Genomic DNA, 115343 nt, shown 5'->3' on the forward strand with positions numbered 1-115343 from the left:
AATTTTGCCCGCTAACTCCTTCATGGAGAAAGCAATTGAAACGTCACTGTTACGCATCGGCTTGATATATGCGAAAAATACCAGCATGGCTGCAGCAATACCGATCAGCAGGGATAAGATCAGATTCGACATCACACTAAGAGAGCTGTACCGCGTCAGTAGTATGCCTGCTCCACCAAAAGCAGTGATGGATCCCGCCAGTACAACAGGTTTAAAAAAATCAACACCAGGCATTTCGAAAGCACCATCCAGCAAACCGTCAATCAAGTCACCTAGCACCAGACTCACGATGGCAAAAACGGCACCTCCGATGAGACACCCCCAATAGATTGCTTCCATCCCCTCTTCCTCCTCTCCGCTGCAATTTCTCCCAACTGTGCATTCCACATGTAAATAAATACGTACATCCAGGCAAAATGTTTCAAAATCTTCCCTGAGTTGTATTGAGAAGCCGCTAATGGGTATTAGCATCATAATATTCAGGAATGCTCCATTTTTCTCTTCCATGCCAATTCACAGTAATCCAGACACTAAAAAACGCAAGCCTCCAGCAGGAGACTTGCGTTTATATCAGTAGTCCAATAGATATTAAGCTTACACATCAAGCTTCTTAATTCACTTATAGCGAAGCTTTGTAGATGGATACCACATCTTCACGTTGCAGCTTTTTAAAGTTACCGAACGGTCCGAACAGCATCGCTTTATCCGCCATAACCTCAATCTGACTGTCATCAATATCATAGTCAGCCAGACGGTTTGGTGCACCAATGGATGTCCAGAACTTGCTGAGCGCATCAATGCCTTCCTCGGCAATCTGTCTGTCGGATTTACCTTCAGGGTTCACGTCAAACACGTTGATCGCAAGACGTTTGAAACGATCTACCTTCACATCAAGGTTATGTCTCATCCAGTGTGGGAACAGAATTGCAAGTCCACCACCATGCGGGATGTCGTAGACCGCAGATACCGCATGTTCAATATTGTGCGTTGCCCAGTCTCCTGCAAGTCCCATGTTCAACACGCCATTAAGTGCCATTGTTCCGCAATACAGAATCGTCTCACGAAGTTCATAGTTCTCCAGGTCATCCACCAAACGAGGAGCTGCTTCCATTACTGTACGCAGAATCGTCTCGCAGAAGCCGAGTTGAACAGGCGTGTTCGGATCCAGATGGAAATAATGCTCTAATACGTGAGACATCATGTCCACCATACCGTATACCGTTTGATCCTTCGGTACCGTGTATGTATTTACGGGATCAAGAATCGAGAATGCTGGGAAAGAGTGCGCACTGCCCCATCCGAGTTTCTCTTGTGTTTCCTGGTTTGTGATTACGGAACCGGAATTCATCTCTGAACCGGTTGCTGCCATGGTAAGCACTGTGCCGAGTGGAAGCGCGTCTTGTGCAACAGCTTTACGCTGTGCAAAGTCCCACATGTCTCCATCGTACTTCGCCCCGACGGCAATCGCTTTGGCACAATCAAGCACACTACCGCCGCCAACAGCCAGAATGAGCTCAATGCCATTCGTTTTACACAAGTCCACGCCTTTATGTACAGTGGACAGACGCGGATTCGGCTCTACACCTGCGAGCTCCGTTACTTCTGCTCCGATTTCCTTGAGCAAACCGAGCACTTGCTCATACAGTCCGCTGCGTTTGATGCTCCCACCGCCATATACAAGCAGAACCCGTTTGCCGTATTTCGGCACTTCGGTTTTCAGCGCTTCGAGCTGGCCTTTACCGAAGATTAGACGAGTCGGGTTATAAAATTGAAAAGATCTCATGATCTATAATCGCCTCCAATGGAGTTTAATTTTTAGTGCAACCTCAATTATAGTACCCCTTTTATAGAAAAACAAATCGATAGCTGCTCACTTTAGTTCAATCCGTTGATCTTCAGATGTGCTTGAAGAAGTTCATTCACGGATGGCAACTCTTCGGATTTTGCCCATGTTGCAGCGTCCCATAATCCTGCCTGATGAAAAGCACGCGGACAATGAATGAAACATTCCTCGACTTCAACAATGACGGCTGCTCCAATCGTTTTACCTTCCCAGTTCATGCTTTTGATGAATTCTTCATCCTTTGTAATCCGAGCTGTTCCATTGATACGCAGCACTTCATTCAAACCCGGAATCACAAACAACATTCCTACACCTGGATCTGACAGGATGTTCAACAAGGAATCGATTCGGCGATTTCCTGGGCGTTCTGGGTACACCAGTCTATACGAATCAAATACACGAACAAAGCCGGGTTCATCCCCACGCGGTGATACATCACATTTGCCATCCTGATCTGAAGTGGACAAGAAGAACAAGGGTGACTTCGTGATAAAATTTTGAACATGCGAATCCACAAACGGGATTACTTTATTGCGCACACGTTCGCTGGATTCTCCAACCATGCTTTTAAGTTCCTTGGCATCTGAAATAAATGGAAGATTAAGCGGCTGCTTTTCCAAATAAATCGTCCCCTTTTCCTTATGTAGTTTGGGTCATTCTAACTGTTCTTCTTTGGTTCCTTACTCTATTATACATCTCGAACCATGCCAAAAAGCACCCGTTCACAATTGAACGGATGCCAAATGGTCTTCCTACTCGGTATAGCCCATGCTACTTACGAAGCGACGGAATGCTTGACGTCCAGCTTCATCATGTTTGTACACACCTGCATGCTCCAGAATTTCGGAGAATTTCAAACCTACCTGCTGTTGTACAAGTGTAACCGCTTCTTCCTTCGTCAAGCTGGAGCCATGCCCCTGCTTCAACTCTTCTGTCCACGGTACATGTTTGTTCAGCTCGTGATCCGCTGCCTGGGCAGCTTCTGCAAGCTGTGTATTACCCGCCAAGATGTCGGCAATGCCATCCAGCTCTTGCTTCAGACGTCCTGGCAAAATAGCCAGTCCCATGACTTCGATCAAGCCGATATTCTCTTTTTTCAAATGGTGCATTTCACGGTGTGGATGGAAAATCCCTTCCGGATGCTCGTCATTTGTACGGTTGTTACGCAACACGAGATCCATCTCAAAACCGCCATCCGCACTACGGCGAACAATCGGAGTTACCGTATTGTGAGGTACCTTTTCCCCATCGATCTCACTAAAAGCTTCGATCTCTACTGCGGAGTCACTGTAGACTTTCCACGCTTCATAGACCGCGTTACCCGCTTCTAGCAATTCCTCAGGATCATGTGAATGCAGGCGCATCACGGACATCGGCCATTTGACAAGGCTAAGTGTCAGCCCTGGTGCCTCCGCATGACGGAAGACCGCCTCTGGCTGTGCGTTTTGAATGGCAAACGTATGACGTCCACCTTGGAAATGGTCATGAGTCAGAATGGAACCGCCCACGATCGGAAGATCAGCGTTAGATCCGATAAAGTAATGCGGATATTCTTGAACAAAAGAAAGCAATCTGCGCAAGGTATCCTTCGTCAATTTCATCGGCACATGATCATGATGGAAAATAATGCAGTGCTCGTTGTAGTACACGTACGGCGAGTATTGGAACAACCACGGCTCATTGTTAAGCTTTAGCGGAATGACACGCAGATTCTGGCGGGCCGGGTGATTCACCCGACCAGCATAACCTACATTTTCACGGCACAGCTGACATTTCGGATATACCGGAGGAGGAAGCAATTTCGCCATAGCGATTTCCTTTGGACTCTTCTCCGGCTTCGAAAGGTTGATCGTGATCTCCATCTCGCCATAAGCTGTATCCTGCGTCCAATAGACGTTCTTGGATACGCGATCCATTCGGATGTAGTTCGAGTTAATGGATAAGTCATAAAATTGCGATGTTGCCGCCTCGATACCTTCCGTTTTCTCCTTATCACGGAAAGCACGCACAACTTCTGAAGGGCGCGCCATCAGATGACCCATAATTTTCGCATCCAGCAGGTCACGGAAGGTATCGCTATTTTCAGGAATGAGTCCAATCGTATATCCATAGTCAATGAGAGTGTCCAACATGGTCTGTGGACTATCAGGAACTGTAGCATGCAATTCACCGGCGTAAGGCTCCGAGAATCCGAACTGTTCCATCAGCAGGTTGCGACTGTAATCATAGTCCGCTTCCTCGATCAATTTTTTCTGTAAGGCAAATTCGACCAGACGCTCAATGGCATGCAGTGCTTCCTGCTGCTCGGGTGTACGCTCTGTGGCCTCTGCTCCAGGTTGAGTCTGTGACATAAGATGTTCGCCTCCTAGTTTTTTCCGTAGCCTTCAGGGCGTGATTGATGCCAGTTCCATGCGCTTTGAATGACATCTTCGAGATTTGTCCATTTCGGGTTCCAACCCAGAACGGATCTTGCTTTCGCAGACGATGCCACCAGCACAGCCGGATCACCCGCACGACGTGGTTCCTGAACAACCGGAATATCCAGGCCTGTTACTTTTTTAGCGGTTTCGATCACTTGTTTTACCGAGAATCCAGTGCCATTACCCAGGTTGAACACGTTGCTGTTCTCCCCTTTGCGCAAGTAATCCACTGCACGAAGATGCGCATCAGCCAGATCACTAACGTGGATATAGTCACGGACACATGTGCCATCCTCTGTTGCATAGTCATCTCCGAATACAGCGATATGCGAACGTTGTTTCAGTGCCGTTTGCAATACAAGCGGAATCAAGTGACTTTCCGGCTGGTGATCTTCACCGATTTTGCCGCTTTCGTGTGCACCGGCTGCATTGAAGTAACGCAGGGAAACGTATTTGATATCCTGCACTTTGTCGAACCAGGACATCATGCGCTCCATCATCAATTTGGTTTCACCATATACATTCGTAGGCTCCGTACGGTCGCTCTCTTCGATCGGCACTTTCTCAGGCTCACCATAAGTTGCTGCTGTAGATGAGAAGACGATGCGACGTACATTCGCTGCATTCATTGCTTCAAGCAGGCAAAGTGTGCCGAATACGTTATTATCGTAGTATTTAGCCGGTTCTTTCATGCTCTCGCCGACGAGCGAGTTCGCCGCAAAGTGAATGACGGCATCAATTGAATTTTCCGCGAACAGTTTCGTCAAGATTTCCTTGTCACGCAAATCACCTTCATACAACTTACCGCCAAGCAATGCCTCGCGATGTCCTGTTTGCAAGTTATCCAGTACAACGACTTCTTCGCCACGTTCGAGCAATGCCGCCACCGTATGAGATCCAATGTATCCTGCTCCACCTGTCACCAAAATTGCCATTTTACTTCGCCTCCTTGAGTTCGTTAACACCTTCGCCTACACCACATACATAGAAATCACCTTTGAGACCGGTGCGTGCTTCATATGCTGCACCCACTTCACTCACAAAACGTTCCACATCATTCTCATGTACCAGAGACACCGTACATCCACCAAAACCTGCACCCGTCATACGTGCACCCAGTGTTCCTGGAATCCGCTGCGCTTCCTCAACCATGACATCCAGCTCGTTGCAGCTCACTTCATACAAATCACGCAACGATTCATGTGAAGCATTCATCAACTGTCCAAACGTCTGCAAGTCATTGTTCTGCAGCGCTTCTACGGATGCAAGTACTCGTGCATTTTCTTCTACAACGTGCTGGGCACGCTGTCTGACTTTCCCATCCTTGAGCTGATCCTGTAAGGTGTCAAACTGCTCTGGCTTTAATTGAGCCAGGTAATTCAGTGCAGGCAGCTGTTCCTTCAAAATGGCAAGTGCCTGCTCGCATTGAGAGCGCCGCTCATTGTAAGCCGAATCAACCAAACCACGGCGTTTGTTTGTGTTACCGATAATCAGTTTGTAAGCACCTGTACGGAAAGGAACCTTCTCGTACTCCAGCGTATCACACATCAGGAGAATCGCATGATCCTTCGCCCCGTTGGCTACAGCAAACTGATCCATGATGCCGCAGTTGACACCAACAAACTCATTCTCTGCTTTCTGGGACAAAAGCGCAAGCTCCACGGTGTCAATGTCGAGTACTCCTTCCATGGATTGAATCGCATACCCGGTGAGAACCTCCAGAGATGCTGAGGAGGAAAGTCCTGCGCCATTTGGTATTTCACCGTGGTAGAGAAAATCATACCCTCTCGTCACTTGCACACCTTTGCCTTGCAGCTGTACCATGACGCCTACCGGGTAGTCCGTCCACTCTCCCGTTTTCTCCTGACCAATGGAGGCTCTGTCCAGAGTCCCCTCGTAAGCCATATTGGTAGAAGCCAGCTGTAATGCGTTATCCGTACGTTCACGAATGAGCAAGGTTGTGCCAAACTCAAGCGCGGCCGGGAGCACATAACCACCGTTGTAGTCGATATGTTCACCAATCAGATTCACACGCCCAGGGGCATGGAATACACGGATGTCCGCTCCACTTTCTCCGTACCTCTCAATAAACTTTTGTTGCAAATCAGTTACATTCAAAGCTGATGCACCTCGCCTCTTTGTTGTGGTTTTCTTAATGTTATTATACAAGGAAGTGACCTCTCTTAAAATGAAACCATGTGTGATTCATATAGATAAATGTGACCTTTAATCATATAATGAATCTAACGACTGAAGCTCTAATCAACGGAAAGAAGGATTCCACATGAAAGATTCCAAAACAAATCCGGCAGAAACATCCCATAACACAACAGGTTCATCCAGTTCGTCCAGCTCCAGGTCCTCACAGGAAACAGCCGTAAGCAAAAGCGGGGCACTTAGTTATTCGGTTGCCTCCAATCCCACCTATGATAACCGAGGGGCACTTCATGTCCTGTTTGCTGGTGCAAGCCAGACTCTCCCTGGACATGCACTTGGACCGAAGCTATATGATTATTATCTTTTGCATTATGTAGAAAAAGGAGCCGGTACGTTTCGTACGGAGCTTCACACCTACGATCTCGCCGCAGGTGATTGTTTTTTGATCCATCCGGGACAACTGGTAAGCTACCAGTCCCATAACCGCAAGCCGTGGCAATACCGCTGGATTGCCTTTACAGGTAGTGAAGCTGCCGGGCACGTCGAACAGGCCGGGTTTAGGCCCGAGAAATCGGTTTTTCATGCCGGTACAGCCTGTGACATATCCAACTGGTTGTCGGTCATGCAGGACGCTTTTGCCGAGCGAAAAGAAAGCGCCCATTATACATCACTCGGTACACTGTACATGATTTTAGCCGAGGCCCAGACCCATCTCACCGAGGGACAGACATTAACATCAGGAGAATCCTCCATCCGGCGGACGGTAAAACAGATGATTCAATATATGTCCACTCAATACGCTTACCCGGTATCCATTGAACAGATGTCGGAGAGTCTCGGATATAACCGTGCATATCTCTCGCGTATTTTCAAACAGGAAACCGGACTCACCCCTGTAACCTATTTGTTGAAACTGCGGATCGACAAGTCACGTCAATTGCTTCGGGAACGTCCAGACTTGTCCATTGAACAGGTATCTGCTTCTGTTGGTATGCCTGACGCTCTGTATTTTTCCCGTCAATTCAAACGTTTCCACGGCGAAGCCCCCACTCTCTATCGGGAGAAACTGCTTGCGCGTCCATCACGCTCAAAATAAAAAAAGTGCATCTTACCTTTATGGCTAAGATGCACTTTTTGTGTATGATTTATTTCTGAACACTACCCTAATATGGGACAGGCTCTAATCTTTGTTTTTATTCGTAGACTCTGGTCTCAAAATGGATTCAATCCGCTCCAGTTCCTCCGTGGAAAACTCCAGCTGACTAAGCGCAGCTACGTTCTCTTCAATCTGAGACGGACGGCTTGCGCCAATTAGCGCAGACGTGACTCTTCCATTGCGCAGTACCCATGCCAGTGCAAACTGGGCAAGACTCTGACCACGGGATGCCGCAATCTGATTCAGAGCACGTACCTTACGAAGTGTCTCGGGAGAGATATTATTTTCATTGAGAAATACAGAAGGGCCTTTGGCACGGGAATCTTCTGGAATGCCATTCAAATATTTGTTCGTAAGTACACCTTGCTCCAATGGACAGAACGCAATACTACCTGCTCCGTATTCGTCCAGCACATCCTGAAGTCCATCCTCAATCCAGCGATCCAGCATGGAATACCTTGGTTGATGAATCAGCAATGGCGTACCTAAGCTTTTCAAGATCTCTGCCGCCTGTCTCGTTTGCTCTGCAGGATAATTGGAGATACCAACATAAAGTGCCTTGCCGGAACGAACCATATGATCAAGTGCCATCATTGTTTCTTCCAGCGGCGTATCTGGATCATAACGGTGTGAATAAAATATATCCACATAATCCAGTCCCATTCGTGTAAGGCTCTGATTCAGACTGGATATCAAGTATTTGCGAGAACCCCACTCACCATAAGGTCCTGGCCACATATAATATCCGGCTTTGGTGGAGATAATCAGTTCATCCCGGTACGGTTTCAGATCCTGAGCCAGCACCTGACCAAACAGTTGCTCTGCTGAACCTGCAGGTGGGCCATAATTGTTAGCCAAATCAAAATGTGTAATGCCGAGATCAAATGCACGTGTAATCATGTTGCGTCCATTCTCTAGACTGTTAATTCCACCAAAATTATGCCACAGTCCAAGTGAAATCGCTGGCAGCTTGAGGCCGGAACGTCCCACGCGGTTATATTTCATCGTTTCATAGCGTGTTTCAGCAGCTACATAGACCATCATGAATCCCTTCTTTCCACAGGTTCGCGCATCCTGTATCCAAGCCTTAGCCGGAGGATGCAGTAATTCAGTCCATTTTTATAAGGCAGAAGTTACTTCACAACCTTGGTTACCCAATAAGCTGATTCACTAACAACCTTAAGTTAACCAATAAGCTGGTCTACACCCTTCATTACCTCGCCAATCGGCTCTGTAATCAACAAGTCTGCCCGGTGATCGTAAGCGGTTGGTGTGGCATTGAGCAGAACGGTGTGTTTTCCCTGAAAATACGTAATTAATTGAGCTGCTGGATATACCGTCAACGAGGTCCCACCTACAAGCAATAAATCTGCTGAAGACAGGGCGTCGATGGCATGATACAACGTTGCCTGATCCAGTTCTTCTTCGTACAAAACTACATCTGGCTTGACCACACCTCCGCATGACGAGCAACGAGGTACAACCTCTTTCGAATGCATAATGTCATGCAGCGAATAGAACTGCTTGCAATCCATGCAAGCATTGCGATGAACCGAACCATGAAGCTCCAGCACATGACTGCTGCCTGCCTTTTGATGCAAACCATCGATGTTTTGCGTAATGACAGCGTGAAGTTTACCTTTCTGCTCCAGCCTGGCAAGTAAACGATGACAACCATTCGGTTCCGCATCGGGATGAAGCATTTTCCCCCGGTAAAAGTCATAAAAAATATCAGCGTGCTGATCAAAAAAATGTCGGCTTAACAGTTCCTCTGGAGGATAAGGGGAGTGCTGCTCCGTCTGGTACAGTCCCGCAGCCGAGCGAAAGTCGGGAATCCCGCTTTCCGTTGAAGTTCCGGCTCCTCCGAAAAAAACAATGCGTGAGCTTTCCTGAATCCAGGCAGCCAGTTGCTCTGTTGCGTTCATCCTCTCTCCTCCTTTGATTTCCTTATACATACGAACATAGCGCAGGATCTATAACACAATACCTAACTCATCATAATGACGAATGACGGCGTCCGCATCATGCAAATGCGCACTCTGGTCCGATGGAAGACAGTACCCCAAAGTATATGTTGCTCCTGCATGGCGGCCCATTTGCATATCACCGTTGCTGTCTCCAATGACTACAGCCTCATGAGGCTCAACCGCTAATTCCCGGCAAGCCAGCAGGAATGATTCACCATCGGGTTTGCCGCGCGTTACCCGGTCACAGCCTACAATCGAACTGAAAAAGGAACGGATGCCCATCCAGTCCAGATGTGTCTCAGCCGCTAATGTACTGTCGGAAGTCACCACTGCAAGCTGAATGCCTGCTTCCTTACAACGTTGTAGTAAATCCAGTAATCCAGGCATGGGTTCAGCGGATTTCCGCTCTCTTACAGACTTCATCGCTATACTTGAAAACTGGCGTATCGTTGTAATAGCTTCATTCCATGGCGTACCCGCAGCATAGAGCTGACCTGCCAGCCAACCGTTACATTCATCTACAGTTGCAATGGCGAGCGGCCCTTGCACATCGTAGCCGCTGAGATGACCTTCCGAATCATGAACCGTACCCAGCACATGTTCGAGTTCCACCGTAAAAGAGGCATCACGTTCTCGCATCCATGCTTGCATTTGCACGAGCATACTCTCAGCCCAAGGGCCCCATAATTGAAGAAAATCCAGCAAGGTGCCATCTTTGTCAAACAGAATTGCCCTGCAGGGGATCTTCTCTCCCTGCACCTGTAGCAAAGCCACTCGCCTTCACCTCCGCTGAAAATTAGACTACTTGATGGTATCTAACCAAGATAACAACGTTTTGACCGTCTGCTTCAACTGATCCTCTTCACTAATTGATGGCTCACCGTCACCCTTCTGATGACCATAGTCACCAAACTGAGCGTGGTTCCCTCCTTCAACGGTGTAATACACGGTATCTGGTGGCAAATACATGCGTCCTGCCTGATACTTGGTCATATTCACAACTCCATCATTCGTGCCGAGAATGGATAAGGCCGGAATATCCAGCTTCTGCACACTTCCTTTTTCATCCGGATAGGACGCCAGGAAAAAAATGCCGTGAAGGGCATCTGGATGTGCCACTACATATCGTGCAGCCATGGAGCCACCTAACGAGTGACCACCCATGACGAACTGCTCTTCAGGGTATGCTGCCAAAATATCATCGGCCAGATCGGGTTTGATTACAGCCAAATTTACCGGCATCTTAGCAATAATGGTATGATGACCAGCTGCAGCGAGCTCATGAGCAAGAGGAGCATAACTTTCTGGTTTAACTAATCCGCCAGGATAGAAAAGCACACTTTTTCCATTTGCTTTAGGTTTATCCGGCTTAAAATCGATCCAATTCTCCTGCTCACTGACGGTAACCCCGCCGGCTGTTTCCATCGCAGCCTGCGCCGATTCCTGTGGGCCGTAAGGCGTGAGCAACTTCCATGCAACATATCCGCAACCAATAACAATGAGCGCCAAAAGTACGAGCAGAAACTTGCCAATGCCCCTCTTCTTGCGCCCCGTATTATAACGATTTCTCAACATCATTCACCTTTCTACACTTCCGCAAATTACCGCGGCTTATGGAAGCGGGAGCCCGCTTGTCGCAGGCTCCCTTCCATCTTGAAACATTATTCAGCCTTGGCTTTGCGATAAGCTTCCATATATTGTTCCGCTTTGCGGCGGACATGACTCAAATCTCCCGTCTTCACAGCTTCCGACGTCAGGTCAGAGCCGATCCCGACAGCTACTGCCCCACCTTTGATCCACTCACCAAGATTGGACAAAGATACACCGCCTGTTGGCATGAAGTTCGCCTGTGGCATAGGGCCTTTCATCGTTTTGATAATGGATGGATCATACAGGTTGCCAGGGAACAGCTTGATAATATCCACGCCAAGCTCCAGTGCACGCTGCACGTCAGCAATGGTCATGACACCCGGCAAGATCGGCACACGATACAAATTACACATCTGAACGGTCTCAGGGTTAAGAGATGGTCCTACGACAAACTCGGCACCTGACATAATCGCAGCTCTCGCCGTTTGCGCCTCAAGCACAGTTCCTGCGCCAATAATCGCGAATTTCTCCGGATCTTGCGTATTCCAATGATACACACGGCTTAATTTTTCGATCGCTTTGAGCGCACCCGGAACGGTCATCGTAATTTCGATAACCTTGATCCCACCCGCGATTGCCTGCTCGGCCATAGCAATGACCTGATCAGCTGAATCTGCGCGCAGAACCGCCACCACACCATTGTCCGTCATCTTTTGCAACAGTTGAAGCTTCTTCATTTCATTCTCTCCCTTGTTCATGTGGTGGTTGTGTATACAAACTTTACATTTTTAAAGAACGAAGATGAGTCATCCTGATTTTAACGCGACTTAACGCTCGACGTGAGCAACATTATTCAACTTGGCCTCGACCTGTGCCCATGTCGGGAGTGCTTCCCAATCCCCGACGGCCTGAATAACCATTGATCCGTTCAAATTACCAAGTCGGGTCGCTTCCTGCGGAGTGTATCCCTTTAACAGACCAGCTAAAAAACCTGCACAGAATCCGTCTCCAGCTCCGACAGTATCAAGAACCTGATCTGCTTTAAAGTACGGAACTTCCGTTAGGGTACCATCCGCAAGTACGTAGGTCAAATCAGGCCCACCCTTAACAATGCACACGGCATCCATGGCAGCTAAGCGTTCAAGCACCTTCTCATCGCTTTCTTCGTTATATAACAGCTTCATCTCATCCAAACCTGGTAAAAAGTAGTCAGCCTGTTCAGCCAAACGTAGTAATACAGGGCGAGCCTTATCTGCTGACCATAGCTTCAGGCGCAGATTCGGATCGAAGCTCACTTTCACCCCTGCCTGCTTGGCAATATGTATGGCGGCTTCAACCGTGGAAAGACCTGATTCGCTAATCGCTGCAGTAATACCTGTGACGTGCAAAATCTTGGCCCCGGCAATATATTCCGGATCTAGATCATCCGGTGTCATCGCACTGGCCGCGGATAACTTCCTATAATAATGCACCGAAGCTTTCCCGGAAGCGTTCTCACGAATCATCAGACCTGTAGGTTCATGATCACTTAATTTGGCCCGGGATACATCCACACCTTCGCCGCGAATAGCTTTTAGAATCATGTTACCGATCGGATCGTTGCCAAGCCGTCCAAACCAGCCGCTGGTATGTCCAAGGCGAGCTACGCCAATGGCCAGATTGCTTTCGGCACCTCCGAACGTCTTGTCCAGTGTAGCTGCATATTCAAGCCCTCTCGTATCTCTGGCCGTCAGCAACCCCATACTCTCCCCGAATGTAATAATATCAGGGCTTTGAAAGGGACTCGTTGACATATTGCCTTCCTCCTTAATATTGACTACCTCATCTTCTTCTACCATTGTCATCCCGTATGCAACCGTTGTCAATCCCGAAGCATTCTTTTTGTTGTCACATCTTTGAGAAAAGATAACGTTTACTAATGTGAATTAAATCACAATCATTAAAGTGAATCCATATTAACCTTAGTACAGATGTATATAACGAATGCAGATAAACATTTCAATGAAGTTTTTGAGGGGGCTACATCATGAGAAAACAGATACTGATTCAACATGATCAGGAATCTTTCTTTTACAATCTTCGCTTTATGTTAATTGTGTGCGTACTTGCGGGAAATGCACTGGAACCACTCATTACCCGCTTTGCCGGAGCAGAGGCATTGTTTCTGTGGATTTATACGTTTCATATGCCACTGTTCGTTTGGGTGACCGGATATTTTGCCAAACCTTCTATCCAGGGTGCCTCGGGGCGCAACGTGCTGAAACAGATTGCACTACAATATCTTCTGTTCCAAACGTTATATGCATTGATGGATGCGACCGTGTTTCATACACCACATATGCGCTTATCCTTCTTTGCACCGTACCTGTTGCTATGGTTCCTTGCCAGCCATTTCTGCTGGAGGTTACTTGTCCGTCTCACCATCTCTTGGAAACCTGTATATCGGTTGATTGCTTCAATCGCACTGGGAGTCATTGCCGGTTACTTGCCTGTCGACGGTTTTTGGCTCAGTTGCAGCCGCACCTTTGTATTTCTTCCATTCTTCGTAATTGGATATGACTATGGTGCAGCCATCCGTGCGCGCCTGCTCCCAGGCTGGGGCCGTAGAGTAGCCGGAATCCTATCTGTTGCTCTGCTGGTCTATATTGCATATGGCGGTTTAAACATTCCGCAAGGATGGCTGTTTGGAAGCAAAACTTATGCAGAACTGGGGCATCAGGAGTGGTATGCTGGAATTTTCCGGCTTGGCGTGTACCTGCTGGAGATCATCTCCGCTACGCTTTTCCTTGCCTGGGTTCCGAATTTGACCTCCAAACTGACAGACCTGGGGCGTCGTACTTTGTACGTCTTCCTTTTACACGGATTTCTTGTACGGCTTGCGATCTGGTCAGGGATCTACAGTTATATGGGTAGCGCACTCTTCATCCCGGTTATCCTTGGTATTGCTGTGCTCTTCTCGGTTACTCTGGCTCACCCGCTTGTACGGCATACCTTTAAAGTACTCATTGAGCCGGACATCTCCCGGATTTCAATTCATCGACATGGTGTTTTCAAACGTTCTGCTTGAGATTTAACTCACTCCTATTATCCAGCCGTTTCCATTTAAGTTGTTTCATGCTGGAAAAACCGTGGTAATTCAGCATACACGATGCAAAAAACAACTTATCATGGTAAGGAGTGATTTGTAATGGCACAAGGGCAGACATCAGAACGCAAGATGAGCAGAGAAGAAGCCGGAAGGTTAGGCGGGAAAGCTACATCAAGAAACCATGACCGGAGCTTCTACCAGACGATTGGTAAAAAAGGTGGCGAAGCTACTTCCGACGCTCATGATGCAGATTTCTACAAGGAAATCGGACGTAAGGGCGGCGAAGCTACTTCCGAAAACCATAGCAAGGAATTTTATCGCGAAATCGGTCGCAAAGGCGGAAGTAGTTAACTGAGCTTATAAAAGACGTATACCATTCAAAGCGAACCTCGCTTTAACTTAATTCAGAAGCCAAACTCCATGTTAATGGAATGTGGCTTCTTTTCTATATGTCTATTGATTGTAGAAATATGACGATGGTTGTGATAGACTCTATAGAAAAACCGGGTGTTCACGGGTTTAAAGCAGCAAAGAAATTCACAAACTACGGGGAGCCAGACACCAGCCCACGGGTTTAATTTTTAGAGTACGGATGAAATTAAACGACAGATGTACTGCCATTTATTTTTCCATTCATGTTGCTCAATATTATATATTTGGGGGGAATACACCATGTCAGCCAATAAAATGCGTTCCGATATGATCAAAAAGGGGTTTGACCGCGCACCACACCGGAGTTTGCTCCGTGCAGCGGGCGTAAAAGAAGAGGATTTCGGCAAGCCGTTTATCGCGGTATGTAACTCGTACATCGATATCGTACCTGGTCATGTTCACTTGCAGGAGTTTGGTAAAATTGTTAAAGATGCCATTCGTGAAGCCGGCGGCGTTCCGTTCGAATTCAACACCATCGGGGTTGATGACGGGATTGCGATGGGACACATCGGTATGCGTTACTCCTTGCCAAGCCGTGACATCATTGCGGATTCCGTAGAAACGGTTGTATCTGCTCACTGGTTCGACGGCATGGTTTGTATCCCGAACTGTGACAAAATTACACCAGGTATGATGATGGGCGCACTCCGCTGCAACATCCCTACCGTATTCGTAAGCGGTGGACCGATGAAAGCAGGCCGTGACAGCAACGGTAAAGCTCTTTCCCTCACTTCCGTATTCGAAGGCGTAGGTGCTTTCCAGGCGGGTAAAATCGACGACAAGAGCTTGCTTGAGCTTGAGCAGTTCGGTTGTCCAACTTGCGGATCATGCTCCGGTATGTTCACCGCGAACTCCATGAACTGTCTTGCAGAAGCGATGGGACTGGCTATGCCGGGTAACGGAACCATTCTGGCTGTTGCTCCAGAACGTCGTGAGTTTGTTAAACAATCGGCGAAACAGTTGATGGAACTGATCAAACTGGATCTGAAACCACGCGATATCGTAACTGTAGAAGCCATCGACAATGCGTTTGCTCTGGATATGGCGATGGGCGGTTCTACCAATACTGTACTGCATACACTGGCTCTGGCTCACGAAGCTGGCATTGAATATCCGATCGAACGTATTAATGAAGTTGCTAACCGCGTTCCGCATCTGGCGAAACTTGCACCAGCTTCTGACCTGCACATCGAAGATGTTCACAATGCAGGCGGCGTAAGTGCGGTTCTGAATGAATTGCTCAAGAAACCGGGCGCAATCCACGCGGACTGTATTACGGTTACAGGTAAAACCATCCGTGAAAACGTGGAAGGCCAGGAAATCCAAGATACAAACGTAATCCACAAGCTTGATAACCCGCACTCCGAAAAAGGCGGACTGGCTGTATTGTTCGGAAACCTTGCACCACAGGGTGCAATCATCAAAGTTGGTGCGGTTGATGCTTCGGTTGGTGGATACCACAAAGGCCCTGCGATCTGTTTCGACTCTCAGGAAGAAGCACTTGAAGGAATCGCTAACGGGAAAGTTAAAGAAGGACATGTCGTGGTTATTCGTTATGAAGGACCAAAAGGCGGTCCAGGTATGCCTGAAATGCTTGCGCCAACTTCCCAGATCGTAGGTATGGGACTAGGTGCTAAAGTCGGTCTGATCACGGATGGACGATTCTCCGGCGCATCCCGCGGAATCAGTATCGGCCATATCTCTCCAGAAGCAGCGGAAGGCGGCCCTATTGCCTTTGTTGAAGAAGGAGATATCATTGAACTCGACCTGAACAACCGTACGATTGAGTTGCAAATTAGCGAAGAGGAATTCGAAGCTCGTCGTGCGAACTGGAAAGGTTTTGAACCAAAAGTCAAAACCGGCTTGCTGGCTCGCTACTCCAAACTTGTAACCAATGCAAGCAACGGTGGCGTTCTGAAAATCTAGGTTCTAGGTTCGGCTGCAATCTTGCCATCTTACATGGATATAAGCATATAAACAACGAAAAAGAATGTGCTCTGCCACACTGGCAGAGCACATTCTTTTTTTGCATCGAAATTGCGTACAAACACTCTTCTCAGAAAAATTGCGCTATTCAAATGAATAATTAAATTCGTGTATAAATCCGTTACAACATCACCATCGAATTCAGTTCTCATCCATGAAATCAATTCTGTTCCGTTAAAACCTCATTTTCTATAACAAAGGAATCGTCTTCTGCTTGTTCAGTTACACCTGAAGCGACCGTATGATGTTGCTGTCCATAACGTTTCAACAGTTCTTCAACAGGCATCACAATCATTTTAGGCACCAATTGATCTGTCCGCTGTTTCAAGCGCTTTTGCCCTGCCGGATGAATAACGCTAAGCAACATCCTCAGATATAACTTGGAGGCCAAGCTGAACGGGCCTGGTGCCAGCTCTTGCACAGTGAATCCAAATTTCTCAGGACCACGGTTAATCATGCTCACGCCATAAAGTGCCTTTGCCGAACGTAATTCAGGATCGGCTGCAACAATCTGTGCCAGGTCTGGCAGTTGTTGTTCCATCGTACGGATCATACGAATCGCTAGATGCATCGTTGAACGGGATGTAACACCAAGTTCGAATAAAGTTTGATTGTCAAAATGTAGCTCTATAATCGGATCTCCGTTCTGCATCACATAACCATGTTCCATCTCAACTCGTGCACCGTGGTACACACGGGAACGAAAATGGAGCATCGGATCTTTAGATGAAGCGGCTCGCAGATGGTATGCCCAATGAAACAGCTTTTCCCATCCTAACCACAAAGCAACCACGGTACGTTTCCACAGCTTCAGCTTCAAGCGGGGTTCCACTTCTTGCCGTGCAACCACTGACGACAATTCGGTTATTGAGCTACCATTCATCAACGTGTCCACACGAACACTTTCCAAACCACGTCTCTCGGCCTCCTGCAATAAGGCCTCCAGCGCCTCAAGCATCTGCTCTGGCGCGTGTGCATCTGCTCCTAAGGTTGTGCCGCGATCATGGAGCAACATAACCTCTCCGCCCTTTAATTTGTTCAGCATACGTTTTTTCAATTGCTCCGTACCTACGCTACATTTCCAGTCCTCAAACATGGCGGACCACAAAATGATCTTGCGATCTTTTTTACTAAAAAAATCAAACAGGTTCATAATGCCCCATGGCGGACGATAATAACAGGTTTTCTCACCCGTAATCTCTTGAATAATCTGACCTGTTCGATCGATCTGATCCCGAACCGTTCGTGGACGCATCAGCCAGTTTGTTTTGTGAATATAATTATGAATTCCGATTAAGTGTCCTTCCTCATGCATACGTCTGATTAACTCCGGATGACTTGCCGCATGTTCTCCCACGACAAAAAAAGTTGCCTTCACATTGTACTTGCGTAACAGTTCAAGCAACCGGGGTGTATACAAAGGGTCAGGCCCATCATCAAATGTGAGGGCATAGTGTGTCTCACTTTTCCCCCTTCTGAACACACGAAATCCGAACAGTCTGCTGATCAAACTTGGAATAAAAGCATAAAAAGAGGACAGATACAATAACCACAGTAAAATACTCTGAAGCATCGTTGTCATGATGTCGATTCCCCACTTCTCCTGCTAATTTACGGCCATATGGCACTTTCTAAAATAAACCACCTTTAATTTTATCATAGTTAGTTCTTTTATTAAATGCTGTTTCCTCAAATCCCCACTATCATGTACAATGAATACAATCTAATTTCTGCCTGTAAAGGAGTCTATGCCCATGTTGCCGCTTTATAAAAAGTACGGGCGTACCGTGTTTGATATCGCTCTGCTCGTGTTAACCGTGTATGTGATCATGTTTGCTTTTAGTAAATTGTATCATATCGCTGCACCCGTTTTTCTTTCATTTATTGTCTTTTGGATGATTGAGCCATTAGCCAAATTCCTTCATCGGAAAGGATTGCCCAAAACAGCCGGAACTGCCATATCAGTGTTATTGTTTCTCGGGCTCATTGTAGCTGCCTTTTTCGGTCTAGGCTTTTTTATCATTTCACAAATTTCCGATCTTCAGCTCAATTTCCCGGTGTATGTTGAGATGATCCAGCGTGAGTTCACGAATCTGGTCTTGCTCATACAGGATAAGTCCAATGCCCTTCCTGAAGGAATGCTGGACAAAGTAAATGAGTATTTTGCTACGTTGTCCGGAATCCTGTCGCGATGGGTAACCAGTGGGGCACAGTTTATTATTGGCTTTCTCAGCTCATTCTCCACATTCATTACAAACTTTGGGATCGCGATCATTCTCGCATTTTTCCTCAGCATTGAGATTGAATCCTGGCGCAAGTTTGCTCGTGCCAAAACGCCTAAAACACTGAAAACGGCGAATGAATTTATGCGCACTCACGTGTTCAAAACGATCCGTTCTTATATGAAGGCACAATTGATCATGATGCTTATTACTTTTGTATTGATATATGCGGGGTTGCTGATTCTGGGAACCTCCAATGCCTTTACAATCGCAGCGATCTGTGCCATTTTTGACCTGGTACCGTTACTCGGAGTTCCAGTGATATTTATTCCGTGGATTGTTTATTTGTTTATCGTGGGCAATAGTACGCTTGCCATTGGCTTAATTGTAGTTTTGGCTGTGACCATGCTGACGAGACAACTGCTTGAACCGAAAATTTCAGGGAATTCCATCGGTGTTTCCTCTGCTTATTTGATGCTTTCGTTTATGTTAATTTCCCTGTCGGTCTTCGGACTTGCAGGTGTCGTGTTATCTCCTGTGCTTCTGATCTTGTTAAAAGAACTACTACAGCAAGGTTATCTGCAAAAATGGATTCATCTGCCCACTGACGAATTCGAATCGTCACCATTAGTAGTTGATTCTCCTGCTCCTGATGTTTCAGAGAGAACAGAACATCAGTAGAAGACATGCTCGTGATCTTTTCCTGTGAACTTATCACGAGCACTCTGCCAGATAGTCCATAACTTTGCGAAACAGAGCTGTAGCCTGATGTGAGGCTTCTGGAGAGACATTCTGTACCAACACAGCAACCGCGTATCTCGGCTTCTCTACCGGCCCATATCCTATAAACCATTGATTGTTTTTGGCTTTCCCATTTTGTTGTACCTGAGCTGTCCCTGACTTCCCTGCAACATGCCATCTCGCGTGTTGCAGGGATTTTCCTGTTCCCTCTCGTACTACGGTATTCATCCAGCTTAACAGCAGATGAGCTGTGGTCGGAGAAACCTGTCCTGCTGCTGAAGGAGATGCATGTAAAGGCATGTCCAGCATCGTACCTCCATCCGCGTAACGGATTCGTTGCACAAGCCGGGGGGCATTTACCTTTCCATCATGCAACAATGTCACGATCAGGTTTGCTGCTTGTAGCGGAGTCACCAGAACATCCCGCTGCCCAATGGCTGTCTGAATTTTGGCTCCTTCGTCTGCAGACTTCACGGCTTCTGTCCGAATACGCCCGGCTTCTTCATGATCAAAATGTTTTAATACCGGCATCCCCGCGATATGTTGTGCCTGCCAGCCGACAGAACGTGCAAGCCCCAGACGATCAGCGGTTTGTTCCAATTGCTCCATGTGCAGTCTACGTGCAGTCTCAGCAAACACAATGTTACATGACTCCGCGAATCCCTTTTCCAAATTCAATTCACCATGTCCATGCTCTTTCCAGCAGGATAGTCCATATTTTCCATAAGCTCCTTCGCAGTGGAACTTCTCACCACGAGAAACAACCTGATTTTCCAAAGCTGCTGCAGCCGTTACGATTTTGAAAATAGAGCCTGGTGCAGCCGCTTGTATCGCTCGATTCCCCCAGGAGGAGTGCTGTGGAGTGACATGCTGCGGTTGATAAAAGGGACGTGATACCATTGCGCGTACATCTGCATTTGCAGTATCAAGAACCACTATGGCGCCTTCCTGTAACCCGGTGACTTCTGTTAATTCTTCGATGCCTTGCTGTATACGTGCATCAACAGTGGTCTCCACCACTAATGGATAGTGCGAATTCGTAGGTGCGATCACGCGCGGTCCCATCTCAGGAATGACCTGCCCATTCCCTGTTACCATACGAGTTATTAACGTAGGTCCCACACCTCTTAGCAACGGTTCCAGCGTCCTTTCCAGTCCAGCTGCTCCCGATTTCATGGCAAAAGGCTGTTTTACTTCATCTTGATGTCTGTGAAATCTCCCATGATCTTTGGGCTGTTCGTTCAAATAGCCCAGCCACTGGCTTCCACTGGCCTTCGGGAAATACCTCGTCATAACAGGATACACATCAGCTCCTTGGAGGTGCAGGTCCCGTACATTTACAACTTGAGCATCCGTTAATAAAACAGGCTCTGAGCCGCCTCCGCCTCCAGTCCAAAGATGTGGCGTTCTCGCTTTATGCCATTCCCTATTTAGCTGATTCACGTCTGTATGAAGGAAGGAGGCAAGTTGTTTGAGCTTAAGATCATGCTTAACTTTCCCATTGGATGGATAAAGCACAAGCCCCCATTGCAACTTTCCTGTTAATGGACGCCCGTGGACATCCGTAAACTGCCCACGGCCAGAATCCAGCATCACACCCTGTTCACGTTGCAGCACCGACATCTCCCGCACGGTTCGCTGAAACCCTGGCATGATTCGGTTCACTTGAACCATTTGAATCCAGCCCAGTCTCAGTACCAACACTGCGAAGAGAATAGTAAGTCCGGCGCTTATTATGGCTATACGACGTTTCCACACCAGTTGCAACTGCACACCTGTTCCACCCTCACCTTTTTCGTGTATTATGCGCTGCCCTGTCTGGAATTATCCGGAAAACAAAAGAAAACCTGCCTCGAAAAGGCAGGTTCGTTTGTAATTTGTAGCATGTTGTGTCTGCTGATTACACCGTAAAACGTGAGAGTGTTTCTTTCAGTTCAGTTGATACATTCTCCAGCTTGCCAGAGAGGCTGACGAGTTGATTACTGATGTTTTGCTGTTCACTGCTCAAGGAAGCTACTTCCTCTGAAGTTGCCGAGGACTCTTCGGCAACAGCGCTAACATTGCTCATCGCTTCAGACAACGTTGCTTGAGATTTGCTCAACTCTCCAATGGAGCCTGTAACCATACCCAGACGTTGCACGAAGGCACCCATCTGCTCCTGTACAGAAGCAAAGATCACATTCGTATCTTTTACAGCATCCATCTGTTCCTTAAACAAAGGATATGCATCGGACAGAGCTTTTACCGTTTCGTTCATCTCTGACATGATTTTGTCGGTAATTTCCCCAACCATATCAATGGACTGTCTGGACTGTGCAGCGAGTTGACGCACTTCATCCGCTACGACCATAAAGCCACGGCCAGCTGCACCAGCACGCGCTGCTTCAATCGTTGCATTCAGAGATAAAATGTTGGTTTGCTTCGTAATATTTTGCATAACATCGAGCACCTTTAATACAGAGGATGTGCTCTCTTTTAACGAATCAACTTTGTTAACCAACGCTCCAATCATTTCTTCGGTCTTCTGCGTTTTGGTCATCAACTGATTCAGATGCTGTGTTCCTGTTTGACTGGATTTCTCCACATGACGGGCAGAACTGCCCATCTCTTCATTGGCTGCAATCACACTTTCCATCTGACGAGAGATATTATCCGTCAACTCATTGCCTCGTTCCGCTTCCGTTGCCAGACTGCCTGCACCACCAGCAATTTCTTCAGTTGCTACAGCAATTTCAGAAGCAGATACAGCTGTTTTCTTCGAAGCATTGCTCAGTTCTGTAGCTGTATCCAATACTTCCTGTGCAGAACGATTGGTCTGCTCGACCAGCTTCGTAATTTGTTCCATCATCGTATTAAATGCAGCGGAAAGCTGTCCAATCTCATCTTGGGAACTATACGGAGTGCGTACTTTCAGATTTCCTTTTGCACCCTCTTGCATCAAATCTTTCAATCCGCTGAGCGGACGAGCAATCATACGAACCATCCATACACCGATTACCACAGCAAGAGCTGCAAATGCAAGCGCCATCCACAAGGTCATCGTCAAAATGCCTTTGGCATCCTTAACCAGCATCGAAGTGGGAACCATACCGACCATCTTCCACGCTGATGAATCCAGCGTACTGTATACAGCCAGCATATTCGTCGATTTGCCATCGATATCATATTCGGTATTTGTACTTCCTGCAGGCTCTTTCAAATCTTTCACAAAGGCAAGCTCCGTTTCTTTTCCTGCACGTCCCGCCATAGACGAAGCAACGACTTTGTTATCCGGAGCAATCAATTGAATGACCGAGCCTGCCCCCAGATCCAGTGATTTCAGTTGCTCCTCGAGCACATCCAGTTTCAACTCAATAATCAGTACATAAGACTGTGTTGTACCTTGCAGGTTCTTCATCGAACGTGCAATTCTGAAAGTCTGTGTTGTGCCATCGGTCTTCTCTTGTGTCGGGAGCCAGCGGTATCCACCCTGTGCTACAAGGTCCGTGTACCATGATTCCTGACGAATGCTTCCCATCGTTGAACTGCTGTTCCCAGTTCCCATAACGGATTTAGATTCATCTGTTGGCACCAAATAAATCGCTTCCATGGATTTGTTTGTAAAAGCTACATTGGATAACTGTTTATTAATTGAACTTGAATTGACGAACGTATCATATGCCGTCAGATTCGGATCTGACATTTTCTGAAGCAAAGACTGCATCTCTGGATCAAAGAAGATCTGTGTAGACGTATCCACAAAACGCTCCAAAATGATATCCAGCTTCTGCTTGGTTTGATCAATCGTCTCCTGATTTGCTCTGGATGCGTTAGCCTCGATCGTATTTTTAGCCTTGGAATAGGATAATAGACCCAAACTAATAACAACAATCATAATGGCTGCAAAAAAGATTAAGAATAGTTTAACCCCTACAGATTTGACCGGATTCACTTTTCTAATCTGTTTGAATGAATTGCCTCCAAGCCCTTTCCAATCACGATTCTTCAGTTGTTTTTTCAACCAATCCACTTTGATCCAATCAAATCGGATCTTACTACGATCAAATTTAAAAGTTTTCTTATGTATCCCTTCTTTTTTGATTTTGACCGGTTTAACTTTCTTAACATTCTGTGTCTTATCAGGCTTAGCCTGCTCGGGTTGTGTGCTGTGTTCCCCACTGTCTTTATCCTTCTTTTGTACCATCCCAATCACCTGCCAGTAATTTTCTTGTTAGATTTTTCAATCTCTCCCCTATAAATATGTAGTATTCGACAGCTTTCCTGCTTTCCCTCCAATCCCTCAGAAATATATTACAACTTTTTTCCTATTTTTCTATAAAAAAAAGACCCCCATATACCGATATACGGAGGTCCATTCCTGTAATTTATAACACAAATTTGCGATTCGTTAACATTATTTTGTTTCAAACTAGGAATATAAGCCTACTTCTTTTTCCGCATCATATCAAAATAAGAAACTGGCTGATCTACTTTCATTTTCACCAGTTGCAACGGATGTCTGGCAGCATCCAGAACATTGCCTTGTTCATCCTGAATTTCTCCTACCACTTGTTTAAAAAAAGTACCATTAGGGCCGAAGAACTCGATTTCATTTCCCGGCTTAAAGTGATTCCGCTGCTGAATGGTCGCCATGCCTGTTTCTTCATCATAACCCATAACCAGACCAGCAAAGTCGTAAGGCACTGCTTTCTCTTCCGGCTCATAGATATGATCTTCATGATCAGGGGTGTCGTAGAAGAAACCGGTATTCAGCGGACGATTCGCCGCTTTATTCATTTCTTCCACCCACTCCGGTTTCAACACATAATTTTCAGGATCAGCCATGTAAGCATCAATGGCCTGACGATATACGTTCACAACAGTCGCAACGTAGTGAATCGACTTCATCCGTCCTTCGATTTTGAAGCTGTCCACACCGACATCAATCAATTCCGGGATATGACCGATCATGCACAGGTCTTTCGAGCCCATGGAGAAGGAATTATCCTGTTCTTGGAACAAAGGTAATTGATTATCTCCCAGTTTAAACGGTGCAGGAGCCTTCATCTGCATTTCCTCTTCACTTACCCAGACGGTATCCTCTCTCGCATCCTCGAACAGATCATACTTCCAGCGGCAAGACTGACAGCAGCCTCCACGGTTGGAGTCGCGGTCTGTAAAGTGATTGGACAATACACAACGGCCCGAATAGGAAGAACACATCGCTCCGTGAATGAAGGCCTCAATCTCGATATCCACATTCGCCTTGATCTCTTCAATCTCTTCAAAGCTTGTCTCACGGCCAAGCACAACCCGCGGCAGTCCTTCGTCCTTCCAGAACTTCACGGCTTGCCAGTTCAATGTGGACTGTTGTGTGCTAAGATGCACTTCCAGACCCGGTACCGCACGCAAAGCTACTTCAATGATGGCCGGATCGGCAACAATAACTGCAGAAATACCTGCATCATACAGGTTCTGCAAATATGCTTCAATGCCAGCCACATCTTCGTTATGGGCATAGATATTCGTTGCTACGAATACTTTAGCTCCATACTTTTTCGCGAATTCTACTCCTTCACGCATTTCTTCAAAACTGAAGTTATCCGCATTCGAACGAAGTCCATAAGCCTGTCCACCGATATATACGGCGTCAGCCCCATAGTGAATCGCAAATTTTAATTTTTCCAGATTTCCCGCTGGAGCCAAGAGCTCCGGTTTATCCAGACGGTTACGTTTACCGGAAAACTTCCGTTTGACCGCCACTGTTTCCATCTTGTTCACCTCGTCTATTAATACACTTGTTCTTTATAGAAAAACCCAAATGACAATTCCCGCTCAGGGTCCTGCAGTTCACGGACCTCACGTAACCATTCTTCGTCATATGCATAAGCCTCTGCGTCTACCTCATAAAGATCTATCGCTTTACGGTAAGCACGGACAACCGCTTCATTGTAAGCAAGAGATTTCAAATTCCCCTCTACCTTGAAACTGTGCACACCTGCTTCCATCATCAGATGAAGATCTTCCAGAATGCAGATGTCCTCTGAACTCATAATATGCGTTCCATTGATGTCCTCATAGATCGGAAACTTCTCATCCCGTCGCTCGGCTTCAATCAGGAACAATCCGCGTTCCTTGCCGAGATGCCCTTCCACTGGACGTCCTTGATGAGCCATGTAACTCTGAACCAGGCTGCGCTTGGAGTGATAAATATTGGTCATGCCATGAACCTGCACCTGCGCCTCCACTTTTAAAAATGGAACCATCTCCGTGATTTCGTCCATGTTCAACTCACGGGCAAGGACAACGCGGCTGGCCCCCTTGGTTCCCCAGTAATTGGCCGTTGCATAGTTTGTAGACGTCATCTCTGCGTTCCAATGCAAATGAATATGCGGTGCATGTTCCTTGATCGCAGCCAGTACAGATGGATCATTGAACTCGACCGCGTGCACGCCAATTCGGCCTAACGCTTGCACATAGTCAGGCAATTCTTTTAATAATTCATTCGACATCAGGTTGTTCATAGAAACAATAACCCGAGCTTCGTGTTTGGTAGCCATAGCCACCACTTCTGCAGTTTCTTCCAGGCTAAAGTTACCTGGCAGACGCATGCCAAAGCGATCATCTCCAATTAATAAAGCGTCAGCTCCGGCTTGAAGCAATTCTCCTGCTTCTGTTACATTTGCTGCTGTCACGAGCAGTTCATGTTTAGTACTCATCTAATCCCCTCCGCTTATTGCGCAGCCTTACTTTTGGCTATATTTTGCTGATGTTCCTTGTATGTCTTGGCAAACAGATGCCCTGAAGTTCCATCCTTTTTCGTCACATAAAACAAATATTCCGAAGCTTCCGGATTCAACGCTGCCTTGATGGAAGCAAGACTCGGACTGGCAATCGGGCCAGGTGGTAGACCCTTGTTTAAGTAAGTATTGTACGGACTCTGTACCTTCAGGTCTTTGAAAAACAGTCGCTCCTTCGGTCTATCGAGCAAATACTGCACAGTTGCATCAATTTCCAACTTCATATCCTTATTAATCCGATTGTAGATTACACCTGCAACCAGAGCACGTTCCTTATCCACCACAACTTCCTTCTCCACAAGTGACGCAATCGTCAGCAATTCATGCAAGGAGAGTTTCTTTTCCTGAAGCTTCGCTTCCAGATCCGGTATGGAATTGATTTTGGTCTCGAATTCTTCCAGCATTCTCTGCATAACATCGTGGGTGGAACTTCCCTTTTTCAACTCGTACGTTTCCGGGAAAAGATAACCTTCCAATGCGTAGCGAAGTTCTTCATCCACAGGAATTCCCTTGATGATATCCACATCAAAGGCCGAGGGATCGTTGGCCAGCTTGATGAATTCATCCCGATCAACAACATGTTCGTAAGCGAGCTTACCTGCCGTCTGCAAGACGGTATACCCTTCCGGGATCGTAAACTTCACCATTTCTTCGGGTACAACCTCGCCGCTACTCAGTTTATGAATAATCTCATCGTATGTTACACCTGGATTCATGGCGTATTTTCCAGCCATAAAATTACTACCCAGCTTATTCCACTTTAAATAACCTTTGAAAACGAGACTGTTTCGAATCAATCCTTCTTGCTGCAGTTGGTCCGCAATTTTGGAAATGCCCGATCCGCTCTTGATTTCAAATACAACAGGCTCGGAAGAAGCTTGTACCGGACGCATCATGCTCCATACATACCCACCAGCTCCTCCGGCCAGAATTAATAGTATTAGAAGCAGAATACCTATGACTTTGCCTTTCAACAGAGACACAACTCCTTTACACAACCAAAAAGAGCGGACTTCTCCGCCCTTCCGGTTTTTTCAATTTGAAGCTGATTAATCTTCGTCAATCGGGAGTGTACATTCATCATATAGCTCTGAAATGCTCTCCCACTCATCGTCATCATCAATCGTAACTAACTCCGGCATGATCTGGTCTTCGCTGCCCGGAACAACCCGTAACAGTTCAACCTCGTCATACGGACGCAATGAACTGCGGAGCACCGCGTATTGCTGCCCATGTACCTCAAACTCAGCGAGCAGTTCATACGGATGTGATTTACCGTTCTCTTCCTCGAGCTCCACATGAGCACCGAATGCCAGACGCAGCGAATCTGTCCATTTCAGGTCCTTGCGATTATATTCCGTCATTTAGTTCGCTTCCTCTTCATCTTCAGCAAGAAATGTATTAAAGGTCTCCTCGACGATATCCCACTCGGCATCATCTTGGATCACAAAAAGTTTGATATCATCGCCGTCTTCTTCATAACGGAATGCATACACATCCGTCTCGCCATCTTCAGGTTCAACCGGAGCAACCATCATATACTTGGCCTCCGAACCGTCCACTTCGAATTTCATGATGACTTCGAATTCCTCTTCGTTACCCTCATCATCTGCAATGTAAATGATCTCAGCTTCTTCTTCCATACCCAGTTGATCTTCAGCCATTGTTGATCCCCCTCACCTTGTACTATTGGCATCCAAATAATTTTGCAAAATCAGGCTAGCGGCCATTTTGTCCACGACCTGTTTGCGTTTTTTGCGACTGACATCCGCTTCAATCAGCGTACGTTCTGCTGCCATCGTTGTCAGCCGTTCATCCCAAAGGTGAACAGGTAAATTCAGTTCGCCACGCAGACGTTCGGCAAAAGCAATACATATTTCACCGCGCGGTCCTACGGTGCCGTTCATGTTTTTGGGAAGTCCAACCACGATTTCACTGATCTCGTGCTCACGCACCAACTCAGCAATCCGTGTGAACTCACCTTCATCCCGGCGGCGTTCAAGCACTTCCAATCCCTGGGCAGTCCAACCGAAGGCGTCACTGACAGCAACTCCGATTCTGCGGTCCCCATAGTCCAAACCTAATTTTTTCATCATGCTCTCCCATCCTGAGCCTGTTCAGAACGATATGCATTCGTCTGTGCAGACTTCAGTCTGTCTTCTGTCGGTTCATTATCCGTTTGCCTACAAGGCTGCAGACAAACGGAAGTGGCGTATATTACCGGTGATTGGCCAGGTAAGAACGAACAAGCTCTTCAATCAGCTCGTCGCGCTCCTTTTTCCGGACCAGACTGCGTGCGTTGTTGTGACGCGGAATATACGCGGGGTCGCCGGATATCAGATATCCAACGATCTGGTTAATGGGATTATACTCTTTATCGACCAGCGCGTCATATACCGTGAGAAGAATCTCTTGTGAAGATGCCTCCTGTTCGTCACCTTTCACATTAAATTTAACCGTCTTATCCATGGAGTCCATTGATGACACCTCGCTCCTGCATGAACATGGGGACCATGTCCTGCCGAATTGATTTCTGTTTATATAATAACATATTCTGACTGCCACAAGTACACAAAGGATAAGGCAATTGTGTTTTTTGCTTGTCCTTTACTGGCTGACGATGGAAATCGCCAGTTTCAATGCTTCATCCAGCTTACTTGCGTCCTTGCCTCCGGCCTGAGCCATATCCGGACGTCCACCGCCGCCGCCGCCGCATACTGCAGCAACTTCCTTCACAATCTTACCGGCATGCAGACCTTGTTTCACCTGCTCAGCAGGTACTGCGACTACAAAATTCACTTTGCCATCCGCCGGCGCACCGAGTACAAGAACAGCATCTGGCAGTTTTACTTTCAGCTCATCCGCGACGGTACGAAGTGCATCCATATTCGGTGCATCTACACGAGCGGCCAGCAATTGGGTATTGCCTGCTTGTACCACTTGATCCGTCAACTGGCCTGCTTCCATCGCGCTGAGTTTGCTTTGCAGCGATTCAGTCTCTCTCGCAGCTTCTTTCAGTTGTTGATTCAGACCTTCAATCCGCTTCGGCACATCCGCTACATTCGCCTTAAGAAGGTTTGCGGACTGTTTGAGCAGTTCCAGCTGGCTTTCCACATACAAATATGCACCACGGCCTGTCACAGCTTCAATCCGGCGTACACCGGAGCCGATTCCACTTTCGCTGACCAGTTTGAAAATTCCAATCTCTGAAGTATTATTTACGTGACAGCCGCCACAAAGTTCCAAACTGTAATCTCCAATTTGCACGACGCGCACGATATCTCCGTATTTTTCGCCGAAAAGAGCCATTGCTCCCATTTCCTTCGCTTCATCGATGCCTTTCAGCTCAATGTTTACGTTCAGACGATTCCAGATCTGTTCATTCACTTGACGTTCAATTTCAGTCAACTCTTCCGGTGTAATACTGCCGAAGTGAGAGAAGTCAAAACGTAGACGCTGTGGTTCCACCAAGGAGCCAGCCTGATTAACATGCGTGCCGAGCACATCTTTCAATGCTTTGTGCAGCAAGTGTGTTGCCGTATGGTTTTTAATGATATCGCCGCGTTTGGTTGCATCCACTTCTGCTTGAATAACATCACCCACACGAAGCTCACCGGACTCAATCGTCACCACATGCACATGCTGCCCTTGCGGAGCTTTGAACAGACCTTGAACCTTTGCTACAGCACTTCCACTGCGAAGCAGGCCTTGGTCACTGACTTGACCGCCGCTTTCTGCATAAAATGGAGTTTGATCCAGAATAACCTGAGCAGTCTGTCCTTCTCCTACAGAGTCTGCAAGAACATCTCCGGTAACAATAGCTACCACTTTTGCTTCCGTCAAAAGGTCAGTATATCCAACAAACTCGCTTTTAACCTCCAGGTCAGCCAGCGGTCCACCTTGAATCTTCATGCTTTCGTTCTCTTGACGCCCTGCACGCGCACGATCACGTTGCTCCTGCATGGATGCATCGAAGCCCTCACGATCTACGGTCAGACCATGTTCAGACGCATAATCCTCAGTCAGGTCAAACGGGAATCCGTACGTATCGTATAGTTTGAATGCTTCTGGTCCGCTAATCACTGTACGTCCTTCAGCTTTGGCTGCAGCACTGATATCTGCCAGAATGGAAAGTCCGTCTGACAACGTTTCGTGGAAACGTTCTTCCTCGGTTTTGATCACTTTGGCAATAAATTCTTGCTTCTCTACCACTTCAGGATAGTACATGCCCATCACTTCACCAACAGTCGTTGTCAGCTCATACAGGAACGGACGATCCAGGCCCAATACTTTACCGTAACGAACAGCACGACGCAGCAAACGGCGAATGACATATCCGCGGCCTTCATTGCTTGGCAATACGCCATCACCTACAGCAAATGCCACGGTACGGATATGATCGGCAATGACTTTGAGCGCAACATCAATCTCAACGCTATCATTATATTTAACGCCTGCCAGTGCAGCCGTTTTCTGAATCATCGGTTGGAACAGATCGGTGTCAAAGTTGGAATCTACATTTTGCAGAATGGAAGCAAAACGCTCCAGACCCGCACCTGTATCAATATTTTTGTTCGGTAGCGGTGTATAGCTACCGTCTTTGTTATGGTTAAATTGCGAGAATACAAGGTTCCACACTTCCAGATAACGCTCGTTCTCTCCACCTGGGTACATTTCAGGATCGTTCATATCGTTACCGTAAGCTTCCCCACGGTCATAGAAGATTTCAGTACAAGGTCCACATGGGCCTTCGCCGATATCCCAAAAGTTTTCGTCTAACTTGATGATGCGTTCAGCTGGCAATCCAATTTTTTCATTCCACAGCTTGAAGGCTTCTTCATCTTCCGGGTATACGGTAACAGACAAACGTTCCGGATCGAATCCGATCCACTCTTTGCTCGTTAAGAACTCCCAAGCCCAAGTCACTGTTTCTTCCTTGAAGTAATCACCGATGGAGAAGTTACCGAGCATTTCAAAGAACGTATGGTGACGACGCGTTTTGCCGACATTCTCGATATCGTTGGTACGGATACATTTTTGTGAGTTTGCAAGACGTGGGTTCTCCGGTTTCTCCCGTCCGTCAAAGTAAGGTTTCAGCGGTGCCATACCTGCGTTAATCCACAACAGGGAAGGATCGTTGTGTGGTACAAGCGACGCGCTTGGTTCAATTTTGTGACCTTTACTTGCAAAAAACTGGATCCATTTGGATCGGATTTCACTAGCTTTCATACTGGTTGCCCCCATCAAATTATAAGTTCCGCAGCGAGATCGCCCCGGTTGGTTAACAGATTGTTTGTACGTTTTCCAGGTAACACATCTGTAAAAATAAACACAAAAAACGCCCCTGAATGATCAGGGACGATGTTATCGCGGTACCACCCTGGTTATTGTTCTTCTTCCCTTATTGAAAGGATTCAACTCCCGTCATTGGAAGGATAAAACGAACAATCGCCTCGTTCATGCGAGTAACGGTCGCGCCCGGCAGGGTTGTCCTGCACTCCGAAATCAGCTTTCTGCCGCTTCAACTTTCAAGACTCTCCCAGCCAGCGAACTCAGAACATGTCTGAATTCGAAGAAGTCTATTCTCTGAGGAAAGGAACCCTCGGCATACTTCATTTCATCATCGATTTTAATTTAGTAAACATACACCCTCATTATATCGATAGAGTTACCCAGTGTCAACGCGCCTTCTGAGGCGATTCCAGATGATTTCCTGTCTCACTCGGCCCATTTGATCACTCGGTTCTCCGCTTGATGTAATAGGCGAAGAAGTGTTGCACGATAACCTTCAACACGGCAAAGACCGGTACTGCCAAAATCAGACCGACGATCCCCGCCAGTTCTCCACCGACCAGAAGCGCAAAGATAATGGAGAGTGGATGCAAGTGTAGCGTTCGTCCAACTACCTGTGGGGAAACTACATTGCTCTCTAGCACTTGGCAGAGTGTGTTCACCGCGATGACCAGTAGTACCATTTTGAAAGAAACCGTTGAAGCCATCACGACCGCAGGTGCCGCCCCCAGAAAAGGACCCAGATACGGCACGATGTTGAATACCGCCACAATACTTGCCAGAAGCAGAGCATAAGGCATATCGATCACGATATATCCGATATAGGCAAAGATCCCCACAATCACACAGACGATAAATTGTCCCCGGATATAATTGCCGAGTGCGGTGTCGATCTCTTTCATCACGGAAACAATGGCTTTACGGCGAGAACGAGGCAGATAAGCCACTACTGTGCGTTCAAATACATCAAAATCTTTTAACATATAAAAAATCAGAAACGGCACAATAAATACGTTAAACAGCACATTAATCGTCGCTCCGATATTGTCCATTAGCACGGTGATTCCTTGCGTAAGTCGGTCTTCCATCTGAAAAAACCAGCTGTTCATGCCTGTGCGTATGCTTGGCGGCATTAATTTGTGATCCATATTGTTCATCAGGTTTTGCGCCCGCATGGACAATTCCGGCATATGTTCATTTAACTCTTCCAGCTGTTCAATCAGCACAGGGATGACATTCATTAAGATGACTCCAATGCAGGTCAGAAAAAAAGCATAGATTAACAGAACCGCAATGGAACGCGGAACTTTGCGTCCACCAAGCATGCTCACAATCGGATTAAGCACATAAGATATGATCAGTGCAACGATGAATGGGGCCAGTACCGTTTTCAAAAATCCATAGATATGTAATAATAACGGCCGTAACAGCCAGATAAAATATAGAATGATTAATCCGAGCAAGAGCCAGATCGCGTAACGAAACATTTTATTTTTGGTTAGTTGCTCCACTTCGATTCTCCCCTTTGGACTGCCTCTACAGTTCAGTATATGGACTGGCTCTGAAAGTCAGTATATGTAGGAGAGGGAATTTTTATTAACTCCGTGCAGATGTGGTAAATGAGAAGAGGAAGGGAATAAGAATATGTTCTGTGTTCATCATTGCATAACAAAAAAACGCTCTCCTCTAAATAAAGAGGAAAGCGAATTTTATGAATCATTGCCTCATATAATCAACCATATGCTTCCTGACCACTATGTAACTACATCTATATCCTTCTGTCGCCAGATTGCGACATCATTAAATGACATGTATTGTCATGAAACCGCATATAGAGGAAGTTAAACCGCGTATTAAGAAGAAGCGTGAATATGTGGGAAGTCTTGTGGCAACTCTTCTCCGAAGAACAAATCATCCAGAGAGCTTAAAGTGCCGTCCTCTTCCACCTGATACACAGACATTTTCTCACCGTTTACCGTTAACTCAATAAAGCATCCCCAGCAATAAAACTGATGGGAGCCAATTTTTCCGATATCTTTCGAACTACAATTTGGACATTTCATATTCATTCACCTATCCATTAACAGAATGAATGGCATTTTCCAAGCGCTGTTCACTCAGTGGCGGTACCATAATGGCACTTTCTCCGATTGACATATCACTTGTACATGGCAGCCATTTACGGCCCTCGATCAGATCGGACACAAAACCGTCCGTAATTTCAATCCCTATTATTGTATTTCCCAACTCTTGGTCAAAATAAACATCAGAGACACGTCCAAGCAGCAAACCTTCTTCGGTGAGCACGGACATCTCCTTCAATTTAGAACGACCAAGGAGGTATGTGTATTTTATGTCGTCGGCCCCCGTCTTGCGGACAGCCTGTTGATTACGGATCATGACGGCATCTTCGCCATAGGCAACGATATCTTCCCATTGCACCATTTTGACATGATTGGTAAACAGGCCCTTATTCTCAAGTTCAATGCCTTCAATCTCCCAATCATCATTCACAATGAAATCCTGGATTTTACCGACCTGCTTCCCGTCCTCAACATCAAAAACGGCAAGTCCGATCATTTCCTGAAGCTTCATCGCTGGGTCCCCCTCATCTTCTTCACATTGTATAGGCGCGGCGCTATTGCTAGGTATGCCCAAAGTTGATGAGTGGCAATCAGACGCCGATCATCAAACCGCTACTATTCAACCGATGAAAATGGAACTCCTTCCCTCCTTCTGTTCCATGTGTAAAGAACCCCTTAAGGTTTATTACGTAGCCGTTGAAGAATGGTTCCAATTTTTTCGGCGGTTGTGATGATTTCTTTTGTAGTATTACCCAAACCCCAGCTAAATCGAATCGCAGACTGTAAAAATGCTTCTGGCAAGTTCATCGCTTTGAGTACGTGGGATACTTCCAGGGAACCAGAAGTACAAGCTGAACCACTTGCTACAGCGATGCCCTCCATATCCAGATTCATCAGCATCGTTTCAGTAGATACCTCGGGGAAGCTGATATTGAGAATATTGGGAAGCGTATAATCATGATGTCCGTTGACATGAAAATGTTCTGTCCCTACATGAATGGAAAACTGATCAAGCAATATTTTTTTTAATTCCAGTGCATGCTGCAGGTGCTCCTCTGCATTCTCGGTAATGATCTTTAACGCCTCTGCAAAACCTGCAATCCCCGCAATGTTCTCTGTACCTGCACGACGTTGTCGTTCCTGTAAGCCACCATGTGATCTGGCTTCCAATGTTACACCACGTCTAACATACAGCGCACCCACACCCTGCGGTCCGTTAATCTTGTGCGCAGAGAAGCTAATCAGATCTACAGGCAAGTCTCTACAAGAAATCGGCTGGCTGCCCAGTGCTTGAACCGCATCTGTATGAAATAAAATATCATGCTGACGCGCGAGTTCACCAACCTCACGAATCGGCTGAATCGTGCCTACTTCGTTGTTGGCATACATCATTGTGATCAGCACGGTGTCAGGTCTGATGGCTTCACGCAGTTCCTCCAGCTTGATGCGCCCAGACTCGTCCACAGACAGATAGGTCACATCGTATCCCTGCCGCTCAAGTTCTTGACATGAGTGCAGTACAGCATGATGTTCAATCTCCGTCGTAATCACATGTTTGCCTTGATCTGCTCTGGCAGCAACCGCCCCAAAAATCGCCAGATTGTCGCTCTCTGTCCCGCCACCTGTAAATACAAGCTCGTCCGGTTTACATCCCAAAGATGCCGCGATACTGTCTCTTGCTCCACTGACCGTGCGTTTGGCTTCACGTCCAAAGGCATGAATGCTGGATGGATTACCATATTGCCCCGTCATCACATTCATCATCGCTTCTGCGACGCGTGGATGCATAGGTGTCGATGCGGCGTGATCTAAATATATACGATTCATCGATATCACCCCGTTAGTTATTGGATTTCGTTTTTATGATCTTAGCACTGGTACAGGCAGGCTTTGATCTCTGTTGGCATGGCTAAAGCCCCCATTATGGGGGCTTCTATGTTATCTTCTAGATGATCAACTTCATTTCTTAATTTCTTCCTAAATGTAGCGCATCTTTAGATTTAATTGCCGCTATTCTTTCGTGAGCGCATATTATATTCTACCACTTTTTTTCAACGAAAGTAACCTATTTTCATTCATGAATGTTATGAGTCACACGCAGAATTGGTGATGATCCTGTACGTTCTATGTGTCTTGTTAATATTGAAATACAGAAGGAAATTGTTGGACAATTCCACTTGTCATCATATCAGCCATCCCCAAAGCCTGTGGCTCAATAGAATCACTTAATTCAACATTCCTTACGTAATCTTTCGCAATGCGACTGCCGACCTCTTCCGTAAGAAGACGTAGATGCTCATACATCATCCTTTGCCATTCCACTTTTGACCAATATGGATTAATTTGCGCCAAAAAAGTAGCAATTTCATCAGCATTGGCATACCAACGTTTCTCGGCATCTGCTGCTGCTGTACTATTGCCTGACTTCAAGTCAGTAACAAGTTCTGCGGCAATCGTTAAATGTTCTCTAAGCAGTTTTTCAAATTGACCGGCAATAGCAGTCCCATAGATCGGTGCAAGTACCTGAGCAAAATCACTTGGATTTCTTAACAGTCTTGCGGTTGTAGGTTGAACGTCACCAAGTCCATCAACGATACTATTCACGGTTAATCTCGTCCAGAACACATGCTGTTCCCATAGTGATCTGAGTTTCCTGTTCAAATCTACGCTAGCTGTTGTGCACTGCAAGGAATCCGTTTTTCGAAAAGTTGGATAATAATAAGTCGGAACATAATTAAACATCATCCGTCAACTCCTTTTTACAACAATATATAGGGAGCAGCCTACATTGGTGCATCCCAATCAGATGTTGATCAAAATCGGGAGTCGGAACAAAAAAACAACCTCACTGCTATCAACAGTAAAGTTGTTTTTTGCTGGCGTTGATTGAAACACAAAATGGAAACTAAATATAAAACATGTACGAATCTTTCTTTTCCTGATCCTCAAAAGTAATCAAGTCTTTCAATGTTGTTGAATCCAGCACTTCTGCAATGCTATCACGGATGCGCAGCCACAAATCACGCTTAGCCGGGTCATCTTCTTCCGTAAAGTCTACTGGCGAGATCGGCCCCTCCAGTACACGAATGACATCCCCTGCAGTTACCGTTGCAGGATCACCTGCCAGAATGTAACCGCCATATGCACCGCGGATACTCTTAACAAGGCCAGCATTACGCAGTGGCGCAATCAGTTGCTCCAAATAATGTTCAGAGAGCTGGTTGCGCTCAGCAATGCTCTTCAAAGATGTTGGACCTTCGCCGGTTCTTGCGGCCAGCTCCATCATGATTGTGAGGCCGTAACGGCCTTTTGTCGATATTTTCAAAGGAGTCACCTCTTTCAATTTTCAAAAAAATACATCTAATCCTCCGTATTCCGATCATAACCCTCAAGTAATGTTAACATATCTGCATGCGTTATGGAAAAGAAAGATTGACGATATTGCAAAATGTGCGTCTGGAGTGGACACTATCCAAAGTTGGCCGGGTGTATCGTAAGTTCGGTCGGGTTATGCTAGAATAGTAACGAAACACATTTATATATAGAAATGGTGATAACGATGTCCAAAGCAAATGAAAATACACGGGTCGTCGTTGGCATGTCCGGAGGTGTGGATTCATCGGTTACCGCATTGCTTCTGAAAGAGCAAGGTTACGATGTCATCGGCATTTTCATGAAAAACTGGGATGATACGGACGAGTTCGGCCATTGCACCGCTGAAGAAGATTCAGAGGATGTGCGCCGGGTGTGCGAACAGATCGGCATTCCGTACTACACTGTCAACTTCGAGAAAGAATACTTTGATAAAGTATTTACCTATTTCCTTGATGAATATAAGTCGGGTCGTACGCCGAACCCGGATGTCATGTGTAATCGTGAGATTAAATTCGGTGAGTTCCTGAACAAAGCGCTGGATCTCGGCGCAGATTATGTAGCTACTGGCCATTATGCGCGCCTCATTGAAGAGGACGGCACGTTCAAATTGTTGCGCGGTGTGGACAACAACAAAGATCAGACTTACTTCCTGAATGCTCTTAATCAAAAGCAGCTCTCCAAAGCCATGTTCCCGATTGGTCACCTGCCTAAACCGGAAGTGCGCAAAATTGCTGAAGCTGCCGGTCTGTACACAGCCAAGAAAAAAGATAGCACAGGTGTATGCTTTATCGGCGAACGTAATTTCAAGGAGTTCCTGAGCAACTATCTGCCAGCCAAAGGCGGAGACATGGTTGATATCGTAACGGGTGAAGTCAAAGGCCGTCACGACGGTCTGATGTACTACACGCTGGGTCAACGTCAAGGACTTGGCATTGGCGGTTCCGGCAACGGCGAGCCTTGGTTTGTCGCTGATAAAAACCTGGAGAAAAATCAATTGCTCGTAGTGCAGGGCGACGCTCATGCCAGCTTGTACTCTACAGGTCTGACGGCTACAGGCGTAAACTGGATTGCAGGTGCAGAGCGCACACCGAATGTGCCTTTCCGCTGCACAGCCAAGTTCCGTTATCGTCAACCGGACCAAGGCGTTACATTGACTTGGCAAAAGGACGGCAGTGTGGATGTACAGTTTGATCAACAGCAAAAAGCGATCACGCCAGGACAAGCCGTTGTTTTCTACGACGGAGAGGTTTGCCTTGGCGGTGGTACGATTGATCAGGTACAGAAAGTCCCTGTACCAGCGATGCAATAACAGGACTTACTCATCACTTGAGAGTGGTGAAGTCAATTCCCTGTATTCCTACAAAAAAAGCCGTCTTTCATGTAATACCATGAAGGATGGCTTTTTTCCTGCTTTTTTTTGCAAAAAAATTTAAATATTTAACTTATGCAGTGAGCCAAACTCCTGCCAGACAACCTAATATTCCCACCACCACTGAACTTACCACGTAAATAACGGCTCTGGCTTGTCGCTGTTGCCCCATTAACGTTAATGTTTCATACCCAAAGGTAGAGAACGTGGTGTACGCTCCGCAGAAGCCAGTTCCCCATACTACCCACATTGCGTCTGGCAAACTTCCTGCTTGATGCCCGCCGTACAACATTCCCAAAATAATAGAACCGCTGATATTAATTACCCACGTTGCCCAAGGAAAAGCGGTGCCAAGTTTGCCGGAGACAACCTTTCCTAGACTATAACGGACTAGTGCGCCTAACACACCTGCTAATCCTATCCAGATGATCATAGGCCATCACCCTCTTTGGGGGAGACACTTAACATTCGATTGCCCAGCTTGATCCCAAGGGCGCAGAGCACCAGTCCTGCCACAACACTCAAAAGGAGATAAGCCGCTGCTTTCAACCATTCTCCACCCTCCGTTAAACGAACGAAGTCCAGTGTGAATGTGGAAAAGGTCGTGAAGGCTCCAGTAAAACCTGTGCCAATGGCGAGGCGAAGCTGTGGTGTTATTTTCTCAGGAATAGCGATAGTAAAAAAAAAGCCCAAAAACAGGCTGCCGATCGCATTGATCAACAGCACTGCCCATGGAAAACCTGTATTGGCCGAGGGGAGCATCAGTTGAATGGTGTACCTGGTTAATGTGCCTAGAAACCCGCCGGCTCCGATATATGCTAACTCTTTCATCTCTACAGCTCCCTGCGCCGCTGTTGGTTCAGCCTGATCTTCGACTCATTCCCCTGCTCTGTCGCCTCGTAAAATACTCTTCGAGACAGCTGTTTTGGCAGATACTCCTGTTTCACATAATGTCCCGGGTAGTTATGAGGATACTGGTATCCTTCATGTCCCAGCTTGGCAGCACCTGAGTAATGGGTATCCCTCAAATGCAGCGGTACTTCGGCCGACTTCACCTCATCAATGGCGCTCATCGCTTTGGATATCGCAGTATATACTGCATTGGACTTCGGACTTTCCACCGCAAACAATATGGCTTGCGCAATATTTAGCTTGGCCTCCGGCCAGCCGTTATTTCGGTACGCATCAAGCGCCCCAATGGCTTGGGTCATCGCCTGCGGATTTGCCAGTCCAATGTCCTCACTGCTCGCGGCAATCAGACGACGGATGAACGTCATGGGGTCCATGCCCAGTTTCTCCACGGCATACAGAAACCAGAACAGTGCCGCATCACTCGAACCACGAATGCTTTTGTGAAAAGCGGATAATACGTCATACTGCGTGGACTCGTCTGCCTTGACAATGGGACGACGGATCGACTCTTCCGCGACAGCCAGCGTGATGTGAACCGTTCCATCCTGCTCAGGCGGTGTCGTTAGCGCGGCAAGCTCCAGAGCATTCAGGGCACGGCGAATATCACCATTCGCCATCGTAGCAATGTGTGCCAGTGCTTCATCATCGGCTTTCAGTTCCATAAACCCAAGGCCTTTATCCGCATCGCTTAGCGCTCTGCGCATCGCAATCAGGGAATGCTCCTTATTTAAGGATTCCAGTTGAAAAAGGGTGGATCGACTCATCAAGGCTCCGTTTACATAATGGAAGGGGTTTTCCGTCGTTGCCCCGATAAAAATGATCGTGCCCTTCTCCACCGCTGGTAGCAGTGCATCTTGGCGTGAACTGTTAAAACGATGTACCTCATCGAGGAAAAGAATCGTTTTGGTTCCATACAGTTGTTTATTCGTCTGCGCCTGCTCAATGACTTCTCGTACATCCTTCACAGAGGCATCCACAGCATTCAGTCGCACGAATTGTCCTTGAGTGTGCTGAGAGATGATGTGAGCAAGTGTTGTCTTGCCACATCCCGGAGGCCCGTACAACAGGATGGATGAAATCTGATCAGCTTCAATGGCTCGGCGTAGCAGCTTTCCTGGCCCGATAATATGTTCCTGCCCTATATATTCATCCAGATGCTCAGGCCGCATGCGGTCTGCAAGCAATCTGGCCTGTGGTTGTGTATCCTGTTGAAACGAAAATAAATCCATGGTTTTATCACTTCCTTAACGGATTGCCAATCTGATATTCAGTTATTAACGTGATCAAAATGTTAAAATGAATCTCCACTCGCTATCATATCATTCCTGCGGAAGCATCGCCATAAATGCCCCAAGCGCACTGCTGACAAACGCATCCTTACGAGTAATAAATCTTGTCATCATACGGTTCATGCCAACCGGAAGAGCATATTTACGCAGCAAACCACTTTTGATCTGCTGGTGAATGACGATTTCAGGTAATAGAGAGATGCCCATTCCAGAGGCAACGCCACTGATAATCGCCTCGAGCGTCCCAAATTCCATAATAACAGGCCTGTGAACACCACTCAGAAGCATCCAGTCCTCCAAAATTTTACGGTAAGAGCACCCCATACTGTAAACCAATATCGGCTTTCGGATCAGTTCCTCCTCTGGCAGACTTGGAGACGATATAACAAAAAGTTCTTCATCAAATACATCCACAGATTTAATATCAGGATGGTCACAAGAACAACCAACAAATGCGCCTTCCATTTCATACCCGATAACCTGGTCAATAAGCATTTGTGAATGACCTGTAGCCAGCGCTAGTGAAACTTCCGGGTACTGGCTGTAATATGTTGCAAGAAGACGTGGCAACCTTACCGCCGCGGCTGTCTGTATGGAACCAATTTGCAAAGGGCCAGACGGTGTATTGGTAGCCTGGAGCGCTTTGGATGCATCATTCAACAGACCAATGATTTTATCAGCGTAAGTTAATAACGTCTCTCCCGCTGGAGACAAAGTCATTCCCCGATTGTGACGGATAAATAAAGGTGTGCCTACTTCAGCTTCCAGATGCCTGATGCGTGCCGTAACGTTGGATTGAACGTACCCCAGCTTGGCTGCAGCTCTGGTCAGATTTCCTTCCTGTGCAACACATTGAAATATTCGAAGATCCCCGCTCTCCATCATGCCTCCGCTCTGACATCATTCAAAATGATATCCAGTTCATTTGTAATCATTATACTCTCTTGCCAGAGCGTACTACAATGATGACATATTCATCTGTTGTTCGTAATTCAATGGTTGAAAACAAAAGAAGGAGTGTTCGAAATGACATACTGGACCAATAGAGTGGTTTTAATTACAGGCGGAGGAACAGGTATAGGCCGCGCGGTCAGTACCTTGCTGGCTGAACGCGGTGCACGGGTCGCATTGAACTATTCTCGATCACAGCAGGCCGCAGAAGAAACCGTTCAGCATATCCTGAATCAAGGCGGGCAAGCATTTTCCATTCAGGGGAATATTGCAAATGATAAAGAGGTTCGCCAAATGGTCGCAAAAGTAACCGAAATCTATGGCCCCATCACCGACCTTGTAAATAATGCGGGCATGACCCATCATATCCCCCTCAGCGATCTGGAAGCTGTCACAGATGATATCTGGAACGAACTGATGGATGTGAATGTGAAAGGTATGTTTCATTGTGCTCGTGCCGTAACCGAAGGAATGAAGCAGGCCGGTGGAGGTGCCATTGTAAATATGGGCAGTATTGCCGGCAGCACCGGTTCGGGTTCATCTCTTCCATACGCCGTATCCAAAGCAGCAGTACATGGTCTGACTTTATCTCTAGCCCATGCACTCTCCCCGCTCATACGTGTAAATGCCATCATTCCTGGAGCTGTCTCCACACGTTGGTGGGCTGGCAATGAGGAACGAATGCACCAACTCGGTGGACAATTGTTACTACAGCAAATCGCTCAGCCAGAGGACATCGCCCACATGGTCTGCGCTGCTCTTGAACAGCGGTCCATGACAGGACAACTTATTACTGTCGATGGAGGACAGACATTATGAGCGCAACAATTCATAATCCGGCTAGAGCGAAACGCGTACCAGCTTCCTTAAAACCAGTCAAATACGTCGTATTGATTATCGTGACAACGCTCATTATGGGAACTTCTTTTCCTGTAGGTAAAATAGGACTCAGTTACGCACCACCTTTTCTATTGATGGGCTTGCGGTACATCCTTGCTGGGGGTTTGATGGCACTGGCCCTGCGTAAGCACCCCTTACCGAGGGGATGGCGATCTTGGGGTAAAATCATGCTCATCGGTTTGTTTCAATCCGCCGGGGTGATGGGTTGCGCCTATTACAGCATGAACTGGATTTCATCCGGTGAATCGGCCATTATTACATTTACGAATCCATTGATCGTCATTGTTCTCAGTGCGTTACTATATAACCTGAGATATCGATTAAGCCAGTGGATTGGCGTAATTGTTGGGTTTGTCGGCATTTTGCTTACCTTTGGATGGCATATGAGTTTCACCCCCGGAACCTGGATCGGATTTGGCGGAGCGATGTTGTTTGCCGTATCCACACTGCTGATTAAGCGCTGGGGTGGTGGATATGATACGTTCGTGCTTACGGCTTATCAGATGCTCGCCGGAGGTGTAGCATTGCTTCTGCTAAGTGTATGGACGGAGCAGCCTCATTTTACAATAACTCCAGTCTCCCTCTTATCGTTGTTATATCTAACGCTGATTTGTTCCATCATGCAGTTTTCCCTCTGGTTTTATCTATTACAGCACAGTGATCCCGCCCAGACCAGCAGTTACCTGTTTCTCGCACCGTTCTTCGGTGTGCTTTCAAGCTGGGTTTTGTTAGGTGAGGAGGTTCAATGGTTTGTCGGGGCTGGAGGCGTACTCATCGGGGTAGGGATCTATCTGGTGAACCAGCATTCTTCAGATAAATGGATAAAAAATAATCAAAAGTAAATTATTCCTTTACTTTTGATTATTAGTGAGATTAGAGAAAAATAATCTTGAAAACTATTCTTTTAGCCATGATGGAATTTCCATGCCTGATAATTGTACATTCTTAAATCTCTCGTAATACGACATACCATTTGGATCAGAAACGAAATTACCTCTAGTCAATAGACCAATGACCAAATGTCCCTCTGGGTCGCCTTTCAAGGCTAACTGACTCCACCAGTCAAGAACTCGGGTAAAATCGTTGATTTTATTAAGTAATTTAATACATTCTTCTTGTTTTATTATATAGATATTTAACAATAAGTTATTAATAATAGCAAAAGGTTCATCTTTTTTCAATGATGGTGCTAATAATTCTTCCTGACTTGGTATATCCTTATCGGAAATTTCACCTCTTCTAAGCATAAAGGATAGATTTGATCCTGAAATTGTCCCCCCACATTTAAATGCTAACAAAAATGCTTCTTTACTTAATTCATACTGTTTTTCAATATAAGCTTCAAAACCTATAGAGTTAATCTCCCCAAGGAAATGTTCACTATGATTTTCGCTCAATTTTTCTAAAACTTGTTTAATATCCAGGAACACTTCTAATGCTTCTTTTAAATTACCTAGCCCCTTTAAGCATTCGCTTTTATACATCCTGTATATGTATTCAAAGGACATGTCATCTACATCTGTAGTAATGTAATATGTTGTCTTTACTAATTCAAGTGTTATAAGTGACTCCTGATATTTCTTTATATCACATAATCCCATTGCCTTTCCTAGTAAAGATTTTCTTGCTAAGATTTTTAAATCATGTTCTGTCTCATCTTTTAAATTAACATACAGAGAATTTAGTTCTTTAACCGCTCTATTCGTTTCCCCTACTATCCCTAGAGTTATAGCTTTTTCATAATAACTGGATTGGATTAATTCGTTCAAAACCACATCATTTTTACTGAGATTTCTAAATTTCCTGATAACTTCTTTAAAAACCTCCATCGCTTTTGAGTGTTCCTCTAAGTTATTTAAGTTAAGCCCTTTGTTGAATAATGCGAATGCTACATATCTTTTCACTTGTAATTCTTTAGTTCTCTTTACTTTGTCAATGAAGGTATCAATAACTTGATTAGATAATTCATATTCTTTTTCTTGTCCTAAAGCGAATATTTTCCCTAAATAAGATTTTCCTAACAAATCAATATTAGAAATATCAGGCTTAACTATGGTAGATATAATATCATCGTATACAGTCAATGCTTCTTTGAAACGCCCCATAGCGACATATGACTCAGCTTTCTGAAGTTGCTCAGTATCTGATATCTGTTCTAACTGGCTATAGTACTTGTTAATTCTTTCATACATTTTAATCGCTTCAGTCCGATTCCCTATATTGTCCAAATAACGTCCTTTACTCATCATTGCGTTTGCTGCAATTTCTTTTAATGTTGATTCTTCTTCATCGGTATACCTCTTGGTGATTTCATCAAGTGTATCTAACACATCATTATGTCGCTGAAGTTTTGTTAATGTCTCACCCTTATTTTTAAGTGATCTAGCTACTGTTTCTTTAATCTTATATTCTTCACTCTCACCAAATAAATCTAACAATTCGTCGTAAACCTCTAGTTCTTTATCTAATAAGTTATTTGAGTTATAGAACATTGATTTAAAAAATAATGAAAGGCAAAGTAAATATTGCATTTTGGAATCATTATCATTGGAATATTTAAGTTTGAATTCATCTAAAACTTTTATAGATTCGGATAGGTTATTGTTTTGAAATAAATACATTGCTTTCTTTAAGTATGAGGATGCTAAGATATTTCTAACCTTCTGTACCTTAATATTTGAATATTTATGAATTATATAATCTTGGTTTTGAATTGCCTCCTCTAAATTTTGCAAGGCTTCATAAGTAAGAGCTTTATGAAATAATGAGTACACTATATAGTAGACGTATCTCTTGCCTGTGAAATTTGAAATCACTTCATCATACACCCTTAAAGCTTCACTAAAAAGACCCTGATCTCGCAATACATCCGCTTTACCCACTAATGCTTCACAAATTACTTTATTAATTTCGTATATATCTGCACTTTTAATGTTCTTTTCAAGTAATTGCATAGAAATTTTCACTATTAAATCGTACCCTCTAAAATTATCGTATATCTTATCAGAAGCAGATAAGATAACATCTAACAATTCCGTATGCTCTTGAAAATTAAATATTGAGTAATTATAATTCTTTTGAACTTTGTTGATTACTTCCTCATACTGGGATTTCTTTAAAAGTTCTTTTAGCTCTTCTAAAAATAAATTAGTGGTGTATTCTTTGCTCTCCTTAGCCCGTAGTAGCCTATCAATGACTTCTTTGAAAAAGTATTGCCCCTCTTCATCTCTACTCAAATTATCGCTGGCTATAGAATTATTTATTGTTTTCACGTAGAATCCAATTGGATCTCTTGTAATTTCTGGAGATTCAATATTAAATTTATTAATGAATTGTTCAAAAACTTCTTTAGCTTCGAGAACGCTATTATCTTTTTCCACATCTTTAACTCCAAGTAAGATTTGATCTAAATCTTCCTCATGTCGTTGTTCATTGTTAGAGCTAGGAACAACAAATTTAACATCACTATTCTCTCGAAGCCACCTTGGCAATGATTCTATATCATTTTCAGAATAGCAGAACCAATATAAATTGAAGGGCAGAGGGCTTTCGAGTCTCCTTTCTAAAGCCTGCATAAAAACATCCTTTTCCCATCCACTGTATCCAATAACTATCGGAATACGTCTATAGAGCAATGAATCTATAAAGAATGACATAGTACGATTAGTATTTAATTGACGTTCTGCCCTCTCAATTATTTCTCCGCTTAAATTACAACAATCATAAAACCAGTATGTACCATGAATATGAACAATTTGAATTTCATTGTTTTCAGAATCTATTTTTTCTACTGTATGCGGATGATCTGAAACAATATGTTGTATACCAAACATATTTAAAGATCTAGACAAGAAATCATCGAAATTGGTAGTTATAACCATATTTGTTACCACTTTTTGAGAGAGTAGATGAGCTAACTTGATATTAGCTAGATTAATCGGTTGATTATGAAGAATACTCTTAATGTAATTCTGTCTCTGAAATCTATTAGGGTAGGCTAGTTCAAACCAATCAGAATATGCATCCTGTACAGTGGATTCACTCATTGCATGTGCTCTATTATACTTCAATGCATGTTCTTTACAATGAGTTATGATATCTCTAGCCAAAGGTGCACTAGGATAAGATATCCCAGCTCCCACCATAAAGAAGAAAGGAGATTTTTTATTCAAGTATAACATTTCATCACAGACTTGTTTGATTTCAAGTATGCCATCATCTAATGTAATCTTTTTAATTTTTTCCATAGCAAGTACATCTCCCAATTTTTCATCTTATAATAGAGATTTTACCATTTAAATTATAGTTATTCTAGACAATTTCCAGATAAACATTCATTTCAATCTGTGCACAAAATAAAGAACCACCTAATATAAAGTGGTTCTTTACAATTATTGCTCTCAGTGTAACTTTATTCATTTTAAGAATACTCAATATAAAACAGTAAATCTTCTAATCAATCAAATTCACATCCCAGGCCAGCCTTGAATCGTAACCTGTTCACCTTCGGGATTATGCGTTGCCGCGGCATACGCCGGCATGCTGCCATTGTGGAATAACCACAATTCGTGCAGAGCCCGTGTACAGCCGACATAGAGCAGCTTCGCATCACCGGCGCCAGGCAAATAGTGCTGCTGATCAACATCAGCCACGATAGCCGCATCGAATTCAAGCCCTTTGGACAGATACACTGGCAAAATGGAATGTCCGCCGCTGTACTGCTTTTTGCCGCCATCGATCAGGTTCAAATCCCAGCCCGTTGCCTGCAACTCACGGTGAAGCTCCTCGGCTTCATGCAATGTTCGCGTGAGGATGGACACCGTCCGATAATCTTTCGCGGTAAGCATCTTCAGCGCCCGCTCTAAACTCCCCGTCCGTCCTTCACTCCCGTATGCAAGCGTACGCACCGGATCACCGCTCCGGAACACGGGAATCGCCGTAATCCCACTCTTCACGCCTTGCTCCAGGATGGTATTGGCATAATCAATAATTTCCATCGTGGAACGATAGCTCCGGGTTAAGGCAAAATACGCATTCTGTTCCTCTGGAAACAGTGAACTCATCTCTTCCCAAGCATGAACACCACGGTACTCATGAATACCTTGAGACAAGTCTCCCAGAATAGTAAAAGAATGTCCTTTCACAAACTGATCCAGCAGCGCAACATGAAATGGCGAGAAATCCTGGGCTTCGTCAATGACAACGTGGTCAAAACGCTCCGCTCCTTCAATGTCATGCACCAACGTATGGATATAAACCAGTGCCGGAAGATCCTCTTCCCGAATGACATCTTGTTTCAGGTCTGCACCGGTTTGTTTCATGATCGCTTTGGGTATCAAGCTACTTAGCTCAGCAGGCACAGACCCGCCTTTTGCCGCCTTGAACAGTTGTTTATACAACGTCAGCGGATTGTACTCAGGCCACTTTTTGGCATAGGATTTCTCCCGGGTTGCTGCCTTTTTCTTACGTTCTTTACGTACCGTTTCTGGCATGGGCTTTTTCAATTCCATCTCGATCCAGCGGTGAACCCGTGCCATGACCCTTTCTTTGCGTTTGGCCAGCGGATAATATTTGTACTCCGTCCCAAACCAGCTATCGATTTCCTGTTTACTGAGCACCGCACCGTCCCATGGACTGAAATCACCATCCGGCACAGATGCTTCTTCCATCCCAGACAACCACTCCCGGATCAGTTCCATGAAACGAATTGAGCCTTTGTAACGTCCAGGGACATCATCATTCAGTTCAGGCCGAGTAGCAGGGGTTTCGAACCACGTCTGCAACGTCTCTGACGCATCTGCAAGCGGCATATCCAGCCCTAGCAGATTCATCGCCCAATCGGGAAAGGTTTGCTGCTGAATATCCCCTACACCAAGCTCTGGCAATACATCGGAGATGTAATCCAGAAACATATGGTTGGGTGCAAAAATAACCATTTTCTCCGCCGACACCTGCTCCTTGTACTGGTACAGCAAAAAAGCAAGGCGATGCAGGGCCACTGTGGTTTTCCCTGATCCGGCGACCCCCTGAATGATCAATGCGGTGTTTCTCGCCGCCCGAATGATCTGATCTTGCTCAGCCTGGATCGTGGATACGATGTCCCGCAGCTTATTGTCCTTGTTTTCACCAAGGCGGTACACGAGGAATTCATCGGATACGGCCGGCTGGTCACTGTCCCGGTTATACGTATCTGCCACACGTTCCAGTATGCGCTGACGAATCACGACATTTCGTTTCAAATACACCAAACCTTCAATCAGCCCTTCAGGGGCTTCATACGTTGCGGAGGCTTCCCCTCCGGTAAAAGAGTAAAACAGGCTCGCGACAGGAGCGCGCCAATCGATGACAAGCGGATGCTCACCGATCTCTTCGCGGTCTACGCCGATTTTGCCAATATACAGCGGTTTCCGTTCACCACTGCCCTGCTCTTCGAAATCCAAGCGTCCGAAATAGGGTTGTTGCGCGCTCTTGGACAAGGCATTCCGGCGTTCTTCACGTCCGGCTTCCAGCACTTGTTCCGTGAAATCGTGGCCGGTGTACACCGGAAAGTTCCGCAGCCGTGTAAGCTGACGATCCACTTCTTCCATCGTTCGCGCTAACCTGTACTCTTCTTCTTGATAGGCACTTTGAAAGCTGTCTGACATGTTTCAGTTACCTCCTAAGAATATATGTTTGCTCTGCATCGCTGTAGATCGCGCAATACAAAAGGATACCCAATATATCACAAAGGGCAACTGAAAGCCATATCCATTTTCCATATGAACAAATCAAACCATGAAGTCCTTGCCAAAAAAAGAAGGACTCTGCTGAATGGTACCTTCACAGGTATCGCAGAAATCCTTCATTCCTCATCCCTTTATTTGTCGAGCGCTACTCTTTGTTTTGTATTTCCCCATTGCTGCTTGTACTACCTTCTCCATCCTGTGCCACAAACTGTTTTTGCGCCAGTTCACGATAAACGGGATGTGTGTTGATTAATTCTGCGTGAGTTCCCGTTCCAGTCACATGACCATGTTCTAATACTACAATCTGATCTGAATCCACTACAGTGGACAATCGATGTGCAATGACAATGGTGGTTCTACCCTCCATCAGATTGGATAACGCCTGTTGAACTTCGTATTCGGATGTACTGTCCAGACTGGAGGTGGCTTCATCCAGCATCAGAATATCCGGGCTACGCAACAACGCACGGGCTATGGCGATCCGTTGACGCTGGCCCCCCGATAACTTCATTCCGCGTTCACCCACTTCAGTGTCAAAGCCTTGTGGCAGTTTGTCGATAAAGTCAGCCGAATAGGCCATCTCCGCGGCTCTTCTGATCTCCTCCATCGTCACTTCACGATTGAGACCATACGTGATATTGTCTTTAATCGTACCTGCCATCAGTGGGCTTTCTTGTGATACATAACCAATTTTGCTACGCCAGGAAGCGAGTGAATACGTTGTGATCTCTTCTCCCCCATACGAAATGTGACCCGAATCAGGCAAGTAAAACTGCTCCAGTAAGGAGAACAACGTAGACTTACCACTTCCGCTCGGACCCACAATGGCTGTTACTTTGCGAGTCGGCACCGTTAGATTAATGCCATGCAACACTTCTTCGCCTGTAACATAAGAGAAATGCACATCGTGAAACGCAATTGTTTCATTGCCTTGGGGAGCCAGCTTTGTGTTATGATCCGGTTCTTCCTCATCCGCAAGAATCGCCTGGATGCGTTCGGTAGCACCTACGACTTTTTGCAAACGTGAATACAGCGTTGTGAACTGCCCCATAGGCATTATAACTTGGAAAAGTAGCAGAATGAACGCAACCAGTTCCCCCGGCGACAATATCCCCGAAGCAACCCGCATCCCTCCGACACCAAGAATAACGACGAGCACAGCCGTCATAACAAAAGTAAACAAAGGCCCGATCAACGCCAGAATGCGTGCTTCCTGTAATCCAAAAGCGAACATTTTACGAATGCGGGAATCTCCCGCCTCCGATTCCTGCTTCTCGGTTCCGTACGCTTTGACCAAACGAATTTCACTAATCACCTGACTGAGCACCGACGTCAGTCCAGCCATCTCATCCTGCTGTTTTTTGGAGATTTTGTACATTTTTCTGCCGACTGGCAACAAGATCAGCATGGTCAGCGGTACCAAGCTCAGAATGATGAGTGACATTACCCAGTCCAGATAAAAGAGCAGTGCCACCCCACCGATTACCGCAACGATGTTAGAAACAAATGATACGAGATAATCCGCAATTAATGTCATAATCTGACTGGTGTCATTGGTGATGCGGCTCATTGTATCCCCCGTACGATTGCGGTCGAAGTATGGCATACGGAGGGACAGTACCTTGTTCCACAGCTTGGTGCGGAGCGTCGCCACGACACGTTGCCCGGCATAATTCAACATATAGATGCTAATTCCTGAAGCAATGGCTTGGATCACAAACGCCCCGAGTAGCAGAAATATAACGGATTTATTTAGAGCTGATGTGGTCAGTCCGTCAATGAGACCTTTGGTCATTAAAGGAACGATGAGTCCAGCCGTCGTTTGAATCAATGTCAAGATGAGGGCGACGGTCAGGATCAATTTTGGTGGATTTGTGGAAGCGATCAGTCTAACAAAATCCTTGAATCCTTTTGTTCCGACTTTCGGTTTATTCGACTCCGAGTGTTGCTGTTGCTGTTCTTGCATTCCCTGTTCTTCCATCCATCTTCCTCCCGTTCTCTATCTCATCACTTTTTGTTTTACAAAATACCATGCAATACAAAGTTCGCCAGGAACAGAATCGAAATGCCATACATAACGACAGGCACTTCTTTTCCTTTTCCAGCGGCCAGTTTGGCCAGCGGATACGCGATAAAGCCAAAGGCCATTCCATCCACAATGCTATATGTAAAAGGAATCATGACCATGATCAGAAACGCCGGAAATGCTTCGGTAAAATCGCTGAAATCCATATCTCTGACACCCTGTACCATCAAACCACCGATGATGATCAAAATAGGGGCAATCGCACTGTCGGGAATATACCCGAGCAGCGGAATGAAGAAAAAGGTCGCGCCGAACAGCACAGCTGTTACCAGCGGAGTCAAACCCGTACGGCCACCTGCCGCGATGCCCGCTGTAGTCTCCGCTGCCGCTACCGGCGGACTGCTACCCAAGATACCAGCCAGCACCGTGCTAACCGACAGTGCACGCAGACTGCCCTTGAAACGTTCCGGACGACCAATCATATTCGTTTGCGCGGTGATGAGCCCGATATTTTCAAACACAACTATTAATAACAGTAGAAAAACAGCAATCCAGAATGCAATATCCGCCAGTTTCATCAGAGATAATTCACCAAACAGACCGCCATATTGCCGCAGTGCTTCCATGGCAGATACCGCTTCACCGGGATGTACCGCTCCGAGCACATAAGCAAGTCCTGTCCCAATTAAAATGCTGATGAGCAAACCGCCTTGCACATTTCGAATAAATAAAATAACGGCGAGCACAAGTGTTACACATGCCGTAATGACATTGGGATCATTGAAGTGCCCGATGGCAACAAAGGTTGTCTGATGAGAAATCACAATGCTGCTCTTTTGCAATCCGATAAAGGTTAGAAACAATCCAATTCCAACCGTGATGCCATGCTGCAGATTTTTTGGAATCGCTTCGCTGATCATTTTATATAACGACGTAAAGGCAACGACAGCAAATAAAGCACCAGTTACAGCCACTACAGCCAGTGCTTCCTGCCAAGTCAGTTTCATCGAGTGCACAAGCGTGTATGTGAAAAATGCGTTAATTCCCATGCCGGGCACTACAACAATCGGTGATTTACCCCCAAAAGCCATCAGTAAACATCCTACAATGGATGTGAGCAATGTACCTACCATGGCCGCCTGCAACGGCATCCCCGCATCGGAAAGAATCTTGGCATTCACCATCACAATATAAACGACCGCAAAATAGGATATGGCGCCAGCCACAATTTCCTTCTTCCACTGATCTTCTGGTTCCATGCCCAGTTGTCTGGACAACCACCCGTGTTTCATTTGTTCTGTTTCCCCTCTCTGGCCGCAAAACATTATGTATATATCATCATTTCGCGCAGCAAAACATATCATACACCGTTTTCAAAGTGAAGTACATGACGTAATCCTGACATATCGGCACCAAAAAACGCAGGTGCTCATAGCACCCGCGCTTTATTTGTGTATCTGTATACGATGTGGCTTAATTTGATCTGTTGTTTCGGCTTATGCCTCTGACTTCTCTGCTTTTTCAAGCAAGTCTTTCACGGCAACACTGACCATAATCAGACCAGCTACCGGCGGGACAAAAGCGTTACTTGCCGGCGGCTGTTTCGCTTTGCGAATCTCCGGCGCATTCTCTGGAACGATCTTTTGCGTCACGTCTGCACGTGGCTTCAATGGCTCCTCGGTGGAGAATACTACCTTCACGCCCTTTTTGATGCCGTCTTTGCGCAACTTGGTGCGCACTACACGGGCAATCGGGTCCATGGACGTTTTCGAAATATCCGCAACCTGGAATTTCGTCGGGTCCATTTTATTCGCAGCGCCCATGCTGGAGATGATCGGAATTTTGCGTTTAAGACACTCTTTAATGAGATGTATTTTGTAGATAATCGTATCGGAAGCATCCAGTACATAATCCAGATCGTACTTGAACAATTCCTCATACGTTTCTTCCGTATAAAACATGTTCAGCGCAATGGCGTCACATTCCGGATTGATCAATTTCACACGTTCTACCATCAAGTCGGCTTTTTTCTGACCTACTGTCGTGGTAAGTGCATGAATTTGCCGGTTGATGTTAGTGATATCCACTACATCTTTGTCAATCAGGATGATCCGGCCAACGCCGCTGCGGGCAAGTGCTTCTACAGCAATCCCGCCCACACCGCCGATGCCAAGTACGGCTACCGTGCTATTTCTGAGCGTATTCAGACCTTCAGGTCCGATCGCAAGCTCTGTTCTTGAAAATTGATGGAGCATTGAAAATCGATGCCTCCTTTATTTCTTTTCCGCGACAGGTTTACGGGCTACACGGATGTGAAGTTGTTCGAGTTGAGATCCATCCACTTCGGATGGTGCATTCATCAACAGATCAGTTGCACTTGCCGTTTTCGGGAAAGCAATGGTTTCACGCAGATTTGTGCGTCCTGCCAGCAACATCACGAGACGGTCCAGACCAAAGGCGATACCGCCATGTGGTGGTGTACCATATTCGAATGCTTCGAGCAAATAACCGAATTTATCATTAGCCACTTCTGGCGTAAGTCCGAGCGCAGCAAACATTTTTTCTTGTACATCACGTTTGTAGATACGCATCGAACCGCCACCAACTTCATAACCGTTCAGTACAAGGTCATAGGCTTGAGCGCGGATTGCACCCGGATCTGTGTCGAATAGATGTACATCTTCGTCTTTTGGACGTGTGAACGGATGGTGTTCCGCCACATAACGTTTCGCTTCTTCATCATAGCCGAGCAGCGGGAAGTCCACAACCCAAGCAAACTTGAATTTGCTGTCATCGATCAGACCGAGTTGACGTCCGATTTTCAGACGCAGAGCACCGAGAACATCAGCAACCACTTTTTTCGTGTCAGCGGAGAAGAGCAACAAGTCGCCTTCTTCGGCGCCTGTACGTTCTTTAACAGCTTCAATCTCTTCTGGCGTAAAGAACTTCACAATTGGCCCTTTGAACTCGCCGTCTTTCACTTGAATCCACGCCAGACCTTTGGCACCGTAACGGGCAGCGAACGGTCCGAGATCGTCGATCTCTTTACGGCTCCATGTACCACAGCCTTTGGCGTTCAGTACTTTCACTTCGCCGCCTTTCTCAATGACGGAAGCAAATACTTTCACACCGCTGTTTGCTACGATATCGTTCATTTCCACCAGTTCCATGCCAAAACGCAGATCCGGTTTGTCTGAACCGTATTTACCCATCGCATCAGCATACGTAATCCGTTGGAAAGGCAGCTCCAGCTCAATACCTTTTGTTTCACGAAGCAATTTCGCCATCAATTCTTCCATCATCGGCAACAGGTCATCTTGTTGCAAGAAGGACGTCTCGATGTCGACTTGAGTGAATTCCGGTTGACGGTCTGCACGCAAGTCCTCATCACGGAAACAACGTGCGATTTGGTAGTAACGCTCAAGTCCACCAACCATCAACAATTGTTTGTAGATTTGTGGGGATTGTGGAAGAGCGAAAAATTCACCTTCATGCACACGGCTTGGTACGAGATAGTCACGCGCACCTTCCGGCGAGCTCTTGGTCAAGATTGGTGTTTCTACCTCAACGAACTCTTCTCCGTCCAGGTAATCACGGAACACTTTAGACGCTTTGGAACGCAGTTTTAAGGTTTCGAACATTTCTGGACGACGCAGGTCCAGGTAACGATATTTCAAACGCAGGGATTCATCTACCTCAACGCCATCTTCGATGAAGAATGGAGGTGTTTTGGCTGCATTCAACACTTCGATTTCGGTAATTTGAACTTCGATCTCGCCTGTTGGCAAGTTTTTGTTTACGGTCTCTGCATCACGTTTAACCACTTTACCTGTTACCGCAATGACATATTCACTGCGTACACGATCTGCGATTTGCAATGCTTCACCGGAATATGCCGGGTTAAACACAACTTGTACAATTCCGCTGCGGTCGCGCAGATCGATGAAGAGTACGCCCCCCAGGTCACGGCGGGTCTGTACCCAGCCGTTCAATGTTACTGTTTCACCGATATGTGCGTTTGTTAATGCGCCGCAATGATGACTTCTTTTCATAACCAAACTCCTCTTATGTTAAATTTCCGTTCTGTGTAAGACAAGCTTATAGCATGCCACCCACAATCCGGTTACGTGAAGATTTATTATTCGAAAGGCATCCTGTCTCTGGAGATTACCATCCGTACAACCGGAATCCTTTCACCATAGCCACTTGCCGATTCTACAATTGTCATTCCATGGTAGGTTCTTAATTATTTCCGCGTACCGTAGCAACCAGATCATCCAGTTTCACGGTCTGCTGCTCACCTGTATCCATCGCTTTGAGTGATATCTCGCCACGCTCCAGTTCGTCATCCCCAAGGATCGCCGTATAGCGAGCTTTGAAACGGTCAGCCGATTTCATCTGTGCTTTCATCTTACGGCCCAGATAATCACGCTCACCAGATAAGCCGGATTGACGTAACTTGAACAACAGTCGATTGACCTCACGATCCGCTGACTCACCAAGAGCGACGAAATATACGTCGAGCGGAGCCAGTGTTGTTACTTCAATATTCTGGTGCTCCAGAATGAGCTGAATACGCTCCAGACCAATACCAAAGCCGATGCCCGGCTGATCCGGTCCGCCAATATCGCCAACCAGACCGTTATATCTGCCGCCCCCACCAACGGTATCAATGGCTCCAATGCCTTGTGCTTTTAGCTCAAATGCAGTCAGGGTGTAATAATCCAGCCCTCTCACCAGACGGTTGTTCACCGCGTAGTCTACGCCGAAATCGTCCAGGTACGCTTGTAGTTTAGCAAAATGACTCAATGATTCTTCATCCAGGCTGTCCAAGATGGACGGAGCCCCAACGAATTTATCCTGATCCACCTTACAATCCAGTACACGTAACGGGTTACGCTCCATCCGGGATTGGCAGTCTTTGCAAAGTGTATCTTTCATTGGTCTAAGGAAACCCAGCAGTGTCTCGCGGTATTCCGCCCGACTAGTTGCATTCCCCACCGAGTTGATTTCCACTTTGACATCCTTTAGGCCAAGCTCCACACACAATTGATAACCAAGTGCAATAACTTCAGCATCAATTGCCGGATCAACTGCACCAAGAGCTTCTACACCGAACTGGTGGAACTGACGCTGACGACCAGCCTGCGGACGCTCATACCTGAACATCGGACCGATATAATACAGCTTGCTCACATCCGGTTCGCCATATAGCTTATTTTCTACGTAAGCACGAACTACGCCAGCTGTTCCTTCCGGACGAAGTGTCATACTACGGTTGCCCTTGTCATCAAAGGTATACATTTCTTTCTCAACGATATCTGTCGTTTCTCCTACGCCGCGTACAAACAAAGACGTTTGCTCAAAGATCGGCGTGCGAATCTCGCGATAATTAAAACGTCGACACAGATCCCGTGCTTTTTCTTCTACATACTGCCACTTCTCCACTACACCAGGCAGCAAATCCTGTGTTCCTGTCGGTTTCTGAAAACCCATCTGTATCCCTCCAGCATTGATTTTCTCTGTAAACGTTAAGATATTCCACGAGTCCCACTACGCGGACAGAATAACCTTTCAATCGCTGTTATCCCCAAATTTTTTTGAATAAAACTTTAAAATGTTAAAATTCGGTGATAAAGGCGAACGCTTCGCTTTTCCAGGTTTTTTCTGTCCTCTCCGTTCTTCGTGTAAATCTCATATCTTAACTTGAAAACAAAAAAATCCCTCGCCCTGTGTGCTTATCAAAAGCAAACAAAGGGACGAGAGATTGTATATACATTCACCCGTGGTACCACCCACATTCCGGAAGCCTGAGCCTGTAGCCGTTCAGGTTATTGCTATTACATCAGGATGTTTTCAATGCTACATCCAGATCAACAGCTCTTCCGCTCTACGTTTAACGCACGTCATGCGCAGGCCGGCTACTAAGATCCGCAGATTCTCTCTGCCTTGTTCGCCGTCTGTTCTCGGGGAAGTCATTCGTCCGCTCATCAAGAGAATCCTTACAGCCTTGGGGATTCCTCTCTGGTCATGTGGGTACGGAGTACTTGGTCCCGTCATCAAATCAGTCATATGTTTCAAAAAAACGACTTTTGTTGACTACAGTCAACGTATTATTTTCTGATTGTAATGAACCGCAGTACTAAAGTCAAGGGCTAACATCCTAAGATAGAAAAAAAACAGAAAAAAATAACCTGCACACGGTGTGCAGGTTCAAAGGATATATAAAAAAAGGGGGTCATGTCTGTTATTATAAACGCACATTGTTAAAGGCTTGTGTTACTAATATTACAGGAATATTACAAAAATGATAGCGCTTTAATATTTGTTTTTCCCACAACATCTTTTCTTTTTCGCCAGCACATTTGGAGTATGCAACAAATCTTCGCATATAATTAAAAGCCCTTACGTCTTCCCGGCAATTGAAGACCGGGCAACGTAAGGGCTAGCTTAATATCTATTGATTTAATCGAGTTCTTCCACATAGGCATGGTTAGAGCGAAGCTTATGAACAATCGCATCATAATCCTCATCTCTTACTTTGGCAGACAGAACATAATGCAGGTCACTATAATCGGCCGAAGTCACATCTGAGGCATCCAGCATATCTCCGTCCTCGTTCACTCTGTTGCGGGGATCGCGTTCAGTGTCACGATTGACATCAGTGACAACTGGAATTACATTTTCGCTAGCTGGAACCCCAGGAGCTGCCCCTACACCCATAGCACCGTTCGTGCCTACACCACCAGCCGTATTATAAGGAACTAGTGGAACCATAACTCGTGTATCCCTGCCAATGGCAGCATCCAGTTGACCTACTTCAAGCTGCTCGGTATGGAACGTCAATAGTGAAGTTCTTGCACCCTCTGCCTCGTCCTCGGTTCGAAAATACGCCTGAATATGTTTTGCCATGTCAAACCCTCCTTTATGGAATAAAATATATCATTAGAATGCCATTATCCAATTTAATTTACCCTTTTATGATCATATTACTTTCATTAATTCCCGAACAAATGCTGGTTCATCTTCAGGTGTACGGGATGTAATATAGTTCCCGTCCACAACCGCTTCATGATCCTTGAAGTCGGCTCCTGCATTGACCATGTCATCTTTCAACGGGGGATAGGATGTAATTGTGCGTCCCTTGAGCAAATCTGCGCTAGCCAAAATTTGTGGACCGTGGCAGATCGCAGCGATTGGTTTGTTCGCAGCATTAATGTCCGTAACAAACTTCAATATATTTGCGTCTGTTCGCAAATTTTCCGGCGACGACCCACCCGGAATAACGACAGCATCATAATCTGACGCATGAACCTCTGAGATCGCTTTGTCCGTCGTGTAGGAAGCCTTACCTCCCTTGCCTTGAAGCGTTTCACCGGCTTTTAGCCCGATAATGTGTACCTCATGTCCAGCCTTCTTCACCTCATCGTACGGAACCTTCATTTCTGAATCCTCAAACTCATTTGCAAGCAAAAAAGCAACTTTACTCATGATCTATGGTCTCCTTTCCGTATTCGAATGTGATTAAACCTAGAGAGATTGATTCTATCCTTTGGCACGTCTTTTGTGCCTCGTTTTGTTATTACCCCAAGGAGTGCCTTTTATAACAATCCATACATTTTGAATTGATTTCGCGACCTGCCTCCGTGAAGATGAAATGCTGAAACATAACAGCAAAAAGCCCCGGATTGTCAAACAACCGGGGCTTTTTGCATAACTATTTTGTTTTATTACATGATTAAGCTATGGTCGCGGATGATGCTCCTGCCTGTCTTTATCTGATGTTTGCAACATCCACAATGTGGACACATGAGCAGCGGCAGAGCGGGCAAGTTGAAGTGACTCCGCCAGATTGCCAGGCATCATTAGCGGCTCGTTCTGGTTCTTGGTTACTTTTGCAGATTGGCGCATAATTAAGAGAAACTCCTTTGGTCAACAAAGTTACAAGTACAATGTAATACCAACGTTTACTTCTCTCTCATTATGACCCCTTCATTGCGCATTTATGCGAACCTCAGTCTCGCGAAGGACTTTCTAACATAAGGGTAACCGGTCCCCAGTTCGTAAACGTAACATCCATCATCGCTCCGAAACGTCCCGTTTCCACCTGAATCCCTTTATCCCGCAACAACTGATTAAACGTTTCATACAAACGTTCAGCTGCTTCTGGACGAGCCGCCGCAACAAAGCTTGGGCGTTTGCCTTTACGACAATCACCATACAGCGTAAACTGTGACACGGACAGAACCGCACCACCTACATCCAGCAAGCTGAGATTCATCTTTTCCTGTTCATCCTCGAAAATGCGAAGCCCGCTAATTTTATCTGCCAAGTAAATCGCATCTTTCTCCGTGTCATCATGAGTTATGCCTACAAGCAGCATTAAACCGGATTCGATTCTGCCTGTCAATTCATCTCCCACGGTTACCTGAGCCTCTTTACAGCGTTGTACCAGCACTCTCATCTTACGGACTCCTTACTGCATAATTCGGTGTACAGAATAAACATCCTTCACCCGTTTGATTCGTTCCACAACGGCATGCAAATGATCTGTATTACGAATCAGAATGGTGACGTGCACCAATGCTAATTTATTTTTATCCGTCCGTCCGGTGACAGCAGATATATTTGTTTTACTTTCGGAAACAGCCTGAAGCACCTCGTTGAGCAGTCCATTGCGATCATGACCTGTAATCTCAATATCGACACTGTAGCTCGATTCGATATTCTCTTCCCACTCGACTTCAATTACCCGTGCTGCCTCTTCTCCATCCGCACTTGTAGGGATATTTGGACAGTCACTGCGGTGAACAGAAACGCCGCGGCCGCGTGTAACATAACCGATAATGTCATCTCCAGGCACAGGGTTACAGCACCTCGCAAAGCGAACCAGCAGGTTATCAATGCCTTTGACACGAATACCGTTGGTTGGTCTGTTTCTGCGTTCAGGAGCCGGCTTCAGTTCACGCATCTCGGAATTCAGTTCCAGCAGATTGGATTCTTCCTGCTCTTTACGGAGCTTCTCCGTTGCTTTTGTGACGATCTGAGCGGCTGTAATCCCGCCAAAACCAACCGCCGCTAACATATCATCGATATCATTAAACGCAAATTTCTTGGCCGCTTCCATTAGCTTGTCATCAGTCATCCACGCAGAAGGATCAAGTCCCATACGTTTCAGCTCTCGCTCGCAGCTCTCCCGGCCTTTTTCTACGTTCTCTTCACGACGTTCCTTCTTGAACCATTGTTTGATCTTCGCCCTTGCATGAGAAGATTTCGCAATTTTCAACCAGTCCTGACTTGGACCATAAGAATGCTTGGAAGTTAAAATTTCGATAATATCGCCCGTTTTGAGATGATAGTCGAGCGGAACAATTCGGCCGTTTACTTTGGCACCAATGGTTCGATTTCCCACCTCGGTATGAATGCGGTAGGCAAAATCTAGCGGTACGGAGCCACTTGGCAATTCAATGACTTCCCCTTTTGGCGTAAATACAAACACCAGATCGGAGAAGAAATCCATTTTGAGCGATTCGACAAATTCGGAAGCATCCTGCGCTTCATTTTGAAGTTCAAGAATTTCCCGGAAAAAGGTGATTTTATCTTCAAACTGAGGCCCTGCCGCAGTTCCTTCTTTATAAGCCCAGTGTGCCGCGATACCAAACTCGGCTGTACGGTGCATATCCCAGGTACGAATCTGTACTTCGGTTGGCTCCCCGTTAGGCCCCACCACGGTTGTGTGCAAGGACTGATACATATTGGCTTTTGGCATGGCAATATAATCCTTGAATCGTCCAGGCATCGGCTTCCATAGTGTGTGGATAATGCCGAGCGTAGCATAACAATCCTTGATATTATCCACAATAATACGAATCGCAAGCAGGTCATAAATCTCGTTAAACTGCTTGTTCTTGGTCGTCATTTTTTTGAACACACTATAGATATGTTTCGGGCGGCCAGACAAGTCTGCTTGAATGCCCATCTCTTCGAGCTTACTTGTAATGCCGTCCATTACCGTGTCGATGTACTGCTCACGTTCTGCACGTTTCTTATGCATCAGATTTGCAATACGGTAATATTGTTGCGGGTTCAAATAACGGAGGGCGATGTCCTCCATTTCCCATTTGATCGCAGAGATCCCCAAACGGTTTGCAATCGGACAGAAAATCTCCAGTGTCTCATACGAGATCCGGCGCTGGCTTTCTTCCGACTGAAATTTGAGGGTCCGCATGTTATGCAGACGGTCAGCCAATTTAATCACGATGACACGGATGTCCTGCGCCATGGCGATGAACATTTTGCGGTAGTTCTCGTTCTGCTGTTCTTCCTTGGAGCGAAACTGGATGCGTTCCAGCTTCGTCAAGCCGTCAACAAGCATGGCACACGTATTGCCGAAATGAGTGCGGATCTCTTCAAGCGACACCGTAGTGTCCTCTACTACATCATGAAGAAGTGCTGCAATAATGGAGATGGTGTCCATCTGCATATTCACAACAATGTCGGCAACCGCAAGCGGATGCAGAATATACGGTTCTCCCGATTTTCGCGTCTGTCCGTGGTGAGCCTGATCAGCAAATTCGTAAGCTTCTCGTATGCGCACCAGATCGGGTTCTTTGATATACGCCCCGGCCTTCTCGAGTAATTGCTCTATGCCCATTCTGATCTGTTCCGTGTCCTTTCTATACAAAATGGAACCCGTGACAATACATCAACACAGGTTCCCCGTAAAAGTAATTTCCTATAATTATGACGCCTTGCCCGTTTCCCGTCAACTGCTGACGAATAAGAGCATTTATCCAATTTTTAAAAAGTCTCAGTTGTTATCCATTATTGCCGATATTTGCTGAAATAGAAGGGAAATTTGAGAAAATAAGTGATTTACAGTCCAATCCTGAAAATTGTTATTGCTAATTTGAAAGAAACTCTGTAATCTATTGAAAGTTTGTGTATCGGAAAAGGAGATGAGATTCGTTGCAACGCGAAATTCAAGTTAATCAGAAGATGCCTTTTGGCCCAGGTGCATTATTGAGTTTGCAACATTTGTTCGCTATGTTTGGCAGTACAGTACTTGTACCTAACTTGTTCGGAGTGGACCCTAGCATGATTCTGTTGATGAACGGAATTGGTACGCTACTGTACATTCTGATGTGTAAAGGAAAAATCCCCGCATATCTCGGATCAAGCTTTGCTTTTATTGCACCGGTTATGGCTGTTTTGAAAGGCCATCCAGAGAATGGTTACTCCATGGCTCTCGCAGCTTTTATCGTAACAGGTGTTGTGTTCTGCCTCGTAGCACTCATCATTAAATATGCCGGCACAAGCTGGATTAATGTTGTATTTCCTCCAGCAGTAATGGGCGCGATCGTTGCCTTGATTGGTCTGGAGCTTGTACCTGTCGCCGCCGGAATGGCGGGTCTCATTAATTCTGACCCTGTGAACAACCCCGGTTGGGTTCCTCAAGCCAAACCTATTATTTTATCCATGGTCACGTTAGGAATCACCGTCATCGGTGCTGTAACCTTCCGCGGCTTTCCTAAAATTATTCATATCCTGATCGGTATTGTATCCGGTTATGCCCTCGGGTACTTTTTAAAAGAAGTGAACACAGATAAAATTGCTAACGCAGATTTCCTCTCTCTGCCAACCATAACTACACCTACATTTGATTGGTCCGTCATCTTCACGATTTTACCGGTAGCACTCGTCGTTATCGTCGAACATATCGGGCATCTACTTGTCACCAGTAGCATTGTGGGCAAAGATTTGTCCAAAGACCCTGGACTGCATCGTTCCTTGCTTGGTAATGGTGTGTCTACAATTCTATCCGGTTTCGTGGGGTCCACACCGAATACAACATATGGCGAAAACATCGGTGTTATGGCTCTGACTCGTGTCTACTCCATCTATGTTATCGGTGGTGCAGCGGTCATTGCCATCCTGCTCTCTTTCTCCGGCACGTTCTCAGCACTTATTGCGAACATTCCAGTACCGGTTATGGGTGGTGTCTCCCTGCTTCTGTTCGGAGTCATTGCGGCTTCCGGTCTACGCATCTTGGTTGAACAAAAAGTGGATTTCGCCAAACCAACAAATCTGCTTCTGACTACACTCGTATTAGTTATCGGACTTAGCGGTACGGAAGTTTCCTTCTATGGTGTGCATCTGAAAGGCATGGCGCTGGCTACGATTGCCGGAATGCTTCTCAGTCTGTTGTTCAAATTGTTTGAGGTACTTGGTTTATTGAACGAAGACAGTAAGAAACAACCAATTATCGAAAAAACACCTGACTAAGCATCACACGAAAAAAATGCAAGTTCGCGTTTGCTTTATCTCAATATAGAGAACGTATTTCTTCTTCAAAAAAAGTAAATTCAAAAAGCCTGCCTCCCCAACTTAAGACGTTGGAGAAGCAGGCTTTTTGCTAATCATTAATGCTGTATATTATTTCCCGGGAAACTTGGGAAGTCAACTTTCATAACTCACAGCAACTCATAAGTTTTGATTTACGTTTAGTAGTTCATCAACGTAAATACACTCATATTCTCAGGCAATTTGCCGCGGCCATTCAGATCTGTCAATTCAATCAGGAATGCAGCACCTACCACATTACCGCCCAATTGTTCAATCAGATTAATGGAAGTTGCAATGGTTCCACCCGTTGCGAGCAGATCATCTGCGATCAGGACATTTTGCCCTTTCTCGATTGCATCTGTATGCATTGCAAGTGTATCCTTGCCATATTCGAGATCATACCCTGCTTCGATTGTCGCTCCAGGCAATTTTCCACTTTTGCGAATTGGAGCAAAACCAACGCCAAGAGCGTATGCCAGTGGGGCGCCCACAACGAAACCGCGTGCTTCAGGTCCAGCAATGACATCAATTTTCAGTTCAGATACCATCTGTTTCAGTTCATTGATCGCATTGCGGTACATTTCTCCATCTTTCAACAATGTTGTAATGTCCTTGAAGCTGATTCCCGGTTGTGGAAAGTCAGGAATGACACGAATATACTCTTTAAAATCCAAAATAATCTCCTCCTAAAATAAATACACAAACTTCCATCTAAGATACGCCCTTCATCCGGGATACCATCCATTGTGTCAGTTGAGGTGTAGCTGCATCTAGCATCACCTGTTCTGTCTCGGCCATGTTTTCCAGCGCCTGATAATGACGTGCTGAAGTTAAATCACGTTTTGGCGGGCTTTCCGCAACCACGATTTTGCCGTCCTTCCGAGTAATAAAGGCCAGCTCTTCAAAAACATCAAGCATCATCGTGATCATACGCGTAGAACAACCACACTGACGACTGAGCACAGGAGTTATCTCTTGTTCCTCCACAGGTTCCGCTTTCCATTTGAACACCAGCATATAAAATCGCTTAAACAGTTCTCTGGAAGGCATCTGAAGTCGGTCTCGACGGTTGCCTGATCCGTGCAGAAGGATGATATTCTCGGCTCCGCTGAACAAAGCCAGCATTGCATCAAGTTGTTCCGGAGTTTCCGGCGTATCAAACACAAATAACGTCCGGACTTCTTCCTGCCCATACTGCTCTGCGGCAGCATTACACGGAAATAACCCGACCTTTCTATCATATACCCAAAGGCACGGTTCATACAATGAATTTCCCTCAGAAACATTGGTTTCTTTTCGAACAATGGCCCCAATCGACCCCGCTTTATATCGCAGATGTACGTCAAGCGCACTCAGGAAGTGCTTCATTGCGATCAGCGGCTCAGCATGTCCACGCATATCAAATACTTGTGACCCAGGAACGTGGATGTCCTGAAGCATCATCTGTGGCTTTCTCATGCCATTCCATTCATTGATCGACAGTTCCCCCATCACATCGATGACAGAACCGGGGGAGAGAAATTCAGCCAGTGCTCCCTTACCAAAAGCAACAGTTTCCAACTGCTGACCGTCTTGTTCAAGAACCAGCTTCAAATGGCGCTTTTCCCGTCCCATGGTTCTGGTTTCCTTGACAGTCACCTTTCTCAATACAAAACGTGGCGATGGATTACTCATACCAAACGGCTGTAAACGGTCAATCTCCTGAATCACCTTGAGGGGCACATCACTAATTCTGCATTCATCATCAGCCAAGCGCTGAGGTACAAAGTCTTCTTCTGTTAGTACCGTCGCGGCATATTCATTTAAACCCGTCTCAAGCTCTTCCAATTGATCACGATGCAACGTCATTCCTGCAGCCGCAGGATGTCCACCATAATGATCCATACTGTTTTTGTTCACGGTAAGTGCCTCATAAATATCCAGACCCTCAATGGAACGCGCGGATCCTTTGCAGACGCCACTCTCGGGATCAATCCCCAGAATTAGTGTTGGACGATAGTATCGCTCCAGCAACTTGGAAGCCACAATGCCGACTACACCGACATTCCACCCTTCACCCGCCAGTACGATAACATCCGGCACAGCTCCGGAACGTTGCTCAATTTTCTGCTCCAGTTGTGCTGTCGCTTCCTGTAGAATACCCTCCACGACTTGTTGCCGCTCTCGATTGAGTAGATCCAGCTGTCCCGCAAGGGTATGAGCTTCATCCAAATCTTCCGTCGTGAGCAGTGATACCGCTCTTCCCGCATGATCTAATCGGCCGCTAGCATTAATACGTGGAGCCATGGCAAAAGCAATGTTAATGGATGTCACCTGGCTTTGATCCACACCACTAATCTCAAGTAAGGCACTAACTCCAGGAAGTTTGGAACCTCTCATAGATTCAATCCCGTAACTGACGATCACCCGATTCTCGCCCTCAAGCGGCATCAAATCAGCTACCGTTCCAATCGCCGCAATCTCCATCCATTCACCTGGCACCTCACCGATCAATGCCTGAGCAACCTTCAACGCTACACCAGCCCCAGCCAGGCCCTTGAACGGATACGGACACCCCGGTAGTTTCGGATTAATCAGTGCGTACGCCTCTGGCAAAATCTCAGGGGGTTCGTGATGATCCGTGACAATCACTTCGATCCCCAGTGTCGCAGCATAAGCAATCTGTTCTACAGCGCTGATTCCCGTATCGACAGTAATAATTAATGTAACTCCTTGCTGTTGAGCCCAGTCCAAAGCATGATTATGAAGACCGTAACCTTCATTCGAGCGATGAGGAATATAGATATCGTATGAAGCCCCCAAATGACGCATCAGATGGATCATGAGCGATGTACTGGATACTCCATCGGCATCATAATCTCCATAAATTAAAATATGTTCTTCTCGCTCCAATGCCAACTTGATTCGAGGAATGGCCTCACTCATGCCTAGTAGCAGATAAGGATCATGCATCTGATTCAAATCAGGATGTAAAAAACGTTCTGCCCCCTCTTCATTGTGCACACCTCGGCTTACAAGCAAACGTCCTACTAGAGGGGAAACGGAAAGCGCCTGCGATAGTGCCGCAGCCGCCTCCAGATTGATATGTGGTGTATTCCACCGATATTGCGAATATAGCAACGCTAACGCTCCTTTCCTGATCTACGAGATCCCAGCGCCATCACTGAATTAATGTCGCTTCATGATCAGGCAGTTCATGATTGGATTTATAAGGATATCCAGGGTCATAGGGTATAGCCTGGATCTGAACTTCTTTTACATGACTAAAACGTGTTAACAGCAATGTCTTGGCTCGGTTTGCAATTTCTTGCGCCTCCAATATGGAGATTCTGGGATTCACACTAACAACTAACTCAATGGTAACATCATGTTCCTGCTCCCGTGCAACCAAATGTTCAATCGTGATAATACCGTATACCCGTTGTACTGTTTCTTTGTAGTCCGTAGCATCCTCCTGCTCAAGTTCTTGAACAAGTGAACCGTAGACCGTGTCTACAATCATTCGATAACCTTTATACAAAATGAAACCGGAAGCAATAAGAGCAGCGGTTGGATCAAGATACAACAGCAGACTCAAACCGGTTTCTTCCCCTGCCATCGCGCCGATAATACCTATTAAAACCGCTAGTGAACAATATAATGCACGTCGGTGTTGCAAGGCATACGACATAGCTTGGGACTGATTTCGTTTACGGAAATATCGATACTGAAATTGAAATATAGCTTCTTTCACAGCTAACGCAGCAACAGCTACCAAAAGAACAGACTTTCCAGGTGCTTCGAGTTCACCACTCGATAGGCTGCTTAATGCGGAGATAGCCAGCTGTAGGCCTCCCATCAAAATAAGCACCGCTAGCAGAACCGTCATGCCCGGTTTCGCAGCCCTTGCATGTTCTCTTAGCCGCTCCTTTTGTATCTTGCCTTTGGGTTGTACAGATCGTGAGGGAAAAAGAGCAACCAGAGAAGAGGCAGCTTCAGAGGCAGAATACAAACCATCGGCCAATAAAGATTTACTATTCGCCATGTATCCTACTCCTGTTTTGATGACTGCAAGTGCCAAGTTTCCGACGATCCCGCTCCATGTTGCCGCTTGTGCGGACCGACCAGCTTCTCTTGTCATGTCGATTCCCCCTTAATTCTGTACTTAACGTTGCAAAACCGCGCCTGGCAGACGCGGCTTTACATTCCGATGTTTAGTTAGAAGCTTTTGCCGCTGTTTTAGGTTTGCTAATTTGTTTACCTTTAAGCACCAACCAGAGTGGAGCAGCAATGAAGATTGAAGAATAAGCACCGAACAATGTTCCGATGACCATTGCAAGAGAGAACATACGAATGGACTCTCCGCCAAAGATGAACAAACAGATTGAAGCAGCAAATACCGTAAACGTTGTGTTCAATGAACGGGTCATCGTTTGAGCCAAACTATGATTCACAACCTCACGTAAATCGGCTTTTGTTGTCTTTTTGGCAAAACGCAGATTTTCACGAATCCGGTCAAAGATAACGATGGTATCGTTGATCGAGAAACCGACAATCGTCAGCACTGCTGTAATAAAGGTCAAATCCACTTCCAATCGGAAGATGGAGAATACACTGATAACGACAAATGCATCATGGAAGAGTGCAATAACAGCTGCAAGACCAAAGCGCCATTCAAAACGGATAGCCACATAGATCATAATCCCGATACTCGCAATGAGAACGGCATAGATCGCGTTGCGCTCCAGTTCCTTCGCCATCTCCGGATCAACGGTGTTGACCTCATAAGAAGCTGTGGAGTCCAGCTTGCTAAATTCCTGCTTGAATTTGCTCTCCATATTTTCATCCAGTACATTGGAAAAACGAACATTGACCCGATCTGCGCCAGGCGTGATGTGTACATCACCTTCATTAACACCCATGTTCTTGATGATTGGATTAATCTGCTCTGTAGTAATCGCTTTGGATACCGTAATATCTACGTTGGAACCTGATTTGAAATCAACTGCGTAATTAAGCCCCAGTCCGAGAATACTTACGATCCCCGCCACCGTCAAAATGATCGAAAAGATATAGGCAAATTTACTGCCTTTTACGTAATCATAATTCCAATTAAAGCGCACGAATTTCACTCTCCTTCACTCCGAAATACTTAGGCTTCTTGACTACGTTACCCCGTACAAGCAGGACTAACAGGAAGCGGGAGAAGAAAATATTCGTGATGATACTGGTCACAATATCGAAAATCAGTACGAGTGCAAAACCTTTAACTGCACCAGTACCCAAGAAGAACATTACAGCTGCCGCAATAATGGTTGTGATATTGGAGTCAATAATCGTACGGAAGGAATGTTTACCGCCGGCTTTAACGGATGACAAAATGGATTTGCCGCTACGCATCTCTTCCTTAATCCGTTCGTACGTAATGATGTTTGCATCAACCGCCATACCTATACCCAGAATAAAGGCTGCAATCCCCGGTAGGGTAAGCACGAATTCTCCAAGATAGAAAATGGCAAGGACTAACCATGTATGGGTGATCAGTGCAAAGCTCGCGATGATACCTGGGATGCGATACAGTCCAATCATGAAGATCAGGATGATGACAGAGCCAATCAAACCGGCTTTGATCGTCTGATCCAGAGACAACTTACCGAGCGTTGCGCCTACGCTTTGGGAGTATTTCTCCGTAAGTTTCAGCGGCAGTGCACCCAGGTTAATAGTATCACGAAGCTGATTCGCTTCTTCACGTGTATAGGAACCTGAGATTTGAGCGGATCCGTCAGTCAATTGTTGTCTAACTTCGGGTGCTGACAGCAATTGATCATCCAAGTAGATCGCAAGAGGTTTATTGATCAGACGTTTTGTGATTTCAGAAAACTTGGCTTTGTCTTTTACTTTAATGTCGATCATCGGCTCATTTAATTGAGTGAAGACCACCTTCGCTGCATTTTCGACAAACTCATTACCGCGAAGCTCAATTTTGGAGTACTCGCCTTCTTTGTCATCCGGTGCTTTACTCCGGAATGTCAGAACAGCGGGTTCTTTCATTTTGGCTCTAACCTCAGCCTCATCTGTAACCCCTGCCAGTTTCAACCGAATCCGGTTGGTTCCTTCTGTAGTTACTTCCGGCTCACTTGTTCCGAGCGCATTGGCACGGCTTTCGAGGCTTTTGGCTGTTTGCACCAAGGAAGCTTTGCTGAGTTGTTGCCCTGCTTCGAGCGGCTCTGCTTCATATAAGATCTCGTAGCCTCCTTTTAAATCAAGGCCCAAGCGTATATTTTTGAGCAGCTCCGGGCTTGTACCCACCATAACCCCTGTGGTGACAAGCACGACCAGAATGAAACTGATAATTCTTTTCATGCCGTTCCTAGATCCCCTTTCGTTCTCAATATTCCTATTATAGCGATGCCGTAAAAAGCAGTCAATTTTCAACAAAAAAGATCCCTTTCAACTAGAAAGTGGACCCCCGGTATGCAGACACCGTCATAAAGTTCATAAAGCTTGTTGCTTTCAGTGACAATATGTCGTTCACCAGTTGGTGAAGCGGTGGAATACCCTGTTTTTCGTATTTATGACTGACACAATTCCAGACATCTTGGCTGGTGACATATTCGTAACCGACAAGCCTTAATTCCTCCGCCTTACTTCGGCAGAGTATCTCTATTGACTGTTCCAACTCCACATCATTCATTTCTTCCAACGGGGAGCCTCCCTTCTTACATCCGAGCCTTTATGCGGCACCAATACTACATCATTCGACCTCACCCTTTCATATTCCTTCTTCTCGTTTATGGTTCTTTTTGTTAATCGTGTCCAAGTTGTCATGAGATGATGAAAGACCGGCATAGGATGAAGTACAACGGCTTTGTCCCATTAATGAGATAACCAGTACCTTCAATGAGGATAACCTGTACCTTCAACCGGGAAAGAGGGGTAGTTTTGAAGAAACAGACATTTATTCAGGGGGCCATGATCCTGCTCGCGGCAGGCATTATCAACCGGATTCTCGGCTTCATTCCACGAATCGCACTGCCACGAGTAATCGGTGCAGAGGGTGTAGGTATCTATCAACTGAGCTATCCCTTTTTCATCGTGCTGGTGACACTGATTACCGGAGGTATTCCTTTAGCTGTGGCCAAGCTTGTCGCCGAAGCCGAGACGGGTGCTAACCGTTATTCGCCACAACGTATTTTGCAGATCAGCCTTAGCTTCACGCTTACTCTCGGTGTCGTTTTTATGTTTTTATGCATCCTGTTTGCCCCTTGGATCACCCAATATGTCCTCACAGATGAGCGCGTATATCATACGTTTGTCAGTATGAGCCCCATGATTGCTATAATCGCAGTTTCAGCGGTGTACAGGGGGTATTTCCAAGGTAAGCAAAATATGATGCCTACAGCGATTTCATCCATTACTGAAACCATCATCCGTATCATTTTTGTGATCTGGTTTGCATGGCTTTTGTTACCTAAAGGGATTGAACATGCAGCCGCTGGGGCAATGCTCGGTGCTATGGTTGGGGAACTCGCCGGTATGCTGGTTCTGCTGTGGAATTATGCAAAGTTTAAAAAAGAATTGCCCCTTTCTCGTCGTAGTCGTATAAGGCAGACTCCTTCTCCTTCATCAGAGTCTTTACAAGATGACCATTCCAAAGTGGTAGAGAAGGATGAGTTTTCTACAGCGTCTGCCCCTTCCCAGAGAGGATTGATCCGCCGTTTACTGGCTATATCTGTCCCTGTTACAGCAGGTCGTCTTGTCGGTTCTTTATCCTATCTCGCTGAAACGATCGTGACAGCCCAGAGCCTCGCCATTGCCGGTATTGCTAAAGGGCTAGCTACAGCTCAATATGGTGCATTACAAGGAATGGTAATCCCACTGTTGCTACTTCCGGGAGCACTGACTTCTTCTCTCGCAACATCACTCGTGCCCTCTCTGTCAGAAGCTTCAGCCAATGGTGACCGTGCACTCATTCATAAAAGAATGCACCAGGCTCTGCGGCTAGCTCTAGTCACTGGTGCACCCTTTTCTGTTTTTATGTATGTGCTTGCCGAACCGATGTGTCTGCTGCTCTATGATGATGCATCGATTGGAAGCATGCTAAAGCTGATGGCTCCTTTTGCCTTGTTTATCTATATTCAAGCTCCACTACAGGCTGCGCTGCAGGCGCTCGACCGTCCGGGTAAAGCATTATTAAACACGTTTATCGGTGCTGTCATCAAAATTTCATTAATTCTGATGCTGGCTTCGCAGCCCGAATACGGTATATTCGGTGCCGTTATTGCCATCTGTATTAATTCGATGGTTGTAACTTTGCTACACGCGGGCAGTGTGCGCCGGTTATTAAATTTTCGTTTCAAGCTGATGGATTGGGTCAAAACCGGAGCTGGCATGTTCATCATGGGTGCTGCAACCTTGCTTATCTACGAACACACAGCTGCGCTATTTCCGTTCTGGTTTCGAATGATCCTTGCGACTTTTGCCGGTCTGCTTGTTTACTTTATGGTCATGGGTTTAACCAAAATGATCGACTTTCATGACCTATCACGTGCTCCCCTCATTGGCTCATGGTTCAAACGTCGATCTGAAAAAAAATAGTTTTATTTTTTGTCTTCACGAGCACTTATATATAACTTGCCATTGTGATCAATTGAACATATAAACACATCTTTAAAATCGTTAATGCCTTTTTGTTGAATTTGATTTTTTAACCAGAAACGTGTTTTCTCGATCATTTCCAAATTCTCATCCTGTACTTTCCCATCCATAATCAGGGGCACGGGTAAACCCTCATATTTGATGTTGGGGAAACCTTTCAGCTTAACATTTTCTTTTTGCCGTGCAGATGAATTGGAAGAACCGGAACCGGAACTGGAAGCAGAGCCATCAGAGCTCTGATCTTTCGGAAACACAGTTAGTTTCCCCGTTGTTTCCAGGAGCGCAAAATCTACATCACCGATGCTGTCAATATTTTGTTCCCGAAGCTGCAGTAACAGATCATCCAGATTGTAACGTTGCTTGCGCATTTCATCACGATGAAGCTTGCCTTTGGAGATTAAAACCGTAGGTTTTCCATCGATCATCAGACGAAGCTTGCGGCTTTTCAACCCGACATAAGCCATCCCGATTTGCATAACAATGACGGTCAGCATCGGAGCAATACCATGAGATAGCGGTTTTTTGATATCCTCAATCACAAAAGCAGCCATCTCGGCAAGCATGATGGACACGACCAGATCAAACATAGATAACTTGCCGATCTCACGTTTACCCATCACACGAATAGCGCAATACACCAGGAAATACATGAGTATGGTTCGATATATGTGAGGGCCAAAATCAGTGAAATTCATAACAGGAACCTCCTTCGAATTTCAGCATTGTACAGAGATCTGAAGTGCAATCCCTATTTTGACCTGAACCTCACATGCTCATGCAGAAATAATCCGTTCATTTAATGGAAATCGGTTCATAAGTCAGAAGGCTTGACCATACACTGTAATAATTTCAAACTTGTACAAGGGGGTTGCTTTATGCAATTGATTCGCCGCTTATTCTCATTTCGGATGTCCAACCCAATTCTGTCTGGCCTCTGTCACGCTTTTGTCTGGATGTTTATCGGAGCATTAATTCTTTCTTTCTTCCTGTGGATGAGCGGCATGCGAGAACAGGATCTTTCCACTTATACCTATGTTGTTCACGTTTTATCATTGCTCATCGGTGGTTTCATTGCGGGGAAACGTTCGGGTGAGAAAGGATGGTATTACGGTGGCTTCACAGGGATCGTTTATGGGCTTCTCGTGTTGCTCATCGGATTCTTGGCACTGGACGCTTCATTTAACTGGAAAGACAGCTTGCAGCTCCTTAGCGCATTCTTTATATCGGCTCTTGGCGGCATCTTTGGAGTCAACACACAACGCTCATAATCAACTCACACAAAAAAGAGAACCGGATCTACTTCAGATCCGATTCTCTGTTCGGGAATATGCCCGCGCATATTCTCATCATGTATACCATTATTCAGCCGTTTCACGACTTACAGCGCTGCTAATCGCATTACGGTCAAACGTAAGCTTGGTAACGTCATTTACACGCAATACCACCACGTCGTCTGTAATTTCAGCAATCGTACCGTGAAGACCACCGATCGTTACAATCTTATCGCCTTTTTTCAACTGGCCCAACATCGCATTACGTGCTTTTTGCTTTTTGTTCTGTGGGCGAATCATCAGGAAGTAGAAAATCGCGACCATCAGTACCAAAGGTACGATCAACGAAAAAATTCCACCACCAGCATTAGGTGTTGTTGCAAGCATTCCCTGAAACATCAAAACTCCCCCTTATCGACTATACGTACAGTTACTGCTTGTTGCATCGGTTCCGCAAAAACCTCAATCAGAAACCTTTGTCATTGTCATGCAGACCATATTGATCGAAAAATTCATCCCGGAAATCAAGCAAACGATCTTCCATTATGGCTTTACGCACATTGCGCATCAAGTTTTGTAGGAAATGAAGATTATGGATCGTTGTGAGACGCAAGCCAAACGTTTCATCTGCTTTGATCAGATGGCGCAAGTACGCTCTGGAATAGTTACGGCAAGTGTAGCAATCACATTCCGGGTCAAGCGGCCCAAAATCGGTTGCAAACTTGGCATTGCGAACGACCAGACGTCCCTGACTTGTCATCGTTGTTCCGTTACGGGCAATTCGGGTTGGCAACACGCAGTCAAACATGTCCACTCCACGAATCGATCCCTCAATCAATGCATCGGGTGAACCTACCCCCATCAAATACCTTGGTTTATTGGAAGGTAGCAAAGGCACCGTGTAATCCAATACGCCATACATCAAATGTTTCGGTTCTCCAACACTCAGTCCACCAATAGCATACCCCGGGAAATCCATGGAAGTCAAATCAGCCGCGCTTTGACGACGGAGATCCTCGTGCATGCCACCCTGTACGATAGCAAACAATCCTTGATCATGCGGACGGGCATGACTTTCAAGACAACGCTCCGCCCAGCGAGTTGTTCTTTCGAGTGATTTCTTAACGTATTCGTATTCAGCTGGATATGGAGGACATTCATCAAATGCCATCATAATATCTGATCCCAGAGCATTCTGGATTTCCATAGCCACTTCCGGGGAAAGGAACTTTTTGTCACCGTTCAGATGGGAGCGGAAATGTACGCCCTCTTCGGTAATTTTACGCATCTCACTAAGGGAGAACACCTGAAAACCACCGCTATCTGTCAAAATAGGCCGATCCCAGTTCATGAACTTGTGCAGACCGCCAGCTTGGCGGATAATTTCATGACCCGGTCTCAGGAACAAATGATACGTATTACTCAGAATAATCTGAGCATCCATTTCCTTCAGTTCTTCGGGACTCATCGTTTTTACCGTTGCTTGAGTGCCGACCGGCATGAACGTTGGAGTCTCAATAACACCATGAGGTGTATGCACACGTCCCAGACGCGCACCTGATTGTTTACACGTTTTGATATGTTCGTACGTAATTGCTGCCATTGGTTATAATCATCCTCTAAAAGTTAATCGGTTTATTAATAAATCAACATTGCATCGCCAAAGCTAAAGAAACGATATTTCTCCTTGATGGCTTCCTCATAAGCATGCATAATGTGTTCTCGGCCTGCAAGAGCACTAACAAGCATCACCAGTGTTGATTTGGGCAAATGAAAATTCGTTAGCATTCCGTCAATCACCTTGAAGGAGTAGCCAGGATAGATGAAAATGCTCGTCCAGCCGCTACTTTCCTGCAATACACCATCTTCAAATTTACTTCCTACCGTCTCCAGCGTTCTGCAACTGGTGGTGCCCACTGCAAAAACCTTATTACCACGCTCTTTCGTCTGATTAATCAGTTCAGCCGTTTCCTGTGATAAAGAATAATACTCCTCATGCATAACGTGATCCTCAACCATGTCAACAGACATCGGTCTAAACGTGCCAAGTCCAACATGCAGGGTAATAAATCCAATGTTCACACCTTTAGCGCGAATCTGATCCAGCAACTCATCCGTAAAGTGTAAACCTGCTGTCGGTGCAGCTGCAGAGCCCTCATGTTTGGCATATACCGTCTGGTAACGCTCTCGATCGTCCAGCGTTTCCTTGATATAGGGTGGTAGTGGCATTTCACCAAGGCGATCTAAAATCTCTTGGAAAATACCAATGTACTCAAACGTTAACGTACGTGCACCCATCTCACCTACTTCATTAATGACAGCCTTTAATTCATCACTAAACACAATGACAGAGCCAGCTCTCAGCTTTTTGCCCGGCTTGACGAGTGCCTCCCACTTATCACCTTCGACGTTTTTAAGCAAAAGCACCTCGGCTTTTGCCCCCGTGTCCGCTTTAGTACCAAACAGGCGGGCAGGCAATACACGTGTATCATTCAGAATCAGTGTATCTCCAGGCTGCAGTACATCGATAATATGAGGGAAATGGTGATGGGCAACCTCCCCTGTCTCTTTGTTCAACGTAAGCAAACGAGAAGCGGTACGATCCAGCAACGGTGTCTGTGCGATTAATTCCTCTGGTAACTCAAAATCATATAAGTTCACATTCATGTTCTATTCATTCCTTAAGGCTTTGATATTCTTCTTTACTTTAATATAAGCTAAACTAAAGATTTTCACACGGAACACTACGATGACAGAACAACCTTCCCATCGCTGTTATCCCCGGATTTTTTTATCTCCCTTTTCCAAGGGGAAAATCCAGTGATAAAGGCGACCGCTTCGCTTTCTCAGGTTTTTTCTGTCTTCTCCGTTTATGTGTAAATAAATATAGTTGAGCTTATATAAATCATTGTCTTTTATTCCTTTACAATAACCGCGTTCTGATAATAGTGTTTCAATATCGTCTGGTAATCATACCCTTCGTCAGCCATACCCTTGGCGCCCCATTGAGATAAGCCAAGTCCATGTCCATTCCCTTGACCAATAAACATAAAGGTCTGGCCTTGTGTCACGGCTCTCGCTTGACCATCTGCACTCATCACAACAAGTGCGTTGCTGGATGAAGTGCCTGTGCCTGAGGCAGACAATATTGAAGCGCCCTGTGATCCGGTTTTGCTGACTTTTTGACCGTCAGCGCCTAATACAGTATAACTTCCGGTCCCTGCAATATCAAATAAAGTGCTTGGTAATCCGCCGAGTGCAGAGCGATACGTATCCGCATATTTAACAGTCAACGGTTGTCCGTTGGCCGTAACTTCCAGTGCTCGTCCGGAAGGCCCTCGCTTGGTTACTTCCAACGTTGATATGGAAGCTGGAGCGGCTACAGTTGTCTTACCTTGCAATGTCTTGACCAGTTGTGCCGAAGTAAACGGCCCTCTCACCCATGCATAATCATTGGATTGAGCCACTTTTGCCAATACAACAACTTCCGTTCCAGGATTGATTTTGGCAACTGGCTCAACATTGGATTGAATGAGCGGGATCGGTCTAAGATTTGTATTTTGAGCCGTTACGGTTGCTTTGGAAAGTCCAGCATCCGTCTTCGTTGTTAATTCTTTTACATTGTCCTCACGAATATATCCGCTCACACCTGAACTCATCAGCACATGATACCATGTATGCAGTCCAGCCTGCGCAGACAGATCGCCACGACTGTCCACATTTGTAAATACGCCTGCCCCACCGTTCCACACTTCAGAAGGATGAGCAGTTTGTCCTCCAGCATTAGATGAAAATACAGCTTCTACAATTTTGCCTTCGCTTTTGAGCACTTCTCCAGCCGTTGCATCCACCGCACTCGTTACTTTGTCGTTCTCAGAGTTCATTCCATTGTATGCCTGACTCAGTGTGGTATCCACAACATTGGCGATCTTGAAACGCTCGCCCTGCTGGAGCGCATAGGAACGGGCAGCCACCGCCTGCACTTTAAGTGCTTCCGTTGGCCAAGAAGAATACACTTCTGCGCCAACAACCGAGTACAAGTACTGTTCCAGTGGCACGACGTTAACTAAAGCTAGATCCCCATTAACGATGCTGATCTCCATATCTCCGCGATATGTACGCTGGGAGCGCTCTACAACTTTTATACCGTTGCCACTTCCTTGTATCATTACCTTGGAGTCATTGCCTGCAATCGTGTAATGTGGAGCCGTTTTAAAGGCATCCATACTCAATCCCGCGTCCTGACGAATAATCAAACCTGGACTGTTACCTACAGGAGAGAGGCTAACGCCAGATACACTGGATTCCACACGTTGCTTCAACGTAGATAACTCCGTCGCAGATGTCGCTTCACCAACCCATACGGTATAGGTTTGATTGCCCCCATCTAGTTGCAATACAGGATAAGCTGTAAATCCCGCTGCAAGCAAACTTGACTGTGCTGCTTCTGCTTCCTGAAGAGAAGTGTAGTTCCCCGAAGACAGACGTTCGCTTCCGGTTACAAGCGGTTTTTGTCCCGCTAATTGAGCCGCAGCTGTCTTTTGAACCCGAGCAACGGCTTGTCCTGCAAGTGCTGCTGTACCGTAATTACCGGTGTATAGCTGATGCAGTGTTTTTCCATTAAACGTCACCGTATACAGCAAAGGTTTATCAGCCGTAGCCTGAAGCAATTTTGCTGCCGCTGCGGCTGTTGTGAAATCAGCAGTCTCCAATACTTTTACGCGGAATCCATCCGCACTAAAACGGGTTTGCCCCGATGGAAGAGTCACATTGGTACCACCACCAGACTGAATACTCCATGAACCTGCTGATTCAAGTGTAATTAGAGGTGTTGTTGATTTATATGTGCTCCCTAAATTCGCAAACATAGCTACTCGAATCAATTGCTCATTATCACCAGCCGCATAAGCTGGCACATGCAAGCACCCTACTGTCAACAGAGCAGCCGCCAGTACCTTCAATCGACGACTCCACTTCTTCGTGCGTATTGCTTTTCCCACAATCAGGCTCCTCTCCATACATGTTCTTCACTTTATATCGGTCAGTTTTCACGGGAATTTCAACTTCCTGTTTAATATCTAGGAATTCCGTTCACTGTTTATAAACGGTAATGTCGTCTTCTTCATCTATTCTCTCAAGGTTTTCGCATAGACGACGTGCAAAAGCCGAGTCTTACTTACCGTCTCTTGGCGGAACAGGCAAACCAAGATGATGATAGGCTAGATCAGTAACTACACGCCCCCTTGGCGTACGCTGAATCATACCGATCTGCAGCAGATAAGGTTCATACACATCCTCAATCGTCTGAGATTCTTCCCCAATGGTAGCCGCTATCGTATCCAGTCCAACAGGACCTCCCCGGAAGCTGTTAATCATAGACTTGAGCATCTTGTGGTCGATATCGTCTAACCCACGCGGATCAATCTGCAGGCGTTGCAACGCCTCTTCTGCCAGGGCTTGTGTAATAATGCCATCACCGCGTACTTGTGCAAAATCACGTACTCTTTTCAATAATCGGTTTGCAATCCGCGGTGTCCCTCGTGAACGCAAAGCAATCTCCTCCGCAGCATCCCCAACAATCTCTACACCCAGAATATCAGTGGATCGTGAAACGATGTACGCAAGTTCATCAACCGTATAGAACTCCAAACGACTAATCACACCAAAACGGTCTCGAAGCGGAGCTGACAAAAGTCCTACGCGTGTCGTAGCTCCTATTAACGTAAATGGAGGCAAGTCCAAGCGAACAGAACGTGCACTTGGCCCTTTGCCAATCATAATATCCAGAGCAGAATCCTCCATCGCCGGATACATCACCTCTTCAACGGTACGATGAAGTCGATGGATCTCGTCAATGAATAACACGTCTCCCTCTTGCAAATTCGTCAGTAGCGCTGCCAGATCACCTGGACGTTCAATTGCAGGGCCTGAAGTGGTTCTCAGGTTTACGCCAAGTTCATTTGCAATAATATTAGCGAGTGTTGTTTTACCTAGACCCGGAGGTCCGTATAATAGCACATGATCCAATGCTTCATTCCGCAATTTAGCGGCTTCAATATATATTTTAAGATTTTCCTTCACCTGATTCTGCCCGATGTATTCATTTAGATATCGGGGACGAAGGCTTAATTCGACGTTCTGATCTTCCATCATCAGGTTAGCGGATATAATCCGTTCATCCATGTTCTTCCCACCCTTTTCTTGCAGGTTACAACTCTAGTACGACGATACAAATGAATATAAATTAACCCGTAAATAACATTTGCAGTGCCCGTTTCATCAACACATCTACAGAATCTGCGGTCGTCACATCTTTTTTGAGCTTGAGCCATACTTTGTCCAGTTCACTATCCGTATATCCAAGTGCCTTCAGACCTTCACGCGCCTCATCCCATGAGGACCCACTTCCAACCTCCTCGGATGGTGGTGCAAAGAGACCCGTTTCATAGGCTGCTGTACCAAAACCGTCCAATTTGTCCTTCAGGTCCAGAATCATACGTTGCGCTGTTTTTTTTCCGATACCTGGTAGTTTCGTCAAGAATGTCAGATTCTCCTGATAAATGGCTGTAACCACATGATCAGGTGTGCCACCGGCAAGAATACCTAACGCCACTTTTGGCCCAATTCCAGATACTTCAATCAATTTACGGAACAAACGCTGTTCCTCTCTCGTCACAAACCCAAATAACAGCATCGCATCTTCACGCACATGATGATGAGTGTACACGATGATCTCGCCTTCCTGCTTGGCAAACGCATAGGGGTTCGGACAGAACACACGATAACCCACCCCATGCACATCTAAAACAATATAATCACTCTCGACATGTATGAACTGTCCTCTTAGAAAATCAATCATTTTCGCAATACCTCATTCAACTTGGAATTTAATGTATAAGAATGTGCATGACAAACAGCAACAGCCAGCGCATCTGCAACGTCATCGGGTTTAGGCACAACCTGCAGACGAAGGAACATTTTGACCATCTCCTGCACTTGTTTCTTCTCCGCCTTGCCATAGCCTACAATCGCCTGTTTAATCTGCATCGGGGTATATTCCGCAATAGGCAGGCCTTTTTGAGCAGCAGCAAGAATCATGACCCCTCGGGCCTGGCTGACAGACATCGCTGTTGTTACGTTACGGTTAAAAAAGAGTTTCTCCAGTGCGACCGCATCTGGCTTATACTTATCAATCAGTTGCACCATACCCTCATATACGTGAAGAAGCCGATCCTCATCTGGTGTATGTGCCTCCGTCTGAATACATCCATATTGTACGGGCACAACCTTGTTCCCGATTTTATCTACAAAACCAAACCCCACAATCGCAATACCCGGGTCAATTCCCAAAAAACGCAAAACCATCTCTCCCTTACAAAAGCGAACATATGTATCGTTCATTTCATTATAACAAAAGATAGGCCTTGCGGCAGGAAAAACTTTGTCTATGCCAAAGCCTATCGTATTTCGTGACTTTTCTTCAAAATTTTCATTTTTATAGAAGAGTTAACTTATAAAAACGACAAAAAGGACATCCGCACGATGTCCTTCCGTAGCCATCTCTTCTATCCACTTATCTTCATACACGTCTCCCGAAGGTAACTCTATACCTTTGACTTAAAGGTGGTATTCCTGCGGAATGGGTTATCCGCCATTTCGAAGTAAATGATGCGTTTCATCCACAGCAAAGTCACTAAACGTCGAAATTACACTGTCATATTCATCTTTATCCTGTATTCGGATGCCTTCTTGCAATTGCTCCAGCACTCCTTCAGGCAATGAACTTTCCAATGTACCTACATCGAGTTGAAAAAACGTACGAATAACATTCTCTTCAGCGGGTTTGCCCTCATACAGATTGAGATGACCTGTAGCATCGATACTGATGTAGGCTTCTTGTTTACAAATAGGTGAAAGATCATCCACGCTTTGATTCAAATGTAACGTATCCGAGGAAGTAACCTTTGCTTCCCACTCTGGATGTTGAGCAAGCAGCATTTTTAATTGAGGGATATCCATTCTCCCCAGCTGTTCAGTTTCAACACCACAAATATATTTGGTTTGTAAAACAACACGTATTAATTGGTCTGCACCCGTTTCAAGTTGCTCTACAATCACCTGAATCTCATGTGCCGATCGTTGATCCTGTTTAACTGGGCCCATAACATTTACAGCTTCACCAAAATCGGTTGTTAGTAAACGCTCAACTGCTGCTGATATAGATAAACCACGGTACGCTAATATTGTAACCGCACATATAGCGGCAACCATCCACAAGATTCGTTTCCATCGTCGCCAGCGTCTCTTTAATTGTTTTCGTAAGGTGAACCTATTCACATAAACCCCTTCAATCACTTTTTTAAACCTATTGTGACCTAATGGAGAAACCTTTATGCAAACCCACCTCTTTAAACTCTTGAAAGCCTTGACCTTGACAAATTGCGGTAATCGAGAGATCAAGAGATCCAAATTTATGAAGTGAATATCTATTAAAATCAAAAAAATCACCATCTGATTAGATAGTGATTTTTAGAAATCGGGATGACACGATTTGAACATGCGACCCCCTGGTCCCAAACCAGGTGCTCTACCAAGCTGAGCTACATCCCGTTATATATACCGGCGAGAGGACTCGAACCTCCACGGTTTCCCACTCGATTTTGAGTCGAGCGCGTCTGCCATTCCGCCACGCCGGCAAACTATGAAAATAATGGCGCGCCCTGAGAGATTCGAACTCCCGGCCTTTTGATTCGTAGTCAAACGCTCTATCCAGCTGAGCTAAGGGCGCAAAATATTGGAGCGGAAGACGGGAATCGAACCCGCGACCCTCGCCTTGGCAAGGCGATGCTCTACCGCTGAGCCACTTCCGCATGATAAAAATGTAAATATGGCGGAACCGACGGGATTCGAACCCGCGATCTCCTGCGTGACAGGCAGGCATGTTAGGCCAACTACACCACGGTTCCAGATCACTTTCGGTTAGGAAAGCTACAATTGCGGGGGCAGGATTTGAACCTGCGGCCTTCGGGTTATGAGCCCGACGAGCTACCGGGCTGCTCCACCCCGCGTCAATAAAAAAAGTAAATGGTGGAGGCTGAGGGGATCGAACCCCCGACCCTCTGCTTGTAAGGCAGATGCTCTCCCAGCTGAGCTAAGCCTCCATAATATGACCCGTAGGGGATTCGAACCCCTGTTACCTCCGTGAAAGGGAGGTGTCTTAACCCCTTGACCAACGGGCCTTAATGGCTCCCCGAACAGGACTCGAACCTGTGACAACTCGATTAACAGTCGAGTGCTCTACCAACTGAGCTATCAGGGAATAATATGCATTTGGGCTGCAAATGCAACTCATCGTACAACGTCTACATGCAGAGCCTGTTTTCTATGTAAGATGAAAAAGTTCGCTTGGCGGCGTCCTACTCTCCCAGGACCCTGCGGTCCAAGTACCATCGGCGCTAGAGGGCTTAACGGTCGTGTTCGGGATGGGTACGTGTGGAACCCCTCCGCCATCGCCACCAAACGCGATTGGTCGAAGCATAGCTTCTTCCATATCCATTTTGGAATTGAAAATCAACCACACATTCCGTGATGTACCGATTTTCATTTCACCATTCAGAGTGTTGTTCTCTGAAAACTAGATTCGAAACGAAACGCACGCGATTTAAACTTGCTATTGGATAAGCCCTCGACCGATTAGTACTGGTCAGCTCCATGCATTACTGCACTTCCACCCCCAGCCTATCTACCTCGTCGTCTTCAAGGGGTCTTACATACTGGGAAATCTCATCTTGAGGGGGGCTTCACGCTTAGATGCTTTCAGCGCTTATCCCGTCCGTACATAGCTACCCAGCGGTGCTCCTGGCGGAACAACTGGTACACCAGCGGTACGTCCATCCCGGTCCTCTCGTACTAAGGACAGCTCCTCTCAAATTTCCTACGCCCACGACAGATAGGGACCGAACTGTCTCACGACGTTCTGAACCCAGCTCGCGTACCGCTTTAATGGGCGAACAGCCCAACCCTTGGGACCTACTTCAGCCCCAGGATGCGATGAGCCGACATCGAGGTGCCAAACCTCCCCGTCGATGTGGACTCTTGGGGGAGATAAGCCTGTTATCCCCAGGGTAGCTTTTATCCGTTGAGCGATGGCCCTTCCATGCGGTACCACCGGATCACTAAGCCCGACTTTCGTCCCTGCTCGACTTGTAGGTCTCGCAGTCAAGCTCCCTTATGCCTTTGCACTCTTCGAATGATTTCCAACCATTCTGAGGGAACCTTTGGGCGCCTCCGTTACTCTTTAGGAGGCGACCGCCCCAGTCAAACTGCCCACCTGACACTGTCCCCGCACCGGATTACGGTACCAGGTTAGAACCTAGATACGATCAGGGTGGTATCCCAACGGTGCCTCCACGCAAGCTGGCGCTCACGCTTCAAAGGCTCCCACCTATCCTGTACAGATCGTACCCAAATTCAATATCAAGCTGCAGTAAAGCTCCATGGGGTCTTTCCGTCTTGTCGCGGGTAACCTGCATCTTCACAGGTATTAAAATTTCACCGGATCTCTCGTTGAGACAGCGCCCAAGTCGTTACGCCATTCGTGCGGGTCAGAATTTACCTGACAAGGAATTTCGCTACCTTAGGACCGTTATAGTTACGGCCGCCGTTTACTGGGGCTTCGGTTCACAGCTTCGGATTGCTCCTAACCACTCCCCTTAACCTTCCAGCACCGGGCAGGCGTCAGCCCGTATACTTCGCCTTACGGCTTCGCACAGACCTGTGTTTTTGCTAAACAGTCGCTTGGGCCTTTTCACTGCGGCCCCCTCGTGCTATTCACACTACCGGGGCACCCCTTCTCCCGAAGTTACGGGGTCATTTTGCCGAGTTCCTTAACGAGAGTTCTTCCGCGCGCCTTAGAATTCTCTTCTCGCCTACCTGTGTCGGTTTGCGGTACGGGCACCTTCATCTGGCTAGAGGCTTTTCTTGGCAGTGTGAGATCATGACCTTCGCTACTGTAATTTTCACTCCCCATCACAGCTCAGCCTTACGGTTAGCGGATTTGCCTACTAACCAGCCTTACTGCTTGGACAGACATCCATCAGTCTGCGTCACTACCCTACTGCGTCCCCCCATCGCTCGTAACGATTTACGGTGGTACAGGAATTTCGACCTGTTGTCCTTCGACTACGCCTTTCGGCCTCGCCTTAGGTCCCGACTTACCCTGAGCGGACGAGCCTTCCTCAGGAACCCTTAGGCTTTCGGCGGATCAGATTCTCACTGATCTTTTCGTTACTCATACCGGCATTCTCACTTGTATAATGTCCAGCGCTCCTTACGGTACACCTTCAACCCTTATACAACGCTCCCCTACCCCTGATGCAAAGCATCAAGCCATAGCTTCGGTGGTGTGTTTAGCCCCGTTACATTTTCGGCGCAGAGTCACTCGACCAGTGAGCTATTACGCACTCTTTCAATGGTGGCTGCTTCTAAGCCAACATCCTGGTTGTCTGTGCAACTCCACATCCTTTCCCACTTAACACACACTTGGGGACCTTAGCTGATGGTCTGGGCTGTTTCCCTTTTGACAATGGATCTTAGCACTCACTGTCTGACTCCCGGAAGTAAGTCTATGGCATTCGGAGTTTGACTGAGCTTGGTAACCCTTGCGGGCCCCGCACCCAATCAGTGCTCTACCTCCACGACTCTGTTTTCCGAGGCTAGCCCTAAAGCTATTTCGGGGAGAACCAGCTATCTCCGAGTTCGATTGGAATTTCTCCGCTACCCCCACCTCATCCCCGCATTTTTCAACATGCGTGGGTTCGGGCCTCCAGTGCGTGTTACCGCACCTTCACCCTGGACAGGGGTAGATCACCCGGTTTCGGGTCTACGTCCACGTACTATGGCGCCCTATTCAGACTCGCTTTCGCTGCGGCTCCGGCTCTTCACCTTAACCTTGCACGGGAACGTAACTCGCCGGTTCATTCTACAAAAGGCACGCCATCACCCCTAAAACGGGCTCTGACTTTTTGTAAGCACACGGTTTCAGGTTCTATTTCACTCCCCTTCCGGGGTGCTTTTCACCTTTCCCTCACGGTACTGCTTCACTATCGGTCGCTAGGAAGTATTTAGCCTTGGCAGATGGTCCTGCCGGATTCATACGGGGTTTCACGTGCCCCGCACTACTCGGGATCCGTCTCGGAGGGAACAGACTTTCAATTACAGGGCTTTTACCTTCTTTGGCGGGCCTTTCCAGACCTCTTCGCTTAACCGGTTCCTTTGTAACTCCATGTGAGACGTCCCACAACCCCAAAGAGCAAGCTCTCTGGTTTGGGCTTCTCCGCGTTCGCTCGCCGCTACTGACGGAATCACTATTGTTTTCTCTTCCTCAGGGTACTTAGATGTTTCAGTTCCCCTGGTATGCCTCTACATAACCTATGTATTCAGTTATGAGTAACTGGATATTACCCCAGCTGGGTTTCCCCATTCGGACATCCCCGGATCAAAGCTTGCTTACAGCTCCCCGAGGCAGTTTCGTTGTTCGCCACGTCCTTCATCGGCTCCTAGCGCCTAGGCATCCTCCGTGTGCTCTTAGTAGCTTAACCAGTTTGCTCCGGTTTCGACTGCTCGCTTCCCTTGGTTTGCTTGCGCAAAGCCAAAAGTCGCTCTCATTCGATACCATCGCAAAAGCAATTAAGTACCAATTTATTGAAACTTGTTATACACAAGTTCAGCTAAAAAGGAATGTTCTAATTCGCGTTTGTTTCGTTTCGATATCTAGTTTTCAAAGAACAAATCGTTTCGTTCGGGCCGTTCACGGATGTGTCGGTCGAACAAACGAGAAGTTTTGAGAGTTTGAGCTCTCAAAACTGAGCAACGAGTGAGTGGTTTGCAGCTGAGCTGCATATTTGAATGTTTCCACGCGGGAAACGATTCTCCATAGAAAGGAGGTGATCCAGCCGCACCTTCCGATACGGCTACCTTGTTACGACTTCACCCCAATCATCTATCCCACCTTCGGCGGCTGGCTCCTTGCGGTTACCCCACCGACTTCGGGTGTTATAAACTCTCGTGGTGTGACGGGCGGTGTGTACAAGACCCGGGAACGTATTCACCGCGGCATGCTGATCCGCGATTACTAGCAATTCCGACTTCATGCAGGCGAGTTGCAGCCTGCAATCCGAACTGAGACCGGCTTTGTTGGGATTGGCTCCATCTCGCGATTTCGCAGCCCGTTGTACCGGCCATTGTAGTACGTGTGTAGCCCAGGTCATAAGGGGCATGATGATTTGACGTCATCCCCACCTTCCTCCGGTTTGTCACCGGCAGTCTATCTAGAGTGCCCACCCGAAGTGCTGGCAACTAAATATAAGGGTTGCGCTCGTTGCGGGACTTAACCCAACATCTCACGACACGAGCTGACGACAACCATGCACCACCTGTCTCAACTTTCCCCGAAGGGCACCTAACGCATCTCTGCCTCGTTAGTTGGATGTCAAGACCTGGTAAGGTTCTTCGCGTTGCTTCGAATTAAACCACATACTCCACTGCTTGTGCGGGTCCCCGTCAATTCCTTTGAGTTTCAGTCTTGCGACCGTACTCCCCAGGCGGAGTGCTTAATGTGTTAACTTCGGCACCAAGGGTATCGAAACCCCTAACACCTAGCACTCATCGTTTACGGCGTGGACTACCAGGGTATCTAATCCTGTTTGCTCCCCACGCTTTCGCGCCTCAGCGTCAGTTACAGCCCAGAGAGTCGCCTTCGCCACTGGTGTTCCTCCACATCTCTACGCATTTCACCGCTACACGTGGAATTCCACTCTCCTCTTCTGCACTCAAGTCACGCAGTTTCCAGTGCGATCCGGGGTTGAGCCCCGGGATTAAACACCAGACTTACATGACCGCCTGCGCGCGCTTTACGCCCAATAATTCCGGACAACGCTTGCCCCCTACGTATTACCGCGGCTGCTGGCACGTAGTTAGCCGGGGCTTTCTTCTCAGGTACCGTCACCTTGAGAGCAGTTACTCTCCCAAGCGTTCTTCCCTGGCAACAGAGCTTTACGATCCGAAAACCTTCATCACTCACGCGGCATTGCTCCGTCAGGCTTTCGCCCATTGCGGAAGATTCCCTACTGCTGCCTCCCGTAGGAGTCTGGGCCGTGTCTCAGTCCCAGTGTGGCCGATCACCCTCTCAGGTCGGCTACGCATCGTCGCCTTGGTGAGCCGTTACCTCACCAACTAGCTAATGCGCCGCAGGCCCATCCCCAAGTGACAGATTGCTCCGTCTTTCCAGTTTTCTTCAGGCGAAGAAAACAAGTATTCGGTATTAGCTACCGTTTCCGGTAGTTGTCCCAAGCTTGAGGGCAGGTTGCCTACGTGTTACTCACCCGTCCGCCGCTAACCATCCGAGAAGCAAGCTTCTCTTCAAGTCCGCTCGACTTGCATGTATTAGGCATGCCGCCAGCGTTCGTCCTGAGCCAGGATCAAACTCTCCAATAAAGATGAATTTCACAGCGTGGTTAAACGCAGTGGAACTCATCGGGGTATTGAAAAGAGCGATAAGCTCATTTTGAATCTGACGAGATTAAAAATCTCATTTGTGTTCCAGTTTTCATACGGCCAGATGGCATGTACCAAAACCTTCACGTCATTCTGCAAGCAGAATGTTTACTCACTCGTTGTTCAGTTTTCAAAGATCAAACTTCTTTTTTTCGTCACCGTCGTGTTTCAGCGGCGACTTAAATAATGTAACACATGGCCAAAATTAATGCAAGAGTTTTTTAAATTATAGTTTTATTTCTACAGAGTTTTGCATGTACACTTCAATTCAAAGCTAGTTTCAACCTGAAATTAAAGCGCATACATATTGTAACATATTTTTGAACGGGCTTTCAAACGTTATCAGCAATATTTTGTTTATTCGACACCTCCATCATTTTAAACATGCTGTCTTTTTTCGTTGTAACTGCTCAAGCGAAAAGGTCAGTTCTAATTTCTTGAACTGACCTTTTCGCAACACCCATCATTCCATATCATGTTCTGCTGTGATCAATCTTAATGTTGAATCCAGGGATTACGACGTTTCTTGGCTGTTTTTTGTAAATTCGTTGACGACGTGTTTTCTCTAGCAGATTTTCCAGACACAGATACCTTTGATTTACTTTTCGCAGGTGTTTTACTTGTTCTTCGTTTTGCCGTTCCATTTTTAGACGGAGTTGATTTCGGTTTCGCATCAGATTCCGGATCAACCTCTTCAAAAGCGGCCTGACTTAAGTTCGCATTGTCACGCCCTCCCTTTTTCCCACTGTTGGCATCATGGACTTGAGAAGGGTACATCTCTCCAAAAGCACCAAGCGGAGATGGCGGAACCATATTTTGAGCCGGATACGGATTTTGATAAGCATATTCCATCGGATGATTTGGCATAACAGATGTGGACATTTCAGGCGGCATACCATTCGGGTGACCATACATTCCCCAAGCTGGTTCCTGATAACCATACGCAGGATAAGTATATTGAGGAGCATGTGTATGCGATCCACACCCGCATGGAGGGTACGGAAGCATAGAGTACGGAGAAATCAATGGCGGTTGATTGTTCATCTGATTCATTGCAGCTGCAACACTCGGGGAAGGACTGTTTATTTGAGCTGCTGGCGAAATTGGAAATGCATTATTCGTCATCTCAGGAGATATATTTGGCATTACGTTATTATGATTAAAAGTCTGATCTGCTCCCATCCACGGGCCATTGGGCATGCTACCCATATTATAAGCACCAACATCCTGAACACCAGGGAACGGAGAGTTGCTGGCCATCTCTGCCGTATACATGTTGTTTTGCTGAACAGCGTATACCTCTTGTGCAGGAACAGGTACCTGCATATAAGGATGTTCCATTGGAGCATGGAGCATTTTTTGACCACAGCCACACGGCGCCTTAACCGACGGCTCGACATTCACAGCCGGTTCGATGTTAGGCATCACAGGCAAAGGCATCGCTTCAGGTGAAAGATTAAGCATTTGAGGTTTTATTGCTTCGTTTACAGGTTGGACTTGAACTTCAGGCTTCATCTCTTCTTTTTTGTCTGGTTTCTTCTCAGGCTTCATTTCGGGCATTACAGGTAATTGAGGCAAAGCCTCCAATTCAGGCTTGATATTAGGCTTAGCCGGTGTAACAGGCACTGGTGCCGGAACAGGTACTGGCATTTCAACTGCCTGCGGCGGAGGAGCTGGTACAACAGGTGCCGTTTCTTCTTTTACACCTGTATACTCTTTCCCTTCAGGTGATAACTTTTCTTGCGCGCCCATATTCCCCATTTGAGTATTTGCTGCCTGATTACCTTGTGCATGCATGGAAGGAATATAGACGGTTTCTCCAACCAGAAGAGCATTTGGATTCTTTAATTGCGGATTCGCATTGATCATGTCTTTCAACGGAACTCCCCAAGCTTGTGACAGCTTCCATAACGAATCGCCTTGTACTACCTTGTGACTGTGTAGCACGCCCTCTGGCTTTGGTATTACCGGCTGTGCAGGAATTTTGACCTTCATGCCAATATCCAACTTGTCGGGATCTGCAATCTGCGGGTTGGCCGCAATTAATTTGTCCAGCGCGACATTGTATTTTTGGGACAGCAGATATAAGGTGTCGCCTTTTTTCACCATGTGTATTTTCACAGGGAACTAACCTCCTAGACGTCATACTTGGGCAGTACATTCGCCCATACCGTTACTACATCCTATGCAGCAACCGGGCTAATGACATCATCTGAACAAAAAAAATCCTCCCGCCTTCTAAAATCCCACATACACGAGGCATGTTACATTTTATCGGACAAGGAGAATTCCTGTTATTTATTCAATTCGACGCAGTGATTTATTCCCACACCTTGTAGCCGTCTTTGTCGACAATTTGGCGGAAAGCTTCAAGCAATTGCAATGTAACCGGACCTGCTACACCTGAGCCAATCGTTCTTCCGTCTACTTCGCACGCCGCAATAACTTCCGCAGCCGTTCCTGTGAAAAATACTTCATCCGCAATGTATACATCATGAAGCGTGAAAGGCACTTCTTTTAACTCAATACCTAACTCCCCGCACAGATCAATAATCGCTTGACGGGTGATGCCTTCGAGTGCTCCAAGGTAACAAGGCGGAGTATACACCACACCATTTTTGATAATGAAAATGTTATCGCTTGAGCCCTCGGTTACGTAGCCTTGCGAGTTTAGCATAATAGCCTCACCTGCACCCGAAAAGTTCGATTGCAATTTGACAAGGATGTTATTCAGATAGTTGAGGGATTTAATTTTCGGATTCAACGCATCCGGGATGTTACGACGCTGGGATACGGAGACGGCCTTCAATCCAGTAAGGTACGCTTCTTCCGGATAGATTGCTAGCTGTTCTACAATAATGATCACGGAAGCTTTAGGGCAACGCGTCGGGTCAAGGCCCAGGTTCCCTGGTCCGCGTGAGACGATCAGACGAATATAACCGTTACGCATATCATTGCGGCGTACCGTTTCAGCCATCACTTCAAGCATCTCATCGTAGGACAGCGGAATGTTCAAACTGATGGATTTTGCCGAATCATACAAGCGATCCAAGTGAGCCTTACATCTGAAAATATTTCCATTGTAAATCCGAATACCTTCGAAGATCCCATCTCCGTACAAGAATCCATGGTCATACACCGAAACTTTTGCATTTTCCTTGGTTACATACTGACCATCCAAATAGATCCATTGTTCTGCCATGACTAACTGCACCTCCATTAAATATGCATTTCCTATATTTCCGGAACATAATGAACCTGTCCATTTTACAACAAAAATACGGAAAAACTCTCTTATTTCACATAGACGCCGAATGATCTCTTTGCATTCATTATCCAACCACTACCGGTTATTTCCGTGAAGGGTATGTATAACATGGATAACTACCAAGAACTCGAACCTGACAATTCAATGCCTCAATTTCAGCCATGGCTGCCGTGAGCAATACGGAGTCAACCGTTTCAATGACATCAATGTAAAAATAGTAGCTGCCCAAACGTTTCTTCGTTGGACGAGATTCAAGACGGGTCAAGTTCAGCTTTCTCCAAGCAAAAGCCGACAACACCTGATGGAGTGCACCCGGTGCATCCTCAGGCAATGTAACAAGCAAGCTTGTCTTTACATGATCCGGCTCACGCGGAATGCTGACAGGTTCATGCCCAATTAGTACAAAACGGGTATAGTTATTGTCATGATCCGTCACACGTTCAGCCATGATATCGAGACCATGCTTTTGAGCCGCAAGCTTTGTGCCGATTGCTACCCAGCCCTTACCTGGATTTTTTTTCACGATCTCCACCGCTTCAGCTGTGCTGTTCACGCCTTCAAGATCTGCATCAGGTGAATGTTGCCGAATAAAATTCTGACACTGCGGGATGGCCACAGGATGGGACATAATCTTCGTGATTTTGCCAAAGTCATATGTGCCATCGTCCGTGACAAATTCATTCCCATGTCCGATGACATTCTGAATGGAAGGGTATACCCACTCCGCTTGCATCGGGATATCCACTTCATTAACAAGCCAGTCCATATGCAGACTAACGGAGCCTTCAATTGTATTTTCAATCGGAATCACACTGTACTGTACACTCCCGCTATCAACCGCACGAAAAATGTCCGAAATGAGTTTGGAGTGCTGCAAATCGAGGGCTTCCCCATCGAAAAGAAAATCGATTGCTTCGTGCGAGACTGATCCTTCTGGTAAAACTGCAATTCGTTTCATGCGTTAACTTCCCCTTTGATCCTGTCCAAAAAAGGACGTTCATCTTGATCCGGCAGTATAAGGGCACCGTCCAGGTCCGGGTCCAGCCATAAGGCAGAGGCCGCGATTCCCTCCTGCTTCATAATACCGAGCAAATACTGTTCCAGTTCTGCCTTCCGGGTATCGTGACGATCTACCAGTGTAAGAACGGTTGGTCCAGCTCCGCTTAGCGCAGCCCCCAGCGCACCATGTTCAGTAGCATGTTCCAAAATCTCCGTCATGCCAGGTACCAGTGATGCACGATACGGCTGGTGAATCCGATCCGACATTGCCTTTTGAATCATATCCAGTCTACCACTGGCTAATGCAGCAACAAGCAATGAAGAACGGCTCACGTTGTGTACAACATCAGGCATACCAAATTGCTGTGGAATAACATTTCGTGCTTTGGAAGTAGATAGCTGGAAGTCAGGCACGATAACCAAAGCCTGCAAATCCTGGTGAGGCTCGATACGAAGGTAGTCGACGCGTCGGCCATCCCAAGCTGCTGTAATGATTCCGCCATATAATGATGCACCGACATTGTCCGGATGTTTCTCCAGAGCTGTTGCCATATCCAGTAATTTATTATTAGATAACGGACTGCCGATCAATGCATTGGCACCAGCCAGCGCACCAACAATTGCCGAAGCACTGCTTCCAAGTCCCCGAGTGAGGGGGATATCCGAATACATCGAAATTTCAAGCTCAGGTACAGAGACCCCAGCCTCATCAAATACCATCTGCGCCACTTGGTAAATCAGATTTGATTTATCCGAGGGCAAGCCCGTTAGATGTTCTCCATACAGATGAAATATCGTCTGAGATGCCGGTTTAATCTCAAGCCAGGCATACAAAGACAAGGCCATGCCCAGGGTATCAAACCCTGGACCCAGATTGGCTGTGCTTGCCGGGATTTTTACGGTTACTCTACCACGCAAGCTCATACAGACTGTTGTTCCAGTTGGGCAATAGCTGCCATAACTGCCTCTTCTGTATCTTCAACGACCAGCGGCTCCACAGCAGCCGTTTTAATTGCTACATTCGGATCTTTCAGGCCGTTACCTGTTAACACGCATACAACCGTTTCTCCGCCTTTGAAGTAGCCCTCACTATGCAATTTGTACACACCAGCCACGGATGCAGCAGAAGCCGGTTCAGCAAATACCCCTTCACGTGCCGCAATGGTGCGGTATGCCGCCAAAATTTCGTCATCCGTAACGTAGTTAATCTGACCATTTGACTCTTCAGCTGCAGCCACTGCTGTTTTCCAGCTGGCAGGGTTACCGATTCGAATCGCTGTAGCTACAGTTTCTGGCTCAAGAATGGGTTCTCCCTTAACAATTGCCATAGCTCCTTCTGCCTCAAACCCGACCATACGCGGCAATGTGTTCGATTTCCCTGCCTCTTTATACTCTTTAAATCCTTTCCAGTATGCTGAAATATTACCCGCATTACCAACCGGAATAGCCAGAACGTCCGGTGCATCTCCCAATTGCTCAACCAATTCAAAAGCAGCTGTCTTCTGTCCTTCAATCCGGTATGGATTCACAGAGTTTACGAGTGTAATCGGGTGTTTAGCCGTAATTTCACGTACAATCTCAAGGGCACGGTCAAAGTTACCATTGATCGCGATGACTTTGGCACCATAGATCATCGCTTGAGCGAGTTTACCCAATGCAATATTGTTATTTGGAATCAATACGATACAATTCAACCCACCACGTGCGGCATAGGCTGCAGCAGCTGCGGATGTATTACCAGTAGATGCACACATAATCGTACGGCTGCCTTCTTCCATTGCTTTGGCAACAGCCATAACCATTCCGCGGTCCTTGAAAGAACCTGTAGGATTCAAGCCTTCATATTTGAAATACAGATTCAATCCGAGTTCCTTCGACAGATTCTCTGCATGAATCAGCGGCGTATTTCCTTCCTGAAGTGTAAGCTGTGGCGTATTTTCATTGACTGGAAGGTGTTCTTTGTAAGTTTGCAGTAATCCTTGATATCTCATTGTAGGTAAACTCCTTTAGGTTTAATGATCTAGATTCATGAAATGACGATTTGCTTGCAAAACAAAAATATAAACTAATTATATTTTAAAATGACTCAACAACTAACCTTCTACACGATAAACACTCTTAATGCGGCGAATCACGTTGAGTGATTCAAAATGCTTAAGCACCTTGTCCATGCTCGCCTTACTTGCATTATGTGTAACGATAATGATCTCAGCGTCTGGATTGTGCTCATTCGGCTGTTGCACAACAGAAGCGAGACTGACTTCATATTCGGCAAAAATCTGCGTAATCTGCGCCAGCACCCCTGCTTTGTCGTCCACATGCAGTAATATAAAATTTTTCGAAAAAATCTGCTCATCACTCTGCAGTCTCTTCTGTTTATATGGCACGATTGCTTTTAATCCGTTTACACCAAGCTTGAGGTTTTTCGTTACGGCAACAATGTCAGCAACTACGGAAGTAGCTGTTGGCATTTCACCCGCCCCTGCTCCGTAAAACATCGTCTCGCCTACCGCCTCACCGTGCACATACACTGCATTGAACACACCATTTACCGATGCGATTGGGTGGTTCTTTCTCACCATCGTTGGTTGCACACTAATCGTAATCTCATCATCGATGCGATCTGCGATGCCAAGTAACTTCAACTCATATCCCAGTCTTTTAGCATACGTTATATCTTCACGCGTGACGGAGGAGATCCCCTTAACGGTAACATCCTTCAATTCCACATTCGTCCGGAAACCGAGGGTACCCAAGATTGCCATTTTTCGAGCAGCATCGAGTCCTTCCACATCTGAGGTCGGGTCTGTTTCCGCATACCCTAAAGCTTGTGCTTCCGCTAGCACCTCTTCATAGGATGCGCCTTCCTGACTCATTTTCGTCAAAATATAGTTCGTTGTGCCGTTCACAATCCCCATAATCCGCGTGATCCGGTCCGAAGAGAAACCTTCAATCAGCGTGCGGATGATCGGGATGCCTCCAGCCACACTGGCCTCATAAAATACATCACATTGCTTTTCCTGCGCTTTAGCCAGAATCTCTGAACCGTGCAATGCCATAAGATCCTTGTTCGCTGTTACAATATGTTTCCCACGTTCCAGTGCTTCAAGAATATATTCTTTCGTCTGATCGATGCCGCCCATCACTTCAACGATAACATCAATGTCCGGGTGACGAATGACATCCCAAGGGTTCTCTGTTAGCTTAGCCCGGTCAATAGGAATAACACGATCCTTCTCCGTGTTCTTCACCGCAATCTTCTCAATGATAATTGGCGATCCCACCTGGCTGCTCAGATCCTCCTGATTCCCTTCCACAATTCGGACAACGCCCGTTCCAACCGTGCCCAGGCCCAACAATCCGACTTTTACCGGTTTCACTAACGACCTACCCCCTATTGTCTAATCCTATATTCTCTAAGCTCGATTAACCTTGGCCCACGATCCGTGTACGCTTCACCCCAGGCATATCTTGCATTCGATCCAGCATTTCTCCAATCTCTCCATGCAGATGCGTCGTTTCCACGGAAATGACAACATTGGCTCTGCCCTGAAGTGGAATACTCTGATTAATCGTAAGCACGTTGGCTCCATAACCTGCAAAATGTCCAAGCACACGAGACAGAATACCAGACTGATGCTCCAGGTCAATCGAGATCGTTACGATTCGCTCACGCTCCAGCTGATTGATCAGATGGATTCCATCTTTGTACTTGTAAAAGGCACTTCGGCTTAATCCGACCTGCTCGACGGCCTCATGCACTGTTTTAACATCACCGGAAGCAAGCAGCTCTTTCACCTGCATCGTTTTTACCACAGCTTCAGGCAAAATATCTTCCCGTACTAAGTAATAGCGTTCATTCACAGAACGTCCTCTCCTCAAAGACTCATGTATTCATATAGTGGACATTATATAGGATGAATCACAAAAGGGCAATACGTGACATGTCTATTTTTCAAAAACTGTTTCTCACATTATACAGACTTCTCTTTCTCATGTCAGAAAACAAACAAAAAAAACGCAGCCTCACGGTAACTTCCCGCTTCACTGCGTTCTCATTTTTATTAAGCAATCATCAGCCGATGATGTTCACAATTTTTTTTGGCCTAGCGGCTTAGTAGTAACTACTGCTTTCCACAAATTCAAACTCAAAATCTCCAATACGCACAATCGTACCTTCCACGGCACCACGTTTACGAAGCTCATCATCCACACCCATGTGACGAAGTGTACGCGCCAACTTCAGAATAGCCTCGTGTGAATTCAACTGCATCCGTTTCATCATGCGATCAATCTTGACACTCTCCACAATGAATGTATCGTTCTCACGCACAATACGGAAACCTTCGTCCTCTTTTTTGTCCAAACTGTATACTTTACGCTCGGAGAGATCGGCTACTTCTTCTACTTCAGGCTCATCCGGAATCTGATCCAGCAGATCAGCTGCTCTGTACAACAGTTCCTGAATACCCTTACGAGTCAGCGACGAAATAGGCATCACTTCGATATCTGGCTTCACTTCACGAACCTGTTGCAAAAATTGCTCCAAATTAGCTTCGGAATCCGGCATATCCATTTTGTTCGCAGCTACGACCTGCGGCCTCTCGGCAAGCACAGGATTGTATAGTCTCAGTTCATCATTAATCTTCTGCCAGTCTTCGAAAGGATCACGTCCTTCAGAACCCGACATATCCACAACATGAATAATAACTCGTGTCCGCTCAACATGTCGCAGGAACTCATGTCCTAGTCCGACACCCTCATGCGCCCCTTCAATCAGACCCGGCAAATCAGCCATCACAAAGCTACGACCTTCACCTACACCAACAACACCCAAGTTAGGTGTAATGGTTGTAAAGTGGTATGCCCCAATCTTTGGCTTGGCAGCAGATACGACAGACAACAACGTAGATTTACCTACACTCGGAAAACCAACCAGACCGACATCCGCCATAACCTTAAGCTCAAGTACGATATAACGTTCTTCGCCTTCCTCACCGTTCTCGGCAAGTTCAGGTGCCGGGTTTCTTGGCGTTGCAAAGCGAATGTTACCACGTCCCCCACGTCCACCTTTGGCTACAACCACCTGCTGACCATGACGCGTTAGATCAGCTAATACCTCTCCAGTATCATCATCGACAATAACGGTTCCTGGCGGGATGCTCACAATCATATTTTCCGCGTTAGCGCCGTGCTGGCTCTTATTTCTCCCCTTCTCTCCACGTGGGGCTTTAAAGATTCGTCGATAACGGAGGTCCAACAATGTCCGCAGACCTTCATCTACTCGGAAAATAATATCAGCTCCCCGGCCGCCATCGCCACCGGCAGGGCCACCCTCCGGTACATATTTCTCACGACGGAAAGAGACGATACCGTCTCCTCCATCTCCTGCTTTCACATAAATCTTCGCTTTATCAACAAACATTGGTTACCCCTTCTTCCTATATTCCACAAGGCATTCTGAATTGTACAAACGTATCCCCAGACGGAAGCTGCTCCGTTCTGACTTTTTTACCTTTGAGTACAGCTGTTAATTGCCGCAGCGTTTCTGGATCTGGGGTTTGATCTCCGTCCAACCGGACAACGACATCTCCATGATCCTGTCCGAAGTTCAAGGTCAGTTTGCGTACCTCTCCCCAAGACGACCGGCCACCGCCATACTGATAGGCCCGAATTGCATCCGCAATCGCCCCCGTAAGCGACTCGCCATCCTCGGGAGAGACCAGAGCACTGAGCTGCAGCTCTTCTTCTACTTCCACATGCAATTCCAGTGCAGCTCCACTGGCCCGAAAAGATTGCAAATAAAAGACGAGAGAAGGTATACCTAATTTAGATATACGGCTTTCTTCCGTTACCCGCTCTTTTATTCTTTCCACACATTGCAGGGATTTATCAAGTTTGCCCAGCCTAAGATATCCATATAACACTTGGAGATCGTTCATCCAGTCATGCCGATGATGATTTAATGAAGCTATTGCTGTTTTTTCCATGGATTGAATGATGATTCTGCGTTCCGCCTCCGCCTGCTTTTTCATCGCATATCCTGATACTAACATCACTGCGACGGACCAAAATGCGCACACAACGCTCGTAAAAGACGCTGGATACAACATAACGAAAACCAAAGGAATCACAAGTGAACATGCCGCAATCCACGGCACTCTTTTCCAGGATTTCATGGCTTCTCCCCGTTCTACCAAACTAGGTTGGTTTCAACCCACCGTAACCAAGTATAACATGTCTTTTCTGCCAGTTCATTATCGAATAGTCGCAGAATGCAAAAAACCTCCGGCAAAAATGCCGAAGGCTCCTTAGGCGGAATGCCGATATTAAGCTTCTACTGCAGCTGCTACTGGAGCAACGTTTACAGGGTAGATGCTTACTTTTTTGCGATCGCGACCCCAACGTTCGAATTTAACAACGCCGTCGATTTTCGCGAACAAAGTGTCATCTTTACCGATACCTACGTTTGTTCCTGGGTGAATTTTCGTTCCGCGTTGGCGAACGAGAATGCTACCACCAGTTACAGTTTGGCCATCTGCACGTTTAACACCCAGACGTTGTGCATTACTGTCACGTCCGTTCTTCGTGGAACCTACACCTTTTTTCGATGCGAACAACTGAAGATTTAATTTCAACATGATTGGTTTTCCTCCTTCTTTGCTTATTGGTGTTGCTGTATTTGAATATACTTCCCGTATGACTCTGCAATATTAGAGAGCATAACTACCATGGATTCGAGCAACAACTGTACCTGAGAAAAAGTTTCCCCTTTTGCCAGCACCGGTAAAGAACCGCTTAAAAAGCCATTCTTCATCTTGGCATCCATCTCGATACCAGTTAATGCTTCAATCGAGTTCACTGTACCTACTGTAACAGCAGATACCCCGGCACATACGATATCTTCTCCACGCTTGGCAAAATTGGCATGCCCTTCGATAGAAAAGCGTTCGATGTTCCCGTCCTCATCACGAAAGATTTGAACGATAATCACTTATCGCACCTTCTTACGCTTTGATTTTTTCGATAGTTACTTTAGTGTACGGTTGACGGTGACCTTGCTTCACATGGTAGTTCTTTTTCGGTTTGTATTTGTATACAACAACCTTTTGACCTTTGCCATGTTTCTCAACCTTAGCCGTTACAGTAGCTCCGGAAACCAATGGTGTACCTGCTGTCAAACCTTGATCGTTAGATACAGCCAGGACACGGTCGAACGTTACGCTTTCGCCGTCGTTCACATTCAATTTCTCGATGAACAGAACATCGCCCTCTTGGACTTTGTACTGTTTGCCGCCTGTTTCAATAATTGCGTACATTTGCCTTGCACCTCCTCATGTCTCAGACTCGCCCGTTCTCAGGTGACAGTACCTTGCGGAACTGTTCTTAAACCTGGTCAGTGCGGTTACAGCATGTGCAAGACCAATAGGCTTAAACACATACTTGATGATTATATCACGCAGTATATTAAAAATCAATGCAAAGGTGAAATATATCTTTTCCCCGTGCCATGACAGGAAGAACAAGCTTCCACGTAGGGCAAGGTACTTTCTTCTCTTACTTTTTTGCGAGTCAGTTCAAGCAACCCGAGTTTCGTCCATCCCATTACAAAAGCTTTGGTCCGATCCTTACGTAGCTCCTGCTCCAGCACAGACGCTACATCATGCCGATTCGATGCCTCTTCCATATCGATGAAATCAACGATAATCATGCCGCCAATGTCCCGTAGTCGCATTAACCGGGCAATCTCCACTGCAGCCTGCATGTTGGTTTCGGTTACCGTCTCTTCCAGACTATCTCCACCTGCTCCGGTATACTTGCCTGTATTCACATCAATCACGGTCAACGCTTCGGTATGATCAATAACGATATAGCCACCTCCGGGTAGCCAAACTTTGCGGGCAAAATCTTTGTTCAGCTGTTCCTGTACACCGTAAGCATCAAAGATAGATTCCGTTCCGGAATACACCTGAACTCGAGGCTCATGCCCTGGACAGATCTCTTCAAGCAACGTCCGTATTACGCGAGCCTGTCCTTCACTATCCGTGATCACCTCGTCACTACCAGGAGTATACACATCTCTAATCACTCGCTGAATCATGCTTTGGTCTTGGTGCAACAAGCTTGGAGAAGGCAAACTGTCTGCTTTTTCTCGAATCAGAAGCCACTGAGCTCGTAATGCCTCCAAATCAGTCTGAATGGCCTCATTGGCTTCTTCCGCAGATACGGTACGAATAATCAGCCCTTCTTCGTCCCGAAGCAACCGCTCTCCCATCCCTTTGAGGCGGGAACGATCCCCCTCCCGGGCAATCTTTTTGGAAACAGCCACATAACCCGCTACAGGCATGTAGACAAGCCAGCGGCCCGGAAGTGAATAATGAGTCGTCACCCGGGCTCCTTTGCTTCCTACCGGTTCCTTCAGAACCTGTACAATTAATTCCTGACCCGGACGCAGCAACTCCGAGATGGAAGGTTTTATTTTAGGTTGCTTCTCCAGATGGGGGTGGAGCACATCATCCACATACAGAAACGCATTCTTTCTCTGACCAATATCCACAAAGGCAGCCTGCATACCCGGTAACACATTCACTACCCGTCCCTTGAAAAAGGAACCTAGCAACCCGCGCTCGCGTGTACGCTCTGCCGTGAACTCCACAGCTTTGCCTTCTTCCAGAAGCGCCATTTGCATGAGGTTATGTTCATTATGTACAATCATTTGTTTCATGGCTTCACCTCTAGAAGACCCTTCAATTTATCCACATCCATTTCATATTATAGGCAATAACGATCATAAATGTATTACCCCGTTTGAGAGCAGGTTCATCAGTAGGCTTCAAAATTTATCGGTATTTTGTTGAAAGTACGAGCCAATCACTCTCTGTTCAGGCAAAACCGCCAAGATACGTCCCTGCTTATTCATCACGTATACCATATGGTACTGTTCCCTTTTTAATAGACGCAAAATAGTGTCCAAAGGTTTCGCTGGGAACGAGATTATCGGTTGGGCCAAGCCACCTGTAGTTGCATACCGGACAAAAACAGCTTCCCGGTTCATCAGAAAACGGATAAAACGATAAGGCACGTTCCGATAATCAGTAAAATTGGAGTAAAACAAAAAAAGGCCTATTAATAAAAGGTTCAACGGTAGCCCGTAATCGCCGGAAAGCCACCGGCTAATCGCAACCAAAATAACCCCTGCGCTACACAGGATACTGATGCGATAAGTCCACATGAGTGTAGTATAGTAAGGAGCCCACAGGCTGACAATCGCCTGAACGATCTTTCCCCCGTCCAAAGGCAATACTGGCAACAGATTAAACAAAGCAATGAGCAGGTTGGCTTGGATGATATAATCCAGAAACAGTGGGTCCCCCAACTGAAATCGGCTTAGAAGCAGTACTATGCCAACCATCAGAATGTTCTGCAACGGTCCAGCCAAGGCAATGACAATCTCGCGGTAAGCCGTCAGTTTGCCTCCATCTTCAATAACAGCCACTCCCCCAAAGGGAAGCATCTGTATAGACAATACACGGCAGCCCAGAAGGGCCGCCGCGGCAGCATGTCCGCATTCATGAATAAATACGATGGCAAATAGCGTGATCAGTTCAATAAAATGTCCAGTCAACAGCGAGGTCATCATGATAATGACAAAAAACGGGTGAAGCGAGATTCGCACTCCCCACACCCTAATCAAGGGCAACGACTTCCGCAGGGTCTACGTACTCTTCTCCTTCTTTTATCGCAAAATAAAGCGTAGCAGGCTGATCCGTGCTTCCACCCTTTAAGCGTCCCACCACATTCCCCGCTTCGACCCAATCATTCACCTGAACGTCACTCTCGTTCATCCGGCCGTATATGGCCGTCACCTTACCAGCGTGCTGGATAACGACGGTATACCCGCTGGTTGCATCCCCCAGAACCTCAAGCACACGCCCAGCACCTGAGCTGACGACTTGCACGAGCCCTCCTGTAGTAGCGGCATCTGGAACAATCTCAATTCCCTTCATACTTAAAGCAAATGGCTGAACGACCGTACCTGAAATTGGTTTACCGAGAAGCTGGCGGATTCCTGAGCCGTTTACTACATCAGTGGTATGTCCAAGTACCGGCAGGAAAGAAGGTGTCCCACCGAAATTCCGTTCATACCATGCCGTAGCCGCAGCAAAATCCATATCGTTATGAAGTACATCAGCAATAACGGTTTTAGGTGCTATCGTCCATGATGCATTTAATTGAAACAGTCCCCACACGCCTGCAAATAGTACTGCACTGACTACCGTACGCCGTAGGAACGATCGAAACAAATTAAAACCAGAACGCCCTGTAGGGCCGAAATGTCCATTTTCCTTCTTCCACAACCATTCCGGGTCTCTTTCCGCTGGTTCCTCTACAAAAACAAACGGCTTCTGCCGGTTCGTTTCATCATGCTCGCTATTTCTACCTTGATCTTTACTTCCATCTATACTTATGTCTGCATTTCTCTCTCTTTCACTGCCCTGATCTCTTTCTCTTCCACGATCCCATCGAAAAACCGGCTTTTGTTCTTGCAACACTTCATGCACTGCCCCATCCATAAGCCGCCGTATCCGCTCTTCTCGTCTCTGTTTGATTCTCCGTTTTGTATTCATGCCATGTCCTCCCGCTGAGGCTTGTTTACTACATCCTATGAATCAACAGCAAAGAATATGAACAAGCCTCCATACTAACTGAACCGAAAATAAGCTTTAGCTTTAAATTACGAATGTTGTGTGTGGGAGTGTCACTACGGCAGTTTACCAAATAGCTGACGCACGTAATCACACGTAATAAACCAAAGAAAAGCCTATGAGTAGTGAGTAGACAGTGAGTAAACGAGGCATACACAAAAAAACAGCCGGACACGCTGCCCCGGCTGTTACTTGAAGTTCAATTTAACTAAATTTATTTCACGCTCTACGTACCCTTTAACCCATCCCGAAAAATTTCTTGAAACGGGAAAATGCGCCCTTCTTCTGCTCCATCTGCATTAATGGCACGGTATCTCCCAAAATTCGTCTTGCAATATTGCGATAAGCAATGGCTGCAAGTGAATCTGGGTTCATCACTGTAGGTTCGCCAGAATTGGCAGCCTTGATGACAAGTTCATCATCTGGCACGATGCCAATCAGGTCGATGTTAAGTACTTGTAAAATACCATCGATATCAAGCATGTCACCTGACTTCACCATATTGTTGCGAATCCGGTTCACTACCAGCTTAGGAGACTGAATGTGTGAACTCTCCAGCAAGCCGATGACACGGTCCGCATCACGAACTGCTGCATTTTCCGGTGTAGTGACCACGATGGCCTGATCTGCTCCTGCTACCGCATTTTTGAATCCCTGCTCAATCCCTGCCGGGCAGTCAATAATGACGTATTCAAAATCTTTTTTGAGTTCCAGGATGATATCTTTCACCTGTTCTGGCGATACAGAGTTTTTGTCTCTCGTCTGCGCTGCAGGCAACATGTATAATTCTTCGAAACGCTTGTCTTTTACCAAAGCCTGATTCAAACGGCAACGGCCGTCCGCAACATCGCACAGATCGTAAATAATGCGGTTCTCGAGTCCCATCACAACATCCAGATTACGAAGGCCGATATCGGTATCGACCAAACAAACCTTTTTGCCAAGCAGCGCCAGGGCTGTCCCGATGTTTGCCGAGGTGGTCGTCTTACCCACACCGCCTTTACCCGAAGTGATCACGATCGCCTCTCCCATGAGCTACACTCCTTTAAACACATTAAAATCTCGGCGCAACCGAACGATATTGCTCATCTTGTCGATCTGCATCTGATTGTCCTGCAAATAAGCAAATTCCATTCCGGTTTCATGACTCTCCCATTCATCCGGAGGACGACTGATTACATCGGCAATACGCAACTGTGTTGGCGCAAATACCGATGCTGCGATAATAGCCTCTTCGTCCCCGCTGATTCCAGCATGAGCCATACCTCTGAGTGAACCCAAAACATATATATCCCCAGTACACGTCACCGTGCCCCCTGGATTGATATCTCCGAGAAACAGGAGATTCCCCTCATGATGAAGCACCTGACCTGATCGTACCATGCCGCACATCGTCACAATCGGCGGGGGACCTTTGACCTCCTGTACAAGTGCAGGCGAGTCAAAGGATCGGATCAGTAGATTCCCTTTTTGCTTCAATATATCCAGAATCTCTTCTTTCTGATCTTCCGTAATTTCTCGCGCTCCCAGCTTGATATCCACATGAACAATCGGTCCGGTCAAAATGTTTTGATGGCTGTGTTCCAGCTTATAGCGGAGCTCATAGAGCAATTCCTCGAATTCACATTGATCGTCCAACAGGAAAACCAAGCCGTCTCGGATGCCTTTAATCGTTACGTGATTCGATTTCACCGTCATAAGCCTGTCCCTCCCATCTCATTACATTTCGTGCCCCGGTTCCCAAGTTCCTGCTTCTTGCTCCATAAATGTCATCAGGAAGCTTCATCTGCTTTACTTTTAGGTGTGCCGATCTTCTCCAGCTGTTTGCGCAGAGGCACATAAATGATCAGGGTAAACACAAAGTGAACAAACAGATTAGGGATCATGTATTCAATCAGTGCCCAGTCAAAGGTCACATGATTGAGCTGGAAGAGCTTGTATAAGAAAAATAACATCGTATCATTCAGCAAACTTCCAAGCAGGACAACTGAAACCATGATGGGCATCGGTGCACGCGGTGCTTGAAATATAAGTCCCATCATATAAGCAGATAATCCCATGGAGAATCCGTAAGGGCCAATCATCTCCCCGTAGAAGACGACATCATGCAAGAGTCCAAATAATATGCCGAGCACAAGGGCTGTATGCCTGTGATAATACACAGCAAAAAATAAAATAACGATATAAACCAGGTTGGCTGATATACGCATTTGCCAGGCTGAAGGAATGATCTGCGGCAGAATCGTATCTTCAGCAATGAACAGAATGAACAGTAACAGAAACAGAACCTGTTTGCGCGTAACCATTATTGTTTAACCTCAGGCGGAATGATCACAATCAGCTCTTTCCAATCGAGGAAGTTGGCATAGGGTTTAATTGTAGCCGTCTGTGTTAAACCATATTCGCTCTTCTCGACGCTTTTCACTTCTCCAATACGCATGTACTTTGGAAAATTGTTGATGATACCAGATGAGATAATTTCATCACCTTTTGCGATATTGGAATCCTCTGCAATCTTGGTCATCTTTAACATACCGCTCTTCGGATCATAACTCTCGATCATACCAAACACTTTCTCTTTGCCTACAGCCGTAGCCGCAATCGCATTCGATGTTGGGTCATTAGCATCCATTGAAGTTAGCAAGTTCACCGTTGATGTATACGAACTGACATGGCTGATCACCCCAACCAAACCTTCCTGTGATGTAACAGCCATACCTGGTTTGATGCCTGCATTCTCCCCGATGTCTATGTTAATCGTTCTACTGTTCGGATCGGAATTGGCACTTATTACTTGGGCAATTCGAGAACCATAATTGTATCGATTCTGTTGTTCTTTTGTAAAATTGAGCGCTTGCTCGAGTTGCTTGTTTTTTTGCTCTAAGTCATTGTATTTCAATCGGTCACGTGTATAGTGTCCCATCGCGATGCGAAGCTCTTCATTTTCCTCGTATACCGCACGCATGTTCGCCACATCTTTGAAAAAGCCCGCTACATAAGAAGCGGGCTTGTAAAATACGTATTGTACAAATCCAACTGAATCCTTGAGGAATTTCTCCGGCCAGGATAAATTGGCTCGCGGACTAAGCGTAAAGCCCATCAGCGCGATAAATGTAACAAGGCCCACCAGCAAAACAAAAAGTCTTTTGTTGCCAAGCAGTTTAAACAGTTCCAACACCCTCTAACATCCATTATTCTCTTCCGAGCCCAGCCCGGCGGGGAGATATCAGACCTGAAGTTCATGCGAGAATATCAATCGATCCTCCCCTGTTAAGCGGGTTATAGCTCTCCCGGGATTATCCGGGTAATCTACATTGAAGTGTTGCCGCCCAATCAAGGATCAGACGGCAAGCAATCCATTAACGCTTGGAACGAACTGCTGAACTGCTTCTGCTTTTGAACATATGAATATTTTCCAGTGCTTTACCTGTGCCGATCGCTACGCAATCTAGCGGATTCTCCGCAACAATGACAGGCATTCCTGTCTCTCCAGCAAGCAGCTTATCCAGATTGCGAAGCAGAGCTCCGCCGCCTGTCAGGACAATTCCCCGATCCATAATGTCTGCTGCAAGCTCAGGAGGGCACTTCTCAAGTGTTACTTTTACCGCTTCAACAATAGCATTCACGGTGTCTGCCAGAGCTTCGCTAATCTCATCAGAAGTAATGGTAATCGTCTTCGGCAGACCTGTTACCAGATCACGTCCGCGAATTTCCATCGTTTCCACTTGTTCCAGCGGCATAGCTGAACCGATATCCATCTTCAACTGTTCGGATGTACGTTCACCGATCATCAGATTGTATTGGCGTTTGATGTACTGAATCACGGATTCATCCATCTCGTCACCTGCTACACGCACCGAACGGCTGGTTACGATACCACCTAGAGAAATGACTGCCACTTCAGTCGTACCGCCACCAATATCAACGACCATACTGCCTGTCGGTTCCCATACGGGCAGATCTGCACCAATAGCGGCTGCAAATGGTTCTTCGATCGTGTAAGCCTCACGTGCTCCTGCCTGTTTGGTCGCATCTTCAACTGCACGTTGTTCCACGGCCGTAATTCCGGATGGTACACATACCATCACGTTAGGATGACGCTGAAACATAGAGCGTTGCTTCTGTGCCTGACGAATAAAGTATTTGATCATCGTTGCAGTAGTATCGAAGTCAGCAATTACGCCATCTTTCATTGGACGAATAGCGCGGATATTGCCAGGTGTACGTCCAATCATTTTTTTAGCGGACTCACCCACAGCCTCGATACTTTTTGTATCCGTACGCAGTGCGACAACCGAAGGCTCGCGCACCACAATTCCTTTTCCACGTACATAAACCAGCGTATTCGCTGTCCCCAAATCAATACCCAAATCTTTCGTAAAACCACCAAACATGACGTATTCTCCTTTTCTGCCTCATATTGCTGCTCCTGTTTCATTACAAGAGCATAACTTTCATTCCCACGAAACCGTGGAGCTAATATTCGCATGTAGTATTTTGAATCTGAATCTGCAAAGTAAAGTGAACCTATCTTTGACGGACACGTCCGTTATCATTCATAGGAAAACATCAACGCCAACCATTATATTATACCAAGCCCTTCTCCTTCAAACTTACGTATGTTCCATCACCAATAACAAGGTGGTCCAGAACGTCAATGCCCACGATTGCACCGGCTTCAATCAGTCTTTTGGTTATCTGAATATCTTCCGGACTAGGCGTTGGATCACCGCTGGGATGGTTATGTGCGCACACAATTGAGGCACTGCTACATTTGATGGCGGCACGAAATACTTCACGCGGATGTACAATTGAAGCATTCAGGCTGCCCATGGAGAGTGTTTCCTGAGCTATGATATGATTTTTGCTATTCAAAAAAAGACACACAAAATGTTCTTTCTGCAAATAACGCAGTTGTTCCATTAGAATATCCGCAGCATCACGCGGTGTACGGATCGATGTCGATGGAGCAAGCCGACTCTTGGCAATCCGATGGCCCAGTTCAATACCTGCTTTAAGCTGAACCGCTTTGGCTTGTCCAATGCCCTTCATAGCTGTCATCTCTTCAAGGCTCAGATCCATCAACGAACGGATGCCACCTGCTTGATTCAGTATCCGCTGTGCCATATGCATGGCGGATTCCTGTCTCGTTCCTGTTCGAAGTAATATAGCAAGCAATTCGGTATGACTCAAGGCGCCCGCCCCATATTCCATCATGCGTTCTCTCGGGCGATCTTCCTGGGGGATGTCGCGCATCATGTATTGAGGCGACTCCATACGTTCCCTCTTTTCACAGCATCCGTTTTGATTATGTTTGTGGCAACACGTACACGCCAAATCCCTCCAGCATGTCACTGAGCAGAGATAGTGGCAAGCCTACCACATTAAAATAACATCCTTCAATGCGGTCGATCAGTGAAGCGCCAATGCCTTGAATAGCATATGACCCTGCTTTGTCTGAAGGTTCTCCCGTCTTCACGTACGCACGAATCGTAGCTTCAGACAGTTCCTTCATCGTTACATCCGTCTGACGATAATGCACCACCGAATGTCCGGTAGCTGCATCGATACAAGCAACACCCGTAAACACACGATGTTCCCGTCCTTGCAGACGTGACAACATCTGCTCAGCATCAGACTCATCCACAGGCTTGCCCAGAATCTCATTGTCAAGCACAACAACGGTATCACTGCCGACGATAATGGCATCTTTACTGCTACCTTCCAGTCCACGATACACAGCAAGCGCCTTGCGAAGAGCCAATTCTTGCACGGTCTGTTCTGGGGTCCAGTCTAATGGTGTATTCTCATCGGCATAACTCGGTATAACTTCAAACGCTAAATGGAGTGACGCGATCAGTTCCTTGCGCCGCGGCGATGTGGAGGCCAGAATAATCGGGCGCTGTTCTGTGTTATTCGACATTAACGGCTCCTTATACTACGGCAACATCTGTCCGAATCACAATAATAGATGTCACTAGTTTATTTTTTTGGTCAACATTCGTCATTCTCCTACAGTCTGCGATACAGCCACACAGCCGCAATAATACCAATCAGACTCAGGAGGCTCATTTGAAATTGAAATGAAAGGTCATAACTGAAAATATCGAGATCAGCCTGGGGCGACCAGCGAATCGTCGTGACCTTGGTTAAAAAGGCTACAGCTTTAACAGGCTGCAGTGCCTTGGCGATCCACGCTCCGGCCATCCAGCCAAGCAGCAGAAACAATAATAACACGCCGAAGTTTTTTTTCATCGGTTAATCTTCCCTCGCCATTTTTTGACACCCACATTATTATACGGGGTTTTGTACGTCAATACAAACACAAATCCGGCAGGGGGAACTATTTCCAGTTCCTTGCCGGATAGGAGTTTTGAGGCGTTGTTATGGGAATAGGAGCTTTATTGCTTTATAGACTCAAGCCACTTTTTCTGTTGGAGCACATACTCCATCAAATCTGACTGTACCGCCCACATGTGAACAGCGTCCGGATTTTTATTATACTCTGCAATGGCTGTTATCGCACTGTTCATCGATTTCTCCATGCTGGTCACAACCGGTTGAACGTCTACCGCCATTCCAGGCGCAAGGCTCTTTATGCCGGTCAACCACGTTTGATGCTGCGTCTGTACCGCTTCCATCATCTCTGGTGAAATGGCTGCTTGTACTGACTGACCCAATTGCTGGATCGAGAGTGTTGATAACTGATCGATAAGCGCGGAGCTGTTTTTGAAGAAAAGAGCAACGTCCTCATGCTTATTACCAAAGATCGCCGGATCCACCGCCGGATTGACGATCTCTTTGACATATAATTCGACTCCCTGAGACTTTAGTCTGCTACTGAGGAGCTTGGCCTCCTCACGATCCGCAGAGATGCCGGCATATACGCGATTGCCATCTTCAGGGTCCGAACTCGCAGCTAAGCCCGTTTGGGTGAGTTCAAGCTTCGCTTGTTCCGCTCGCTCCGGAGAACTAAACACTCCATATTGTAGGGCATAATATGTACCGCCTGCAGATGAAATTTCAAGTTGCCCTGCTGTTCCGGCCTCCCCCTCCTGACCTGACACAGTAGAAATGCTCTGATTCACAGGAAGCATTTCATCCGGTTTCACCACGTTCTCCTTGTTAAAAAGGGACAAAATAACCATACCGAACAGTGCTCCGGTTACCAATGCCCCTGAAACAGAGCCGATCATCTTCCAGCCTCTGGGAGGACGATTTCGTTTATATGAATAGTTCTCCGATTCGATCATCCAGTTATGGCCCTGATCCAGATCTTGACTTCTTTCCGAATCAAATTCATATTTATCATCCTGCATATTCCGATCTGAGGCGTAGTTTGTATGGGGTGAACGGGAAGCATCTGCCAGAATCGTCCCTCCCCAATCCATAGGCATGTCCTCTACTGCCATTGATGAACTAGAGGTGTTGTTTGTGTCTGGTTCAGGCTTCGGCAACGACTGTACTGTATTAGGCAAATTTTCGTTCATTGTGACCAGTGTACTGGATGCCGTCATCCCCTGCTTTTCCAGCTTGTCCGACTCCTGATCTCCGAAGCGAAACGTCATTCTGGCGTTGCTCACCCGTACCCTCTCCTTTGTCCCATTTATATCATCTATATGTTGAGATGGAGGATAACATTCCACGGAATGATTAAATCTTCAGACTTTCTAATCATATGAATCCCAAGCCAAAAACGCCTGGCTCCATGAAGAAGACAGACGTTTTAAGTACGGTACCCGTTGATCAAAAGGTTCATGGAACATATACTCCGATGAGAAATCACAAGAATAGTAGCGATTGTTCCCCAATTTGTTGATCCCTAAGTTCAACTTGCATCATTTTGAAATCACAAAATTATTTCAAACCTTTGGCGAGTATATCGCCCACTTTCCAAATATCCCCTGCGCCCATCGTAAGCACAAGATCTCCTGGTTGTAGCCGCGGCTCTAGATCAGCCACAACTTCCTCTTTGGTCGGCAGGTATCTTGCTGATGCATTGCTGTTCTGCACTATCAGTTCAACGAGTCTTGCGGAGTGGACACCTTCAATCTGCTTTTCACCGGCAGGAGAATAGATATCGGTAATCAGCACCTCATCTGCCTCGGCAAAAGCCCGGCTGAACGCATCCAGCAGGAAAAATGTCCGTGTATAACGCTGCGGCTGAAATACAGCAATTATTCGTTTACCTGTTGCTTTCGCCGCACTGATTGTAGCTTCAATTTCTGTAGGGTGATGAGCGTAATCGTCAATAATGAGCATATCACGCGCCTCACCCAACACCTGAAATCTGCGTTTCGCCCCATGGAATTGCACGATCGCTGCTGTAATCTTCTCAAACGGAATGCCTGCTTCAAGACAGGTAATAACCGTAGCCATCGCATTGTAGACGTTGTGTTTACCAGGTACCGACAACTCCACTGTTCCCATCGCTCTACCTCGATGATTCATGGTGAACGAGATACGGCGATCCCCGAGAACAATATCTGTAGCTGTGTAATCAGCAGCCTGCTCGATGCCGTAAGTTGTAATGCGAGACTTGAGATGCGGCAAAATAGCCTGCACATTTTCATCATCAGCGCATACAATGGCTGTGCCCTCTGGACGAATCTGACTGAGGAACTGTACATAAGCTTTCTTTAGTTCCTCGAAGTCACTGTTATAATTCTCTAGATGGTCAGCTTCAATGTTCGTTACGATGCCAAGCCAAGGATGGTACTGTAAAAAAGAGCCATCGCTCTCGTCCGCTTCCGCGACAACCCACTCGCCTTGACCTGCTTTGGCATTGGTTCCCAAATTCATGATTTCTCCACCTATAATATAGGTAGGATCTATTTCACATTGCTCCATAACCAGTGCGATCATGGAAGAAGTTGTCGTTTTGCCATGCGCACCTGCAACGGCCACGCCTTTGCGCTCGTTTAACAGACGTGCCAGCATTTGAGCGCGATGAAGGATAGGTATGTTTAGCTGCTCCGCAGCTACACGTTCCACATTATCCGCAGGAGCTGCTGTAGAATAAACGACAAGATCCGCCCCGTTCACATGCTCCGCGGTATGTCCAATATATATTTTCGCCCCTTTGGCTGCCAACTTCTCTGTCAACTCCTGTGAAGCGACATCCGATCCGGTAACGGTATATCCCATCTCCAGCATAACCCGGGCGATGGCACTCATGCCATAACCGCCAATCCCTATAAAATGAACATGTTCCGATGTGTTTAACAAAACTTTCACCAACCTTTTTCAGAATCGGTTTGATGCAAAAGGGCCGCCCGCACGTCCGCAATCAGATAAAGCGTGCCGGAAACCACCCCCAGATCCTCCGCTTCCGTCCGTGACATCAATAGATCAAGTGCCTTTGCCCAGTTCGGCTCGACGATGATATCCAGTTCCTGCTTCGCAATGGCGGGACGTACCCGTTCGACAATCTGCAACAATTCGGTTGCAGCCATTTTACGGCGGAAATCTGGCTCGGTCAGGATCAGCGTATCCACTAGTGGCAGTATATGCTGCAAATATGCTTCGTGATGCTTATTCGCCAGCATACCCATCATCAAAATTAACTTTTTTTGGGGATAACCGTCGATAATGCTCTTGGCAAGCGATTCTGCCCCTTCAGGATTATGCGCTCCATCGAGTACAATCAGTGGATTGTCACTGACTTTCTCAAATCTTCCCGCCCAGAAGGCATTCTCAAAACCAAGTTTAATATCGTCTTCATCCAGCATAAATGCCATATATTGTCTTAGTAATTCAAGAGACATTAATGCAGCAACAGCATTATCACATTGATATAAACCTTGCATACGAATGTGAATATTCAGATCACGGAATGGACCGGAGAACTGAAGCGTTTGTCCATCCTTGCTACTTTCAAGCCTTTGGTATGAAAATTGGTCCCCAGCCAAGTACACCGTTGATTGCAATCGCTTCGCTCTCTCCTGAATGACCTTTACGGCTTCAGGTTGTACAGCACAGGTTACAACGGGTACACCCGGCTTAATAATGCCCGCCTTTTCATGTGCAATCTGCTCAACGGTATCTCCAAGGATATCCGTATGATCCATACCGATATTGGTGATGACGGACACAACGGGAGTAACAATATTCGTTACGTCCATCCTTCCCCCAAGCCCAGTCTCCCATACTACAATATCGGGGTAACACTCTTCCGCGTAATATAGCAGTGCCAGTGCCGTCGATACTTCAAACATCGTCGGTGAGCCGAGCGGTGTTGACGCCATTTCTTTTACGAGAGGAAGCAAACGATTCGACAGCTTTAACAATGTCTCTTCTGGGATGTCTTCACCGTTATATTGAAAACGGTTTGTAAACTTGGTGATATAAGGTGATGTAAACGTTCCAACGTCATATCCCGCTTGAAGCAGTACTGACGTCAAAAAAGCGCAAGTCGAACCTTTACCGTTCGTTCCCGCGACATGAATGAATTTGAGCCGTTGGTGCGGATTGCCAAGCTGTGACATCAGACTTTCAATACGTTCAAGCCCAGGCCTGATACCAAAAGGAATAAGGCCATTGATCCAATCCACGGCCTCATCATACGTCTGTAAAGGAGTAGCTTTATCTGTCCCGTTTAATTCCGTCATCTGATTCACCTTCAGTTCCCTGTTTGATTGAAGATTGAAAAAAGCAGCCGGATGGCGCCAAAAGCGTTCCATCCGACCCTTTTTGATATTAACCTTTGAGCTCTTTGATTCGTGCGATGACTTTATCCCGTTTATCCGAATAATCCGCTTGTTTGGCGCGTTCTTCCTCGATAACTTTAGCAGGAGCCTTCGCTACGAATCCCTCATTCGCCAGTTTTTTCTCCACACGGAGTACTTCACCTTCAAGGTTCTGAAGTTCTTTCTCCAGACGAGCTACTTCCTGCTCAATATCAATCAGACCTGCGAGCGGCAAGTACAATTCCGCTCCCGTGATGATCGCTGTCATGGCTTTGTCTGGTGAACTCAGATCCAATCCGCTCTCGAATTCGGATGTATTACAGAAGCGTTTGATGTAATGACTGTTGCGTTCGATAATACTAGATGCTTCCTCACTGTTCGCTTTGACCATTAATTCGATCTTTTTGCTCATCGGCACATTCACTTCGGCACGGATGTTCCGAACAGCACGAATGGTATCCATCAGCAAGTTCATCTCCGCAACAGCTCCCGGATTCTCCAGCGAAGGGTCGTATACTGGCCAGGAAGCAAGTGTAATGGTCTCTCCCTCATGAGGCAGATGTTGCCAGATCTCTTCAGAGATGTATGGCATAAACGGATGAATCAGGCGCATGGTCTGATCCAGCACGTAGGCCAGCACCGATTGTGTTTTCTTTTTCGCAACCGGATCTTCTCCGTAGAATGACAGCTTGGCGAATTCGATGTACCAGTCACACAGATCATCCCAGATAAAGTTGTACAATACACGCCCTGTTTCCCCAAACTCATACGCATCGATTAGACGCGTAATATCTCGGGAAGTTTCGTTGAGGCGGTGCAAAATCCAATAATCCGCTGTTCCAAGCTCACCGCTGATGTCACGATCTTCATAAGTGAAACCTTCCAGATTCATCAACGCAAAGCGGGAAGCATTCCAGATTTTGTTGGCGAAGTTACGAGCCTGCTCGACCCGCTCCCAGCGGAAACGCAAATCCTGTCCCGGAGTACTGCTGGTCGAGATCATGTAACGCATCGCATCTGCACCGTACTTCTCGATAACATCAAGCGGGTCTACACCGTTCCCAAGAGACTTGGACATCTTACGTCCATCAGCGTCACGTACAAGACCATGCATCAGTACATCCTTGAACGGAATTTCATCCGTAAATTCCAGGGCAGTGAAGATCATACGTGCCACCCAGAAATAAATGATGTCATAACCTGTAACGAGTACATTGGTTGGATAATAACGCTTCAGATCATCTGTATTTTCAGGCCAGCCCAATGTAGAGAACGGCCATAGTCCCGAGCTAAACCACGTATCCAGAACGTCCTCATCCTGTTTCAGCTTGCGCCCTGCATATTCTGGCAATGTTGTTGGATCTTCTGTGGATACAATCACTTCACCTGTTTCTTCGTCGTACCAAGCAGGAATACGATGTCCCCACCACAGTTGACGGGAAATACACCAGTCACGAACGTTTTCAATCCAGTTCAGATACGTTTTCTCAAAACGATCCGGAACAAAGTTAACCCCTTCGCCGCTTTGCTGCTTTTTGATTGCTCTCTCCGCGAGTGGTTTCATCTCTACGA

At 46.3% G+C, this 115343-nt stretch carries 97 protein-coding genes, 9 tRNA genes, 3 rRNA genes, 1 pseudogene and 1 other annotated feature (2 of these 111 cut by a window edge); of the genes and pseudogenes, 11 read left to right on the forward strand and 99 right to left on the reverse strand.

What is annotated here, in order from left to right; genetic code table 11:
• The 6 genes from MKY23_RS21660 to MKY23_RS21685 all read right to left on the reverse strand — a co-directional run.
• On the reverse strand, positions 1-339 hold the 5' portion of the coding sequence (locus MKY23_RS21660) for a protease (protein WP_145332645.1). 198 nt of this gene lie to the left of the window's left edge; 339 of the gene's 537 nt are visible here — the first part of the coding sequence; the start codon lies at positions 337-339; its stop codon lies beyond the left edge, outside the window.
• A 280-nt stretch (positions 340-619) separates the two neighbouring features.
• Complete coding sequence (locus MKY23_RS21665) at positions 620-1783, reverse strand: iron-containing alcohol dehydrogenase (RefSeq protein ID WP_154887559.1); 1164 nt, start codon at positions 1781-1783, stop codon at positions 620-622.
• Between the two features lie 92 nt (positions 1784-1875).
• Positions 1876-2406 carry an MSMEG_1061 family FMN-dependent PPOX-type flavoprotein gene (locus MKY23_RS21670; RefSeq protein WP_139168843.1) on the reverse strand — a complete coding sequence of 177 codons (531 nt, stop codon included), beginning with the start codon at positions 2404-2406 and terminating at the stop codon, positions 1876-1878.
• Between the two features lie 189 nt (positions 2407-2595).
• Positions 2596-4194, reverse strand: a complete 1599-nt coding sequence (locus MKY23_RS21675) for a UDP-glucose--hexose-1-phosphate uridylyltransferase (protein ID WP_339832145.1) — start codon at positions 4192-4194, stop codon at positions 2596-2598.
• Positions 4195-4208: 14 nt separating this feature from the next.
• Positions 4209-5198, reverse strand: a complete 990-nt coding sequence (gene galE, locus MKY23_RS21680) for a UDP-glucose 4-epimerase GalE (protein WP_090915498.1) — start codon at positions 5196-5198, stop codon at positions 4209-4211.
• A gap of 1 nt (position 5199) precedes the next feature.
• Positions 5200-6381 carry a galactokinase gene (locus tag MKY23_RS21685; protein WP_339832147.1) on the reverse strand — a complete coding sequence of 394 codons (1182 nt, stop codon included), beginning with the start codon at positions 6379-6381 and terminating at the stop codon, positions 5200-5202.
• Positions 6382-6547: 166 nt separating this feature from the next.
• Here MKY23_RS21685 and MKY23_RS21690 point away from each other — a divergent pair, with 166 nt between their 5' ends.
• A complete protein-coding gene (locus MKY23_RS21690) occupies positions 6548-7516 on the forward strand; it encodes an AraC family transcriptional regulator (protein ID WP_339832149.1) in 969 nt (322 codons plus the stop codon).
• Between the two features lie 84 nt (positions 7517-7600).
• Here the strand turns inward: MKY23_RS21690 and mgrA are convergent, their stop codons facing one another.
• From mgrA to MKY23_RS21720, 6 genes are all read right to left on the reverse strand, one after another.
• Positions 7601-8617 carry an L-glyceraldehyde 3-phosphate reductase gene (gene mgrA / locus MKY23_RS21695; protein WP_090915502.1) on the reverse strand — a complete coding sequence of 339 codons (1017 nt, stop codon included), beginning with the start codon at positions 8615-8617 and terminating at the stop codon, positions 7601-7603.
• A 143-nt stretch (positions 8618-8760) separates the two neighbouring features.
• On the reverse strand, positions 8761-9501 hold the full coding sequence (locus MKY23_RS21700; protein WP_090915504.1) for an NAD-dependent protein deacylase: 741 nt from the start codon (positions 9499-9501) through the stop codon (positions 8761-8763).
• Between the two features lie 48 nt (positions 9502-9549).
• Positions 9550-10317, reverse strand: a complete 768-nt coding sequence (locus MKY23_RS21705; RefSeq protein WP_154983380.1) for an HAD family hydrolase — start codon at positions 10315-10317, stop codon at positions 9550-9552.
• A 27-nt stretch (positions 10318-10344) separates the two neighbouring features.
• Complete coding sequence (locus MKY23_RS21710; RefSeq protein WP_221787340.1) at positions 10345-11121, reverse strand: alpha/beta hydrolase; 777 nt, start codon at positions 11119-11121, stop codon at positions 10345-10347.
• Between the two features lie 83 nt (positions 11122-11204).
• On the reverse strand, positions 11205-11870 hold the full coding sequence (locus MKY23_RS21715) for a bifunctional 2-keto-4-hydroxyglutarate aldolase/2-keto-3-deoxy-6-phosphogluconate aldolase (RefSeq protein WP_090915508.1): 666 nt from the start codon (positions 11868-11870) through the stop codon (positions 11205-11207).
• Positions 11871-11960: 90 nt separating this feature from the next.
• Entirely contained in the window at positions 11961-12926 is a 966-nt protein-coding gene (locus tag MKY23_RS21720) for a sugar kinase (RefSeq protein WP_336122009.1), read from the reverse strand.
• Between the two features lie 233 nt (positions 12927-13159).
• Between MKY23_RS21720 and MKY23_RS21725 the strand changes: the two genes are divergently transcribed.
• The 3 genes and pseudogenes from MKY23_RS21725 (at position 13160) to ilvD (ending at position 16579) form a co-directional block, all read left to right on the forward strand.
• On the forward strand, positions 13160-14200 hold the full coding sequence (locus tag MKY23_RS21725; RefSeq protein WP_090915512.1) for a fucose 4-O-acetylase: 1041 nt from the start codon (positions 13160-13162) through the stop codon (positions 14198-14200).
• Positions 14201-14320: 120 nt separating this feature from the next.
• Positions 14321-14569, forward strand: a pseudogene (locus tag MKY23_RS21730) (general stress protein); the annotation flags it as partial.
• 324 nt (positions 14570-14893) lie between these two features.
• Entirely contained in the window at positions 14894-16579 is a 1686-nt protein-coding gene (gene ilvD, locus MKY23_RS21735; protein ID WP_339832163.1) for a dihydroxy-acid dehydratase, read from the forward strand.
• Positions 16580-16799: 220 nt separating this feature from the next.
• On the opposite strand, the gene MKY23_RS21740 is transcribed toward ilvD, so the two are convergent.
• Positions 16800-18221: a polysaccharide deacetylase family protein gene (locus MKY23_RS21740; protein WP_336122008.1), complete on the reverse strand. Its 1422-nt coding sequence runs from the start codon at positions 18219-18221 to the stop codon at positions 16800-16802.
• 172 nt (positions 18222-18393) lie between these two features.
• Here MKY23_RS21740 and MKY23_RS21745 point away from each other — a divergent pair, with 172 nt between their 5' ends.
• On the forward strand, positions 18394-19542 hold the full coding sequence (locus MKY23_RS21745) for an AI-2E family transporter (RefSeq protein ID WP_339832166.1): 1149 nt from the start codon (positions 18394-18396) through the stop codon (positions 19540-19542).
• Positions 19543-19575: 33 nt separating this feature from the next.
• Here the strand turns inward: MKY23_RS21745 and MKY23_RS21750 are convergent, their stop codons facing one another.
• From MKY23_RS21750 to MKY23_RS21825, 16 genes are all read right to left on the reverse strand, one after another.
• Positions 19576-21375: a penicillin-binding transpeptidase domain-containing protein gene (locus MKY23_RS21750; protein ID WP_318283227.1), complete on the reverse strand. Its 1800-nt coding sequence runs from the start codon at positions 21373-21375 to the stop codon at positions 19576-19578.
• Between the two features lie 127 nt (positions 21376-21502).
• On the reverse strand, positions 21503-23785 hold the full coding sequence (locus MKY23_RS21755) for a methyl-accepting chemotaxis protein (RefSeq protein WP_154983384.1): 2283 nt from the start codon (positions 23783-23785) through the stop codon (positions 21503-21505).
• 239 nt (positions 23786-24024) lie between these two features.
• On the reverse strand, positions 24025-25353 hold the full coding sequence (locus tag MKY23_RS21760) for a U32 family peptidase (RefSeq protein WP_145332661.1): 1329 nt from the start codon (positions 25351-25353) through the stop codon (positions 24025-24027).
• A gap of 17 nt (positions 25354-25370) precedes the next feature.
• Complete coding sequence (locus MKY23_RS21765; protein ID WP_339832171.1) at positions 25371-26300, reverse strand: peptidase U32 family protein; 930 nt, start codon at positions 26298-26300, stop codon at positions 25371-25373.
• 14 nt (positions 26301-26314) lie between these two features.
• The gene (gene mltG / locus MKY23_RS21770) at positions 26315-27355 is read right to left on the reverse strand and encodes an endolytic transglycosylase MltG (protein ID WP_260510720.1); all 1041 of its coding nucleotides are present in this window, start codon (positions 27353-27355) and stop codon (positions 26315-26317) included.
• A gap of 75 nt (positions 27356-27430) precedes the next feature.
• Positions 27431-27745 carry a DUF1292 domain-containing protein gene (locus MKY23_RS21775; RefSeq protein WP_090915530.1) on the reverse strand — a complete coding sequence of 105 codons (315 nt, stop codon included), beginning with the start codon at positions 27743-27745 and terminating at the stop codon, positions 27431-27433.
• The gene (locus MKY23_RS21780; protein ID WP_090915532.1) at positions 27746-28045 is read right to left on the reverse strand and encodes a DUF1292 domain-containing protein; all 300 of its coding nucleotides are present in this window, start codon (positions 28043-28045) and stop codon (positions 27746-27748) included.
• Between the two features lie 12 nt (positions 28046-28057).
• A complete protein-coding gene (gene ruvX / locus MKY23_RS21785; RefSeq protein ID WP_186809628.1) occupies positions 28058-28474 on the reverse strand; it encodes a Holliday junction resolvase RuvX in 417 nt (138 codons plus the stop codon).
• A gap of 124 nt (positions 28475-28598) precedes the next feature.
• Entirely contained in the window at positions 28599-28859 is a 261-nt protein-coding gene (locus MKY23_RS21790; protein WP_090915537.1) for an IreB family regulatory phosphoprotein, read from the reverse strand.
• A gap of 129 nt (positions 28860-28988) precedes the next feature.
• Entirely contained in the window at positions 28989-31610 is a 2622-nt protein-coding gene (alaS, locus tag MKY23_RS21795; RefSeq protein ID WP_154887527.1) for an alanine--tRNA ligase, read from the reverse strand.
• Positions 31611-32116: 506 nt separating this feature from the next.
• Positions 32117-33184, reverse strand: coding sequence for an AI-2E family transporter (locus MKY23_RS21800; protein WP_090915541.1), 1068 nt, complete (start codon positions 33182-33184; stop codon positions 32117-32119).
• A gap of 342 nt (positions 33185-33526) precedes the next feature.
• A complete protein-coding gene (locus tag MKY23_RS21805; protein WP_090915543.1) occupies positions 33527-33736 on the reverse strand; it encodes a hypothetical protein in 210 nt (69 codons plus the stop codon).
• A 10-nt stretch (positions 33737-33746) separates the two neighbouring features.
• On the reverse strand, positions 33747-34268 hold the full coding sequence (locus MKY23_RS21810) for a PRC-barrel domain-containing protein (RefSeq protein WP_090915545.1): 522 nt from the start codon (positions 34266-34268) through the stop codon (positions 33747-33749).
• A 164-nt stretch (positions 34269-34432) separates the two neighbouring features.
• On the reverse strand, positions 34433-35584 hold the full coding sequence (locus MKY23_RS21815) for a cysteine desulfurase family protein (protein ID WP_339832186.1): 1152 nt from the start codon (positions 35582-35584) through the stop codon (positions 34433-34435).
• 309 nt (positions 35585-35893) lie between these two features.
• The gene (locus tag MKY23_RS21820) at positions 35894-36502 is read right to left on the reverse strand and encodes an acetylglutamate kinase (RefSeq protein WP_339832189.1); all 609 of its coding nucleotides are present in this window, start codon (positions 36500-36502) and stop codon (positions 35894-35896) included.
• 160 nt (positions 36503-36662) lie between these two features.
• Positions 36663-37082, reverse strand: a complete 420-nt coding sequence (locus MKY23_RS21825) for an Rrf2 family transcriptional regulator (protein ID WP_056701259.1) — start codon at positions 37080-37082, stop codon at positions 36663-36665.
• Positions 37083-37316: 234 nt separating this feature from the next.
• On the opposite strand from MKY23_RS21825, the gene mnmA reads away from it, so the two are divergent.
• A complete protein-coding gene (gene mnmA / locus MKY23_RS21830; protein WP_154887523.1) occupies positions 37317-38441 on the forward strand; it encodes a tRNA 2-thiouridine(34) synthase MnmA in 1125 nt (374 codons plus the stop codon).
• Positions 38442-38574: 133 nt separating this feature from the next.
• Here mnmA and crcB (MKY23_RS21835) read toward each other — a convergent pair whose 3' ends face one another.
• The 4 genes from crcB (MKY23_RS21835) to MKY23_RS21850 form a co-directional block, all read right to left on the reverse strand.
• The gene (crcB, locus tag MKY23_RS21835) at positions 38575-38934 is read right to left on the reverse strand and encodes a fluoride efflux transporter CrcB (protein ID WP_090915554.1); all 360 of its coding nucleotides are present in this window, start codon (positions 38932-38934) and stop codon (positions 38575-38577) included.
• Positions 38931-39332, reverse strand: coding sequence for a fluoride efflux transporter CrcB (gene crcB, locus MKY23_RS21840; protein WP_090915556.1), 402 nt, complete (start codon positions 39330-39332; stop codon positions 38931-38933). Before crcB (MKY23_RS21840) ends, crcB (MKY23_RS21835) begins: the two co-directional genes overlap by 4 nt.
• 2 nt (positions 39333-39334) lie before the next feature.
• Positions 39335-40642: a replication-associated recombination protein A gene (locus MKY23_RS21845; protein WP_090915558.1), complete on the reverse strand. Its 1308-nt coding sequence runs from the start codon at positions 40640-40642 to the stop codon at positions 39335-39337.
• A gap of 90 nt (positions 40643-40732) precedes the next feature.
• Positions 40733-41584 carry a LysR family transcriptional regulator gene (locus MKY23_RS21850; protein ID WP_339839624.1) on the reverse strand — a complete coding sequence of 284 codons (852 nt, stop codon included), beginning with the start codon at positions 41582-41584 and terminating at the stop codon, positions 40733-40735.
• Positions 41585-41728: 144 nt separating this feature from the next.
• Between MKY23_RS21850 and MKY23_RS21855 the strand changes: the two genes are divergently transcribed.
• Positions 41729-42472 (forward strand): SDR family oxidoreductase, encoded by a 744-nt coding sequence (locus MKY23_RS21855; RefSeq protein ID WP_339832200.1) that lies wholly within the window; start codon positions 41729-41731, stop codon positions 42470-42472.
• Positions 42469-43395 carry an EamA family transporter gene (locus MKY23_RS21860; protein WP_339832202.1) on the forward strand — a complete coding sequence of 309 codons (927 nt, stop codon included), beginning with the start codon at positions 42469-42471 and terminating at the stop codon, positions 43393-43395. Before MKY23_RS21855 ends, MKY23_RS21860 begins: the two co-directional genes overlap by 4 nt.
• A 54-nt stretch (positions 43396-43449) precedes the next feature.
• On the opposite strand, the gene MKY23_RS21865 is transcribed toward MKY23_RS21860, so the two are convergent.
• The 12 genes from MKY23_RS21865 to MKY23_RS21920 all read right to left on the reverse strand — a co-directional run bounded on the left by MKY23_RS21865 (position 43450) and on the right by MKY23_RS21920 (position 61958).
• Positions 43450-46800 carry an SIR2 family protein gene (locus MKY23_RS21865; protein WP_339832204.1) on the reverse strand — a complete coding sequence of 1117 codons (3351 nt, stop codon included), beginning with the start codon at positions 46798-46800 and terminating at the stop codon, positions 43450-43452.
• Positions 46801-47019: 219 nt separating this feature from the next.
• Positions 47020-49197 (reverse strand): UvrD-helicase domain-containing protein, encoded by a 2178-nt coding sequence (locus tag MKY23_RS21870; protein WP_339832206.1) that lies wholly within the window; start codon positions 49195-49197, stop codon positions 47020-47022.
• Between the two features lie 226 nt (positions 49198-49423).
• A complete protein-coding gene (locus MKY23_RS21875; RefSeq protein WP_090915568.1) occupies positions 49424-51259 on the reverse strand; it encodes an ABC transporter ATP-binding protein in 1836 nt (611 codons plus the stop codon).
• Positions 51260-51297: 38 nt separating this feature from the next.
• Positions 51298-52596 (reverse strand): NCS2 family permease, encoded by a 1299-nt coding sequence (locus tag MKY23_RS21880; protein ID WP_339832209.1) that lies wholly within the window; start codon positions 52594-52596, stop codon positions 51298-51300.
• 204 nt (positions 52597-52800) lie between these two features.
• Positions 52801-53559: a tRNA threonylcarbamoyladenosine dehydratase gene (locus tag MKY23_RS21885; protein ID WP_090915572.1), complete on the reverse strand. Its 759-nt coding sequence runs from the start codon at positions 53557-53559 to the stop codon at positions 52801-52803.
• An 18-nt stretch (positions 53560-53577) separates the two neighbouring features.
• Entirely contained in the window at positions 53578-55356 is a 1779-nt protein-coding gene (gene aspS / locus MKY23_RS21890; protein WP_154983393.1) for an aspartate--tRNA ligase, read from the reverse strand.
• 190 nt (positions 55357-55546) lie between these two features.
• A complete protein-coding gene (gene hisS, locus MKY23_RS21895) occupies positions 55547-56800 on the reverse strand; it encodes a histidine--tRNA ligase (RefSeq protein WP_154887502.1) in 1254 nt (417 codons plus the stop codon).
• 969 nt (positions 56801-57769) lie between these two features.
• Positions 57770-58216, reverse strand: coding sequence for a hypothetical protein (locus MKY23_RS21900; protein WP_090915576.1), 447 nt, complete (start codon positions 58214-58216; stop codon positions 57770-57772).
• A gap of 72 nt (positions 58217-58288) precedes the next feature.
• Complete coding sequence (locus MKY23_RS21905; protein ID WP_339832212.1) at positions 58289-58795, reverse strand: type 1 glutamine amidotransferase domain-containing protein; 507 nt, start codon at positions 58793-58795, stop codon at positions 58289-58291.
• Positions 58796-59047: 252 nt separating this feature from the next.
• Positions 59048-59215: a hypothetical protein gene (locus MKY23_RS21910; protein WP_167375617.1), complete on the reverse strand. Its 168-nt coding sequence runs from the start codon at positions 59213-59215 to the stop codon at positions 59048-59050.
• A 103-nt stretch (positions 59216-59318) separates the two neighbouring features.
• Positions 59319-59768 (reverse strand): D-aminoacyl-tRNA deacylase, encoded by a 450-nt coding sequence (gene dtd, locus MKY23_RS21915; protein WP_154958002.1) that lies wholly within the window; start codon positions 59766-59768, stop codon positions 59319-59321.
• A gap of 12 nt (positions 59769-59780) precedes the next feature.
• Positions 59781-61958 carry a bifunctional (p)ppGpp synthetase/guanosine-3',5'-bis(diphosphate) 3'-pyrophosphohydrolase gene (locus MKY23_RS21920; RefSeq protein ID WP_090915582.1) on the reverse strand — a complete coding sequence of 726 codons (2178 nt, stop codon included), beginning with the start codon at positions 61956-61958 and terminating at the stop codon, positions 59781-59783.
• Positions 61959-62272: 314 nt separating this feature from the next.
• Between MKY23_RS21920 and uraA the strand changes: the two genes are divergently transcribed.
• Complete coding sequence (gene uraA, locus MKY23_RS21925) at positions 62273-63589, forward strand: uracil permease (protein ID WP_154983397.1); 1317 nt, start codon at positions 62273-62275, stop codon at positions 63587-63589.
• A 218-nt stretch (positions 63590-63807) separates the two neighbouring features.
• Here the strand turns inward: uraA and MKY23_RS21930 are convergent, their stop codons facing one another.
• The 6 genes from MKY23_RS21930 to MKY23_RS21955 form a co-directional block, all read right to left on the reverse strand.
• A complete protein-coding gene (locus MKY23_RS21930; RefSeq protein ID WP_090915586.1) occupies positions 63808-64323 on the reverse strand; it encodes an adenine phosphoribosyltransferase in 516 nt (171 codons plus the stop codon).
• A gap of 37 nt (positions 64324-64360) precedes the next feature.
• Positions 64361-66769: a single-stranded-DNA-specific exonuclease RecJ gene (recJ, locus tag MKY23_RS21935; RefSeq protein WP_339832216.1), complete on the reverse strand. Its 2409-nt coding sequence runs from the start codon at positions 66767-66769 to the stop codon at positions 64361-64363.
• Positions 66770-66809: 40 nt separating this feature from the next.
• On the reverse strand, positions 66810-67769 hold the full coding sequence (locus MKY23_RS21940) for a cation diffusion facilitator family transporter (RefSeq protein ID WP_154983399.1): 960 nt from the start codon (positions 67767-67769) through the stop codon (positions 66810-66812).
• Between the two features lie 73 nt (positions 67770-67842).
• On the reverse strand, positions 67843-68751 hold the full coding sequence (gene secF / locus MKY23_RS21945; protein ID WP_090915593.1) for a protein translocase subunit SecF: 909 nt from the start codon (positions 68749-68751) through the stop codon (positions 67843-67845).
• Complete coding sequence (gene secD, locus MKY23_RS21950) at positions 68741-69991, reverse strand: protein translocase subunit SecD (protein WP_090915595.1); 1251 nt, start codon at positions 69989-69991, stop codon at positions 68741-68743. Before secD ends, secF begins: the two co-directional genes overlap by 11 nt.
• A gap of 91 nt (positions 69992-70082) precedes the next feature.
• Positions 70083-70322 (reverse strand): post-transcriptional regulator, encoded by a 240-nt coding sequence (locus tag MKY23_RS21955; RefSeq protein ID WP_090915725.1) that lies wholly within the window; start codon positions 70320-70322, stop codon positions 70083-70085.
• Between the two features lie 248 nt (positions 70323-70570).
• Here MKY23_RS21955 and MKY23_RS21960 point away from each other — a divergent pair, with 248 nt between their 5' ends.
• A complete protein-coding gene (locus MKY23_RS21960; protein ID WP_154983400.1) occupies positions 70571-72226 on the forward strand; it encodes a polysaccharide biosynthesis protein in 1656 nt (551 codons plus the stop codon).
• Between the two features lie 2 nt (positions 72227-72228).
• On the opposite strand, the gene MKY23_RS21965 is transcribed toward MKY23_RS21960, so the two are convergent.
• Positions 72229-72981, reverse strand: a complete 753-nt coding sequence (locus tag MKY23_RS21965) for a DUF421 domain-containing protein (protein ID WP_154983401.1) — start codon at positions 72979-72981, stop codon at positions 72229-72231.
• A gap of 180 nt (positions 72982-73161) precedes the next feature.
• On the opposite strand from MKY23_RS21965, the gene MKY23_RS21970 reads away from it, so the two are divergent.
• The gene (locus MKY23_RS21970; RefSeq protein ID WP_154887481.1) at positions 73162-73554 is read left to right on the forward strand and encodes a TIGR04086 family membrane protein; all 393 of its coding nucleotides are present in this window, start codon (positions 73162-73164) and stop codon (positions 73552-73554) included.
• A gap of 90 nt (positions 73555-73644) precedes the next feature.
• Here MKY23_RS21970 and yajC read toward each other — a convergent pair whose 3' ends face one another.
• From yajC to MKY23_RS22205, 47 genes are all read right to left on the reverse strand, one after another.
• Positions 73645-73956, reverse strand: coding sequence for a preprotein translocase subunit YajC (gene yajC / locus MKY23_RS21975; protein WP_090915603.1), 312 nt, complete (start codon positions 73954-73956; stop codon positions 73645-73647).
• A 67-nt stretch (positions 73957-74023) separates the two neighbouring features.
• The gene (gene tgt / locus MKY23_RS21980) at positions 74024-75160 is read right to left on the reverse strand and encodes a tRNA guanosine(34) transglycosylase Tgt (protein WP_154983402.1); all 1137 of its coding nucleotides are present in this window, start codon (positions 75158-75160) and stop codon (positions 74024-74026) included.
• Between the two features lie 35 nt (positions 75161-75195).
• Positions 75196-76224 (reverse strand): tRNA preQ1(34) S-adenosylmethionine ribosyltransferase-isomerase QueA, encoded by a 1029-nt coding sequence (queA, locus tag MKY23_RS21985; RefSeq protein WP_154887479.1) that lies wholly within the window; start codon positions 76222-76224, stop codon positions 75196-75198.
• A gap of 248 nt (positions 76225-76472) precedes the next feature.
• Positions 76473-78557: a SpoIID/LytB domain-containing protein gene (locus MKY23_RS21990; RefSeq protein WP_339832224.1), complete on the reverse strand. Its 2085-nt coding sequence runs from the start codon at positions 78555-78557 to the stop codon at positions 76473-76475.
• Between the two features lie 172 nt (positions 78558-78729).
• Positions 78730-79740 (reverse strand): Holliday junction branch migration DNA helicase RuvB, encoded by a 1011-nt coding sequence (ruvB, locus tag MKY23_RS21995; RefSeq protein ID WP_339832226.1) that lies wholly within the window; start codon positions 79738-79740, stop codon positions 78730-78732.
• Between the two features lie 61 nt (positions 79741-79801).
• On the reverse strand, positions 79802-80416 hold the full coding sequence (ruvA, locus tag MKY23_RS22000; protein ID WP_154887473.1) for a Holliday junction branch migration protein RuvA: 615 nt from the start codon (positions 80414-80416) through the stop codon (positions 79802-79804).
• The gene (gene ruvC / locus MKY23_RS22005; RefSeq protein WP_090915614.1) at positions 80413-80916 is read right to left on the reverse strand and encodes a crossover junction endodeoxyribonuclease RuvC; all 504 of its coding nucleotides are present in this window, start codon (positions 80914-80916) and stop codon (positions 80413-80415) included. Before ruvC ends, ruvA begins: the two co-directional genes overlap by 4 nt.
• A gap of 285 nt (positions 80917-81201) precedes the next feature.
• Positions 81202-82056 (reverse strand): BofC C-terminal domain-containing protein, encoded by an 855-nt coding sequence (locus MKY23_RS22010; protein WP_339832230.1) that lies wholly within the window; start codon positions 82054-82056, stop codon positions 81202-81204.
• 37 nt (positions 82057-82093) lie between these two features.
• Positions 82094-82167, reverse strand: a tRNA-Pro gene (locus tag MKY23_RS22015).
• Between the two features lie 7 nt (positions 82168-82174).
• Positions 82175-82253, reverse strand: a tRNA-Leu gene (locus MKY23_RS22020).
• Between the two features lie 15 nt (positions 82254-82268).
• Positions 82269-82345: transfer RNA gene (locus MKY23_RS22025), tRNA-Arg, on the reverse strand.
• Between the two features lie 7 nt (positions 82346-82352).
• Positions 82353-82427: transfer RNA gene (locus tag MKY23_RS22030), tRNA-Gly, on the reverse strand.
• A gap of 18 nt (positions 82428-82445) precedes the next feature.
• Positions 82446-82523 (reverse strand) — tRNA-Asp (locus tag MKY23_RS22035).
• Positions 82524-82551: 28 nt separating this feature from the next.
• Positions 82552-82625 (reverse strand) — tRNA-Met (locus tag MKY23_RS22040).
• Between the two features lie 17 nt (positions 82626-82642).
• A tRNA-Val gene (locus MKY23_RS22045) sits at positions 82643-82718 on the reverse strand.
• Between the two features lie 6 nt (positions 82719-82724).
• Positions 82725-82796 (reverse strand) — tRNA-Glu (locus tag MKY23_RS22050).
• A gap of 4 nt (positions 82797-82800) precedes the next feature.
• Positions 82801-82876, reverse strand: a tRNA-Asn gene (locus tag MKY23_RS22055).
• Between the two features lie 84 nt (positions 82877-82960).
• Positions 82961-83077 (reverse strand): 5S ribosomal RNA (gene rrf, locus MKY23_RS22060).
• 153 nt (positions 83078-83230) lie between these two features.
• Positions 83231-86156, reverse strand: a 23S ribosomal RNA gene (locus MKY23_RS22065).
• Between the two features lie 338 nt (positions 86157-86494).
• Positions 86495-88050 (reverse strand): 16S ribosomal RNA (locus tag MKY23_RS22070).
• The 16S, 23S and 5S rRNA genes sit together here with 9 tRNA genes alongside, the layout of an rRNA operon.
• 555 nt (positions 88051-88605) lie before the next feature.
• On the reverse strand, positions 88606-90231 hold the full coding sequence (locus MKY23_RS22075) for a LysM domain-containing protein (RefSeq protein WP_339832234.1): 1626 nt from the start codon (positions 90229-90231) through the stop codon (positions 88606-88608).
• Between the two features lie 199 nt (positions 90232-90430).
• Positions 90431-91312 (reverse strand): branched-chain-amino-acid transaminase, encoded by an 882-nt coding sequence (ilvE, locus tag MKY23_RS22080; RefSeq protein ID WP_090919067.1) that lies wholly within the window; start codon positions 91310-91312, stop codon positions 90431-90433.
• 148 nt (positions 91313-91460) lie between these two features.
• Positions 91461-92336 carry a prephenate dehydratase gene (pheA, locus tag MKY23_RS22085; RefSeq protein WP_154985529.1) on the reverse strand — a complete coding sequence of 292 codons (876 nt, stop codon included), beginning with the start codon at positions 92334-92336 and terminating at the stop codon, positions 91461-91463.
• Positions 92333-93301, reverse strand: coding sequence for a homoserine kinase (gene thrB / locus MKY23_RS22090; protein ID WP_154985528.1), 969 nt, complete (start codon positions 93299-93301; stop codon positions 92333-92335). Before thrB ends, pheA begins: the two co-directional genes overlap by 4 nt.
• The gene (thrC, locus tag MKY23_RS22095) at positions 93298-94368 is read right to left on the reverse strand and encodes a threonine synthase (protein WP_090919073.1); all 1071 of its coding nucleotides are present in this window, start codon (positions 94366-94368) and stop codon (positions 93298-93300) included. The genes thrB and thrC overlap by 4 nt, the downstream gene beginning before the upstream one ends.
• A 102-nt stretch (positions 94369-94470) precedes the next feature.
• Entirely contained in the window at positions 94471-95757 is a 1287-nt protein-coding gene (locus MKY23_RS22100; RefSeq protein WP_154985527.1) for a homoserine dehydrogenase, read from the reverse strand.
• Positions 95758-95803: 46 nt separating this feature from the next.
• Entirely contained in the window at positions 95804-96241 is a 438-nt protein-coding gene (locus tag MKY23_RS22105) for an ACT domain-containing protein (RefSeq protein WP_110898886.1), read from the reverse strand.
• 250 nt (positions 96242-96491) lie between these two features.
• Positions 96492-97802, reverse strand: coding sequence for a GTPase ObgE (gene obgE, locus MKY23_RS22110; protein ID WP_154985526.1), 1311 nt, complete (start codon positions 97800-97802; stop codon positions 96492-96494).
• 16 nt (positions 97803-97818) lie between these two features.
• Positions 97819-98556, reverse strand: a complete 738-nt coding sequence (locus MKY23_RS22115) for a Spo0B domain-containing protein (protein ID WP_154985525.1) — start codon at positions 98554-98556, stop codon at positions 97819-97821.
• A gap of 150 nt (positions 98557-98706) precedes the next feature.
• Positions 98707-99018, reverse strand: coding sequence for a 50S ribosomal protein L27 (rpmA, locus tag MKY23_RS22120; protein WP_017692622.1), 312 nt, complete (start codon positions 99016-99018; stop codon positions 98707-98709).
• Positions 99019-99041: 23 nt separating this feature from the next.
• The gene (locus MKY23_RS22125; protein ID WP_090919083.1) at positions 99042-99371 is read right to left on the reverse strand and encodes a ribosomal-processing cysteine protease Prp; all 330 of its coding nucleotides are present in this window, start codon (positions 99369-99371) and stop codon (positions 99042-99044) included.
• A gap of 13 nt (positions 99372-99384) precedes the next feature.
• Positions 99385-99696 (reverse strand): 50S ribosomal protein L21, encoded by a 312-nt coding sequence (gene rplU / locus MKY23_RS22130; protein WP_154985524.1) that lies wholly within the window; start codon positions 99694-99696, stop codon positions 99385-99387.
• 14 nt (positions 99697-99710) lie between these two features.
• Positions 99711-99794 (reverse strand) — a sequence feature (ribosomal protein L21 leader region).
• 57 nt (positions 99795-99851) lie between these two features.
• Entirely contained in the window at positions 99852-101102 is a 1251-nt protein-coding gene (locus MKY23_RS22135; RefSeq protein WP_090919087.1) for an Rne/Rng family ribonuclease, read from the reverse strand.
• A gap of 108 nt (positions 101103-101210) precedes the next feature.
• On the reverse strand, positions 101211-102071 hold the full coding sequence (locus MKY23_RS22140) for a M50 family metallopeptidase (protein WP_154985523.1): 861 nt from the start codon (positions 102069-102071) through the stop codon (positions 101211-101213).
• Positions 102064-103005, reverse strand: a complete 942-nt coding sequence (locus tag MKY23_RS22145) for a M23 family metallopeptidase (protein ID WP_154985522.1) — start codon at positions 103003-103005, stop codon at positions 102064-102066. The genes MKY23_RS22140 and MKY23_RS22145 overlap by 8 nt, the downstream gene beginning before the upstream one ends.
• Positions 103006-103320: 315 nt before the next feature.
• Positions 103321-104115, reverse strand: coding sequence for a septum site-determining protein MinD (minD, locus tag MKY23_RS22150; RefSeq protein WP_090919093.1), 795 nt, complete (start codon positions 104113-104115; stop codon positions 103321-103323).
• A gap of 3 nt (positions 104116-104118) precedes the next feature.
• Positions 104119-104781 (reverse strand): septum site-determining protein MinC, encoded by a 663-nt coding sequence (gene minC, locus MKY23_RS22155; protein ID WP_090919095.1) that lies wholly within the window; start codon positions 104779-104781, stop codon positions 104119-104121.
• 74 nt (positions 104782-104855) lie between these two features.
• On the reverse strand, positions 104856-105389 hold the full coding sequence (mreD, locus tag MKY23_RS22160) for a rod shape-determining protein MreD (protein WP_090919098.1): 534 nt from the start codon (positions 105387-105389) through the stop codon (positions 104856-104858).
• Positions 105389-106261, reverse strand: a complete 873-nt coding sequence (gene mreC / locus MKY23_RS22165; protein WP_090919101.1) for a rod shape-determining protein MreC — start codon at positions 106259-106261, stop codon at positions 105389-105391. The genes mreD and mreC overlap by 1 nt, the downstream gene beginning before the upstream one ends.
• 181 nt (positions 106262-106442) lie before the next feature.
• Positions 106443-107477: a rod shape-determining protein gene (locus MKY23_RS22170; protein WP_090919103.1), complete on the reverse strand. Its 1035-nt coding sequence runs from the start codon at positions 107475-107477 to the stop codon at positions 106443-106445.
• 193 nt (positions 107478-107670) lie between these two features.
• A complete protein-coding gene (gene radC, locus MKY23_RS22175) occupies positions 107671-108360 on the reverse strand; it encodes a DNA repair protein RadC (protein WP_090919105.1) in 690 nt (229 codons plus the stop codon).
• 31 nt (positions 108361-108391) lie between these two features.
• The gene (locus tag MKY23_RS22180; RefSeq protein ID WP_339832258.1) at positions 108392-109006 is read right to left on the reverse strand and encodes a Maf family protein; all 615 of its coding nucleotides are present in this window, start codon (positions 109004-109006) and stop codon (positions 108392-108394) included.
• 89 nt (positions 109007-109095) lie between these two features.
• Positions 109096-109338 carry a DUF4321 domain-containing protein gene (locus tag MKY23_RS22185; protein WP_090919108.1) on the reverse strand — a complete coding sequence of 81 codons (243 nt, stop codon included), beginning with the start codon at positions 109336-109338 and terminating at the stop codon, positions 109096-109098.
• A 146-nt stretch (positions 109339-109484) separates the two neighbouring features.
• Complete coding sequence (locus tag MKY23_RS22190; protein ID WP_339832260.1) at positions 109485-110666, reverse strand: SPOR domain-containing protein; 1182 nt, start codon at positions 110664-110666, stop codon at positions 109485-109487.
• Between the two features lie 274 nt (positions 110667-110940).
• Positions 110941-112260, reverse strand: coding sequence for a UDP-N-acetylmuramate--L-alanine ligase (murC, locus tag MKY23_RS22195; protein WP_339839627.1), 1320 nt, complete (start codon positions 112258-112260; stop codon positions 110941-110943).
• Positions 112261-112316: 56 nt separating this feature from the next.
• Entirely contained in the window at positions 112317-113693 is a 1377-nt protein-coding gene (locus MKY23_RS22200; RefSeq protein ID WP_339839630.1) for a folylpolyglutamate synthase/dihydrofolate synthase family protein, read from the reverse strand.
• An 88-nt stretch (positions 113694-113781) separates the two neighbouring features.
• On the reverse strand, positions 113782-115343 hold the 3' portion of the coding sequence (locus MKY23_RS22205; RefSeq protein ID WP_339832263.1) for a valine--tRNA ligase. It continues 1102 nt past the right edge of the window; the window shows 1562 of its 2664 coding nt (coding positions 1103-2664); the start codon falls outside the window, past its right edge; it ends in the stop codon at positions 113782-113784.

Origin of the sequence: Paenibacillus sp. FSL R7-0272 (genome assembly GCF_037969905.1) — a bacterium.
GTDB lineage: Bacteria > Bacillota > Bacilli > Paenibacillales > Paenibacillaceae > Paenibacillus > Paenibacillus polysaccharolyticus.

Bases quoted from the DNA above. Each gene is read 5' to 3' on its own strand.
- MKY23_RS21665 (WP_154887559.1), bottom strand. From the start codon at position 1,783: ATGAGATCTTTTCAATTTTATAACCCGACTCGTCTAATCTTCGGTAAA.
- MKY23_RS21670 (WP_139168843.1), bottom strand. From the start codon at position 2,406: ATGGTTGGAGAATCCAGCGAACGTGTGCGCAATAAAGTAATCCCGTTT.
- MKY23_RS21675 (WP_339832145.1), bottom strand. From the start codon at position 4,194: ATGTCACAGACTCAACCTGGAGCAGAGGCCACAGAGCGTACACCCGAG.
- galE (WP_090915498.1), bottom strand. From the start codon at position 5,198: ATGGCAATTTTGGTGACAGGTGGAGCAGGATACATTGGATCTCATACG.
- MKY23_RS21690 (WP_339832149.1), top strand. From the start codon at position 6,548: ATGAAAGATTCCAAAACAAATCCGGCAGAAACATCCCATAACACAACA.
- mgrA (WP_090915502.1), bottom strand. From the start codon at position 8,617: ATGGTCTATGTAGCTGCTGAAACACGCTATGAAACGATGAAATATAAC.
- MKY23_RS21700 (WP_090915504.1), bottom strand. From the start codon at position 9,501: ATGAACGCAACAGAGCAACTGGCTGCCTGGATTCAGGAAAGCTCACGC.
- MKY23_RS21710 (WP_221787340.1), bottom strand. From the start codon at position 11,121: ATGATGTTGAGAAATCGTTATAATACGGGGCGCAAGAAGAGGGGCATT.
- MKY23_RS21715 (WP_090915508.1), bottom strand. From the start codon at position 11,870: ATGAAGAAGCTTCAACTGTTGCAAAAGATGACGGACAATGGTGTGGTG.
- MKY23_RS21720 (WP_336122009.1), bottom strand. From the start codon at position 12,926: ATGTCAACGAGTCCCTTTCAAAGCCCTGATATTATTACATTCGGGGAG.
- MKY23_RS21725 (WP_090915512.1), top strand. From the start codon at position 13,160: ATGAGAAAACAGATACTGATTCAACATGATCAGGAATCTTTCTTTTAC.
- ilvD (WP_339832163.1), top strand. From the start codon at position 14,894: ATGTCAGCCAATAAAATGCGTTCCGATATGATCAAAAAGGGGTTTGAC.
- MKY23_RS21740 (WP_336122008.1), bottom strand. From the start codon at position 18,221: ATGACAACGATGCTTCAGAGTATTTTACTGTGGTTATTGTATCTGTCC.
- MKY23_RS21745 (WP_339832166.1), top strand. From the start codon at position 18,394: ATGTTGCCGCTTTATAAAAAGTACGGGCGTACCGTGTTTGATATCGCT.
- MKY23_RS21755 (WP_154983384.1), bottom strand. From the start codon at position 23,785: ATGGTACAAAAGAAGGATAAAGACAGTGGGGAACACAGCACACAACCC.
- MKY23_RS21760 (WP_145332661.1), bottom strand. From the start codon at position 25,353: ATGGAAACAGTGGCGGTCAAACGGAAGTTTTCCGGTAAACGTAACCGT.
- MKY23_RS21765 (WP_339832171.1), bottom strand. From the start codon at position 26,300: ATGAGTACTAAACATGAACTGCTCGTGACAGCAGCAAATGTAACAGAA.
- MKY23_RS21775 (WP_090915530.1), bottom strand. From the start codon at position 27,745: ATGACGGAATATAATCGCAAGGACCTGAAATGGACAGATTCGCTGCGT.
- MKY23_RS21780 (WP_090915532.1), bottom strand. From the start codon at position 28,045: ATGGCTGAAGATCAACTGGGTATGGAAGAAGAAGCTGAGATCATTTAC.
- ruvX (WP_186809628.1), bottom strand. From the start codon at position 28,474: ATGAAAAAATTAGGTTTGGACTATGGGGACCGCAGAATCGGAGTTGCT.
- MKY23_RS21790 (WP_090915537.1), bottom strand. From the start codon at position 28,859: ATGGACTCCATGGATAAGACGGTTAAATTTAATGTGAAAGGTGACGAA.
- alaS (WP_154887527.1), bottom strand. From the start codon at position 31,610: ATGAAAGCTAGTGAAATCCGATCCAAATGGATCCAGTTTTTTGCAAGT.
- MKY23_RS21805 (WP_090915543.1), bottom strand. From the start codon at position 33,736: ATGAAATGTCCAAATTGTAGTTCGAAAGATATCGGAAAAATTGGCTCC.
- MKY23_RS21810 (WP_090915545.1), bottom strand. From the start codon at position 34,268: ATGAAGCTTCAGGAAATGATCGGACTTGCCGTTTTTGATGTTGAGGAC.
- MKY23_RS21815 (WP_339832186.1), bottom strand. From the start codon at position 35,584: ATGAATCGTATATATTTAGATCACGCCGCATCGACACCTATGCATCCA.
- MKY23_RS21820 (WP_339832189.1), bottom strand. From the start codon at position 36,502: ATGATGTTTAATTATGTTCCGACTTATTATTATCCAACTTTTCGAAAA.
- mnmA (WP_154887523.1), top strand. From the start codon at position 37,317: ATGTCCAAAGCAAATGAAAATACACGGGTCGTCGTTGGCATGTCCGGA.
- crcB (WP_090915554.1), bottom strand. From the start codon at position 38,934: ATGATCATCTGGATAGGATTAGCAGGTGTGTTAGGCGCACTAGTCCGT.
- crcB (WP_090915556.1), bottom strand. From the start codon at position 39,332: ATGAAAGAGTTAGCATATATCGGAGCCGGCGGGTTTCTAGGCACATTA.
- MKY23_RS21845 (WP_090915558.1), bottom strand. From the start codon at position 40,642: ATGGATTTATTTTCGTTTCAACAGGATACACAACCACAGGCCAGATTG.
- MKY23_RS21850 (WP_339839624.1), bottom strand. From the start codon at position 41,584: ATGGAGAGCGGGGATCTTCGAATATTTCAATGTGTTGCACAGGAAGGA.
- MKY23_RS21855 (WP_339832200.1), top strand. From the start codon at position 41,729: ATGACATACTGGACCAATAGAGTGGTTTTAATTACAGGCGGAGGAACA.
- MKY23_RS21860 (WP_339832202.1), top strand. From the start codon at position 42,469: ATGAGCGCAACAATTCATAATCCGGCTAGAGCGAAACGCGTACCAGCT.
- MKY23_RS21865 (WP_339832204.1), bottom strand. From the start codon at position 46,800: ATGGAAAAAATTAAAAAGATTACATTAGATGATGGCATACTTGAAATC.
- MKY23_RS21870 (WP_339832206.1), bottom strand. From the start codon at position 49,197: ATGTCAGACAGCTTTCAAAGTGCCTATCAAGAAGAAGAGTACAGGTTA.
- MKY23_RS21875 (WP_090915568.1), bottom strand. From the start codon at position 51,259: ATGGAAGAACAGGGAATGCAAGAACAGCAACAGCAACACTCGGAGTCG.
- MKY23_RS21880 (WP_339832209.1), bottom strand. From the start codon at position 52,596: ATGAAACACGGGTGGTTGTCCAGACAACTGGGCATGGAACCAGAAGAT.
- MKY23_RS21885 (WP_090915572.1), bottom strand. From the start codon at position 53,559: ATGCTCCATCAATTTTCAAGAACAGAGCTTGCGATCGGACCTGAAGGT.
- aspS (WP_154983393.1), bottom strand. From the start codon at position 55,356: ATGAAAAGAAGTCATCATTGCGGCGCATTAACAAACGCACATATCGGT.
- hisS (WP_154887502.1), bottom strand. From the start codon at position 56,800: ATGGGTTTTCAGAAACCGACAGGAACACAGGATTTGCTGCCTGGTGTA.
- MKY23_RS21900 (WP_090915576.1), bottom strand. From the start codon at position 58,216: ATGGCAAAACATATTCAGGCGTATTTTCGAACCGAGGACGAGGCAGAG.
- MKY23_RS21905 (WP_339832212.1), bottom strand. From the start codon at position 58,795: ATGAGTAAAGTTGCTTTTTTGCTTGCAAATGAGTTTGAGGATTCAGAA.
- MKY23_RS21910 (WP_167375617.1), bottom strand. From the start codon at position 59,215: ATGCGCCAATCTGCAAAAGTAACCAAGAACCAGAACGAGCCGCTAATG.
- dtd (WP_154958002.1), bottom strand. From the start codon at position 59,768: ATGAGAGTGCTGGTACAACGCTGTAAAGAGGCTCAGGTAACCGTGGGA.
- MKY23_RS21920 (WP_090915582.1), bottom strand. From the start codon at position 61,958: ATGGGCATAGAGCAATTACTCGAGAAGGCCGGGGCGTATATCAAAGAA.
- MKY23_RS21940 (WP_154983399.1), bottom strand. From the start codon at position 67,769: ATGACAAGAGAAGCTGGTCGGTCCGCACAAGCGGCAACATGGAGCGGG.
- secD (WP_090915595.1), bottom strand. From the start codon at position 69,991: ATGAAAAGAATTATCAGTTTCATTCTGGTCGTGCTTGTCACCACAGGG.
- MKY23_RS21955 (WP_090915725.1), bottom strand. From the start codon at position 70,322: ATGAATGATGTGGAGTTGGAACAGTCAATAGAGATACTCTGCCGAAGT.
- MKY23_RS21965 (WP_154983401.1), bottom strand. From the start codon at position 72,981: ATGAATTTCACTGATTTTGGCCCTCACATATATCGAACCATACTCATG.
- MKY23_RS21970 (WP_154887481.1), top strand. From the start codon at position 73,162: ATGCAATTGATTCGCCGCTTATTCTCATTTCGGATGTCCAACCCAATT.
- yajC (WP_090915603.1), bottom strand. From the start codon at position 73,956: ATGTTTCAGGGAATGCTTGCAACAACACCTAATGCTGGTGGTGGAATT.
- tgt (WP_154983402.1), bottom strand. From the start codon at position 75,160: ATGGCAGCAATTACGTACGAACATATCAAAACGTGTAAACAATCAGGT.
- queA (WP_154887479.1), bottom strand. From the start codon at position 76,224: ATGAATGTGAACTTATATGATTTTGAGTTACCAGAGGAATTAATCGCA.
- ruvB (WP_339832226.1), bottom strand. From the start codon at position 79,740: ATGGATGAACGGATTATATCCGCTAACCTGATGATGGAAGATCAGAAC.
- ruvA (WP_154887473.1), bottom strand. From the start codon at position 80,416: ATGATTGATTTTCTAAGAGGACAGTTCATACATGTCGAGAGTGATTAT.
- ilvE (WP_090919067.1), bottom strand. From the start codon at position 91,312: ATGGCAGAACAATGGATCTATTTGGATGGTCAGTATGTAACCAAGGAA.
- pheA (WP_154985529.1), bottom strand. From the start codon at position 92,336: ATGAAACGAATTGCAGTTTTACCAGAAGGATCAGTCTCGCACGAAGCA.
- thrB (WP_154985528.1), bottom strand. From the start codon at position 93,301: ATGAGCTTGCGTGGTAGAGTAACCGTAAAAATCCCGGCAAGCACAGCC.
- thrC (WP_090919073.1), bottom strand. From the start codon at position 94,368: ATGAGATATCAAGGATTACTGCAAACTTACAAAGAACACCTTCCAGTC.
- obgE (WP_154985526.1), bottom strand. From the start codon at position 97,802: ATGTTTGTTGATAAAGCGAAGATTTATGTGAAAGCAGGAGATGGAGGA.
- MKY23_RS22115 (WP_154985525.1), bottom strand. From the start codon at position 98,556: ATGAAATCCTGGAAAAGAGTGCCGTGGATTGCGGCATGTTCACTTGTG.
- rpmA (WP_017692622.1), bottom strand. From the start codon at position 99,018: ATGTTGAAATTAAATCTTCAGTTGTTCGCATCGAAAAAAGGTGTAGGT.
- rplU (WP_154985524.1), bottom strand. From the start codon at position 99,696: ATGTACGCAATTATTGAAACAGGCGGCAAACAGTACAAAGTCCAAGAG.
- MKY23_RS22135 (WP_090919087.1), bottom strand. From the start codon at position 101,102: ATGAAACAAATGATTGTACATAATGAACATAACCTCATGCAAATGGCG.
- MKY23_RS22145 (WP_154985522.1), bottom strand. From the start codon at position 103,005: ATGAATACAAAACGGAGAATCAAACAGAGACGAGAAGAGCGGATACGG.
- minD (WP_090919093.1), bottom strand. From the start codon at position 104,115: ATGGGAGAGGCGATCGTGATCACTTCGGGTAAAGGCGGTGTGGGTAAG.
- minC (WP_090919095.1), bottom strand. From the start codon at position 104,781: ATGACGGTGAAATCGAATCACGTAACGATTAAAGGCATCCGAGACGGC.
- mreD (WP_090919098.1), bottom strand. From the start codon at position 105,389: ATGGTTACGCGCAAACAGGTTCTGTTTCTGTTACTGTTCATTCTGTTC.
- MKY23_RS22170 (WP_090919103.1), bottom strand. From the start codon at position 107,477: ATGTTTGGTGGTTTTACGAAAGATTTGGGTATTGATTTGGGGACAGCG.
- radC (WP_090919105.1), bottom strand. From the start codon at position 108,360: ATGGAGTCGCCTCAATACATGATGCGCGACATCCCCCAGGAAGATCGC.
- MKY23_RS22180 (WP_339832258.1), bottom strand. From the start codon at position 109,006: ATGTCGAATAACACAGAACAGCGCCCGATTATTCTGGCCTCCACATCG.
- MKY23_RS22185 (WP_090919108.1), bottom strand. From the start codon at position 109,338: ATGAAAAAAAACTTCGGCGTGTTATTATTGTTTCTGCTGCTTGGCTGG.
- murC (WP_339839627.1), bottom strand. From the start codon at position 112,260: ATGAGTGCCATCGCCCGGGTTATGCTGGAGATGGGATATACCGTTACC.
- MKY23_RS22200 (WP_339839630.1), bottom strand. From the start codon at position 113,693: ATGACGGAATTAAACGGGACAGATAAAGCTACTCCTTTACAGACGTAT.